Source organism: Candidatus Pantoea soli, from assembly GCF_007833795.1.
In the GTDB taxonomy this organism is placed as follows: Bacteria; Pseudomonadota; Gammaproteobacteria; order Enterobacterales; family Enterobacteriaceae; genus Pantoea; species Pantoea soli.
This window is the reverse complement of the sequence record NZ_CP032702.1, coordinates 2929724-3045066: the sequence shown is the minus strand read 5'-3', so window position 1 is coordinate 3045066 and position 115343 is coordinate 2929724. Positions and strand designations below refer to the sequence as shown.

Sequence of the window (115343 nt, the reverse complement as noted above, 5' to 3'; positions counted from 1 at the left end):
CACCCTGGTGGTCACCAACGATGTCACGGGCACGGTGGTACCGAATGGCGGCACGACCAATGACACCACGCCTACCCTGAGCGGTACAGCGGAGGCAGGCAGCCTGGTCACCATCCGCGACAGCAACAGCGGCCAGGTGGCGAGCCTGACGGTCGGCGGCAGCGGTAACTGGACTTACACCACCGCCGCACTGCAGCCGGGCAGCCATCCGCTGAGCGTCACGGTGACCGATCCGGCGGGCAACGTCAGCGCGGCCACGACGGCCACGGTGATCATTGACACCACCCCACCGGCCATCACGCTGGCCGCTGCCAATAACAACGGCACCACACCGGTTCCGATTGCCGCAGGCGGCGTCACCAGCGACAGCACGCCGGCACTTTCGGGTGTAACCGAGGCCGGCAGCCTGGTCACCATCAGCGATGGCACGACGGTGCTGGGATCGGTGGTGGCGGGCAGCAACGGCGCGTGGAGCTACACCGTGCCTGCCCGGGCGGACGGCGCGCATACCTTTAACGTCACCGCCACCGATGCGGCAGGCAACACCAGTGCACCGGTCAGCCTGTCGCTGACGGTGGACACGACACCGCCAGCCACGCCAGCGATTGCCGTCACCGATAACGTGGGCAGCATTCAGGGGGCGCTGACCAGCGGCGCGGTGACCGATGACAACACGCCAACGCTGAGCGGCACAACGGAAGCGGGCGGCATCGTCACGGTGTACGACGGCAATGCCGCGCTGGGGTCAGTGGTCGCCGATGCCGGCGGCGCGTGGAGCTTCACCACGGCTGCGCTCAGCAACGGGCCACATACCCTGAGCGTGACGGTGCGTGACGCGGTCGGCAACGTCAGCGCGCCATCGCCGGCGGTGGCGATCACGGTGGATACGGTGGCCCCGGCGACCTCAACGCTGGTGATCACCAATGATGTCACCAGCACGGTGGTGCCGGCAGGCGGGGTAAGCAGTGACACCACGCCAACGCTGAGCGGCCTCGCCGAGGCGGGCAGCCGCATCACGGTGTATGACAACGGCACGCTGATTGGCAGCACGCTGGCGGCCGGCAACGGCACCTGGAGCTACACCACCGGGGTGCTGAGTCAGGGATCGCATCCGCTGAGCGTGACCGTCACCGATGTGGCCGGCAACGTCAGCGGCACCACCTCCGCCACCGTGGTTATTGACTCGGTGGCACCGGCGGCGGTGACCAACCTGCAGGCAGCAAACAACAACGGCAGCACGGCGGTCACCATCCCGAATAACGGGCTGACCAACGACACCACGCCGCTGCTGACCGGAAGCGGGGAAGTGGGCGCACGCGTCACCGTGAGTGAGAACGGCACGGTGCTGGGCACGGCGATTGTCGGCAGCAACGGTAACTGGAGCTTTATCACGCCGGTACTGGGTAACGGCAGTCACACCCTCAGCGTGACGCAAACCGACGCCGGCGGGAATACCAGCCCGGCGGTCAGCACCACGCTGCGCATTGATAATGTGGCACCGGCAGCCACGGCCTTCACCCTGACCGATGACAGCGGCACGACGCCGGTGACGGTGAGCAATGGCGGATTCACCCGCGATACCACGCCGACGCTGAGCGGTACCACCGAAGCCGGCGCGATTGTCACCATCTTTGATGGCAGCACCGCGCTGGGCACGGTTACCGCAGACAGCAACGGCGCCTGGAGCTTCACCACTGGCGTACTGGCAAACGGGGCGCATACGTTAAGCACCACCGTGACCGATGCGGCCGGTAACGTCAGCACCGGTAACAGCAGCGCCACCATCAACATTGATACCGTGGTACCAACCGCCGTCACCGGCCTGAGCATCAACAGCGCAGGTACGCTGGTGAGCGGCAGCGGCGAAGCCAACGCCACGGTGTCGGTGCGGGATGCCAGCGGGAACCTGCTGGGCAGTGCCACCGTGGGCAGCAGCGGTAGCTGGTCGGTGAATCTCAGCACCGCGCAGACCACCGGCGCAACCCTGACGGTGACGCAGGCGGATCGCGCCGGCAACGTATCGCCGGGTGCGTCGCTGACTGGCGCCATCCGCGTGGTGGCCACCAGCGATATCAGTGAGGTGGATTACAGCACGTCTCAGGCCACGGTCAGCAACGGCACGGTGAACTCCTCACACACGGCGCTGCTGACGGTGGGACTGGGAACCGTGCTGAACGCCAGCGTCATCAACAACGGCAACGCCTATCTGTTTACCGTCGGTCCTGACGATACGCGCACCGTGACGCTGAACGGCTCGGTGACCAGCGTGGGTGTGGCGGCGAACTATTCGCTCAACCTGTATGAGCAGCAGGCGAACGGTTCGTGGGTGCTGGTCAGTTCGCAGGCCAACTACATCAATGCGCTGCTGACCATCGGGACGCTGAAGGGCGCGAACGTAACCTACAGCGGGCTGGGCACCGGCACCTATGCGGTCGTGGTGGCGGCCAACACCAACATCAGCGTGCTGCCGACCACCACCGTCAGTACGGTGTCAGATTACACCACGCTGGCAGTGACCGTGGCGGCAACGGTCACCGGTAACCTGCTGACCAACGACACCAGTTCGGTGGCAGGCACCATTCCGGCCGGGACGTCGGTCACCGCCGTCGGCAGCAGCGCGGTGGCGGCCAGCGGCAATACGGTGATCAACACCACCTGGGGCACGCTGACCATTGATGCGAAGGGGGCGTATACCTATGCGCTGAAGGCTGGTCTGAATATCGACACGCTGCCGGCGGCGGATACCTTCACCTATTCGGTGCGGGATGCCAGCGGCGCCGTGACCTCGGCCACGCTCACCGTAAACCTGCATAACGGCCCGGCGGCAACGCTGTTTGCCGTCAGCAGCCTGGCGGTGGAAAGCAGCGATACCGCGCATGATGCCAGCGGCACCGTCTGGGCCGATGCGTCGGCCTCGCACAGTGGAACGTTAATCATCACTAATGAACTGGGGGATTCCACCACCGTCAGTAAACTGGGCACCACGGCGGTTGCCGGTGAGTTCGGTACCCTGCATGTCGCCGCGAACGGCAGCTACACCTATAACCTGAATGCGGATGTGAATGTGCAAAACATCACGCATAAAGAGGTGTTCAGCTACACGCTGGCGGGCAACGATGGCAGCCTGACGAGCCACAGCTTCACCATTGAGCTGCACCCGACGATCACGGGCACCAGCGGGGCTGACGCACTGACCAGCAGCGTCTACGACGACACCATTACCAGCGGTGCCGGCGCAGATACGCTGGTCTATCACCTGCTGAGCGCAGCAGACAGTACCGGGGGCAACGGGCATGACACCTGGACCGACTTTAACGTCGCTCAGGGGGACAAGATCGACATCAGCGATCTGCTCATCGGCTGGAATGATTCCACAAGTAATATTAATGATTTCGTGAAAGTGGACCATACTTCAGATGGCAATACCGTGCTCTCAATTGACCGTGACGGCAGCGGCACCGCCTGGAGCAGTACTCAGCTGATCACGCTGGAAGGCGTGAACGTTTCACTGGAGGAACTGCTGCAGCAACCGCACCAGAACCACACGGCATAGTGGTGCTGTGAAGCAGGGAAGCGTGACGGGCACAGGATGTGCCCCTTTCTCTATTTTGACTGGTGGACAATCGATGGATCTGATGCAATCAGGCGCACTCTCTCGCCGTACCTGTAAGCTCAGCGCACTCTGCGCGGGCCTCGTTTTTTTTCACACGACTTCGCTTTACGCCGCCAGTGACGCCCTGACGCGCGCCGGACGCATCACCTCACAGGAGCTGGCGCAACAGCAGCAGGATCTTCCCGCTTTAACCGGCCAGGTGGCGGAGCCCGCGCTGGTCACGCTGCCGGATACCTTAACCCTCAATCAGGCAGTGCAGCGGGCAGTGCAGTGGCATCCGGACATTGCGCAGGCCATCGGCCGGCTGCTGGAGCAGGCCAGTCAGGTGGATGTGGCAAAAGCCAAATACTATCCGCAGATCAGTGCCGGTATGAACAACGGCTACAGCAATACCTATCGGGAAAAAGGCTTCAGCCCGTCCTTTGTCTTATCGGTATCACAGATGCTGTACGATTTCGGCAAAGTCAGCAGTTCCGTGCGCTCAGCCGAAGCCGGCGTGGCGCAGGAGCAGGCCAATGTACTGGTGAGCATTGATACCGTGGCGCATGACACCGCCGCCGCGCTGGTGGAAGTGCAGGGTTATCAGCGGCTGGTGAAGATCGCGCAGGATCAGCTGGCGGCGCTGGGCAAAATCGGCGAGCTGGCACGGCAGCGTAATGAAGAAGGTGCCGCTTCGCTTTCTGATGCCACGCAGACCGATGCGCGCATTGAAGGCGCACGGACCACGCTGACGCAGTATCAGGCCAATCTGGATCGCTGGCGCGCCACGCTGGCAACCTACCTCGGCTGGCCGCAGATCAGGCAGGTCAGTGATGAATTTCCGGTGACGCTGACGCGCGCCTGCGCGGCGGGCCGCGCTGATGATAAAAACAATCCGGCGGTGCTGGCAGCCTGGGCGCAGGCCAGCCAGGCGCAGGCCAAACTGGACAACGCCAATGCGCAGAATCTGCCGACCATCTCCCTTGAACCGCAGGTGACGCACTACCTCAATAACCACTATTCCGGCAGTGACACGCTGGATCGCACGCAGTATCAGGCGTTTGTCAAAGTGGAGATGCCGCTCTATCAGGGCGGCGGCATTACCGCTGCGCGCGATGCCGCCGCCAGCGCACTGCAGGCGGCCAACGCGGCGGTGAACTCTGCCCGGCTGAAAGCACGCCAGCAGCTGAGTGAATCGCAGAATGAAGCGCTGAGCCTGTCGCAAAGCCTTGCCATCATGAGCCGCCAGCAGCAGCTGGGCGAGAAGACCCAGCAGCTCTATCAGGATCAGTATCTGCAGCTGGGCACCCGCCCGCTGCTTGACGTGCTGAACGCCGAGCAGGAAGTGTTCCAGACCCGCTTTACCCTGCAGCAAACCATCAGTCAGTTACGCTCACTGCAGCTTGATTGCTTATACAGCACCGGGCAGATGCGGTCGGCGTTTGCGCTGAATAATCAACGTATTCAGTCCGTGGAGATTCAGCCATGACGCAATTATCGCTTCCCGACGGGCCTGAGGGCCGCGCCGACAGCGCCAGCGGCGGCCAGATGCCGCTCAACGGCTGGGCCACGGCCATTATTCTCATCGCCACGCACTACCGCCTGCCCTGTTCGCCGGGCATGATCATGGCCGCCAGCGAGTGGCAGGGCAGGCAGACGCGCGATAAAGCGTTGCGCCATCTGGCACGTCAGGCCGGTCTGTCGCTGCAGTTTTACCAGGAGAACAATCAGGAAATCACCCGCTGGCGGCTGCCGCTGGCGGTGGAGCTGGCCGATGGACAGGTCGGCGTGATCACCAGTTTTGACGGAGAGGATGAAGTGCGTGTGCACTTCGCCGGCGAGGAGCAGCCGGCCCCGCTGGCGCTGGCGACGCTGCTGCCGGCGATTCGCTACACCGCCGCACTGCGCCCGGTTAGCGCCGCGCGCGACAGCCGGGTGGATCGCTATCTGAAACCGGTGAAAGCCGACTGGCTGCGCCGTCTGGTGCTGCACGATCTGCGCCCTTACGGCTATGTGATGCTCGGGGCGTTCCTGATCAACCTGCTGGCGCTGGTGGGCATTATCTTCTCTATGCAGGTGTATGACCGGGTGATTCCGGCGCAGTCTTATCCCACGCTTTATGTGCTCTATATCGGCGTGATCATCTCGGTGGTGTTTACCTATATTCTGCGCGTCGGGCGCGATCACGTCACCGATCTGCTGGGGAAACGCGCGGATATGCGCGTCTCGGACCGCGTATTCGGACACGCGCTGCGGCTGCGCAACAGCGTTATACCGCGCTCTACCGGCACCTTTATTTCCCAGCTGCGCGAGCTGGAAGCGATCCGCGAAATGGTGACCTCCACCACAGTGACGGCCATCGTGGATATGCCGTTTTTCCTGCTGTTTATGCTGGTCATGGCGATCATTGCGCCGCAGCTGGCGTGGATCGCGCCGGTGGCGGTCCTGCTGATGGTGCTGCCGGGGCTGCTGAGCCAGAAAAAACTGGCAAAGCTGGCGCAGCAGAACCTGAAAGAGTCCACGCTGCGTAATGCGGTTCTGGTGGAGAGCGTGCAGGGGCTGGAGGATATCAAGCTGATGCAGGCGGAAGACCGTTTTCTGCAGCAGTGGAACAGCTATATCCGCATTACCGCGCAGTCCGGCGTGGAGATGCGCAAGGTGATGCATTCCCTGATCAGCTGGGGCGTGACGGTGCAGGGCCTGGTATACGCTACCGTGATTGTGGTGGGTGCGCCGATGGTGATCGACGGTGATATCACCACCGGTGCCATTGTGGCGGCCTCGCTGCTCTCATCGCGCATGATTGCGCCCATGGCCACGCTGTGCGGTGTGCTGGCGCGCTGGCAGCAGGTGAAAGCGGCAAAAAGCAGCCTGGACGCGCTGATGGCGCTGCCGGTGGAAAACAGCCAGGAGGAGACGCGCATTCACTGTCCGGTACTGTTTGGGCACTATCAGTTTACCGACGCCATGTTCCGCTATTACACCGACTCCCTGACCGTGGCATTGCGCATCAAATCCCTGACCATTCAGCCCGGCGAACGGGTGGCGGTGCTCGGGCGCAACGGCTCCGGTAAATCCACACTGCTGCAGGCGATGGCGGGCGGTATGGATCTGGTGGGCGGCGAGCTGCGGCTGGATAACCTCAGCCTGCCGCAGATTGACGTGGCCGATGTGCGGCGCAATGTCGGGCTGCTGACGCAGAACGCCCGCCTGTTCCACGGCACGCTGCGGGAAAATCTGACCATGGGCGCGGCGCACGCCACCGATGACGCAATTTTTGCCGCGCTGACGGTCAGCGGCGGCGCTGACTTTATCCGCCGCCTGCCGCTGGGGCTGGATCACCCGGTGATGGAGGGCGGCGTCGGGCTCTCCGGCGGCCAGCGGCAGTCGCTGCTGCTGGCGCGCATGCTGCTGCGCGATCCCAACATTGTGCTGCTGGATGAGCCGACGGCATCACTCGACGATCACACCGAGAAAGAGTTCATTGAGCGGCTGGGTGCCTGGCTGAACGGCCGCACGCTGATCGTGGCCACACACCGCGCGGCGATCCTGTCCCTGGTGGATCGCGTGCTGGTGCTGAAGGAGGGGCAGCTGGTGATGGACAGTCCGAAGGAAAAGGCGCTGCCGGGCGCGCGCGCCAGTGAGAACCTGCCGGGAGCGCAATCATGATGAAACAACTGCCGGCAAAACTGCGGCTGGTGACGGCCGCCGAGGTGGATTCGTCAGACGATCTGCTGGGTGAACTGAAATCGGAGACCCACTACACCGGCGCGGTACGGCTGATTGTGATCAGTACCGCGCTGATCCTGGTGGCGCTGGTGTGGGCATGGTTTGGCGTGCTGGATGAGGTCTCGACCGGCACCGGCAAAGTGATCCCCAGCTCGCGCGATCAGGTGCTGCAGTCGCTGGAGGGCGGCATTCTCACCGAGCTTTACGTGCATGAGGGCGATCAGGTGCAGGCCGGGCAGATCGTGGCAAAGCTGGATGCCACGCGCTCGCAGTCCAGCGTGGGCGAGAGCGCGGCCCGCTACCGTGCGGCGCTGGCTGCGGCGGCGCGGCTGCGGGCCGAAGTCAATGACGATCCGCTGGTGTTCCCGGCGGAGCTGAAGGCCTATCCCGATCTCATCGCCTCAGAGACGCGGCTGTATAAAACCAAACGTGCGCAGCTCAACGACGCCACGCGGCAGTTTAACGCCTCGCTGGCGCTGGCGAACCGCGAGCTGGCCATTACGCAGCGGCTGGCGAAAACCGGTGCGGCCAGTAGCGTGGAGGTGCTGCGGCTGCAGCGGGATAAATCGGATCTGGAACTGAAACTCACCGACATGCGTTCGCAATACTATGTGCAGGCGCGCGAGGAGCTGGCCAAGGCCAGCGCCGAGGCCGACAGTCTGGCGCAGGTGATTAAAGGCCGCGAAGATACCGTGACGCGGCTGACCATCCGTTCGCCGATGCGCGGCGTGGTCAAAAACATCAAAGTCTCGACGGTGGGCGGGGTGATTCCACCTAACGGCGAGCTGATGAACATTGTGCCGATGAACGATCGCCTGCTGATTGAGGCCCGTCTGTCGCCGCGCGATATCGCCTTTATCCATCCGGGCCAGCGCGCGGTGGTGAAGATCTCGGCGTATGATTACGCCATCTACGGCGGCCTGAACGGCGTGGTGGAGAGCATTTCGCCGGATACCATTCAGGATGAGGTGAAGCCTGAGATCTACTACTACCGGGTGTTTATCCGCACCGATAACGACTATGTACAGAACAAGGCGGGCCGGCGCTTTTCAATCAGTCCGGGCATGGTCTCTACGGTGGACATTAAAACCGGCGAAAAAACCATTATGGATTATCTGATTAAGCCGTTTAACAAGGCGAAAGAGGCGATGCGCGAGCGCTAAGCGTCTGGAGATTGCAGGGCGCAAAAATCTCCGCGATAATCACCGCTATCTCATCCCTTCCTCGTCGGGCCTAACGACGCGGAGGGGATTTTTTTCATCTATACCTGAATATTCCGGGTTGGCAGCCTCAACCTGAGCACTTCAAGAGGACACGTTATGTACAACACTCTGGGTAACCAGTACGACAACTCTCTGGTCTCAAATGCATTTGGTTTTATGCGCTTCCCGCTTAACTTCCAGCCGTATGACAGCGACGCCGAATGGGTCATCACCGGCGTGCCGTTCGATGCCGCCACCTCCGGTCGTCCGGGCAGTCGTCTGGGGCCGGGGGCTATCCGTCAGATCTCCACCAATCTGGCGTGGGAAGGCTGCCGCTGGCCGTGGGATTTTGATCTGCGTCAGCGCCTGAAGGTCGTGGACTGCGGCGATCTGGTGTACGCCTTTGGCGACTCCCAGGATCTCTCAGACAAGCTGCAGGCACACGCAGAGAAACTGCTGGCTAACGGCAAGCGCATGCTGACGTTTGGCGGCGATCACTATGTCACCCTGCCGCTGCTGCGCGCGCACGCGAAACACTTTGGCAAAATGGCGCTGGTGCATTTTGATGCGCATACCGATACCTACTCCAACGGCCCAACGTTTGATCACGGCACCATGTTCTTTACCGCGCCGCAAGAGGGGCTGATCGATCCGCAGCACTCGGTGCAGATCGGGATTCGCACCGAGTTTGATAAGAGTCTGGGCTTTAAGGTGCTGGATGCGGCGCAGGTGAACGATCGCAGCGTTGATGACATTCTGGCTGAAGTGAAGCGCACGGTGGGCGATCTGCCGGTTTACCTGACCTTTGATATCGACTGCCTCGATCCGGCGCATGCGCCAGGCACCGGCACGCCGGTTATTGGCGGCCTGACCAGCGATAAAGCCACCAAGCTGATTCGCGGGCTGCAGGGCATGAACATTGTCGGGATGGATCTGGTAGAAGTGGCGCCAGGTTACGATCACGCCGATCTGACGTCACTGGCTGCGGCGACGCTGGCGCTGGATATGCTGCACGTGCAGGCTGCGAACAAAGGCTGACGGGCAGGGCGGGGGCACCATGGCCCCCGCGCTGTTATTTTTTCGCGTCAGCGGCAATACGCTCACGAATATGCTGCGCACGGGCCGCAGAATCCGGGTGCGAATCAAACATGGAGCTCTGATGTCCCTGATCCAGCTTCGCCAGCTTTTCAAAACTGGTGGCTAAACCGGTGGGATCGATGCCACGTTTTTTCAGCAGATCGTACGAGTAGTCATCCGCCTGTGACTCCTGTGTCTGAGAGAACTGGGCATTAACCAGTTTTTCGCCCATCTCGCCCAGCTGCGACTGCGACAGTGAACCAATCACGCCGCCAACGGAAGCGGCCGCATTACGCGCTGCGGTGGTCGCAAACGCGACCTGCATCGCTTTACGCGTATGGCCCAGCGCCACGTGGCCCATTTCATGGCCCAGCACGCCTTCTACTTCGTTATCCGACATCATGTCCATCAGGCCGCTGTAAACGCGGATACAGCCGTTTGCCATGGCCCACGCGTTCACATCTTTGGTCATATAGACTTTATAGTTCGCCGGGACACCGTTGATGTTATCGCCCAGCGCGGCGGCGATTTTGTTCAGCCGCTGCTGGTAGCTGCTGCTGGCGGGTGCCACCTGATTATCCTTATCCATCTGCGCACAGGATTGATCGCTCAACTGCTTCACCTGCGCATCGCTCAGCGTATAAGCCTGAAACGCCTGCGCGCCGGACTGCAGTAAACCGCTGTTATTCATCCCTTCGCAGCCGCTCAGCAGCGAAGCCATCCCCAGAGCCAGAATCGTGGCGCGTACTTTCATATCAGCATCCTTTACGTAACAAGTCGTTAAACAAACACCCGAAAACGGTTGCAGGTGTTTAAACGCTTTGGTTATAGCGTGCCACAGCGATTCTGGCTAGCAGACATGCGCGGAATTGCAACCTTCTGCCCGCAGATTTAGCACCCTGACACATGTACTTTTGCCCTTATTTTCATGTACATTGATGTGCGACTTTTTTCTCGCTTCGCCTTATAACTGATTAATTACAATAAGTTAAGCGTGGCGGAGCATTAATCCGACCTGGAGTAGAAGATGCCCTCTCGTAAAGAGCTTGCCAACGCCGTTCGCGCGTTAAGTATGGATGCAGTACAGAAAGCGAAATCGGGACATCCGGGTGCCCCGATGGGCATGGCGGACATCGCCGAAGTGCTGTGGCGTGATTTCCTCAACCACAATCCGACTAACCCGCTGTGGGCAGACCGCGACCGCTTTGTGCTGTCGAACGGTCACGGCTCCATGCTGATTTACAGCCTGCTGCACCTCACCGGTTACGATCTGCCGATGAGCGAGCTGCAGAACTTCCGTCAGCTGCATTCAAAAACTCCAGGCCACCCGGAATACGGCTACACCGCCGGCGTGGAAACCACCACCGGCCCGCTGGGGCAGGGCATCGCTAACGCGGTTGGCTTCGCCATTGCCGAGCGCACGCTGGCGGCGCAGTTTAACCGTCCGGGCCACGATATCGTTGACCACCATACCTATGTGTTCATGGGCGACGGCTGCATGATGGAAGGCATCTCGCATGAGGTGTGCTCTATCGCCGGTACCCTGAAACTGGGCAAGCTGGTGGCGTTCTACGACGACAACGGCATCTCAATTGATGGCCATATCGACGGCTGGTTCACCGACGACACCGCTGCCCGTTTTGAAGCCTACGGCTGGCACGTGGTGCGCGGCGTGGATGGCCACGACGCAGACGCCATCAAAAAAGCGGTGGAAGAAGCCAAAGCGGTGACCGATAAGCCTTCGCTGCTGATGTGCAAAACCGTTATCGGTTTTGGTTCACCAAACAAAGCCGGCACGCACGACTCCCACGGCGCGCCGCTGGGCGACGACGAAATCGCCCTGACCCGTAAGCAGCTGGGCTGGAACCACGCGCCATTTGAGATCCCGTCTGAGATCTACGCGCAGTGGGATGCGAAAGAGGCCGGTCAGGCCAAAGAGCGCGCCTGGAACGAGAAGTTTGCCGCTTACGCCAGCGCCTTCCCGGAGCTGGCTGACGAGTTCACCCGCCGTACCCGCAATGCGCTGCCGGCTAACTGGGAAAGCGAATCGCAGAAGTTCATTGAGCAGTTGCAGGCGAACCCGGCGAAAATTGCCAGCCGTAAAGCCTCGCAGAATGCCATCGAAGCGTTCGGTAAACTGCTGCCGGAATATCTGGGCGGCTCTGCTGACCTGGCACCGAGCAACCTCACCATGTGGTCTGGCTCAAAACCGATCAACGAAGATGCAGCCGGTAACTATATCCACTACGGCGTGCGTGAATTTGGCATGACCGCTATCGCGAACGGTATCGCGCTGCACGGCGGTTTCCTGCCGTACACCGCCACCTTCCTGATGTTCGTGGAATACGCCCGTAACGCTGCCCGCATGGCCGCGCTGATGAAAATCCGTCAGATTATGGTCTACACCCATGACTCAATCGGTCTGGGCGAAGATGGCCCGACCCACCAGCCGGTTGAGCAGATGGCCAGCCTGCGTACCACGCCGAACATGAGCCTGTGGCGTCCCTGTGACCAGGTTGAATCCGCTGTGGCCTGGAAGTACGCGATTGAGCGCGTGGATGGGCCTTCCGCACTGATCTTCTCCCGCCAGAACCTGGCGCAGCAGGAGCGTACTCCGGCGCAGCTGGCAAACGTGGCGCGCGGCGGTTACGTGCTGAAAGACTGTGAAGGCACGCCAGAGCTGATCCTGATCGCCACCGGTTCCGAAGTGGAACTGGCGGTAGCGGCTTACGCGCAGCTGACCGCTGAAGGTCGCAAAGTCCGCGTGGTTTCCATGCCGTCTACCGATGCCTTTGACAAGCAGGACGCGGCATACCGCGAATCCGTGCTGCCGAAAGCGGTCGCCGCGCGCGTGGCTATCGAAGCGGGCATCGCCGATTACTGGTTCAAGTACACCGGCCTGCACGGTGCGATTGTCGGCATGACCACATTTGGTGAGTCTGCCCCGGCAGAGCTGCTGTTCAAAGAGTTCGGCTTTACGGTTGAGAACGTTGTTAACACCGCGAAATCCATCCTGTAATTTCGCGTGATCCTCTGCGCCGCTGCGTTCTGCAGCGGCGCGTTTTAAGGTGAACGTTGCGCGTTAAACCGGGGCGATAATGTACGCCGCGACCGCGAAAGCCCTGCCGGCGGATTTGACCGCTCTGCACGATATCAGCCTTTTTATCCCTTCACCTGAAACGGTTCAATTATTCCTGCAGTAATAATGTCCTCCAGAAAAATTGTGACGCAGATCCAATAATCAGCAGCGCAGTTGATCGCAATCATTCCTGTTATTCCTCACATGCTTTATTGTAGCTGAACCGTTTCAGTTGCCGGTGAGCCGCCTGACGCGATCGCGCCGGAGCCGCCAGAATTTCCTGTACAAACCCGCGTGAAACGCTCAAGGTATCTGGCACGTTTTTTCAGGTGTGGTAGCAGGAAGTAAGATGACCATTCGTATTGCCATCAATGGGTTTGGCCGTATCGGCCGCAATGTATTGCGGGCACTGTATGAAACCGGTCGCCGCGCGGAAATCACCGTTGTGGCCATCAACGAACTGGCAGAGGCCGCCGGCATGGCGCATCTGCTGAAATACGATACCAGCCACGGCCGGTTCGCCTTTGATGTGCGGCAGGAACGGGACCAGCTGCTGGTTGGCGATGACACCATTCGCATTCTGCATCTGGCAGAGATTGCGGCTCTACCGTGGCGGGAGCTGAATGTGGATATCGTGCTGGATTGCACTGGCGTCTACGGCAGCCGGGCGGACGGCGAAGCGCATCTGCTGGCTGGCGCAAAGAAGGTGCTGTTCTCGCATCCGGGCGGCAACGATCTCGACGCCACCGTGGTGTTTGGCGTCAATGAACAGGCGCTGCAGCAAAGCGATCGCATTGTTTCTAACGCCTCCTGCACCACCAACTGCATTATCCCGGTGATCAAACTGCTGGATGACGCCTTTGGCATTGAATCCGGTACGGTTACGACGATTCACTCCGCGATGCACGATCAGCAGGTGATTGATGCCTATCACAGCGACCTGCGCCGCACGCGGGCAGCCAGTCAGTCCATTATTCCGGTGGATACGCGGCTGGCGGCAGGCATCACCCGTATTTTTCCGAAATTTAACGATCGCTTTGAAGCGATTGCAGTACGCGTGCCGACTATCAACGTGACAGCGATTGATTTAAGCGTCTCAGTACGTGAAGCCGTCAGGGCGTGCGAGGTCAACGCGCTGCTGCAAAACGCGTCAGAGGGGGCATTTCGTGGTATAGTTGACTATACGGAATTACCGTTAGTCTCAGTAGATTTTAACCACGATCCGCACAGTGCCATAGTGGACGGCACGCAGACGCGGGTCAGCGGTCATCACCTGATCAAAACCCTGGTCTGGTGTGACAACGAATGGGGCTTTGCTAACCGCATGATCGACACCACGTTAGCAATGGCCGCAAGCGGTTTCAGGTAAGACGCGGATTGCGTCTGGCAAAACTTATGAGAATCAACGAGAGGGTTCACCATGTCTGTAATTAAGATGACCGATCTGGATCTTGCTGGTAAACGCGTTCTGATCCGCGCCGATCTCAACGTACCAGTGAAAGAAGGGAAAGTGACGTCAGACGCACGTATTCGTGCTTCTCTGCCTACCATCGAAGCGGCGTTGAAACAGGGCGCGAAAGTGATGGTTACCTCACACCTTGGTCGTCCGACTGAAGGTGAATACAACGAAGAGTTCTCCCTGCTGCCAGTTGTTAACTACCTGAAAGATAAGCTGAACGGCACCCAGGTGACGCTGGCGAAAGAGTACCTGGATGGCGTGGAAGTCGGTGCCGGTGAGCTGGTGGTGCTGGAAAACGTCCGCTTCAACAAAGGCGAGAAAAAAGACGACGAAACCCTGGCGAAGAAATATGCCGCACTGTGCGACGTCTTTGTCATGGATGCGTTTGGTACTGCGCACCGCGCGCAGGCCTCTACCCACGGCGTGGGTAAGCACGCACCTATCGCCTGTGCCGGTCCGCTGCTGTCCGCTGAGCTGGAAGCACTGGGTAAAGTGATGAGCAACCCACAGCGTCCGCTGGTCGCGGTAGTGGGCGGTTCCAAAGTCTCGACCAAATTTGATGTGCTGCAGTCGCTGGTAAAAATCGCGGACACCGTGATTGTTGGCGGCGGTATCGCTAACACCTTCGTGGCGATCGACAACAACGTCGGTAAATCCCTGTACGAACCAGACTTCGTGGAAGCGGCCAAAGGCCTGCGCGATCAGTACGGTATCCCGGTTCCGGTTGACTCCCGCGTCGGCACGGAATTCTCTGAAACTGCACCGGCAACCGTGAAAAAGGTTTCCGAAGTGGCAGATAACGAAGAAATTATGGACTTCGGTGATGAAACCGCACAGGCGATGGCGAAGCTGCTGAAAGAAGCGAAAACCATCCTGTGGAACGGTCCGGTGGGCGTGTTTGAGTTCCCTAACTTCCGCAAAGGCACCGAGATTATCGCTAACGCGATCGCGGACAGTGATGCCTTCTCTGTGGCCGGCGGCGGTGACACCCTGGCGGCAATCGACCTGTTCGGTATCGAAGACAAGATCTCCTATATCTCTACCGGCGGCGGCGCTTTCCTGGAGTTCGTGGAAGGCAAAAAACTGCCTGCGGTTGCCATGCTTGAAGAGCGTGCGAAGCAGTAACTTTTGGGGGCGGCGCGGCTGCGCCGTCTGAAGGCTTGCCCATTCCGGGCAAAAAATCGACGTCCCTCTGCGGGATGAACGGTAACGAAACAGGACACAACCATGTCTAAAATTTTTGATTTCGTAAAACCCGGCGTTGTCACTGGTGATGACGTTCAGAAGATCTTCAAAGTAGCGAAAGAAAACAAATTCGCTCTGCCTGCAGTTAACTGCGTCGGCACGGATTCCATCAACGCGGTACTCGAAGCTGCGGCCAAAGTTAAAGCGCCGGTCATCGTTCAGTTCTCCAATGGCGGTGCCGCCTTCATCGCCGGTAAAGGCTTCAAAACTGACAAACCTCAGGGCGCCGCCATTTTTGGTGCCATTTCCGGTGCGCACCATGTGCATCTGATGGCCGAACAGTATGGCGTGCCGGTGATCCTGCACACTGACCACTGCGCGAAAAAACTGCTGCCGTGGATCGACGGCCTGCTGGATGCCGGCGAAGAGCACTTCAAAAAAACCGGTAAGCCTCTGTTCTCTTCACACATGATTGACCTGTCTGAAGAGTCTCTGGAAGAAAACATCGAAATCTGCAGCAAGTATCTGGCGCGCATGGACAAAATGGGCATGACGCTGGAGATCGAACTGGGTGTGACCGGTGGCGAAGAAGATGGCGTGGACAACAGCCACGTTGACGCCTCTGCACTGTACAGCCAGCCAGAAGATGTGGATTACGCTTACACCGAGCTGAGCAAAATCAGCCCGCGTTTCACCATTGCTGCATCCTTTGGTAACGTGCACGGCGTGTACAAGCCAGGCAACGTGAAGCTGACCCCAACCATCCTGCGCGATTCACAGAAATACGTTTGTGAAAAACACGGCCTGCCGCACAACGCGCTGGACTTCGTGTTCCACGGCGGCTCTGGTTCTTCTGCGGCAGAAATTGAAGAGTCGATCAGCTATGGCGTGATCAAAATGAACATCGATACCGATACCCAGTGGGCAACCTGGGACGGCATCCTGCAGTACTACAAAACCAACGAAGCCTTCCTGCAGGGGCAGCTGGGCAACCCGAACGGCCCGGACAGCCCGAACAAGAAATACTACGATCCACGCGTCTGGCTGCGCTCTGCACAATCTTCCATGGTTGTGCGTTTAGAGCAGGCTTTCAAAGAGCTGAACGCTGTCGACGTACTGTAATTTTTGCCTGCGGTACAAAAAAGGCCCGAAAGGGCCTTTTTTTATGCGTCCGGTCTGGAAAAGTGAATCCATTCAGCGCTTTTTTGGCGCTCTGTCCCATTTTTGTTTACCCTTGTTAGCGGGAGTGTCGGATTAAATCTGGCAGTTTTTGTACTTTCCTGCGGGAAACTCAACAACAGGGCTAACAAATGGAAGATTTAAATGTCGTTGATGGCATTCATAACGCCGGCGGCTGGCTGGTGCGTAATCAGGCGCTGATCCTGAGCTATGCGGTGAATATCGTTGCGGCGATCATCACCATCATCATCGGGATGTTCGTTGCCCGTATCATCTCTAACGCGGTCAATCGCGTGCTGCTGGCGCGCCACATTGACGCCACGGTGGCGGATTTCCTTTCCGCGCTGGTGCGTTACGGCATCATTGCCTTTACGCTGATAGCCGCGCTGGGGCGCGTAGGCGTGCAGACCGCTTCGGTGATCGCCGTACTGGGTGCGGCCGGTCTGGCGGTGGGGCTGGCGCTGCAGGGCTCGCTGTCTAATCTGGCGGCCGGCGTGCTGCTGGTCACCTTCCGTCCGTTCAAAACCGGTGAGTTTGTCGATCTCGGCGGCGTGATGGGGACGGTGCAGAATGTGCAGATCTTCTCCACAACGCTGAAAAGCGCAGATGGCAAAATTGTGGTGGTGCCAAACGGCAAAATCATCGCCGGCAATATCATTAACTTCTCACGCGAGCCGATTCGCCGTAACGAATTTATTATCGGCGTGGCCTACGATGCCGATGTGGATCAGGTTATCGGCCTGCTGCGTGACGTGGTGGAAGCGGATGAGCGCGTACTGAAAGAGATGGGTATCCAGATTGGCCTGAATGAACTGGCTGCCTCTTCACTGAACTTTGTGGTGCGCTGCTGGAGCAAAAGTGGCGATCTGCAGAACGTCTACTGGGATCTGATGAAGAACTTCAAACGTACGCTGGATGCGCACGGCATCGGTATTCCTTATCCGCAGATGGATGTGCACCTGCATCAGGTCAGCACGCAGCAGCCGCCGGCACGCAGCGAATAAGCCATGCTGGCAGAGCAGGGCGCAAACCCTGCCATTATGTACACAGGTCGCCGCAGGGCGGCCTTATTATTTCTGCTAATAGCCGATTAAATCTTTCCATTTCCGCTAATATCCGCGCCTCCTTATACTGCATCGCATCTCTCTGTTTCACAGGAAATCATTGTGCTATCTGTTTACTTACAAGGGCTTGCGCTGGGGGCGGCGCTGATCCTGCCGCTGGGGCCACAAAACGCATTCGTCATGAACCAGGGCATTAAACGCCACTATCATCTGATGACCGCGTCTCTGTGTACGCTGAGCGATATTGTGCTGATTTGTGGCGGCATTTTTGGCGGCAGCGCGTTACTGCATCAGTCACCGTTGCTGCTGCTGACGATCACCTGGGCCGGGGTGGCTTTTCTGCTGTGGTATGGCTGGGGCGCGCTGCGCAGCGCGTGGCAGGGCGATACGCTGCTGACCGGCGATGCGGCGCTGAAACAGGGCCGCTGGCGCATTATTGCCACGCTGCTGGCGGTCACCTGGCTCAATCCGCATGTGTATCTGGATACCTTTGTCGTGCTCGGCAGCCTGGGCAGCCAGTTACCCTCGGCGGACACCCGCCGCTGGTTTGCGCTGGGCACGGTGAGTGCTTCCGTGCTGTGGTTCTTTGGCCTGGCGCTGCTGGCGGCGTGGCTGTCACCGCGGCTGCGCACCGTGCGAGCGCAGCGCATCATTAACCTGCTGGTGGGCGGCGTCATGTGGTGCATTGCCTTCCAGCTGGCGCGTCAGGGGATAGCCGCGCTTTGATGCAGGTGCAGGGCGGGAAGGGCGCCGGCGCTGGCCGGCAACGCCAGCCGGAGGTGGCTGAAGCGGACACTGACCGGTATGGCGTGATGGCACAGCGAGTCATGTTTATCGCTGACCTCAGCCAGCAAACCGTTTTCCAGCCATAAGCGATAGTGCGTGATGCAATGGGGCGTGCCCGCCGCCACGTGGCCATCTGGACCGTCTCCATGGCGTAATCGCCGTTATTGATCTGGCGGGTACGCCGGGCAACGCGCCGGTTCAGGCTGTTAAACACCCTCATGATGCCGGGCAGACGCTGGCGGGAAAGCGCCATCTCCGCAGCGGGCTGCTCCGCAAAAGCGATAAACAGATAGCGGCCGCTGTCTGCCAGGTAATCAAACTGCAGGCGTCAGCGGCCCGGGGCGCTGAGCAGATGGTGTGCCACGGTTTATGGCCGAACTGTGCGCCGCGCTCCATCTTTCACTGAACACCGCCGGGGTTTCCGCCCCATACGATGCGCGAACCAGGCCAGAAAGCCGGGGACGCCATTGCCGCTGGCATCACTGAACCGGGCGGTGGCCAGCGCGGCGCAGATGCCCGCCAGTTCGCCGCCCGCCATCAATACATCGGTATGCACAGTCTGTTCGGGGAGGTGATGGCTACCCTGGGAAGAGAATGTTTGCATAGTGGCATGACTCCGGCGTTAACACTGCTAAGATGGGTTTTTTACCGTCAAAGGTGACCTATGTCTTCGCAACCCAATCAAAGCCTGATTGACGGGATTCGCTGCCTGCAATATCTGGTGTCGAGCGACAAAGCCATTGGCTGCCGCGAACTGGCGCGCCAGATGGGCATGAACAGCACGCGGGTTAACCGGCTGCTGATGACCATGGCTTCGGTCGGCCTGACCATGCAGGATGAGCACCGGCGCTATCTGCCGGGGCCGGGCATTCATGCGCTGGCGGCGCAGGCGATTCGCGGATCGTCGCTGTTTGCGCAGGCGCTGCCGCAGCTGGAAGCACACGCGCCGCGCGATATCGTGGTAGCACTGGGCGTGCTGTGGGAAGATCAGGTCATCTATATCTGGCACTCGGAACCGGGTGAACGCACCAGCCAGGCACTGGCGGGTTTCCGTATGCTGCCGGCGTGGCAATCGGTGATTGGCGTGGCGCTGCTGGCGGCAGAACCGGATGAACGGCTGCAGCCGCGCTTCAGTGAGGAACAGTGGATGCAGATAGCGCCGCTGCTGGCCCGCAAGCGCGAAGCGGAACACCTGATTTGGCACCGCGACGATGGCGAGATCAGCATGGCCCTGCCGATCAACAACAACCGGGCCGCGCTGGCATTTGCCAAAATCTGGCAGGCTGATGCCGGTCAGCTGGCGCAGCGTCAGGAGCAGCTGCAAACGCTGGCCCGGTGTATCTCACCTGGCCGGGCGGGCTGAGGGCTTGCCAGCAGCGCGCCGTTCGCCTGCAGCTAACGCAATTCGGCGGCGGAAACGCCGTTATGCTGCGCCGGCCCTCGGTAGAACACCGACCACACCCGCGCCCGGATCATGCCCGCTATCCCGGTTATCAGAAACAGGCCGCGCCAGCCCAGTGCCGCCTGCAGGTGAAACAGCAGCGGCGTCATACAGGCCAGTCCGACAAACAGTGCAGAGGAGTAAATCCCGATGGCGCTGGCACGCTCCTGCTCCGGGAACCCGCTGGCAATCACCCGGTTATTCGACGGCGTGACCGGTGGTTCAAAAGCGCCCACGCCCAGCCGCAGACCAGACAGCGCGCCGACGCTGCTGGCGAGGGCGGGCAACGCCGTCATCAGGGACCAGCTAAACCGCCCGCCGCCGCAGACCAGGCGGACTCCGGGGCGATCAATTAAAAAGCTGCCCGGCATCTGCAGTGCGGCAGAGATCCAGCCAAACGCAGAGAAGATCAGCCCCCTTTCCATCGGTGTGAAGCGCTATTCACCGGCAATGGCGGTGGCGGCAACTGACCGGTTGGTGCGATCCATCTGGTTGATGATGATAGTGATAAACACCAGGCCGGGCATCAGAAAGCGCGTGCGTCCCGCGCGGGCAGCGTGCGGGCCAGTGGGCTGTATGGTCATAAGGCAATGCTCCTGTCACAGCAAAATGTTTCTTTAATGGAAACGTGCGGTGCCGCATCCGGCACAGGCTGTGCCGGTAACTTTGCGATCGCGGCGAGGCTAAATCCGCCGTCTTAACGAACTTTTTGCTAATTTCATAATCAGACCATCACGCAGAGTAATGTGTTTTGGGTTTCGCCATAGTGGCGACCTGCAAATTGAACCTTTCAAGGAGGACTTTCGTGAAACTGAAAGCACTGGCGCTGGCCGCCGCAATGAGTACGGGCGCACTGTCCGGCCTGGTCCAGGCAGGTGAGGTACCCGAGGGGCCGCATGTCGTGACTTCCGGTCAGGCCAGCGTGGATGCCCGTCCGGATATGGCCACACTCTCCATCGTGGTAAATGTTTCGTCGAAAGACGCAGCGGATGCCAAGAAACAGGCGGACGATCGCGTTGCACAATACTTTGATTTCCTGCAGAAAAACGGTATCGAAAAGAAAGATATTGATGCAGCGAATCTGAGCACGCAGCCAGAGTACGACTACACCAAAGACGGCAAATCGGTACTGAAAGGATACCGTGCGGTCCGTCAGGTGCAGGTGACGCTGCGCCAGCTGGACAAGCTGAATGAGCTACTGGATGGCGCGCTGAAATCGGGCCTGAATGAGATCCGCAGCGTGGAGCTGGGCGTGGCCAATGCTGACAGCTACAAAGATCAGGCGCGTAAAGCGGCAATCGCCAATGCCACCCAGCAGGCAAATGCGCTGGCGGAGGGCTTCAACGCGAAGCTGGGCCCGGTGTTTAGTATCCGTTATCACGTCGCAAACTATCAGCCAATGCCAATGGCGCGCATGTACAAAGCCGCAGGCGCGGCGGCCGATACCACCGCACAGCAGACTTATGAGCAGCAAAGCATTCATTTCGACGATCAGGTCGACGTGGTGTTTGAAATCAAACCGAATGCTGCGCAGTAATCTAAAACTGTGAACACCAGCGGCGCAATAAAGCGCCGCTAAATACTTTCTGTACTGTTTATCTGCAGTTTGTCCGCGTTCCATGGAGAGTAACGTGCCTGAAATAGCCAGTGCGCAGCGCTGCAGTTTATTTTTGGGAGAGCTGGATAACGACGTAATCGGGATTCGCGGATGAGTATAATGACACCACGTTATCTGAATCCTCTTTTCGCCAGCACTCAGCAGAGGTATCGCATGTGGCCTGTGGCTTATAGCCTGCCAATTGCAGCCAGCTTTTAAGCTTTTCCGTCTCGGAGGTTCCATCAAATCTGATGCCATAAAGTCTTTTTCGGGCATCATGATTGCTGATGTACTGAAAGCTATAAGTGGAGGAAATACGCGGCATCATTTTAAATAATTCAGGAGTATAATATTCATATTCACGCTTGTCATTTTGGCTATAGTAAGCGCTACTGGCTAATTCCATTTCAAAATAGGGTCGCCATAAGAAAGCGAAAGTAATCACCAGGGCGATAATAAATAATAAAGCAGCTTTCATCTTCACAAACGCATCCTTCCATTGCCCGCACCTACAACAACAAAGGTTTTATCCCGCTGTGGAAGAATAACATTGCCGGATAAAAAGTCATTATAAGGCACAATAGTTAATATAAAGGGAGGAAGCATACCCTTTTGCGGCCGTGCATGAGGAAATTTATCCGGAGCAGGAAATAGCAAAGGCGTGAAGTCTTTAACTTTGAAAGAGCCTGTTTTTCCATAATGATCCCATCGCTTTAATGCCTCTTGTTTGCTGACGGGTTTTAACATGGGAAATGGATTTTGTACCGATACTACCCGATAAAAACCCAAAAGATCGGAAACCAAATCTTCGCCACTGTATCCGCTATCGGTGACCCGATTGACGGGAAAGCTATCCTGAAAAGCTTCAAAAGTTCGTGCCATCGTCATCATCATTGCCAGCGCAATAGATTTTTGCTCCCAGTCTGGACGGCCATGTTTAATCCGCCAGGTAATTACCTTACCCGCGCGAATTAAGCCATAAGGGGAAGACATGCCTTGTGAGTAGGTAACATCGTAATACTTATTCCCTGAAGATTCACCCTGACGAATACTGCGCATTACCGTGCGAATATCGTCGCCGCGGGCATGGCCCAGGTCAATCCAGCCCAATACTTCAGTATATACCAGGCCTCCACGGGCAAAGGCAGCTTCCCGTCCATCAATGATATCCTTTCTTTCACTCATATTTTATCTCGCTTTTTCATCATCGCTGCTGCTTACTCAAGGTGGCAGGAAAGTCTCAAATACAGGCAGAGCGGCGCAGGAGAATACGAGACATGTCTCGATTTAAATCGCAGACATTCATAAAGCTAATAAGGGCGGATTTCAGATAGTTTTCGCTGTATGTGGCACTGATAAAAAAAGAATCTGGCCGCAGAGATGGCAGAAAATATCGCTATCGGGTATGACGTGATGAGAGACGGGCGTAGTGCTGTACGCCCTGCTGGTACGATATGGAAACCTGAGCGGCTAAAGGTTTATACGGTCACCGCATCCTGGCGCAGCACGCGGTGCCCATGCGCAATCAGCGCATCGGTTACGCTGCGCATCAGGCGGCTTTCCGGCGCGAAGCGGTGCCAGTAAAGCATACGGCGCTGATACAGACCCGGCGTCAAATCCACCAGTTCACCCTGCGCCAGTTCGCGCTCAATCTGCAGGTGCGGAATCATGCAGCACACTGAACCCTGACGCGCCAGCTGCACAAAGGCTTCAGATGAATTGACGATGTGGCAGGGAACGCTGCCCGGCGACAAATCAAAATTCTGCTGCAAAAACGCCTGGTGCATATCGTCCAGATGATCAAACGCAACGGCGGGCGCTTTGAGCAGTGCCGAACGCGTTACGCCATTGGGAAAGTAGCGCGCCGCAAAATCCGGTGAGGCGCAGAACAGGTAATCCAGCGCACCCAGCTGATCCACCAGGCAGCTCGGCAGCGGCTGCGGCTGAATACTCACCGCGCCCACAACTTCACCACGGCGCAGGCGCTCCTGGGTGCGGGTTTCGTCTTCCACCTGCAGATTCAGGCGCACCGGGGAATCCGCCAGCACATCTTTCAGCGCAGGCAGCAGCCAGGTGGCCAGACTGTCGGCGTTAACGGCCAGCGACAGCAGCAGCGGCGTCGTGCCCCCGTTGTCATCACCCAGCCACTCCTCTTCCAGCAGTTCAACCTGGTGCAGCAGCGCCAGCAATTTTTGCCCCTGTTCGGTAGGGCGCGGCGGTACGGTGCGCACCAGCAGCGGCTGTCCAAACAAATTTTCCAGCTGCTTGATACGCTGCGAGACGGCAGACTGCGTAATACATAATTTCTGGGCGGCGCGCTCAAAACCGCGCTCGCGAATGACTGCATCCAGCGCCTGAAGCGTTCGATAATCCGGGCGTTTCATTGTTGTTCTCTCTCGTTCAGGGTGGAAAGTACTATGCCATAAAAGCGTCAGCCTGTGCGGTCAGCTCTTTTTTGCGGGCTGGCTTCCAAAGGCGAAAACCGGGGGCTAACAGTCGCGCATTTTCACGGCGCCTTGTTTTATACTACGCGCACTTCGATGTCGCACAGGTTTTAAACATACCATGACCCAGGATGAACTAAAAAAAGCGGTTGGTTGGGCAGCGCTGCAGTATGTGCAGCCGGGCACCCTTGTTGGCGTAGGCACCGGTTCAACGGCCGCGCATTTCATTGATGCGCTCGCGACCATCAAACATCAGATTGAAGGCGCGGTGTCCAGTTCAGAAGCCTCCACGGCGAAGCTGATCTCCCTGGGCATTCCGGTGTTTGACCTGAACAATGTGGATGCGCTGTCGGTCTACGTGGACGGTGCCGATGAAATCAACCCGCAGATGCAGATGATCAAAGGCGGTGGTGCTGCACTGACGCGGGAAAAAATTATCGCTGCGGTGGCAAAAACCTTTGTCTGCATTGCCGATGCCTCTAAAGAGGTGGATATCCTTGGGCGTTTTCCTCTGCCGGTAGAGGTGATTCCAATGGCGCGCTCCTACGTGGCGCGGGAACTGGTGAAGCTGGGCGGCCAGCCGGAGTATCGCCAGCATGTCGTAACGGACAACGGCAACATTATTCTCGACGTGCATAATCTGCGCATCCTTGACCCTGTTGCACTGGAAACACGCATTAACGCGCTGCCCGGCGTAGTGACTGTGGGTCTGTTCGCTTCGCGCGGGGCGGATGTGGCGCTGATTGGTACAGCGCAGGGGGTAAAAACCCTGACGCGCTAAGGGCACTGGCGCGACATTGCGCGCCAGTTATTTCCGGCTGCAAAACATCTTTTCTTGCGGTGATGAAATTTGGTGACTTATGTCACAAATAGGTCATCAACAGCAGGTTCGTACTTCGCGTCTCACGCATATCACGATTTTGTATGGATTTGTGCTGTCCCGGCGCGGGCGCATGCTGGCGCGCAGGCAATCGTTTGTATTGCCGCGCCTGAAAATTTTGATATTTTGACAGAAGGCTGGCTTATGACAGTCCTCGTTGAATTCTGAATAGGGTCGGGAAATGGCAAAGGTATCACTGGAAAAAGACAAGATTAAGTTCCTGCTGGTGGAAGGCGTTCACCAGAGTGCGCTGGATAACCTGCGCGCTGCAGGTTACACCAATATCGAATTCCACAAAGGCGCGCTGGATGCAGAATCCCTGAAATCCTCCATTCGCGATGCGCACTTTATTGGTATCCGTTCCCGTACCCAACTGACCGAAGAGATCTTCGCTGCGGCTGAAAAACTGGTCGCGGTCGGCTGCTTCTGTATCGGTACTAACCAGGTTGATCTCAACGCTGCGGCAAAGCGCGGCGTGCCGGTTTTCAACGCACCCTTCTCCAATACCCGTTCGGTTGCAGAACTGGTGATTGGCGAAATGCTGCTGATGCTGCGCGGTATTCCGGAAGCCAATGCCAAAGCGCACCGGGGTATCTGGAACAAAGTAGCCACCGGTTCTTATGAAGCGCGGGGTAAAAAGCTCGGTATCATCGGCTATGGCCACATCGGGATGCAGTTGGGCGTGCTGGCAGAAAGCCTGGGTATGCATGTGTTCTTCTATGACATTGAGAATAAACTGCCGCTGGGCAATGCCACGCAGGTGCGCCATCTCTCTGATTTGCTGAACATGAGCGATGTCGTCAGCCTGCACGTGCCGGAAACGGCGTCAACGCAGAATATGATTGGTGCGGAAGAGCTGGCGCTGATGAAGCCTGGCGCACTGCTGATTAACGCAGCACGCGGGACGGTGATTGATATTCCGGCGCTGTGCCATGCGCTCTCCAGCAAACATCTGGCCGGTGCCGCTATTGACGTGTTCCCGGTTGAACCGGCCACCAATAGCGATCCTTTCAACTCACCGCTGTGTGAATTTGATAACGTTATCCTGACGCCACATATTGGCGGCTCCACGCAGGAGGCACAGGAGAATATCGGTCTGGAAGTCTCCGGCAAGCTGGCAAAATACTCCGACAACGGTTCAACGCTGTCAGCGGTGAATTTCCCGGAAGTTTCGCTGCCCATGCACGCAGCCAGCGCCAGCCGCCTGCTGCACATTCATGAAAACCGTCCGGGGATCCTGACAGCGATCAACCAGATCTTTGCCGAGCAGGGCATTAACATCGCGGCGCAGTATCTGCAGACCTCGCCGATCATGGGCTACGTGGTGATCGATATTGATGCGGAAGAAGAGGTGGCGGAGAAAGCGCTGCAGCTGATGAAGGCCATTCCAGGCACCATCCGCGCCCGTCTGCTCTACTGATGATTCAGGGCGCTGCGGCGCCCTTTTTATTTGCCTGGCGTTTCCCACTGCCATAGCCCTGACGGCGTCAGAATCGCCGGCAGCGGCACATCCCACTCTGCCACTGGCAGCTTCTCCACGCGCTGACAATCATGTGCAATACCCACCGGCAGGCATCCGTGCTGTGACCAGTTTTGCAGCGTGCGATCGTAAAAGCCTCCGCCCATGCCCAGCCGTTGTCCGTCATCGTCAAACGCCACCAGCGGCACCAGCATCACATCCAGCGCATCCAGCGTGGCCATTTGGGTGATATCCAGCGGCGGCTCCGGGATGCGCAGACGGTTAGGGCGCAGTTCGGTTTCCGGCGTATAGCGCATAAACAGCAGATGGCCGGAAGCAAACGGATGTAGCACCGGCAGGTAGACCTGTTTTTTCTGCTGCCACAGTTTGGCAATCAGCGGGCGGGTATTGAGTTCGCCATCCACAGAGAGAAACAGCGCAATACGGCTGGCCTGTGAGACAGGGGCAAAATTCAGGGCATGTTCGGCCAGCAAATCGGCGGCCTGTTCCTGCTGCTGGGATGTCAGATTGCGGCGCAGATGACGCACGTGCTGACGAATATCCTGACGATCGAGAAGAGTAGGTGCTGACATGATGTCCCCGGCTGATAAGGCAGTGGTCTGCCACTTTATCACACCGGGAATAACAGAATGGAACTAAGAGGAGATCTCCGAGATGCCGCCGCAGGCTGTAACCCTTGAACCCTTGGTTCAAGGTGAGTATGCCGTCGTAACCATCAGGCTTCTCGGACGGACCGAGCATGCTCACAGGCTACAGAGCGTCACACTCTGTTGGTATGAAATATCGGCTCAGGGGACTGGCCCGCTTGCAAACATCTCAGAGAAAATTGACTTCACCGTCACTCTGACACGAGAACCATGAAGTATTATTCGAATTTAGGGCCCTGGCGTTCGGTTATGCGACCTTGCTCAACTAATGCCTGTTCAATGGTCTGCTGCAGCATACGGATACGTTGTTCCATGTTGGCTGCATAGTCGCGCGTCTTACCTTTTTCCTGCGCCAGCTCGTGGCAGATGTTTAACGCGGCGATGAACACCAGTTGCTCTGTATTTGTGACTCTAGTGCGAACTTTTAAATCTTGCAACCGTTGATTGAGATCCTCTGCGGCCAGATTCAGCGCATCTTGCTGTTCAGGCGGACAATTCACTCTCAATGAACGACCAAAAATCTGAATATCTACCGGTTGTGCAGACATGCCACCATCCTGACTGATTACTTCGTTCGCATCTCCCTTACCTGTCAATGGGTTGGGAGGTGCGCAACTATATAGACCCGCGTGATAAGTTACAACCCCTTTTCTGGAAACCCTGAGGCACCTGGTGGTAGCATAACACGAACTTATTCTGCCAACGACGACCAAAGCTTATGTCTTTACAGAACGCAACACCCACTTACAACGCGCTGGCCGCAGCACTTTCCCAGCAGGGCGTGGGAATGACGCCCGCCGAGATGCACGGACTGCTGTGTGGCATTCTGTGTGGCGGCAATCAGGATAGCAGCTGGAAAACCCTGGTTCACGATCTGACGAATGAAGGCGTAGCTTTTTCGCAGAGCCTGTCGCAGCCGCTGCAGGCGCTGCATGAAAACCTGAGCACCACACTGGACGAGGATGGCTTCCTGTTCCAGCTCATGCTGCCCGATGAAGATGACATTACCGTGTTTGATCGTGCCGATGCGCTGGCTGGCTGGGTCAATCACTTCCTGCTCGGGCTGGGAGTAACCCAGCCTAAGCTGGATAAAGTGACCGGTGAAACCGGTGAGGCGATTGACGACCTGCGCACCATCGCTCAGCTTGGCTACGATGAAGATGAAGATCAGGAAGAGCTGGAACAGTCGCTGGAAGAGGTGATCGAGTATGTGCGTGTGGCAGCGCTGCTGTGTCACGATACCTTTACCCGTCCGCGTTCGCCAGCCGCACCGGAAGTGCAGAAACCCACGCTACACTAAGCGCGTCAGCCGGGCAGGTTGCTGCCCGCTTCAACAGGGAGTGCAAACATGATTACACTGGAAACGTTCCGGCAACGTCGTCAGGCGCTGATTTCCCGCATGGTGCCGGGCAGCGCCGCTTTGATTTTTGCTGCACCTGAAGTGACGCGCAGCAACGACACCGAATATCCCTATCGTCAGAACAGCGACTTCTGGTACTTCACCGGCTTTAATGAGCCGCAGGCGCTGCTGGTGCTGATCAAAAGTGACGATAAACATAACCACAGCGTGCTGTTCAACCGGGTCCGCGATCTCAGCGCGGAGATCTGGTTCGGCCGCCGGCTTGGCCAGGAGGCAGCACCCGCCAGGCTGGGTGTGGATCGCGCGCTGCCGTGGGATGCGATTGGCGAGCAGCTGCACCAGCTGCTGAATGGTCTTGATGTGGTGTATCACGCGCAGGGCGCGTATGCCGAAGCCGACAAGCTGGTTTTCAGCGCGCTGGAAACGCTGCGTCGCGGCTTCCGGCAGAACCTCAGCGCGCCGGCTACCGTTACGGACTGGCGGCCGTGGGTGCATGAAATGCGCCTGTTCAAAAGTGAAGAAGAGATTGCGATTCTGCGGCGGGCAGGTGAAATCAGCGCGCTGGCGCATACCCGCGCAATGCAGTGCTGCCGTCCGGGCATGTTTGAGTATCAGCTGGAAGGCGAAATCCACCATGAATTTACCCGTCATGGCGCGCGTTTCCCTTCTTACAACACCATTGTCGGCTCCGGTGAAAACGGCTGCATTCTGCACTACACCGAAAATGAAAGCGAACTGCGCGACGGCGACCTGGTATTGATTGATGCGGGCTGTGAATTTCACGGTTACGCCGGCGATATCACCCGCACCTTCCCGGTCAATGGCCGCTTTACGCCGCCGCAGCGGGAGATTTACGACATTGTACTGGCCTCGCTGTACAAAGCGCTCTCCATGTTCCGTCCGGGTATCAGCATCCATGATGTGCAGGATGAAGTGGTGCGTATCATGATTACCGGCCTGGTGGATCTCGGTATTCTGGAAGGCAACATTGACACCCTGTTTGAAGAGCAGGCGCACCGTCCGTTCTTTATGCATGGGCTCAGCCACTGGCTGGGGCTGGATGTGCACGACGTAGGTCATTACGGCACGTCGGTGCGCGATCGCATTCTGGAGCCGGGCATGGTGCTGACCGTTGAGCCCGGACTGTATATTGCTCCGGATGCCAAAGTGCCGGCGCAGTACCGCGGCATCGGTATCCGCATAGAGGATGACATCGTGATTACCGCTGACGGCAACGAAAACCTCACCGACAGCGTGGTCAAAGACGCTGACGCCATTGAAGCCCTGATGGCCGCGGCACGCAGCGCATGACGATTCTGATTGCAGGCGGTGGCATGACCGGGGCAACGCTGGCGCTGGCGATTTCGCATCTCACCCAGGGCCAGCTGCCGGTCACACTGATCGAACGCAGCGAGCCGGAAAGCCGCGCGCATCCCGGCTATGACGGGCGGGCGATTGCGCTGGCGGCGGGTACCTGCCAGCAGCTGGCGGATATCGACCTCTGGCGCTCCCTGGCGGACTGCGCCACGCCCATTACCACGATTCACGTCTCCGATCGCGGCCACAGCGGATTTGTGCAGCTGAAAGCGGCGGATTACCAGCTACCGGCGCTGGGCAATGTGGTGGAGCTGTTTGATACCGGTCAGCGGTTATTTCGCCGCCTGAAAAGCGCGCCCGGTGTCACGCTGCGCTGTCCGGATAGTGTCGCCAGCGTAAGCCGCAGCGCGGAGTGCGTGCAGGTGACCCTGCACAGTGGTGAGCAACTTAGCGGTGCGCTGCTGGTGGCGGCGGATGGTTCACGCTCCGCACTGGCGGCCGCCTGCGGCATCCGCTGGCAGCGCGAGGATTATCAGCAGCTGGCCGTCATTGCCAACGTTTCCACGCAGCTGCCGCATCAGGGGCGCGCCTTCGAGCGTTTCACCGAACACGGCCCGCTGGCGCTGCTGCCGATGTCCGGCAACCGGCTGTCGCTGGTGTGGTGTCACCCGGCGGCAGCCGAAGCCACCGTGCGGCAGTGGGATGATGCAACCTTTCTGCGCGAACTGCAGCGCGCCTTTGGCTGGCGTCTGGGGCGCTTTACGCACACCGGCCAGCGCGAATGCTATCCGCTGGCGCTGCAGACCGCTGACCGGCAGGTGACTCACCGGCTGGCGCTGGTTGGCAACGCCGCACAGACGCTGCATCCGATCGCCGGGCAGGGGTTCAACCTCGGTTTGCGTGATGTGATGTCGCTGGCAGAAACGCTGGCAGCGGCGCACCGTCAGCAGCAGGATCCCGGCAGCTATGCGGTACTGCACCATTTTTCCGCGCGTCGTCAGCCGGATCGCAGCACCACCATCGGTGTGACCGATGGGCTGGTGCGCGTGTTTGCCAACCGCTATGCGCCGTTGGTGGCAGGACGAAATCTTGGGCTGGTGGCAATGGACCACCTGCCGTGGCTGCGAAACCCGCTTGCCGTGCGTACGCTCGGCTGGGTGAAGCGTTAAGCATGAATTAAGGGGCAGCGATGCAAACATTTGATGTGGCAATTGCCGGTGGCGGCATGGTGGGGCTGGCGGTTGCCTGCGGTCTGCAGGGCAGCGGCCTGCGCGTCGCCGTGCTGGAAAAAGCCGCCGCGCCACAATTTGATCCGGCGGCAGCGGCCTCCATTCGCGTGTCGGCGATTAATGCGGCCAGCGAGCGCCTGCTGCAAAAGCTGGATGTCTGGTCTGCCATCCTTGCGCTGCGCGCCAGCGCGTATCACGGCATGGAAGTCTGGGATCAGGACAGTTTTGGTTCCATCAGCTTTGACGATGAGCAGCAGGGCCTGTCGCACCTCGGGCATATTGTTGAAAATGACGTCATCCACAGTGCGCTGTGGCAGCGCGCCAGCCAGTGCAGCGATATCACGCTGCTGGCACCGGCCGCGCTGCAGCAGGTGGCATTTGGTGAAAATGAAGCCTTTGTGACCCTGCAGGATGGCGGCATGCTGACCGCCCGTCTGCTGGTTGCCGCCGATGGCGCGCACTCGTGGCTGCGTGATAAAGCCGATATCCCTGTGACGTTCTGGGATTACGAGCACCATGCGCTGGTGGCAAATGTCCGCACTGATATGCCGCACGACGCCATTGCGCGGCAGGTGTTTCACGGCGACGGCATTCTGGCGTTTCTGCCCATGCAGGACCCGCACCTGAGTTCGATTGTCTGGTCGCTGTCGCCGCAGGAAGCGTCGCGTATGCAGTCGATGCCGGAAACCTTATTTAATCAGCAGCTGTCAGTGGCGTTTGATATGCGGCTGGGGCTGTGTCAGGTGGAGAGCGAGCGTAAAACCTTCCCGCTGATGGCACGTTATGCGCGCAACTTCGCGGCGCATCGCCTGGCGCTGGTGGGGGATGCGGCGCACACCATCCATCCACTCGCCGGCCAGGGGGTGAATCTTGGCTTCATGGATGCCGCAGAGCTGATTGGGGAAATCCGGCGTTTGCATCTGGCTGGCAAAGATATCGGTCAGCATCTTTATCTGCGGCGTTACGAGCGCAGCCGTAAACACAGCGCGGCGATGATGCTGGCCGGGATGCAGGGCTTCCGCGAGCTGTTTGCCGGTACCCATCCGGCGAAAAAGCTGCTGCGGGATGTCGGGCTGAAACTGGCCGACACGCTGCCCGGTGTCAAACCGCGGATGCTGAAACAGGCGATGGGCCTGAATGATATGCCCGCCTGGATTCGCTAATCCTTTCGTACACGGCACCTTTGGGTGCCGTTTTTTTTACCCGGGGTGACCTGCCAGCGCGTCTTTTTCTCCCCACTGCTCATCGTCTCTCAGCCGCACTGCCTGCTGCGCACTTCTGTGGTGCAACATGGCTCTGTTGTTGACCTTCGTTTGATTTATTCTAATTTTACCTGCCGATTCGCATTAGTTTATCTCATGTAATAAAAATCTCTCTGCCGGAGTTTTTCAGCGGTGTGCTGTCGCCATTCCATTTATTTGCTGTGGTAAAGGTTGGTTGTTGTATTTTGTGCGTGGTTAATCACACAAATCCAGTGAATTATGCTGCATGCTGAAGGACGTCTCACTGTGGTGCAGCCTGCGTTCGCCCTCGTTTTACTCATGGTTAATTACGGCATTCGGTGATAACGTCAGGGCAAGGATAACGTTTGCGTCGGCGCTCAGCCGCGGCGCAGGCCGCCACATTCACTTGTTTTCACAGGATGGTTATGACTCAGCAAACGCCTCTCTATGAACAGCATCAGGCCTGCGGTGCACGCATGGTGGATTTCCACGGCTGGATGATGCCGCTGCATTATGGCTCGCAAATGGACGAGCACCACGCCGTGCGCCGGGATGCCGGCATGTTTGACGTTTCCCATATGACTATTCTCGATTTGCACGGTGCCCGCACCCGCGAATTCCTGCGCTACCTGCTGGCAAATGATGTCGCCAGGCTGACCCATCCCGGCAAAGCCCTGTATACCGCCATGCTTAACGCCTCAGCGGGCGTGATTGACGATCTGATTGTCTATTTCATGGCAGAGGATTTTTTCCGCCTGGTGGTGAATTCGGCCACGCGAGAAAAAGACCTGGCATGGATTACCCGGCATGCGCAGGCGTATAGCGTGAACGTCACTGAACGTGACGATCTGGCGCTGATTGCCGTACAGGGGCCGCACGCGCAGGAGAAAGCGCAGACGCTGTTCAGCGCCGCGCAGCGTGAGGCAGTGGCCGGCATGAAACCCTTCTTTGGCGTGCAGGCCGGTGAACTCTTTATCGCCACCACCGGCTATACCGGCGAAGCCGGTTACGAAATCGCGCTGCCGGCAGCGCAGGCGGCGGCATTCTGGCAGCAGTTGCTGGCCGCCGGGGTTAAACCTGCCGGACTGGGCGCACGCGATACGCTGCGGCTGGAAGCTGGCATGAATCTGTACGGTCAGGAGATGGATGAAGCGGTGTCGCCGCTGGCCGCCAACATGGGCTGGACCCTTTGCCTGGAGCCGGCAGATCGGGATTTTATCGGTCGCGAGGCGCTGGAAGCGCAGCGTGAAGAGGGCACTGAAAAGCTGGTCGGACTGATCATGACCGAAAAAGGGGTGTTGCGTAACGGTCTGCCGGTACGTTTCACCGATCAACAGGGTCAGCCGCAGCAGGGTATTATTACCAGTGGCTCCTTCTCACCGACGCTGGGTTACAGCATCGCGCTGGCGCGCGTGCCTGCGGGCATCGGCGAGCAGGCCATTGTGGAGATCCGTCATCGCGAGATGCCGGTCAAGGTTACCAAACCCGTTTTCGTTCGCGCCGGTAAGCCGGTCGCTCAGTAATTTTTCAGGAGAAATGGCGATGAGCAATGTGCCAAATGAATTGAAATACCGTGACAGCCACGAGTGGGTGCGTAAAGAAGCCGACGGCACTTACACCGTGGGCATTACCGAACACGCGCAGGAACTGCTGGGCGATATGGTATTTGTCGATCTGCCCGAAGTTGGTGCCAGCTTCGCCGCCGGAGATGACTGTGCGGTGGCGGAATCGGTCAAGGCCGCTTCTGACATCTACGCACCGCTGAGCGGCGAAATTGTCGCGGTGAATGACGCCCTGAGCGACGCGCCGGAGCAGGTCAACAGCGAGCCCTACGGTAACGGCTGGCTGTTTCGCCTTAAAGCCAGTGACGAATCAGAACTCGACACCCTGCTTGATGCCGATGCCTATAAAGCGTCAATCGACGAGTAACCGGTAGTCTGAAGGTGCTGCACTGCAGCGCCTTCTTTTTTCTCTGCCTGATTTAATGCCATTTTTGTAACCCAGCCCGATTCAGGATGTACTGCAAATGACTCAGACTCTCAGCCAGCTTGAACACAACGGTGCTTTTATTGAGCGCCACATCGGTCCCACCGCGCAGCAGCAGACCACCATGCTGGAAGCCATCGGCGCCAGCTCGCTGGCTTCGCTGATTAACGCTATCGTGCCTGCCGATATCCAGTTGCCTGGCCCGCCGGCCGTGGGCGAGGCGGCGACCGAACAGCAGGCGCTGGCGGAGCTGAAAGCCATGGCCAGTCAGAACCAGCGTTACAAATCCTGGATCGGCATGGGTTACAGCGCGGTGATTACTCCACCGGTGATCCTGCGCAACATGCTGGAAAATCCGGGCTGGTACACCGCTTACACGCCGTATCAGCCGGAAGTTTCGCAGGGCCGTCTGGAAGCGCTGCTGAATTTCCAGACCCTGACGCTGGACCTGACCGGACTGGATATTGCCTCGGCATCCCTGCTGGACGAAGCCACGGCGGCAGCGGAAGCCATGGCGATGGCAAAGCGCGTCAGCAAGCTGAAAAACGCCAATACCTTTTTTATTGCCGATGATATTCATCCGCAAACGCTGGACGTGGTGCGTACCCGCGCCGAAACCTTTGGTTTTGAATTGATCATTGATCGTGCCGATAAAGCGCTGGAGCACGACAACCTGTTTGGCGTGCTGCTGCAGCAGGTAGGCACCAGCGGTGAAGTGCACGACTACCGCGATCTGATCGCCGCCCTGAAAACCCGTCAGGTTGTCGTCAGCGTGGCCGCTGATTTCATGGCACTGGTGCAGCTGGAAGCGCCAGGTAAGCAGGGCGCAGATATCGTCTTCGGCTCCGCGCAGCGCTTCGGTGTACCGATGGGTTACGGCGGGCCGCACGCGGCTTTCTTTGCCAGCCGCGATGCGTACAAGCGTTCGATGCCGGGCCGTATTATCGGCGTTTCCCGCGATGCCGCCGGCAATACCGCGCTGCGCATGGCGATGCAGACGCGTGAACAGCATATCCGCCGTGAAAAGGCCAACTCCAATATCTGTACTTCACAGGTGCTGCTGGCAAACATTGCCGGTTTCTACGCGGTCTACCATGGCCCCGCTGGCCTGAAGCGTATCGCGTCGCGCATTCACCGTCTTACCAGCATTCTGGCCGCCGGGCTGCAGAAAGGCGGCCTGAAACTGCGTCACGCCAGCTGGTTCGATACGCTGACGGTAGACGTCGCCGATAAAGCCGCGGTGCTGAATCGCGCCCTGAGCTTTGGCGTTAACCTGCGCAGCGATCTGCTGAATGCCGTTGGCATCACGCTGGACGAAACTACCACGCGTGAAGATGTGCAGACGCTGTTTGCGATTCTGCTGGGCGATGCACACGGCCTGGATATCGACGCGCTGGACGCGGCAGTGGTGGCAGAGAATCCTGCCATTCCGGCCGGTCAGCTGCGGAGCAGTGAATTCCTGACGCATCCGGTCTTTAACCGCCATCACAGTGAAACCGAGATGATGCGTTACATGCACAGCCTGGAGAAAAAGGATCTGGCGCTGAATCAGGCGATGATTCCGCTGGGCTCGTGCACCATGAAGCTGAACGCCGCGGCGGAAATGATCCCGATCACCTGGCCGGAATTTGCCGAGCTGCATCCGTTCTGTCCGGCGGAGCAGGCGGGTGGCTATCTGCAGATGATCGGTCAGCTGTCCCGCTGGCTAGTGCAGCTGACCGGCTATGACGCGCTGTGCATGCAGCCGAACTCCGGTGCGCAGGGCGAATATGCCGGCCTGCTGGCGATTCGCCGCTACCACGAAAGCCGCAACGAAGGCGGCCGTACCCTCTGCCTGATTCCGGCGTCTGCCCACGGCACCAACCCGGCTTCGGCACAGATGGCGGGCATGTCCGTGGTCGTGGTGGCCTGTGATAAACAGGGCAACATCGATCTGGGCGATCTGCGGGAAAAAGCGGCGCAGGCGGGCGATGCGCTCTCCTGCATCATGGTGACCTATCCTTCCACGCACGGCGTCTATGAAGAGACCATTCGTGAAGTGTGCCAGATCGTGCATCAGTACGGCGGCCAGGTCTATCTTGACGGTGCCAACATGAACGCCCAGGTTGGCATTACCACGCCAGGCTATATCGGCGCGGATGTCTCGCACCTGAACCTGCATAAAACCTTCTGCATCCCGCACGGCGGCGGCGGACCGGGTATGGGACCGATTGGCGTGAAAGCGCATCTGGCCCCCTTTGTACCGGGCCACAGCGTGGTACAGATTGATGGCGTGCTGACGCAGCAGGGGGCCGTTTCTGCGGCGCCTTTCGGCAGCGCCTCCATTCTGCCTATCAGCTGGATGTACATCCGTATGATGGGGGCGGAAGGGCTGAAGCAGGCGAGTTCGGTTGCGATCCTGAATGCCAACTACGTCGCCAGCCGTCTGCAATCGGCCTATCCGATTCTCTATACCGGCCGCGATGGCCGCGTGGCGCACGAATGCATTCTGGATATTCGTCCGCTGAAAGAGAAAACCGGTATCAGCGAGCTGGATATCGCCAAGCGCCTTATCGACTACGGTTTCCACGCGCCGACGATGTCGTTCCCGGTGGCCGGTACGCTGATGGTTGAGCCGACGGAATCGGAGAGCAAAATCGAGCTGGATCGCTTTATTGATGCGATGCTGGCTATCCGCATGGAGATTGATCGCGTGGCTGCAGGCGAGTGGCCTGCTGATGATAACCCGCTGGTTAACGCGCCGCACACGCAGAAGGAACTGGTGGGCGAATGGACGCATCCGTACACGCGCGAACTGGCGGTCTTCCCGGCGGGCAGCGCTAACAAGTACTGGCCGACGGTTAAACGTCTGGACGATGTGTTCGGTGACCGTAACGTGTTCTGCGCCTGCGTGCCGATGAGCGAATATCAGTAACCGCTGCGTGGCGGAACGGTGCCGGCTTGCCGCCGCGCCGTGATTCAGGTTACAACAGAATAGCAAACAGAGACGAAGGGCCGGTCACGCGGCCCTTTTTTATTCAGGAGGCACCATGGAACTGGCACTGGTAACCGGCGGCAGCCGCGGAATCGGGCGGGCGACCGCGCATTTACTGGCGCAGGCGGGCTACCGCGTGGCGATTAACTATCGTCAGCGTGCAGCCGAGGCGCAGCAGGTAGTGGCAGAAATTGCCGCGCAGGGCGGCAGTGCTTTTGCCGTACAGGCAGATATTGCCGATGAAACCCAGGTCATCGCGCTGTTTAACCAGCTGGACCGCGAGGGAACGCTGCGCGTGCTGGTGAATAACGCCGGGATTTTGTTTACCCAGTGTCGGGTGGAAGACCTGACGGCAGAGCGTATTCAGCGCGTTTTTGCCACCAATGTCACCGGCACCTTTATCTGCTGCAGGGAAGCGGTAAAGCGCATGAGCACCCAACACGGCGGCCAGGGCGGTGCCATCATCAATGTCTCCTCCGCCGCAGCGCGCACCGGTTCACCCAATGAATATGTCGATTACGCCGCCTCTAAAGGGGCAATGGATACGCTGACAAGGGGGCTGGCGCTGGAAGTGGCCACTCAGGGTATTCGCGTGAATGGCGTGCGGCCCGGCCCGGTGTACACCGACATGCATGCCGACGGCGGTGAACCGCAGCGGGTCGATCGGGTCGCGGGCGCGATTCCGATGGGGCGCGGCGGTCAGCCGGAGGAGGTTGCGCAGGCGGTGCTGTGGCTGGCCAGCGAGGCGGCATCCTATGTCACCGGCACCCTGATCGATGTGACGGGCGGGCGATAATCCGCTGCTACGCTGCACGGCGGCGTCCTGCTCTGCTGCAGACAGGGCACCGCCGTCTCAGGCCTGGCTTATAAGATTTCGCCGTTGCTGGCGATCACCTGCTGATACCAGCCAAAGCTTTTCTTCTTCGAGCGGGCAAACGTGCCGCTGCCGTCATCATGCTTATCGACGTGAATAAACCCATAGCGCTTGTTGTACTGTCCGGTGGTAAAGGAGACACAGTCAATGCAGCCCCACGGCGTATAGCCCATCAGATCCACGCCATCCAGCGCCACGGCTTTTTTCATCTCTTCAATGTGCGCGCGCAGATAGTTGATGCGGTAATCATCTTCAATCACCCCGTCCGCGCCAGGCTGATCAATGGCACCAAAGCCGTTCTCCACGATAAACAGCGGCTTCTGATAGCGCTCGTACAACACATTCAGCACATAGCGCAGGCCGACCGGATCGATCTGCCAGCCCCAGTCAGAGGCCTTCACGTGCGGATTCGGTACCACGCCATCGAAACCGGTGATCGGATCCTCTACGCCGCTGGCGTTGGTGTCCACTGCGTTGCTCATGTAGTAGCTGAAGCCGACGTAATCACAGCAGCCCGCGCGCAGCGTCTCCGCGTCGTCCGGGTGCATCTCAATGTGATACCCCTTGCGCGCCCACTCTTTTAGCGCATAAGCCGGCCAGGCGCCGCGCATCTGCACATCACTGAACACATAGCGCTGATGCATGGCCTCCTGCGCGCGCATCACATCATCCGGATGGCAGGAGAAGGGGTACACCGGCACCATGGCAATCATGCAGCCAATGTTAAAAGCCGGGTTAATCTCATGGCCGCGCTGCACCACGCGGGCACTGGCCACGAACTGGTGATGCATCACCTGATACAGCGTCTGCTCGGGCTTTTCGTGTTCGGTAAAAATGACGCCGGAGCAGCAGTAGCCAAACAGCGGATACTGCCAGTTGCGCTGATTGTTGATCTCGTTGAACGTCATCCAGTATTTCACTTTGTGCTGATAGCGCGTCATCACAACCTCGCTAAAGCGCACAAAGAAATCGATCACTTTGCGGTTGGTCCAGCCGCCGTACGCTTTTACCAGGTGATAGGGCATTTCGAAGTGCGACAGCGTAATGACCGGCTCAATGCCATGCTTCAGCAACGTATCAAACAGGTCATCATAGAACTGCAGGCCGGCTTCATTCGGCTCTGCTTCGTCGCCGTTGGGGAAGATTCGCGTCCAGGCAATAGAAGTACGGAAGCATTTGAAGCCCATTTCGGCAAACAGCGCGATATCCTCGCGATAGTGCGAATAGAACTCCACCGCCTGATGGTTCGGGTAATGTTTGCCGGGCTGCACGCCGTCGGTGATAACGCGATCCACGCCATGTGCGCCGCCGGTCAGCACGTCTGCAATACTGACCCCTTTACCGCCCTGATCCCAGCCGCCCTCAACCTGATGCGCGGCCACCGCGCCGCCCCAGAGAAACCCTTTTGGTAACTGCAATCCGTCACTCATCGGCACACCTCATTATCCGTTTAATGAATATGAAACTGCCCGCAGTGTAACAAGCGATAAAACAAAGTCACGTTATAACACCGGCGCAAAAAGGTGATTCGTTACGTCAAAAAAACAGGCTGTTTTATCGGGTGGCCGCCTGGGAAATATAGCGCCCCAGCGTTTCCAGAATATACAGCACCGGCACCTGGGTAGTGATATCCAGTCGATCGCCCAGCTTCATCTGCGGCATATGGTAAGAAAGATTGAAATCGGCCATTTTTGCCAGCGAGCAGCGCTCATGGTTGGTTATCGAAATGATTTTACAGTGGTTAAGGCTGAACTGGCTGGCAAAGCGCAGGATCTCTTCTGTCTCACCGGAGACCGACAGAATAATGGCCAGCGCATTCTGATAGGCGCTCTGGCTTACCGGATAATAGGGATCATCAATATGATGGCTGAATTTCCCCACATTGGAGAAAAAGCGCGCGCCATATTTCCCGAGGCTGCCAGAGGTGCCCGCGCCAATAAAGAAAATATGATCGGCCTGCATAATCATCTGTGCGGCCTGAGCAATATGCTGATCAAATTCCGCATTATTAATGCTTTTAAAAAAACTCAGCATGTCACCGACACCGGAGGGCATGACCGGCGGCGCGGCCTGCTCCTGCGCCAGCCGGAAGCGAATACGAAATTCTGACCAGCCTTCGCAGTGCAGCTTGCGGCAAAAGCGCAGCACGGTGGTGGTTGAGACGCCCGCCCGGGTAGCCAGTTCGCGAATCGTCATATAACTGACACTTTCCCGGTGTTTGATGATGTAGTGATAAACCTGCATTTCCAGGTCATTCAGACGGGATAAATCGCTGTGTGCAAACATGCGGACGGCGCTCACGACGGAAAAGAAAGCGGCAGTGTATCAGATTGGCGCACGGCCGGGTTGTCACACCCTTTCACAGAATTATTTTAGCGTACATGTGTACACTGAAATTGTTCTTCGCTACTCTGGTGCACAGAAAAAGTACAGCGCTTCCCTTTCTGCTCAGGAATTTTACGCTATGGTACAACATCGTCTTATCGCGCAGGGCTACTCACTGGCTGAAGAGATTGCCAACAGTATCAGCCACGGCATTGGCTGCGTGTTTGGCATCGTGGGTCTGGTGCTGCTGTTGACTCAGGCCATTGATACGCAAGCCAATATCACCGCCATTACCAGCTACAGCCTCTACGGCGGCAGCATGATTCTGCTGTTTCTTGCCTCCACCCTTTACCACGCCATTCCGCATCAGCGCGCCAAATACTGGCTGAAGAAATTTGACCACTGCGCCATTTATCTGCTGATCGCTGGCACCTACACGCCTTTTCTGCTGGTGGGACTGCAGTCACCGCTGGCGCAGGGGCTGATGGTGGTGATCTGGAGCCTGGCGCTGGCAGGCATCATCTTTAAGCTGACGATTGCGCATCGCTTCAAAGTGCTGTCGCTGGTGACCTATCTCAGCATGGGCTGGCTGTCGCTGGTGGTGATCTATCAGCTGGCGATGAAGCTTTCTGCCGGAGGTGTCTGGCTGCTGGCTGCAGGCGGGATTGTCTACTCGCTGGGGGTGATTTTTTACGTTTCGCGCCGTATCCCTTACAACCATGCCATCTGGCACGGCTTTGTGCTGGGCGGCAGCGTGCTGCATTTCTGCGCCATTTACTTTTACGTGATGTAACGTGAAGCGCCCGGCGGCGTGCAGGCAGGTGCCGCCGGGTCGGCTATTTTACTCCTCCAGCGCGTAAGGCAGCGGCTGAATCGTCAGTCTGCCCCCTTCATCGCCTTCCACGCGCAGCACGCTCTCCGGCTCAAGATCGTTATTCATGACCACCTGCACCCATACGCTGCCGTCATCCAGCTGAACGCCGCTCAGCACCGTACCGGTACGCCGCCATTTGTCGCCCATCTGCAGCTCCAGTGAACTGCCTGCCGCCGGTACGCTGCTGGCGTTACCCGCCAGCCAGTACAGGGCGCGTTTGTTTGCGCCGCGGAATTTGGCGCGCGCCACCATCTCCTGGCCGGTATAACAGCCTTTTTTAAAGCTGATGGCGTCCAGCGCCTGCAGATTGGTGGCCTGCGGAATCAGCTGTGCACTGGTTGCGCTATCTATCACCGGGATGCCCGCCGCGATATCCAGCGCCAGCCACTGGGTGCTGTCATTAAGCTGCGCCTCGCCGGCCAGCTTCTCTTTCAGCGCGTTAGCCTGGTCCAGCGTGGTCACCAGCAGAAAGCGCTCGGCAGGCTCGCCGAACCACAGCAGCGTGCTCTCTGCCTGCTGCACCACCGGCGTAGCGGCGTCGGGCAGGGCAGGGAACAGGTCGGCCAGCGCAGCCCGCGCCTGGAATCCGGCCACGCCCAGCAGCACGGCATCGTCATCTGCGGCAATCGTCACTTTGGAAAACACCGCGTATTTTTTCAGCTCGGTAATTTGCTGGTCGCGCAGGTTGCGCCGTACCAGATAGGCATAACCTTCGCCGCGATGGAACAGGCGCAGGTTGGTCCACATTTTGCCTTTCGCATCACAATGCGCCGCCGGACGATGCTGCGCCGCATCCAGCGCCGCCACATCCAGCGTCAGCTGTCCCTGCAAATAAGAAGTGCTGTCTTTGCCCTGTACAGCAACCAGCGCCCATTCATCGAGCGACATCAGCGTTAAGGGCAGGCGCGCCGCAGCAGCAGGCTGGCGGGGAGGTAGGGTAAAAATCGGCATGTGTCCGTCCTGATTGATAAGGGTTGTCCCGGCATAATGCTTCCAATGTTAAAAGAGCAGGAGGGCTTTGCAACCTGTTTGCGGAATCTGGCGCACAAATCGCGTGACAGGTTGGTCACCGCAGCCATCACTTTGCGGCATCGTGCGCAGCGTCCCGCACAGCGCCTGCAGTCCGGCCAAAAAGCAGGTACACTGAGCCTCACTGTTTTCAGCTGTGGAAAAAGAGACATGGATATTCATGACAAAGCCCGCGTTCAGTGGGCGTGCCGGCGCGGCATGCTGGAGCTGGACGTCTCAATCATGCCGTTTTTTAAATATGAATATGACACCCTGAGCGACAGCGATAAGCGGGTGTTTGTTGCGCTGTTAAAAAGTGACGATCCGGACCTGTTTAACTGGATGATGAACCACGGCGAACCGGCCGATCCTGAACTGCGGCGCATGGTGAAACTGATCCAGCAGCGCAACCGTGAACGCGGTCCGGTGGCAATGTAATCTGCAGCCGTCGCGCAGCGCCCGGTGGCTGAACCTGGCGCTCACGCTGTTGTGCGTCCTGCTGCTGGTGAGTGCGCCCTGGCCAGACGTGTGGCGCTGGGGCCGCGCGCCGCTGATTTTGCTGCTGCTGCTCTCGGGCTGGCGCCATGAGCGCCGGCTGGTGCAGCGCACAGGCAGGCTGGCGCTGGATGAGAAGAGAAACTGGCACTGGCGTGGCAGGCGCTGGCGGTCACAGCACCAGGCGTGCTGGCTGCCGTGGGGCGTACTGCTGGTTTTGCGCCCGCCGCAGGGCCGCTGCTGGCGGCTGTGGCTGATGCAGGACAGCATGCCGCCGCAGGCGTGGCGTGCGTTACGCGCCCGCTGCATTATGCAGCAAAACGCGCCTTAAAGCAGCGCGGCGGTTTCTGTCAGAATCTGCTCGCACCACTGTTCAATCCGCGCTTCGCTCAGTTCGAACTGATTCACGTCATCCAGGGCAAGGCCGACAAACTGCGTGCCGTCTGCGGTCAGCGGCTTTTGGCTGCTAAAGGTGTAGCCGTCCAGCGGCCAGTAACCCACAAACTGCACGCCCATGGGCTGCAGCAGTTCATGCAACATGCCCAGTGCATCCAGGAACCATTCGCTGTATTCCACCTGGTCACCCATGCCATACAGCGCGACAATTTTACCCTGCAGATTCAGCGCGGGCAGCTGCTGCCACACCGCTTCCCAGTCCTCCTGCAGCTCACCGAAATCCCAGGTCGGGATACCGAGAATCAGTAAATCGTACTGCTCCATCAGGGAGGGATCGTCATCTTTCAGATTGTGCAGCGTGACCAGCTCTTCCCCGATAAAGTCGCGAATTTTCTCCGCGGTCATCTCGGTGTAACAGGTGCTGGAGCCGTAAAAAAGACCGATATTCATGCAGTTAATGCTCTGGCTGAAACTCACTTGGGCGCAATTGTACCAGAAGCCGGCCAGTTTCAGGCATAATGAGCACGATTTCACACCCGCGAGGAGACACCGTGCAGGACAGCGATCTGATCGAACAGTTTCTTGACGCACTCTGGATTGAACGCAATCTGGCGCAGAACACGCTGGCCTCCTACCGTCAGGATCTGCAAACGCTCACCGCCTGGCTGCAGCAGCATGCGCGCACGCTCCTGACGCTGGAAGCGGCCGATCTGCAACAGTTTCTCGCCGAACGCGTGGAAGGCGGCTACAAAGCCACCAGCTCGGCCCGCACCCTCAGCGCGATGCGCCGCCTGTTCCAGTACCTGTACCGCGAAAAGCTGCGCAGCGACGATCCCAGCGCGCTGCTGTCGGCGCCAAAACTGCCGCAGCGCCTGCCAAAAGATTTATCGGAAAATCAGGTTGAGCGTCTGCTGCAGGCGCCTGCCACCGATATCCCGCTGGAGCTGCGTGACAAGGCGATGCTGGAGCTGCTGTACGCCACCGGCCTGCGTGTGTCTGAGCTGGTGGGCCTGACCCTCAGCGATGTCAGTCTGCGTCAGGGCGTGGTGCGCGTCATCGGCAAAGGCAATAAAGAGCGGCTGGTGCCATTAGGTGAAGAAGCCATTTACTGGCTGGAGCAGTATATGGCACATGGCCGGCCGTGGCTGCTGAACGGGCAAACGCTGGATGTGCTGTTCCCCAGCAACCGCGCGCAGCAAATGACGCGTCAGACCTTCTGGCATCGCATCAAACACTATGCCACCCTTGCCGGTATCGACAGCGAAAAACTGTCACCGCACGTGCTGCGTCACGCATTTGCCACACATTTACTGAACCACGGCGCCGATTTGCGCGTCGTACAGATGTTGCTGGGCCACAGCGACCTCTCGACAACCCAAATTTATACGCACGTTGCCACTGAGCGCCTGCGTCAGTTACATCAACAGCATCATCCGCGCGCCTGAGCAGCGGCAACAAGGATTTGAGATGAAAAAACAGTTAACGATGCTGGCTCTGCTGGTCAGCGCTTTCACCGCCCTGGCCCACGCCGATGACAGCGCCATTCAGCAGTCACTGAAAAAACTGGGTATGTCCCAGGCAGAGATCCAGCCTTCACCGCTGCCGGGCATGAAAACCGTGCTGACCGAAAGCGGCGTTTTGTATGTCAGCGAAGACGGCAAACACATGATTCAGGGGCCGCTGTATGACGTCAGCGGCGCCCGTCCGGTTAACGTCACCAACCAGCTGCTGGATAAAAAAGTGGCGGCGCTGGAACCGGAAATGATCGTCTACAAAGCGCCAAAAGAGCAGCACGTCATCACCGTGTTTACCGATATCACCTGCGGCTACTGCCGCAAGCTGCATGAGCAGATGGCAGACTACAACGCGCTGGGCATTACCGTGCGCTATCTGGCGTTCCCGCGTGAGGGGCTGAACGGTCAGGTGGAGAAAGCCATGAAAGCGATCTGGTGCAGCGCCGATCGCAACAAAGCCTTTGACGCCGCGATGAAAGGCGACGCGCCGCAGATGGACGCGCCGGCAACCTGTAAGATCAATCTTGATCGGCACTACAAGCTCGGCATTCTGTTTGGCATTCAGGGCACGCCAGCGATTCTCACCGACAGCGGCATGATGATCCCGGGTTATCAGGGGCCGCAGGAGCTGAAGCAGGTGCTTGATGGCCAGAAACGGGGTGGTTAAGGCACAGTGATACATTCTGTTGAACTGCGTCGGCGCGAAGTGCCCGCTGACGCCAGCTTACCCGATACCCTGCCACCGCTGCTGCGTCGCCTCTATCTGCAGCGCGGCGTAAAGGACGCGGCGGAACTGGAACGCGGCGCGAAATTCCTGCTGCCCTGGCAGAGCCTCGGCGGGATTGAAGAGGCCGTCAGGCTGCTGCATGAGATGATGCAGCAGGGCAGGCGCATTGTGGTGGTCGGCGATTTTGACGCCGACGGCGCCACCAGCACCGCGCTGAGCGTACTGGCCCTGCGCAGCATGGGCGGCAACGTAGATTATCTGGTGCCAAACCGTTTTGACGACGGTTACGGTCTGAGTCCGGAAGTGGTGGAGCAGGCCCGCGCGCGCGGCGCGGAGATGATTCTCACGGTCGATAACGGTATTTCGTCCCATGCCGGCGTGGAAACGGCGCACCAGCACGGCATTCCGGTGCTGGTGACCGATCACCACCTGCCGGGGGAAACCCTGCCGGCCGCCGAAGCCATTGTGAACCCTAATCTCACCGACAGCGCGTTTCCTTCCCGATCGCTGGCGGGCGTGGGCGTGGCGTTTTATCTGATGCTGGCGCTGCGTGCGCATCTGCGTCAGCAGAACTGGTTCAGCGACGGCCGCAGCGAGCCCAACCTGGCCGAACTGCTGGATCTGGTGGCGCTCGGCACGGTCGCCGACGTGGTGCCGCTGGATGCCAATAACCGTATTCTGGTGTGGCAGGGGCTGAGCCGCATCCGGGCCGGAAAATGCCGCGCCGGTATCCGTGCGCTGCTGGAGATTGCCAACCGCGATGCCCGTCAGCTGGCCGCCAGCGATCTCGGCTTTGCGGTAGGGCCGCGCCTCAACGCCGCCGGGCGGCTGGATGATATGTCGGTAGGCGTGGCGCTGCTGCTGACCGAAGACATTGCGCAGGCGCGCATGCTGGCGAGTGAACTGGATGCGCTGAATCAGACGCGCAAAGAGATCGAGCAGGGCATGAAGAGTGAAGCGCTGGCGCTGTGCAATGAACTGGAGCGACAGCACACCGATCTGCCGCTTGGACTGGCGTTTTACCATCCGGACTGGCATCAGGGCGTGGTAGGCATCCTCGCGTCACGCCTGAAAGAGCGCTTTCACCGTCCGGTGATTGCCTTCGCGCCAGCCGGTGACGGCACGCTGAAAGGGTCAGGCCGCTCGGTGGCTGGCCTGCATCTGCGCGACGCGCTGGAGCGTCTGGATACGCTCTATCCGGGGATGATGATCAAGTTTGGCGGACACGCCATGGCGGCCGGTCTGTCGCTGGCGGCGGCAAATTACGAAACCTTCCGCGAGCGCTTTGCGGCGCTGATTGATGACTGGCTGGAGGGGGAAGCGCTGCAGGGCGTGATGTGGTCAGATGGCGAACTGCATGCGCAGGAGTTTACCCTGCACACCGCTGAGATGCTGCGTGAAGCCGGCCCGTGGGGGCAGGCCTTCCCCGAGCCGGTGTTTGATGGTCAGTTTACCCTGCTGCAGCAGCGGCTGGTGGGCGAGCGGCACCTGAAGGTCATGGTAGAGCCGCTCGGCGGCGGCCCGTTACTGGATGGCATTGCCTTCAACGTGGACACCACGCTGTGGCCAGACAGCAGCGTCCGTCAGGTGCAGCTGGCCTACAAACTGGATATCAACGAATATCGTGGCAACCGATCGGTACAGCTGATCATTGATCACCTCTGGCCGCGCTAATCGCCACTTAAAACCGCACGTCAACCCCGCCGCGCAGCACGTTCTCATCGCCGCGCGCGGTGAGGTGCCGGTCAGCACGCAGGAAGAGGCGCGCGCGGGCAGATTGCGCCACATCCACCCGGGCGCCGATCCACTGCGACTGGCGATCGAGCTGCATACCCGGCACGCTGAAGCGTGACTGATCGTCACCGAAGCCGCTCCAGCGGGCGCTGACGTCAAGCGCAGGATTGCTGAACGCATACTCATACTCGCCATACAGGCTCAGCATGCTCCACCAGCCCGCCGACCAGTCCTGGCGCGCACTGAGGCTCAGCCCGCTGTACCCCACGCTGCGGTGATAGCTGTCACCGCTGCCTTCCAGCCCAAACGCGCTACCCTGATCGCGGAAGCCGCCGGTCTGCAGGCCGGTTTCGCGCCAGCCGAGGTAAGGCTCCAGCCAGTAATTTTCCTGCCATTCCCAGCGGTAGCCACTCTGCAGCGCTGCCTGCCAGCTGTCGCTGCGCGTGGACGAGGAGAGCGGCGCGGCCTGATCCAGCAGCACCAGGCGCTGCAGTTTGTCGCGACCGTGCTGATAGCTGAGATTGCCCTGCCAGTACCACGCGGGGGTCACGTCATAGCGGCCATACAGCATCACGCCATCCAGGCTGTTCTGACTGTTACCGCCGCTACCGGCATAGCGTGCATTCAGTTGGTTGTGTGTCCAGGCAATGCCCGCACGCAGATCGGGGCGGTCAAAATCCGTGTCCACCCCCAGTGCCGTCAGCGTATTGCGGTAACTGTTGCTCAGATAACCCTGCTGATGCAGCGCGCCACGTAATTCTCCACTCTCCAGCCAGAAGCCGGTGCGACCCTGATCGTGCGCATCGTTGATGCGGTTATTCAGCAGGCGCGTCTGGTAATCCAGGGCATTAAACAGCACGGCATTGGCAGACGCATGCGCCTGGCCTGACAGCGAATCCAGCGCAGACCGGGCGCTGGCCGCATCCGGTAAGGTCTGAAACGCTGCCGCGCTCGCCAGCGCCGACTGGTTTGCGGCGCGGGTGGTGCCCTGCGTTTGCCAGCGGTCGGCTACGCTGAAAGCCTGTTCCAGATTGCTGGCAGTCTGTTGTGCGCTGCTGTCGCTGATGCCCGCTGCGGCCGCGGCCGCGGGCGTATTACGGCGCGTTAGCTGCCCGGTCACGTTATTGGTGCCGTAACTGACGCTCCCGGCAAGGAACGGACCGGTGTTAACGCTGCTGAACTGGCCGCTGCGCCCTGCGCCGCTGGTCAGCAGGGTTTCCTGCTGCTGCACCACATAGGTGGAGGAAGGTGGTGCCAGGTTGAGCGTGCCGTCGAGCGCCGCGTGACCTGCTACCTGCAGCGGATGCGACAGCGTGACGTTAAGCGTAGCGCCCGCGCCCTGCTGATAGTCTCCGCCCACCTGCAGGCCGCCGCTGACCGCGCCCTGGTTCACCAGCGTACCGCCAATGCGACCGCTGCCGCCCAGTTTGCCGCTGCCGTTCACCAGCGCATTACCGCTGATCGCCCCGTCAATCAGCAGATTATTGGCTGAAACCTGTGTCAGGCCGCTGTAGCTGTTGTTGCCGGTCAGCTGCAGCACACCGTTGTGCTCGCTACCATCCAGTACCAGACCGCGGTTGCCCTGAATCGCATTGCTGAACTGATACCGTCCGCCGTCGAGCGCGGCGTGGAAGTCATCTCCCTGGAATTGTCCCGGTCCATTTAAGGAGCGGGCGGCGTTCAGATCGCCCCAGCCAAAGGTGTCGTTATAGGGACGACCATTGGCGCTGTCTGCCACGGTGCCGTGCGCATCGCTGCGGTAAGTCGCGGTGGTTAACAGGGTTTGCTGCAGGTTGCTGGCGCTCATCCAGGGAAAATGCTGCAGCAGCTGTGCCGCCGCGGCAGTGACGCGCGGTGCGGAAAAGGAGGTGCCAAACGCGCGCGCATTGGCAACGGTGCCATCCGAATTATGAAACACGAAATCGGTATAACCGGGTGCCGTCAGGCACCAGGCTGCCGCGCCGCCGCAGGCGTCAAACGGCCCGGTCCCGGCAGCACGGCCGGCCTGATCGTAACTGGTGGTATTCAGCACGCCGGTGACGGCGATCAGATGACGCGCCAGCTGCGGATCGTTATACATCAGCGGCGTCAGCACATCCGGCGCGGGCGTTGCGGTGCCGCTGTTGCCGGTGCTGATTACCGCTAAGCCATCGGCGGTGGTGATCGCCTGTAAACCCTGATACAGCGGCTGATAGCGCGTGCGCGCATCGCTCAGCGCCTGCTGCGTGGTCAGACGCTCCAGCGAGCCGTAAGACATATTGATGACGCGCACACCCTGGTCCAGCAGACCGTACACGGCGCGGGTGCTGTTGGCATAGTTAAACTGATTGTTTTGCGATGCCTGGGCGGCATAAAGCTCGCTGGCCGGGGCAAGGCCAAGCAGGGTCATGGCCACCAGCGTGCCGTGACCGTTAATGCCCTGGTTGTCATTCGGCGTGGTGCTGCTGTTGAACACGCTGAAAAAGTGCACCTTGTCGTAGTTAATCTCGCTGCGATCCGGCGAGAGGCCGGAATCGATTACTCCGACCTTATAGCTGGCAGCCACGCCAGGCGCAGCGGGCTCTGGCGCGGTGACCGGCGTAACCGGATTCACCGGCGTAACGGGAGTATCCGGCGTAGCCGGCTGTGGCGTAACCGGCTGTGGTGCAACCGGCTGCGGCGCCGGTCCCAGCGTGGCGGGCGAACTGCTGCCACCGCCACCGCCACCACCACCGCAGGCGCTCAGCAGCAGCGGCATCAGCAGCGCCAGCAGGCGCGGGGAGGTACGCAACGTAACGTCAGGATAAAGCATGACGGCTCCTCATGCCTCTCAGGGCATGTTAAGTGGCCTTTCAGAGATTCAGGCCGGGATAAAGGTATTCCATGTGTGTAAAGCAGGTTCCAGAAAACGTGGCTGACAGACAGGCACAGCGGGCGCAAAGCGCGTAAGATGCCGGGTTAGCACAAAAATCATACGGCAGATCGGGTCATACTGATGGCCGGATCAACAAGGCATCTGCATCGCTTCTCGCGCCATTCATCCTTGTCTGAAGGAAATTTCTCAACTGGCATTCTTCATGGAATTTTTATAAATATCATCGACTTTACTCGCTCTTCCTGACGCGTACTGACGCAGTTTACTAAGAAAATTCTGAGGAGGGGCTCAGGCAGGCAACCGGCGCGGGCCGTGGGGCGCAAGCGCAGCGTGACGCCGGTTTCCAGAAAACAGCGGAATTTTTTTCACGGTGGCACGCGCGGATTCGTCCGGGACGTGCAAAGCTACAAAGTAAGCGCACTTTCGGGTAGACTAGCGCGTTACTTTTTATCTCCTCTCACCGAATCGCCAAAAAAGACTGAAAAGCCATGTTTGAAATTAATCCGGTCAAAAATCGTATCCAGGATCTCAGCGAGCGCAGCGGCGTTCTTAGGGGGTATCTTTGACTACGATGCGAAGAAAGAACGTCTTGAAGAAGTAAACGCCGAGCTGGAACAGCCGGACGTCTGGAATGAACCTGAGCGCGCTCAGGCGCTGGGTAAAGAACGTGCGTCGCTGGAAGCGGTGGTCGAAACCCTCGATCAGATGCATCAGGGGCTGGAAGATGTGCAAGGCCTGCTGGATCTGGCCGTAGAAGCAGAAGACGAAGAGACGTTCAACGAAGCGGTGGCGGAGCTGGACGCGCTGGAAGTGAAGCTGGGCGAACTGGAATTCCGTCGCATGTTCTCTGGCGAGTACGACAGCGCCGACTGCTACATGGATATTCAGGCCGGCTCCGGCGGTACGGAAGCGCAGGACTGGGCCAGCATGCTGCTGCGTATGTACCTGCGCTGGGCCGAAGCCAAAGGCTTTAAAACCGAAATTATCGAAGAGTCTGAAGGCGAAGTGGCGGGCACCAAATCCGCCACCATCAAGATCATTGGTGATTACGCCTACGGCTGGCTGCGCACGGAAACCGGCGTGCACCGTCTGGTGCGTAAAAGCCCGTTCGACTCCGGCGGCCGCCGTCATACCTCATTCAGTTCGGTGTTTATCTACCCGGAAGTGGATGACAACATCGATATCGAAATCAACCCGGCGGATCTGCGCATCGATGTGTATCGCGCGTCGGGTGCTGGCGGTCAGCACGTCAACAAAACCGAGTCTGCGGTGCGTATTACCCACCTGCCGACCAACATTGTGGTGCAGTGTCAGAACGACCGTTCGCAGCACAAGAACAAAGATCAGGCCTTTAAGCAGTTACGCGCCAAGCTGTATGAATATGAAATGCAGAAGAAAAACGCGGACAAGCAGGCTGCAGAAGAGAACAAGTCCGATATCGGCTGGGGCAGCCAGATCCGTTCATACGTGCTTGACGATTCGCGCATTAAAGATCTGCGCACCAGCGTCGAAACCCGCAACACTCAGGCGGTGCTGGATGGCGATCTCGACCGTTTTATTGAAGCAAGTTTAAAAGCAGGGCTATAAGGAACCGACATGTCTGAACAACAACCGCAGAGCGCTGATGCCGCCCTTGAGTTAAACAACGAACTGAAAGCGCGTCGCGAAAAACTCAGCGCGCTGCGTGAAAAGGGCGTGGCGTTTCCTAACGATTTCCGCCGTGATGCCACTTCTGATCAGCTGCATGCACGCTACGACGACAAGAGCAATGAAGAGCTGGAAGCGCTCGGCGTTGAGGTCAGCGTCGCGGGCCGTATGATGACCCGCCGCATCATGGGTAAAGCGTCGTTTGCCACCCTGCAGGACGTTGGCGGCCAGATTCAGATCTACGTTTCCCGTGACGATCTGCCTGAAGGCGTCTACAACGAGCAGTTTAAAAAGTGGGATCTGGGCGATATCCTCGGCGCACGCGGTAAGCTGTTCAAAACCAAAACCGGCGAGCTGTCGATCCATATCTCTGCGCTGCGTCTGCTGACCAAAGCCCTGCGCCCGCTGCCGGACAAATTCCACGGTCTGGCTGACCAGGAAACCCGCTATCGTCAGCGTTACCTTGATCTGATCTCCAACGACGAATCGCGTCACACTTTCAAAGTGCGCTCCCGCATCATGGCCGGCATTCGCCAGTTCATGGTCAGCCGCGACTTCATGGAAGTGGAAACGCCAATGATGCAGGTCATTCCGGGCGGGGCTTCGGCGCGTCCGTTCATTACCCATCACAATGCGCTGGATATCGATATGTATCTGCGTATCGCACCGGAGCTGTATCTGAAGCGTCTGGTGGTCGGCGGGTTTGATCGCGTGTTTGAGATCAACCGTAACTTCCGTAACGAAGGTATCTCGCCGCGCCACAATCCGGAGTTCACCATGATGGAACTCTATATGGCGTATGCGGATTACAAAGATCTGATCGAACTGACGGAGAGCCTGTTCCGCACCCTGGCGCAGGACGTTCTGGGCACCACCGAAGTGCCGTACGGTGAGCACACCTTCGATTTCGGCAAGCCGTTTGAGAAGCTCACCATGCGTGAAGCGATCAAAAAATACCGCCCGGAAACCGACCTCGCCGATCTGGACGATTTTGATAAAGCGGTGGCCATTGCGCAGGCACTGCACATCAAAGTGGAGAAGAGCTGGGGGCTGGGCCGCGTCGTGACCGAAATCTTCGAAGAGACGGCCGAAGCGCATCTGATTCAGCCGACCTTCATTACCGAATATCCGGCTGAAGTGTCGCCGCTGGCGCGTCGCAATGACGAAAACCCGGAAATCACCGACCGCTTTGAGTTCTTCATTGGCGGCCGCGAAATCGGTAACGGCTTCTCCGAGCTGAACGATGCGGAAGACCAGGCTGAGCGTTTCCTGCAGCAGGTTAACGCCAAAGACGCCGGCGATGACGAAGCCATGTTCTACGACGAAGATTATGTTACTGCGCTGGAGCACGGTCTGCCGCCGACCGCAGGTCTGGGCATCGGTATCGACCGCATGGTTATGCTGTTTACCAACAGCCACACCATCCGTGATGTGATCCTGTTCCCGGCACTGCGTCCGACCGCGAAATAACACGTCTCACCCCTGCTGCCCTTTCCGTCAGGCGAGGGCAGCAGCGTGCCCCCGCTGGCGCCCTGAGCGCTACGACTTCATGACCCCTTCCAGCCACGCCTGAAACCGTGCATAAGGCACATAGAGGGCAACATCCTTATACAGCGTCTTGCCGCTCTGGTTGTCGTCAATCCGGCTGCTGTACCCCACAATCACGCCGGCCAGCGTATCGTCGCTGGCGTTATACACGGCACCGCCTGACATCCCCTTTACCACCCCGGCGTTGGCGGCAACCACCACGCAGCTGGCTTTATTCCAGCTATTCGCCAGCGTCGTATTGATCAGGTTTTTACCGCTTGAGGCCACCGGCAGGGCGGAAATAAAGCTGTAACCATACAGATTCACGTTGTCGCCGATATGGCTGTTGCGAAACGGCGGCGGCAGCCCGACTTCCGGATTTTTGTGATACACCACGGCGATATCACACTCCGGGTGCCAGGCTTTCACCCGATACAGCGAATATTTCGCTACGTGTGCCGCCGTCAGACTGTAGTCCCGGGTCAGCGGAATCGTGGTGCCCAGCGCACCGACTCCCAGCACGGTCGGAATGCCGGTAACCGTCATATCGACACGTCTGGCCGCTTCCTGGCTGTACTCGTAATGCCCAACGGAACAGCCGCTCAGGCAGCCGAACGTCAGCACGATGATCCATCGCATACGTGTTTCCCCCTGTTTTCTGGCACCGTCTTACCGGGCAATCCATTGGGGTATCGGCACTGCGCGCCTATCCTTTACTGCCTGATTTGGCAGCAAAAGCCACGCTGCCGTGACGGCGGTCAAAACCTGTTATCAAGCGTAGCGTGTTATCAGCGCGCTGTCTCAGTGCTTCGCCAGAGACACTTTTTCGCCGGGCGATTATTGCCTGAGAAGCAAAATAGCCTTGCTCTGCACCGGGTGGTTGCAGGCGGGGAGCTGTGCTTTAATGGCACGTTGTGACGCAGTTCAAATTCTAACAAGCGTCCGTTTTACCGCATCGCGTTCGTGATGCGGTTCGCCTGCAAAATTATCTTGGGAGAGTGTGTTATGCCTGTTGCATTACTGGCGCTGGCGCTGAGTGCGTTCGCCATCGGCACCACGGAGTTCGTTATCATGGGATTGCTGCCGGACGTGGCGGGCGATCTGCAGGTAACCATTCCTTCAGCGGGATGGCTCATCAGCGGCTATGCGCTGGGTGTGGCTATCGGCGCGCCAATTATGGCGCTGCTGACGGCGAAGCTGCCACGCAAGCGGACCCTGATTCTGCTGATGATCATCTTTATCATCGGCAATGCGCTTTGTGCGCTGGCATACAGCTATAACCTGCTGATGCTGGCGCGCGTGGTCACCGCGCTGTGTCACGGTGCGTTCTTTGGTATCGGGGCGGTGGTGGCCGCAAGTCTGGTAGCGCCTGGCCGCCAGGCCTCAGCGGTTGCGCTGATGTTCACCGGCCTGACGCTGGCTAATGTGCTGGGCGTGCCGCTCGGTACCTGGTTCGGACAGCTGTTTGGCTGGCGCGCCACCTTCTGGGGCGTGGCGATAATCGGCATCCTTGCTTTTATCGCCCTGATCGTCAGCCTGCCCACCAACAAAGATGAAAAACCGGTGCATCTGGCCCGTGAAGTCAGCGCGCTGGCCAACGGCCGGCTGTGGCTGTCGCTGCTGATGACGGTGTGTTTTGCCGCGGCGATGTTTGCGCTGTTCAGCTATATCGCGCCGCTGCTGCTGCAGGTCACCGGCATCAGCAATCGCGGCGTCAGCTGGACGCTGTTCCTGATTGGCGCCGGCCTGACGGTGGGTAACATTCTGGGCGGCAAGCTGGCGGACTGGAAAGTGTCGTTCAGCCTGATCCTCAGCTTTACGCTGATCGCGGTCTTTTCTCTGCTGTTCAGCTGGACCAGTCATGCGCTGTGGCTGGCGGAAATCACGCTGTTCCTGTGGGCGATGGCGACATTTGCCACGGTGCCGGGCCTGCAAATCAACGTGGTGCGCCACGGTAAAGATGCGCCGAACCTGGTTTCCACGCTGAATATCTCGGCTTTCAACGTCGGTAACGCGCTGGGCGCATGGGTCGGCGGCGCGGTCATCGATAAAGGCTATGGCCTGACGTCGGTACCGGTCGCGGCGGCGGCGCTGGCCGCGGCAGGGCTGCTGGTGTGTCTGCTGACCTTCCGCAAAACCGGCGGGCAGGGCGAGACGGTACGCGCCTAAGCCAGCCGGGCGGCGATCTGCTGGGGAAAGGTGGCCACCTGCTGCTGCAGGTGGTCGCAGAAGTGATCCACCAGCGCTGAAGCCGGGCGGTGCTGCGGCCGTACCAGACTGACGGTAAACGGCACCGCCACGCTGAACTGACGCATCACCACGCCGCTCGCCGCGTAATCCAGTGCAGTAAGCGGATTAACGATAGAAATACCCACCCCGGCGCGCACCATCGCGCATACCGAAGCGGCGCTGTGCGTCTCCAGCACCAGGCGCCGCTCCACACCCTGCTCATGAAACAGCGCATCCAGCAACTGGCGATAGCTGTCGCTGCGCGACAGGCTGACATAGTTTTCACCGTGAAAATCCTGCGGGGTCAGCACCGTGCGTGCGCACAGCGGGTGCTGCGGCGGCAGGACGCACACTTCGTCGCAGGTCAGCAGCGGCACGCGCTGTGTCCCGGCCGGCGCGTGCTGGGTTTCGGTCAGCCCCAGATCGTAACGCTGTGCCGACAGCCACTCCTCCAGCAGCGGCGACTCCTGCGGGATAATATTCAGGCTCACCTGTGGATAGCGCTGTAAAAAGGGCTGCAGCAGTGGTGGCAGCAGCGACTGCGAGAACACCGGCAGGCAGGCGATGGAGAGTTCACCCTGCCTGAACTGGCGCAGCCCTTCAGCCGCATCCATGATGCGATCCAGCCCGTACCACGACCGCTGCACCTCCTCATACAGCCGCAGCCCCTGCACGGTGGGCTGCAGGCGGCCGCGCACCCGTTCAAACAGCTGCAGTCCCAGCTGCTGCTCCAGACGCGCCAGCTCGCGGCTGACGGTGGGCTGCGAGGTATGCAGCAGCGTTGCCGCCTGCGTCAGGTTACCGCTGGTCATCACCGCGTGAAAAATCTCTATGTGCCGCCAGTTAATTTTTGCCATCGCTTCCTCCGTGCACCCATATCATATTTGCATAGCTGCTGCCAAAACAGATATTTTTCTGCATCGCTGCCGTGTGGCTAAATGGCCTCATTGACTGAGGAGAATCACCATGCCACGTCCCCTGACGACCACTGAAACCGCGCTGAATGCCGCCAGCCTGCTGCCGCTGGCGCAGCGTTACTCCACGCCTTTCTGGGCCTACGATGCGGCAGTTATCCGTGAGCGGATTGCCCAGCTCAGCGCGTTTGATGTGGTGCGCTTTGCGCAGAAAGCCTGCTCGAACATCCATATTCTGCGCCTGATGCGCGCCGCGGGCGTCCGGGTTGATGCCGTGTCGCTGGGCGAAATTGAGCGGGCGCTGGCCGCCGGTTACCTGCCGGGCGGCGACGAGATTGTTTTCACCGCTGACGTGTTTGATGCGCCGACGCTTTCGCGTGTCGCCGCGCTGCACGTGCCGGTGAATGCCGGTTCAGTGGATATGCTGCATCAGCTCGGCGCGGTCTCGCCTGGTCACAAAGTGTGGCTGCGCATCAACCCCGGTTTTGGGCATGGTCACAGCCAGAAAACCAACACCGGCGGGGAAAACAGCAAACACGGCATCTGGCACAGCGATCTGCCGCTGGCGCTGGCCGCGATTCAGCAGCACGGGCTGCAGCTGGTTGGCCTGCATATGCACATTGGTTCCGGCGTGGATTACGGCCACCTGCAGCAGGTGTGTGACGCGATGGTGGCGCAGGTGATCGCCTTCGGCCAGGATCTGCAGGCGATTTCTGCCGGCGGCGGGTTATCGATTCCTTACCGCGTCGGTGAAGAGGCGATCGACACCCGGCACTATTTCGGTTTGTGGAATCAGGCGCGTGAACGCATCGCTGCGCATCTGGGCCACCCGGTGACGCTGGAAATTGAACCGGGGCGTTTCCTCGTCGCGGAAGCGGGCGTGCTGGTGTCGCAGGTGCGGGCGGTTAAACAGATGGGCAGCCGCCACTTTGTGCTGGTGGATGCCGGCTTCAGCGATCTGATGCGTCCGGCCATGTACGGCAGTTATCACCATATCTCCCTGCTGCCGGCGGATGGCCGCGCGCCTGGCGAGGCCACGATCGAGAGCGTGGTGGCAGGCCCGCTGTGCGAATCCGGGGATGTGTTTACCCAGCTGGAGGGCGGCAAAGTGGAAACGCGCGCGCTGCCGGCGGCGCAGCCAGGTGACTATCTGGTGTTCCATGATACCGGGGCTTACGGCGCCTCTATGTCATCCAACTACAACAGCCGGCCGCTGATTCCGGAAGTGCTGTTTGAAAACGGTCAGGCGCGCGAGATCCGCCGCGCGCAAACCATTCAGGAGCTGCTGGCGCTGGAGCTGAACTGATGCGTATCGTGCCGCTCAGCGCCGTGCCGCATCACGCCAGCCAGCTTACCGACTGGCTGTGGCAGGCCTTCGGGGCGGGTACCGCGCGGGAGTTTTACGACAGTATTATCCGCAGCAGCCTGCACGGGGCCGATTTTCCGGTGACCTTTGTCGCGCTGGATGCGGATGACACGCCGCTTGGCACGGTAGGGTTCTGGCGCTGCGATCTGATCAGCCGGCAGGATCTCTCGCCGTGGGTCGCTGCGCTTTACATCACCGAAGCCGCGCGTGGCAGCGGCCTGAGCGCCGCGCTGCAGCAGCACGTACTGGCGTATGCCCGCGAGCGCGGGCATGAACAGGTATGGCTATGGTCAACCTTTGGCGGCTACTACGAGCGCTTTGGCTGGGAGTATCAGTGTGAAGCGCTGGAGTTTCCGGACCTCCGCGTCAGGGTGTATGCGCAGCGCGTGTAGCAGAGGCGTGGCCGGCCGCGCGGGCATCAGGCGTGCCGGGTTACCCCGGACCGCTGACTGAATGACGGCGTACCAGCGTCGGACTGAACATATTGGTCACTTCCGGCAGCGGCGTGCCGTTTGCCAGCGCCAGCGCCAGCTGAGCGGCCTGCTGCGCCATGGTCACAATCGGATAGCGCACCGTGGTCAGCCGCGGCCGCACATAGCGTGACACCAGCACATCATCAAAACCGATCAGCGACATCGCTTCCGGAACGTTGACCCCGTTATCGCTCAGCACCGCCAGCGCACCGGCGGCCATGGAATCGTTGTAGCAGGCCACCGCGCTCAGCGGTTTCCCGCGGCCCAGCAGCTCCGTCATCGCCTGTTCGCCGCCCACTTCATCGGGCTCACCCCAGGCCACCAGCCGGTCGTTACTCGGCAGGCCGTGCTCTTTCAGCGCATCGTAATAGCCCTGCAGCCGCTCTTCAGCGTCAGAAATGGTGTGCGTAGAGCAGATAAAACCAATCTGCGTATGGCCCTGCTGGATCAGATGGCGCGTGGCCAGCCAGGCACCGTAGCGGTCATCCAGCGCAATGCAGCGCGCTTCAAACCCTTTCAGCAGACGATTCAGCAGTACCATGCCCGGCACCTGCTTCATCAGCACTTCCAGATCGTCATCCGGAACTTTTTTGGCATGGACCACCAGCGCCGCACAGCGGTGGCGCATCAGCTGCTCAATGGCCTGACGCTCTTTCTGCTCGTTATGGTAACCGTTACCAATCAGCAGAAAGTTGCCGGTCTGCCCGGCCACTTCATCCACGGCCTTAACCATGGCCCCGAAAAACGGATCGGAAACATCGCCCACCACCAGTCCCAGCGTCTCGGTGGATTGCTGCGCCAGCGCGCGTGCATTGGCGTTCGGGTGATACTGCAGCTGCTCCATGGCCTGGTTTACGGCGAGGCGGGAGCTCTCGCTGGCTTTGGGTGAGTGGTTGATGACGCGGGAAACGGTCGCGACCGAAACCCCGGCGAGGCGAGCAACATCCTTAATGGTAGCCATGCAATTACCGACATCCGGGAAAACGTTTACACATGCCACCAGTGTTACGGAAAAGCCCCGGGGCCGCAACCCGGCAGAATGCCAGCGCTGTCGCAAAAGCGGGGAAATTCAGCCATGTCGCCACACTTTAGTGCGCGCGACCGGGCATGCTATGCTGGCAGGCCTGTCTCTTGCTGCCTGCCGGATACCACCGCATGAAAAAACGTGTGCCACACCTTGCGCACTGGGGCGCCTTTACCGCCGTCACCGAAAACGGCCGTCTGATTGCCTGCGAACCTTTCTTTGCCGATCGCGATCCTTCCCCGATGATTCATACCGTGCCGCAGCTGGTGTACTCCGACAGGCGTATCCGCCAGCCGATGGTGCGCCGCTCGTGGCTGAAATCGCGCGAAAACAGCGACCGCACGCTGCGCGGCCGTGAAGATTTTGTCGCTGTAGACTGGGAAACCGCGCTGGATCTGGTGGCGGACGAGAACCGCCGCGTGCGTGAGCGCTACGGCGCCGCCGGCATTTTCAACGGCTCTTACGGCTGGTCCTCGGCCGGGCGCGTTAACCATGCCCGCACCCTGATCCGCCGCTTCTACTTTCAGGGCGGCGGTGGCGTCGATCAGCAGGGCAACTACAGCTGGGGGGCGGCGCAGTTCTTTCTGCCGTACGTCATCGGCAGCTGGATGCCGCTCACCGGCCGCGTGACTGACTGGCCGTCGGTGGTGGAGCATGCCGACATCTTTATCGCCTTTGGCGGTCTGGCGCTGAAAAACGCCCAGGTGGCGTCGGGCGGCGCCGGCGAACACAGCCTGCGCCCGGCGCTGGAGCAGCTGCGCGCCAGAGGCACGACGGTGATCAATATCAGCCCGATGCGGGACGACTGCCCGGACTTTGTCAACGCCGAATGGATCCCTATCCGGCCGAATACCGATGTCGCGCTGATGCTGGCGCTGGGCTACGAGATCGCCCGGCGCGATGCCGTGGATGAGGCGTTCCTTGCCAGCCACTGCACCGGCTGGCCGCAGCTGCGCCGCTACCTGCTGGGTGAAAGCGATGGCATCGCCAAAACGCCGGCGTGGGCCAGCGCGATTACCGGCATTCCGGCCGCGCGTATTGCCCAACTGGCCGGACAGCTGATCGGTAAACGCAGCTTTATCACCTGCGCCTATGCGGTGCAGCGCGCGCATCGCGGCGAGCAGCCCTACTGGATGATGATTGCGCTCTCAGCCATGCTCGGCCAGCCTGGGCTGCCGGGCGGCGGCTTCTCGTTTGGTCACGGCTCGATGAACAGCGTGGGCAACCCGCGGCAGGAAGGGCCGGCCCCGATGATGAGCACCGGGCCCAATCCGGCCGGGCTGGCTATTCCGGTGGCGCGCATCAGCGACATGCTGCTTAATCCGGGGCAACCCTACCGCTTCCAGGGCGAAACGCGACACTACCCGGATATCCATCTGGTGCACTGGGCGGGCGGTAATCCGTTCCATCACCATCAGCAGCTTAACCGGCTGGTCGCGGGCTGGCAGCGACCAGATACGGTGATTGTGCAGGACATTGTCTGGACGCCCGCCGCGCAGATGGCGGACATTGTCCTGCCCGCCACCACCACGCTGGAACGTAACGACATTGGCGGCTCCTCGCGCGACCGTTTCGTGCTGGCGATGCATCAGGCCGTGCGGCCGCAGCACCAGGCCCGCAACGATTTCGACATTTTTGCCGATATCGCTGACCGCCTCGGCTACCGGGATCGCTTCACCGAAGGGCGCAACGAGATGCAGTGGATCGCGCATCTGTATCAGCAGTGCGCGCATGCGCATGCGCAACGCGGCATTGAATTTCCGGCGTTTGACGAATTCTGGCAGCGCGGTTACGTGGAGATCCCGCCGGGCGGCAAGCCGTTTGTGGATATGGCGGCGTTCCGCGCCGATCCGGTCAGCCATCCCATTCAGACCGCCAGCGGCAAAATCGAGCTGTTCTGCCAGACCATCGCGGATTTCCAGCTGGCGGATTTTGCCGGGCATCCGGAGTGGCGCGAGCCGCAGGAGTGGCTGGGCGCGCCGCTCAGCCGCACCTATCCTCTGCATATGATTTCGGTGCAGCCTGCCGATCGCCTGCACAGCCAGCTGGACAGCACGCCGCAGGTTCAGGCTGGCAAAACCGCCGGCCATGAAACGCTCTATATGCACCCGCACGATGCTGCCGCACGCGGCATTAGTGACGGTGATGAAATTGAAGTCAGCAACGCGCGCGGGCGGATGCTGGCGGGCGTGCGCCTGACCGACGGCCTGACGCCGGGCGTGGTGATCGTGGCAACCGGTGCCTGGTTTGATCCTGGCTTTGGCGGCGCGTGGCTGCCGTGGGATCGCGCCGGTAACCCGAACGTGCTGACGCTCGACATCGGGACCTCCTCATTAACGCAGGGACCGAATGCCATGAGCTGCCTGGTGGAAATCAAAAAACACGTCAGTTGCACAATCGGCTAACAATCTCACCGCTGGTTACATTTTGCCGGTAACTGTTGCGTTTGAGTGATAGTTTCGCCCGGCAGCAGATTGCTACAGTCAGGGTCCCAGAGGTATTGATGGGTGAACATCAAAACGTTTCTTGATTACACCGACCTGCGCAGATGCGCAGGTTTTTTTTGCCTGCGGTGTCGATAACGAATCGAAACATTGTTTTCCTGTCATCCCTGCGCGCCTTTCTTTATAACTGCATGGATTGCGTTCCGGACTCACCTTTTATCGCAGCGGATTGCTATGCCCCCGATTAAAAAATTTCTGGGAAAAGACCAGATTAAAGCCCCGTTTAACCCGTTTCGTTTCCGTCTGATTTGCCTCGGCGTATTAGGCTGTATGGGCCTGCTGCTGGCGCGCGTCGGCGATTTGCAGTTGATCAACCATCCGATGCTGGAGCACGAGGCGGATCAGCGCTCGCTGCGCACCGTAACGCTGCCGACCAATCGCGGCACGCTGCTGGATCGCGATGGTCAGGCACTGGCGCTCAGCGTGCCGTCGCGCGATATCATTGCCGACCCGCTGCGCGTGCTGGAGGCTAACCCCGATTTCAGCAGCGCGAAATGGAACTACCTTGCCGCCGCGCTCAACCTGCGCCCGGAAGAGCTGCGCGCGCAGATCACCGCCAACCCGAAAAAGCGCTTTCTCTATCTCGGGCGCAAGATCGAGCTTGGCATCGCGAAAGATATTGCCGAACTGCATCTGAAAGGCATCAGCTCGGTCTATGACGACAGCCGCTTCTACCCGATGAGTGAAGCCGCGGCGCCGCTGATTGGTATCGTTGGTGCGGACAATAACGGCCTCAACGGGCTGGAAAAGGGCTTTGATCACGTGCTGCAGGGCGAGCCGGGCAAAGAGGTGTATCGTCAGGACGGTGACGGCAATATCATTGCCATGATCGATTACGAGCCGCCAAAGCAGCCGCCGACCGTGCAGCTCAGCATCGACAAGTTCGATCAGTTCACGCTCTACAGCAAACTGCGCGACGGCGTGTTGCTGAACAAAGCCGATTCCGGTGCAGCGGTGCTGGTGAAAATTGACACCGGCGAAATCCTGGCGATGGCCTCTTATCCCTCGTTTAACCCGAACAATTACGATAACGCCACGCCTGCGCAGATGCGCAATACCGCCATCAACGACAGCTATGAGCCCGGCTCAACGGTGAAGCCGCTGGTGGTGATGGAAGGGCTGCAGCGCCACCTGGTGCGCGCCGATTCGGTAATCGACACCACGCCTTACAGCGTTAACGGCCACCTGATCCGCGACGTCGGTCACTGGCCGCGTCTGACCATGACCGGCATTTTGCAGAAATCGAGCGACATCGGCGTTTCACACATTGCGCTGGCGATGCCGGCAGAAGCGCTGGTGAACACCTATCATGCGTTTGGTCTGGGTAAACCCACCGGGCTGGGACTGACCGGCGAGAGCGTCGGCTACTTCCCGCTGCATCGCGAGCGCTGGGCGGACATTGAACGCGCCACCTTCTCGTTTGGTTATGGACTGCGCGTGACGCCGCTGCAGATTGCGCGTGAATACGCCACGCTGGGCGCGTACGGCGTTTACCGCCCGCTGTCGATCACCAAAGTGACACCGCCGGTGCTGGGTAAACAGGTGGCCGATCCGCAAATCGTCCAGACGGTAGTGCACATGCTGGAAAGCGACGTACTGCCGGGCGGAACCGGGGTGAAAGCCGCCGTGCCGGGCTACCGTCTGGCCACCAAAACCGGTACCGCGGAAAAGATGGGCAGCAGCGGCAAGTATGATGGCGGCTACGTCAACTACACGGCCGGCATCGCGCCTGCCAGCCATCCGGAAGTGGCGCTGGTGGTGATGATCAACCATCCGACGGCCGGCGATCACTTTGGTGGATCGGTGGCGGCACCGGTGTTTGGCAACATTATGGGGCCGGTGCTGAAGCACATGAACATTGCGCCTGACGCCATTTACAGCAAGCCAGCTTCAGATAAATCTTAATAAAATCAGGATGTAAACAGACAGTCGCGCTTTTCACACCTCGTTGCATTTCGCCGAACTCCGTTGCGTTTTGCCCCTGTTATCGCCGCGGCCTTTGCGCGAGGATGAAGGTCCCAGAGGTATTAATTGGTGTGAAGATCGGCTGCTGCGGCAGCAATACCTGGCTTCAGGTATTCACCCTGTTCGGTTGCACCGACCCACGCGGATGCGTGGGTTTTTTTTTGCCTTTTTTCAGCGCCGCACCGGCTGGCTTGCGGCACCCGGCTCAGCCGGCCCGCGCGAATTATCTCAAGGTGTGAGCAGCTAAGCGCTGGCCTTACACTTCACTGCTGTCCGCCAGGCCGCGTTTCCCGCCGCACTGCGCCTGCCAGCGCGCTTCACCACCGCGCCAGCCAGCGGCGGACGCCTCCTTCCGGCTTAACATAACCCTTACGGTTTGCGTATAGAAAACCCGCAGGCAGAGCGCAGATAATGCGCCTCGTACACCGTTATCGTTGCACTAATCCCCTGTTTTTCCGGGGGTTCTCCTTTCTCCGCTGACCTGAAGACACTGATGACAACCCATACTCCCCGCTCTGGTTTTTCCCGCTGGCTGAAATGGCTGCTGCTGTTACTGGTAATCATACTGCTGGCGGGCGCGATCTGGCGCGTAGCCGGCGGCCAGCCACCGGATGGAAAACCCGATGGAGAGCCTGCCGGCGGACCGCCGGGCAGGGCGCATGCCGCCAGCACGGCAACGCTGGTGCACAGCGGCGTGGCCACCCGCGCCGACGTGCCGCAGTACCTGCAGGCACCCGGCACGGTGATCCCCGGTGCCAGCGTGACCGTGACCAGCCGCGTGGCCGGCCAGCTGGAAAAGGTCTTCTTCACGGAAGGACAAAAAGTGAGCGCAGGGCAGCTGCTGGCGCAGATTGATCCGCGCAGCTATCAGGCGACACTGGCGCAGTATCAGGGCGAGTTGCAGCAGAACCAGGCGCTGCTGAAGAGTGCCGAACTGACGCTGGCGCGTTATCAGAAACTGGCCGCGCAGGATTCCCTGTCGCGCCAGGATCTCGATACGCAAATCGCCACCGTGGGCCAGTACAAAGGCGCGGTAGCCGCCGATGAAGCCCAGATTGCCAGTGCGAAGCTGAATATTGACTATGCGCGTATCACCGCGCCGATCGGCGGACGCGTCGGGCTGCGGCTGGTGGATCCCGGCAACATGGTGCAAACCAGCGACACCACCGGCATTGTGGTGGTGACGCAGATGCAGCCAGCGGCGGTGACCTTCAGCGTGCCACAGAGCACGATTCCCCAGCTTACCCGGGCGCTGCGCAGCGGCCAGACGCTGCCAGCCGTGGCGCTGGATGAGGACAACCGCACGGTGCTGGCGCAGGGCGAGGTGAAGTATATCAGCAACCAGATTGACACCAGCACCGGCACGGTGACGCTGAAAGCCACCTTCGCCAACCAGGATGAGGCGCTGTTCGCGAATCAGTTTGTCAATCTGCGGGTGCAGGTTGCCACGCTGAAAAACGCCACGGTAATTCCGGCTCAGGCGCTGCAGCTCAGCAGCGACGGCAGCTTTGTGTTTGTGATCAACCCGGACAATACCGTCACCCGCAGAGCGGTCACTACCGGACCGGCCTTCGGTGACAGCGGGCAGGCGATTCTGCGCGGGGTGGTGCCGGGCGAACGGCTGGTGACCGAGGGAATCGATCGCCTCACCACCGGCAGCCATGTTCAGCTGGCTGAGACGGCGGCGAAATCATGAATCCGTCACGCCTGTTTATCCTGCGTCCGGTTGCCACGCTTCTGCTGATGGCGGGCGTGCTGATCGCCGGCCTCTTTGCCTGGCACTTTCTCTCCACCTCAGCGCTGCCGCAGGTAGATTACCCGACCATTCAGGTCACCACGCTCTATCCTGGCGCCAGTCCGGATGTGATGGCCTCCTCGGTAACCTCACCGCTGGAGCGTCAGCTTGGACAGATGGCCGGCCTGAGTCAGATGGTCTCCACCAGCGCCAGCGGTTCGTCAATCATTACCCTGACGTTTAGCCTCGATCTGGCGCTGGATGTCGCTGAGCAGGAGGTACAGGCGGCCATCAATGCAGCCAATAACCTGCTGCCGGACGATTTGCCTGCGCCACCGACCTATAAAAAGGTCAACCCGGCGGACAGCGCGGTGATCACGCTGGCCGCCAGCTCCACCACGCTGCCGCTGACCCAGGTGCAGGATCTGGTGAATACCCGCGTGGCGCTTAAACTGTCGCAGATTAACGGTGTCGGCATGGTGACGCTGGCGGGCGGCCACCAGCCCGCGATTCGCGTGCAGCTGGATCCACAGGCGCTGGCCGCACATGCGCTGTCGCTGGAAGACGTGAATACGCTCATCACCAACAGCAACGTGAACGGTGCCAAAGGCGGTTTTGATGGCAAATACCATTCGGTCACTATTGATACCAACGATCAGCTGCGTACCGCTGCAGAGTACGGCAACCTGATCCTTGCCTGGCACAACGGTGCGGCGCTGCGGCTGAAAGATATTGCCCACATTGAGCAGGCACCGGAAAACCGCTACCAGTCGGCGTGGGCCAATCACACACCGGCGATCGTCATCAGCGTGCAGCGCCAGCCGGGTGCCAACGTTATCCAGGTGGTGGATCACATCAAAGCGCAGCTGCCGGCGCTGCAGGCCGCGCTGCCCGACGGCGTGAAAATGACGGTGTTATCTGACCGCACGCAAACCATCCGCGCGTCCATCCACGACGTGCAGTTTGAACTGCTGCTTTCGGTAGCGCTGGTGGTGATGGTGACGTTCCTGTTTCTGCGCAGCGTGGCGGCCACGCTGATCCCCAGTCTGGCCGTGCCGCTGTCGCTGATCGGCACTTTCGGCGTGATGTATCTGGCAAATTTCAGCCTGAATAATCTGTCGCTGATGGCGCTGACCATCGCCACCGGCTTTGTGATTGACGATGCGATTGTGGTGGTGGAAAACATCGCACGGCGGCTGGAGCAGGGCGAAACGCCGATGCAGGCGGCGCTGAAAGGCGCGCAGCAGATTGGCTTTACCCTGATTTCGCTGACCTTTTCGCTGATTGCGGTGCTGATTCCGCTGCTGTTTATGGGCGATGTGGTCGGGCGTCTGTTCCGCGAATTTGCTGTCACGCTGGCGGTGGCGATTCTGGTGTCAATGGGCGTGTCGCTGACCCTGACGCCGATGCTGTGTGCTTACCTGCTGCAGCACATTCCGCCGGAGAAGCAGTCGCGCTTTGCCCGTCAGGGCGGTGTGCTGTTCGATAAGCTGGTGCGCGGCTACGATCGGCTGCTTACCCGGGTGCTGAACCACCAGGCGCTGACGCTGCTGGTGACGCTGGCCACCTTTGTGCTCACCGTGGTGCTTTATCTGGCGATCCCGAAAAGCTTTTTCCCGACGCAGGATACCGGGCTGATACAGGGCATCACCGTGGCGTCCCAGGATGTGTCGTTCAGCGTGATGGCGCAGCGCCAGCAGGCGCTGGTGCGTGCGGTGCTGCAGAATCCCGCAGTGGAAAGCGTGTCATCCACCATTGGCATTGACGGCAGCAACACCAGCCTGAACAGTGGCCGGTTGCAGATTAGCCTCAAACCCTTCGATCAGCGCAGCGTGAAAGCCGGGACGGTGATTGCGCAGCTGCGTCAGGCGGCGGCGCAGGTGGCGGGCATTCAGCTCTATCTGCAACCCGCGCAGGATCTGACCGTCAATGCGCAGGTGACGCCAGGCCAGTATCAGTTCACGCTCGACGATGCCGACAGCGAAAACCTGGTGCGCTGGGCGCCTGCGCTGGTCGCCGCGCTGCAGCAGCGCCCGGAATTTAACGGCGTCGTCAGCAACCTGCAGAATCAGGGGCAGGTAGCCTATGTGGTGCTGAACCGCGATAAAGCCGCGCGTTACGGGATCACCGCCGCGGACGTGGATACCGCGCTGTATAACAGCTTCGGCCAGCGGCTGGTTTCCACCATCTTTACCCAGTCCAGTCAGTATCGCGTGGTGCTGGAAGTGGCGCCGCAGTATCAGCAGTCACCCGCCGCGTTGGATGATGTCTATCTGCCGGTGAGCAGCAGCACGGCCAGCAGCGGTACCGGCACCTCCGGTTCCGGCAGCAGCGGCATGGTGAAACTGACCTCGATTGCCACGGTGCACTTGCGCAGCGGCGCGCTGATGCACATGCGGCTGAATCAGTCCCCGGCGGTGATGGTCTCTTTCAACCTTAACAGCGGCTATTCACTGCAGCAGGGGCAGCAGGCGATCGGCACGGTGATGCAGCAGCTCCATCTGCCTGCCAGCATGACGCTGCGCTACCAGGGCGAAACCTCGGCGTTTCAGCGCGCCACCGGCAATACGCTGTGGCTGATTCTGGCGGCGATTATCACGATGTATGTGGTGCTGGGCATTCTGTATGAGAGCTTTATTCATCCGGTGACCATTCTTTCGACGCTGCCATCGGCGGCCATGGGCGCACTGCTGACGCTGATGCTGGCTGGCAGCAGCTTCAGCCTGATTGCGCTGATTGGGGTGATCCTGCTGATCGGCATTGTGAAAAAGAACGCCATTATGATGATCGACTTTGCGCTGGCGGCGCAACAGCAGCAGCGTCTGTCGCCACGGGATGCGATTCATCAGGCCTGTCTGCTGCGTTTTCGGCCGATCCTGATGACCACCATGGCGGCGCTACTCGGTGCGCTGCCGCTGATGCTGGCGTCCGGTTCCGGGGCGGAGCTACGCCAGCCGCTTGGATTGGTGATTGTGGGCGGTCTGATTGTCAGTCAGGTGCTGACGCTGTACTCGACGCCGGTGATCTATCTGTGGTTTGCTGGCCTCGCGCAACGCGGCTCGCGCTTTATGCAACGTAAACAGCAGCAGGCGCGGGGTGAAGAATGAACCTGACCCGGCTGTTTATCTTCCGTCCGGTGGCCACGCTGCTGCTGACGCTGGCAATCGTGCTGGCCGGCGTGCTGGGCTACCGGCTGCTGCCGGTGGCGCCGCTGCCGCAGGTGGATTTTCCCACCATTATGGTCAGCGCCAGCCTGGCCGGTGCCAGCCCGGAGACCATGGCGGCCACTGTTGCGACGCCGCTTGAGCGCGCGCTCGGGCAGATTGCCGGCGTGACCGAAATGACCTCATCCAGCTCACAGGGCTCTACCAGTGTGATCCTGCAGTTCGATCTCGACCGCGACATCAACGGCGCGGCGCGCGATGTGCAGGCGGCGATTAACGCAGCGCGCAGCCTGCTGCCGGACGCGATGACTTCGCTGCCCACTTACCGCAAAGCCAACCCTTCGGATGCGCCGATTGTGATGCTGGCGTTAACCTCTGCCACGCGCACGCCGGGTGAACTGTACGATCTGGCCGAAAGCAAAATTGAACAGGCGATGGGGCAGGTGCAGGGCGTCGGGGAAGTCTCGCTGATGGGCAGCGCCCTGCCGGCGGTGCGTATCGATCTGCAGCCGCAAAAACTCACGCACTACGGGATAGCGCTGGACAGGGTACGCAGCGCCATCGCCAGCAGCACCACGAACCTGCCGAAAGGCATGCTGCAGGGCAGCGCACAGTCATGGGTGGTGGACAGCAACGGCCAGCTGGATAAAGCGGCGCAGTATCGCGATTTGATTGTCAGCTATCAGGCGGGCCGGGCCGTGCGGCTGCGCGATGTCGCCACCGTCTATGACGCGGTGGAAGATCAGTATCAGGCTGGTTTTCTCAATGCCACACCGGCGGTGATGATCGGCATTACGCGTCAGGCCGGTGCCAACATGCTGGACACCATCGACGCCATCAAAGCGCAGCTGCCGGCGCTGGAGAAAGATCTGCCGGCCGACACCCGGCTGAAAGTGGTGGTGGATCGCTCGCCCACGGTGCGCGCCTCACTGTATGACACCGAAGAGACGCTGCTGCTGGCGATGCTGCTGGTGATCGCCGTGGTGTTTGTGTTTCTGCGCAGCGGGCAGGCGGTCGTCATCCCGGCGCTGGCGCTGCCGGTGTCGCTGGTGGGCACCTGCGCGGTGATGTATCTGCTCGGCTACAGCCTGGATAATCTCTCGCTGATGGCGCTGATTATCGCTACGGGCTTTGTGGTTGATGATGCCATTGTGGTGCTGGAAAACATTACCCGTCACATTGAAGCTGGCCTCAGTCCGCTGCGTGCCGCGCTGCGCGGATCGCGGGAGGTGAGCTTTACCGTGCTGTCAATGACCCTGTCGCTGGTGGCGGTGTTCATTCCCATTCTGCTGATGGGCAGCATCGTGGGCCGTCTGTTCCGCGAATTTGCTGTGACCCTCAGCGTATCGCTGCTGATCTCCCTGTTTGTTTCGCTCAGCCTGACGCCGATGCTGTGCGCGCGGCTGTTGTCGCCGGCGTCAAAAGCCCGTCAGCGCCCGCATCCTTTGTATCAGTGGATTGAACAGCAGCTTAACGCGCTGCTGGCCGCCTACGCGCGCGGGCTGGCATGGGTGATGGCCCATCAGAAACTGACGCTGGCGAGCCTGCTGCTCACGGTGCTGCTGAACCTGTGCCTGTTCGCCGTAGTGCAAAAGGGCTTTTTTCCCAATCAGGATACCGGCCTGCTGATGGGCGCGCTGCGCGCCGATCAAAACATCTCGTTTCAGGCGATGAAGCCGAAAGTCCTGGCGTTCACCCGCATTATTGCGGCCGATCCGGCGGTAGACAGCGTGATGTCATCCATGGGCAGCGGCATGTTTGGCGCGCGCAACAGCGCGAACTTTTTTGTGCGCCTGAAAGATTTCAGCGCGCGCGATGCCAGCGCCACGGAAGTGGCTAACCGCCTCAGCCGCAAAACCCGGCATATTGCCGGTGCGCAGCTGTTCCTGATGGCGGCACAGGATCTGCACATTGGCGGCCGCAGCGCCAACGCCACCTATCAGTACAGCCTGCAGGCAGACGACCTGACGCTGTTGCGCACCTGGACACCCAAAGTGCAGGCGGCGCTGGCGGCGCTACCGCAGCTCAACAGCGTCGATTCCGATGCGCAGACCGGCGGCCAGGAGGTGGTGATCACGGTCGATCGCGATCGCGCGCAGCGGCTGGGCGTGAATCTGCAGATGATCGATACGCTGCTGAACAACGCCTTCAGCCAGCGGCAGATCGCCACGCTGTATCACACGCTGAATCAGTACCATGTGGTGATGTCGCTGCAGGCGGGCTTCACGCGCGATCCGGCTATCCTGCAGCAGCTGTATGTGATCAACGCCAGCGGCGACCGCGTGCCGCTGGCGGCGTTTGCCCGCTTCAGCGGCGGTAATGCGCCGCTGTCGGTAGCGCATCAGGGTCAGTCCGCCACCAGCACCCTTGCCTTTAACCTCAACGATGGCGTCTCGCTGGAGCAGGCGCAGCAGCAGATCAGGCAGGCGCTGGCACGGCTGGGTTTGCCTGCCACGCTTCAGGCGGGCTTCGCCGGCACTGCGGCGGCTTTCTCGCAGCTGACCGCCACGCTGCCGTGGCTGATTCTTGCCGCGCTGGCGGCGGTCTATATCGTGCTGGGCATGCTGTATGAGAGTTACCTTCATCCGCTGACCATCCTTTCCACGCTGCCGTCGGCGGGAGTAGGGGCGCTGCTGCTGCTGATCCTCACCGGTACGCAGCTGACGGTGATCGCGCTGATCGGCATCCTGCTGCTGATCGGTATCGTGAAGAAAAACGCCATTATGCTGATCGATTTTGCCCTGCAGGCGGAACGCACTCAGGGACTGACGCCGCAGCAGGCCATCACCCAGGCGTGCCTGATGCGCTTCCGCCCCATCATGATGACCACGCTGGCGGCCTTTTTTGGCGCGCTGCCGCTGGCGCTGGGCCACGGCGGCGACGCAGATTTACGCCGTCCGCTGGGCATCGCCATTGCCGGTGGCCTGGCGCTGAGCCAGCTGCTGACGCTGTTTACCACGCCGGTGGTTTACCTCTGGCTGGATCGTCTGAACCGCGCCATTCGCCGTCAGTGGCGGCGATGGCGTCATGGGGAACCCTGAGTAATGAAAACCCTGAAAAGCATCGGCGCACTGAGCGCCGCGCTGCTGCTGAGCGGCTGCATGGCCGGCCCGGATTATCAGCGCCCGACGCTGACGCTGCCAGCACACTATAAAGAAGCCCGTGGCTGGCAGCAGGCGACGCCGCAGGATGATCGCAGCAAAGGTGAATGGTGGCGGGTGTATCACGATGCCACGCTCTCTGCTCTGCTGCGTCAGGTCACGCTCTCTAACCAGAATGTGGCGAACTACGCGGCGCAGTATCGTGAAGCGCAGGCGCTGGTGGCGCAATCCCGCGCCGCCCTGTTTCCCTCGCTCAGCGCGGATGTCAGCGCGACGCGCAGCGGCAGCCGCGTCAGCACCACCGGCCAGCGCAGCGTCAGTCAAAGCGACAGCGCCGGGCTGAGCGCCAGCTGGGAGCCGGATTTGTGGGGGAAACTGCGCCGCACCGCACAGCAGAACCAGGCCAGCGCGCAGGCCAGCCGCGCGGAGCTGGCCAATATTACCCTCAGTGCGCAAGCCGCACTGGCGCAGGCGTACTTTCAGTTGCGGATCTTCGACGAAAAAATTGCCCTGTATCAGCGCAGCATCGCCGCGTATCAGCGCTATCTGAGGGTGATCGCTAACCAATATGCGGCCGGCAGCGAATCACGCGCAACCGTCGCGCAGGCGCAGATGCAGCTGGAGAGCGCACGCGCGTCGGCCGAAGATTATCAGTGGCAGCGCGCCCAGACGGAACACGCGATAGCGCTACTGCTGGGGCGTGCCCCGGCTGATTTCTCGCTGCCGGTGGCGCCGCTGCGCGCGACGCTGCCGGACCTGCCGGTTGGGCTGCCGGCAACCCTGCTGCAGCGCCGGCCGGATATCGCTTACGCCGAACGAAACGTAGCCGCCGCCAGCGCGGCGACGGGCGTGGCGCTGGCCGCGTATTATCCGGATATCACCCTCAGCGCCAGCGGCGGCGTCAGTGCCTCAGCCCTCAGCCAGCTGTTCTCTCTGCCCAGCCGGGTCTGGTCGCTGGGTCCGGCGCTGAGCGGCACGCTGCTGGATTTCGGCGCCACAGCGGCAAAAGTGACGCAGGCGCGCGCGGCGTATGACGCCAGCGTGGCCAGTTATCGCCAGACGGTGCTGACGGCGCTGGGCGAAGTCGAGGATGATCTGGCCGAGCTGAACACCCTGCAGGGCGAGATTGCCGCTCAGCAGCGCGCGGCCGCTGCCGCGCAGGCCTCCGCGCGCGTGACCCGCAATCAGTACGACGCCGGCATGATTGATTATCTGGATGTGGCAACCACGGAAAACAGCAGCCTGAGCGAGCAGCAGAGTTTGCTGTCGCTGCAGAGCACGCAATGGGTCAGCAGCGTGGCGCTGATTACCGCGCTGGGCGGCGGCTGGCAGGCGGAATCGGAGGACGCGAGCGGGCGGTTTTAGCCCGCCCCTCTTGTCGAACTCCGGCAGATGCTGCATGGTAAGAGCCATTTTTCGTGACTGCTAAGGAGCTGGCATGCTATTCACTTTTCTCCGCTTCCTCTGTCGCCTGCTGTGGCGCGTGGAGCTGCGCGGCGATCTCACTGCACTGCATAAAGAGAAGGTGCTGATTACGCCAAACCATATGTCTTTTCTGGATGGCGTACTGCTGGCGCTGTTTCTGCCGATCAAACCGGTGTTCGCGGTGTACTCCTCCATCAGCGAACAGTGGTTTATGCGCCTGCTGAAACCGGTGATCGATTTTGTGCCGCTCGACCCGACCCGGCCGCTCTCCATCAAGCACCTGGTGCGCCTGATTAACGAAGGCCGTCCGGTGGTGATCTTCCCGGAAGGACGCATTACCGTCACCGGATCGCTGATGAAAATTTACAGCGGGGCCGGCTTTGTGGCGGCGAAATCCGGTGCCACCGTTGTGCCGATGCGCATTGAAGGTGCGGAATATACGCCGTTCGGACGACTGGCGGGCGTGTTTAAACGCCGGCTGTTTCCGCGCATCACCCTGAGCGTGTTACCGCCCACCTTTATTCCGATGCCTGAGGCAAAACGCGCCCGTGAGCGGCGCGTGCTGGCTGGCGAGCACTTACATCACATCATGATGGAAGCGCGCATGGCGGTGCGCCCGCGTGAAACGCTGTATGAAGCGTTTCTGCAGGCGCGACACCGTTACGGACTGACCAAACGCTGTATCGAAGATGTTAACTTCAGGCCGGACAGCTATACCGGCCTGCTGAAGAAAGCGCTGGGCGTTGGACGCATTCTGGAGCGCTACAGCCAGCCGGGTGAGTACGTTGGCCTGCTGCTGCCGAACGCCACCGTTACCGCGGCGGCGATTCTGGGGGCTTCGCTACGCGGGCGCGTCCCGGCGATGCTCAACTACACGGCGGGCGTAAACGGCATGCGGGCAGCGCTGACCGCTTCTCAGGTGAAGACCGTGTTTACCTCGCGGCAGTTCCTGGAAAAAGGCAACCTGTGGCATCTGCCGCAGGGGCTGAGCGACGTGCAGTGGATCTATCTGGAAGACCTGAAGGATACCGTGACGCTGCAGGATAAGATGTGGATCCTGGCGCACCTGCTGATGCCGCGCCGTGCGCAGGTGCCGCAGAAGCCGGAAGACGCGGCGATGGTGCTGTTTACCTCCGGCTCCGAAGGCAATCCCAAAGGTGTGGTGCATTCGCACAAAAGCCTGCTGGGTAACGTTGAGCAGATCCGCACCGTGGCCGACTTCACCCCGCGCGACCGCTTTATGTCAGCCCTGCCGCTGTTTCACGCCTTTGGTCTGACGGTGGGACTGTTTACCCCGCTGCTGACCGGGGCCGAAGTCTTTCTCTATCCCAGCCCGCTGCATTACCGCATCGTGCCGGAGCTGGTCTATGACCGTAACTGTACCGTGCTGTTTGGCACCTCGACCTTCCTTGGCAACTATGCACGCTTTGCCAGCCCGTACGACTTTGCGCGGCTGCGCTATGTGGTGGCCGGCGCGGAGAAGCTGCAGGAAGGCACCCGACAGATCTACATGGAAAAATATGGTATCCGCATTCTTGAAGGCTACGGCGTGACGGAATGTGCGCCGGTGGTGGCGATCAACGTGCCGATGGCGGCGAGGCCACACACCGTGGGCCGCATTCTGCCCGGCATGGATTCGCGGCTTATCGCGGTGCCGGGGATTGAGCAGGGCGGTCGCCTGCAGTTGCGCGGGCCGAATATCATGAAGGGCTATCTGCGGGTGGAAAACCCTGGCGTGCTTGAGCCGCCCGCGGCGGATAACGGGGAAGGGGTGCCGGAAGCGGGCTGGTACGATACCGGCGATATTGTCAGCTTTGACGACGGTGGTTTCTGCCAGATTCAGGGGCGGGCCAAACGCTTTGCCAAAATTGCCGGTGAAATGGTATCGCTGGAGAGCGTGGAGCAGATTGCCCTGAAAGCCGCCCCCGATAAGCAGCACGCGGCTTCGCTGCGTCCGGATGGCAATCGCGGAGAAGCGCTGGTGCTGTTCACCACCGACAGCGAACTGCGTCGCGACCAGCTGCAGAAGGCTGCGCGTGAGATTGGTGCGCCGGAACTGGCGGTGCCGCGTGACATCCGCTATCTGAAAGAGCTGCCGCTGCTGGGCAGCGGCAAACCGGATTACGTCAGTCTGAAGCAGCTGGCTGAAGAGGAGCGGACATGAGTCAGTCGGCGAATGCGGATGTTCCACTGCTGTCACGCAGTATGCTGGCGGTCATCGTGGCGCAGTTTTTTTCAGCCTTTGGTGATAACGCGCTGTTGTTTGCCACGCTGGCGGTGCTGAAAAATCTGGCCTATCCCGACTGGAGCCAGCCGGTACTGCAGATGCTGTTTGTGGCCACTTACATTCTGCTGGCACCTTTTGTCGGGCAGATGGCGGATAGCTTTGCCAAAGGCCGGGTCATGCTGTTTGCGAACAGCCTGAAGCTGCTGGGGGCGCTGCTGATCTGCTTTGGCTTTAACCCGTTTCTCGGCTATACGCTGGTAGGCGTGGGCGCAGCGGCTTACTCTCCGGCCAAATATGGCATCCTGACCGAAATCACCCGCGGACCGCGGCTGGTAAAAGCCAACGGCCTGATGGAGTCATCTACCATCGCGGCGATCCTGCTCGGTTCGGTCGCAGGCGGGGTACTGGCGGACTGGCACCTGCTGGCGGCGCTGATAGTGTGTGCGCTTACTTACGCGCTGGCGGTTGCGGCGAATATGCTTATCCCCCGTCTGCAGCCAGCCCGGCCGGGCCAGAGCTGGCACGTCGCCACGCTGCTGCGCGGTTTTATCGCTTCGGTTCTGCTGCTGTGGCGCAACGGTGAGACGCGCTTTTCGCTGCTCGGTACCAGTTTGTTCTGGGGCGCAGGCGTGACCCTGCGCTTCCTGCTGGTGCTGTGGGTGCCGGTGGCGCTGGGCATCACGGATAACCGCACGCCCACCACGCTGAATGCGATGGTGGCGATTGGCATCGTGGTGGGTGCCGCCGCGGCGGCCAGGCTGGTGACGCTGGAAACGGTGCGGCGCTGCATGCCCGCGGGGGTTCTGATTGGGGTGATGGTGGTGGTGTTCTCGCTGCAGCACAGCCTGCTGAATGCCTATCTGCTGCTGATGCTGATCGGCGCGCTGGGGGGCTTCTTTGTGGTGCCGCTGAACGCCCTGTTGCAGGCGCGCGGAAAAGACACAGTCGGTTCCGGTAACGCGATAGCGGTGCAAAACCTCGGAGAAAACAGCGCGATGCTGCTGATGCTGGGGCTGTATACGCTGGCGATCAGGCTGGGCGCACCGGCGGTGATGACCGGCATTGGCTTCGGCGGCTTATTCGCTGTCGCCATCGCGGTGCTGTGGTGGAAAGTGCGCCGTCAGGCTTAACCGGCAGCTGGCTGCGGTGCGGGAAGCGCATTCCCGCACTGCAGAACAGGCGCACGGCGTGATGGCCGCTGCGCCTCACCACGCAGCGTTACGGCGCCGGATAGGTATACTGGCGGTGGATCGCTTCCAGTTCTTCCAGGACGTCCGCGTTCAGCGTCAGATTGAAACTCTCTACGTTCACCTTCAGCTGTTCCAGCGTTGTGGCACCCAGCAGCGTGCTGGCCACAAACGGCTGCTGGCGCACGTAGGCCAGCGCCATCTGTGACGGATCCAGCTGATGTTTCTTCGCCAGCGCAACGTAGGCGGCAATCGCCTGCTGTGACTGCTCACCGCTGTAGCGGGTAAAGCGGCTGAACAGCGTATTACGCGCACCGGCTGGCTTCGCGCCGTTCAGGTATTTGCCGCTCAGCGTGCCAAATGCCAGGCTGGAATACGCCAGCAGCTCCACGCCTTCATGCTGGCTGATCTCTGCCAGGCCTACCTCAAAGCTGCGGTTCAGCAGGCTGTAAGGGTTCTGGATGGTGACGATACGCGGCAGCTCGTGCTTTTCTGCCAGCTGCAGGTAGCGCATGACGCCCCAGGCGGTTTCGTTAGAGACGCCGATGTAACGGATTTTACCGGCGCGCACCTGCTCAGTAAGCGCTTCCAGCGTCTCCAGCAGCGTAACGGTGGCAGTGGTTTCGCTGTACTGGTAGCCCAGCTTGCCGAAGTAGTTGGTCTGACGCTGCGGCCAGTGCAGCTGATAGAGATCGAGATAATCCGTGTTCAGGCGCTTCAGGCTGGCATCCAGCGCTTCACGAATGTTTTTGCGATCCAGCGCCTGATGCGGGCGGATCAGCGCATCGGTGCCGCGAACCGGCCCCGCGACCTTGCTGGCCAGAATGATTTTGTCGCGGCTGCCGCGCTTCTTCAGCCAGCTGCCAATGTATTTTTCCGTCAGCCCCTGGGTTTCCGGACGCGGCGGTACCGGATACATCTCTGCGGTATCAATCAGGTTAATGCCCTGGCTAACGGCGTAATCGAGTTGCTCGTGGGCGTCGGCTTCGCTGTTTTGCTCACCAAACGTCATAGTGCCCAGCCCCAGCTGACTTACTTCCAGCGTGCTGTGGGGGATACGGTGATAATGCATAGCCGGCTTCCTTTTTTCATTATGAAAGGGAATGTTATGTTCTCAGGGACTATAGCCTGTGAAGTGGCGCAGAAGGAAGGGGGGAAAGTTCGGGAAATCGCCTGCACAGGGGGAATCGGCGTGCAGGCAGAAGAATGTGGCACTTAACGTTCAATGATGGTTGAAACCTCATCACCATTGATCTGCATAACGTGGCCCTGCTCGTCGGTGTACTCTACCAGACCGGTTTCTTTATCAATCGACGGTTTGCCGTCGGTCATGATCATACGCCCGTCTTTGGTCGCCATCACGTAATCACTGCTACAACCACTTAACGCTAATGCTGCCAGCATCAGGCCCACTGCGCTCACTAACCCTTTCATTCTCAGCTCCCTCAAGCCACTTCAACAGCAAAAGTGTAGTAATAAATGCTTTTGCCGGGCGCCGTAATCGCATCATTCCTAAAATAAAGGGCGAGACACGCTCGCCCTTGACAAACTCAGGCCTTGTTTTTCCTGCGGCGCATCAGGTTCAGCGCTTCTACTGCCATGGAGAAGAACATCGCAAAATAAATGTAACCTTTTGGTACATGCACGCCGAAACTCTCCAGAATCAGGGTAAAGCCCACCAGAATCAGGAAAGCCAGCGCCAGCATTTTGACCGACGGATGACGTTCGACAAACTCACCGATGGCACGGGCGGCAAACATCATCATCAGCACCGCAATCACGACGGCGGCCATCATGATAAACAGGTGGTCGGACAGCCCCACGGCGGTAATCACCGAATCCAGACTGAAGATGATATCCAGCAGCATGATCTGCACGATGGCACCCATAAAGGAGTGCACGTTGGTTTTATGCTCCTCTTCACCGCCCTCGATGGTTTCATGGATCTCCATGCTGGATTTCCACAGCAGAAACAGGCCACCGCCCAGCAAAATCAGATCGCGCGCGGAAAACGGGTGATCCATGACGGAGAACAGCGGCTCGGTCAGCCTGACTACCCAGGCAATCGACGCCAGCAGCGCCAGACGCATCAGCATGGCACCCATCAGGCCGAGACGGCGTGCGCTGTTTTGCTGATGGCTGGGGAGTTTTGCCACCACCAGCGAGAGGAAGATAATGTTATCGATGCCCAGTACCACTTCGAGAATGGTCAATGTTCCCAGCGCCAGCCAGGCATTGGGATCAGCAATCCAGTCAAACATGAATCATTCAATCCTAAACGAAAAGTAAACGGGAATTATACACGGCGCCGGACGACTCGCCTAAAGCTTAACGGCAATCCGCCGCGCTTTGTTTTCAGCGAGCGGCTGAGGCGTGAAAGGGCGCGACGCGGCGGCACCAGACAGCCGTAAACAGGCAACGGCGAGCGCGGGGGGCGGGCAGACAACGGCGCAGGATGCAGGCAACGCGCGCTGTGCGGCCCGCACAGCGCTTTACAGCAGGAAATGGCGTGCCAGCAGCCGCCCGGTAAAGGTTTTTTTGAGATAAAAGCCGCGCGGCAGCGTCAGGATCGGTTCGCCGTACTCGCCGGTGGCTTCGGTCAGGGCTTTGCTGTTCGCGGCTTTGGGCCGAAGTTGCAGCCAGGCACCGTGACGCGCCGTAATCCGTTCAACCTGCCCCAGCACAATCATATCCATCAGCTCTTCCCAGTCCTCGCGCAGCTGCCGCTCCTCCTCTTCATCAGGTTGCCACAGCAGCGGGGTCCCTACACGTCGCGCGGCGAGCGGAATGGCCCGGTCGCCCTCCACGGGTATCCACAGCACCCGTGACAGTTTGTGGCGCACATGGCTGCTCTGCCAGGTGACGCCGCTGTTGCCGGTCAGCGGGGCGACGCAAACAAAGGTGGTCTCCAGCGGCTTGCCCTGCGCATCCACCGGAATCGTCTTCAGTTCAATGCCAAGATGGGCAAAATCCTGTTCTGCTTTACTGCCCGCACTGGCTCCCAGATGTCGCTCCAGCAGTGTACCCACCCAGCCTTTATCCCGTTTCAAATCTGCCGGGACGGCCAGACCAATCTGTGCGGCCAGCGCGGCAAAGCTCTGGCCCGCCAGCTGATGTGCGCGCTGTAATAATTCTGCTTCGCTCTGCGGCAGCGAGGGCAGGGACGCCGGGGAATGCATACGGTTTCTCGGTTTGATTAAATTTTGTACAAAGCGATCGCGCGTGGGTTACGCACATCACGCTGCGATGAATAAACGTGATAATAGCATGATTCAGCATAGGTTTTTATGACGATTAGCCACAGCAATGCAGTGCTATGGCCAGGTTATCCCGGTTTGTTATCGACAATGAACAGGATCTTAAACCCGGTTATCCACAGAAAAATGGGATAACCCCGTCTTTTGCTCACCCCTGTTTCCATTTACAGCCTTGACTTTGGCGATTTGCGCGCTTTTTTCCCGGGTTCTGACCAGGATTAGGACATTCTCTGTGGATAAAAAGCGCGGTGGTGGATCTTTGAGCAGCGAAAGGCACACGGCGCGTAATGGGCAAAGATCCTGCGAAACTATCCTCTATATAAATAACCTATCACTATGATAAATAGCATTTTTAATGCTATGCTGTGCGCTTCCGCTGAGATTTTTCTTAATCGGTTATTCAGCTAATTCCCGTGTTCTGCACAAAGCTATCCACAGAAAAGGTGAATAAGATCGATCAAAAAAGGGTGGTGCTGTTCATAACTTGGGTTAACTCTGTGGGTTATCCCCTTTTTATTCGTCCGCTACCCCGGTTATCCAGTGGTTTACCGCCTGTAAGGAGTGTGAAACAATCAGGCTATTCAAATTAAGCTTTGAGGTAGTCCAGTGATCGATGATGATGGCTACCGCCCGAATGTTGGTATCGTAATCTGTAACAGGCAGGGACAAGTGTTATGGGCCAGGCGCTTTGGACAGCACTCCTGGCAGTTTCCTCAGGGAGGCATCAATCCGGGTGAAACCGCTGAACAGGCGATGTATCGCGAACTGTTCGAAGAAGTGGGTTTACACCGCAAAGATGTTCGAATACTTGCTTCAACCCGTAACTGGTTACGTTACAAGTTGCCAAAACGTTTGGTGCGTTGGGACACAAAGCCGGTGTGTATCGGCCAGAAACAAAAGTGGTTTCTTCTGCAGTTGATGTGTAATGACGCGGATATTAATGTTCAGCACAGCAGCACGCCGGAGTTTGATGGCTGGCGCTGGGTGAGCTTCTGGTATCCGGTACGTCAGGTTGTCTCTTTCAAGCGCGATGTTTATCGTCGCGTGATGAAAGAATTCGCTGGCGTGGTGATGTCTATGCAGGAGAGTGCGGGGCAGCGCAATAACAACGCCGCCCATCGACGTAAAAGAGGATAGGCCACGCCCTTTATGCTCACTCAGTTGCGCGAAATAGTAGAGAAGGTGGCGAGTGCACCGCGTCTGAATGAAGCGCTCGACATTCTGGTCAACGAAATTTGCCTGGCGATGGAAACCGAGGTCTGCTCGGTTTACCTCGCCGATCACGATCGTCGTTGCTACTACCTGATGGCGACGCGCGGGCTGAAAAAGCCGCGCGGCCGCACCGTCACACTGGCGTTTGACGAAGGTATCGTCGGGCTGGTGGGCCGCCTCGCCGAGCCCATCAACCTTGCCGATGCGCAGAGTCACCCCAGCTTTAAATACATCCCCTCCGTAAAAGAAGAGCGCTATCGCTCTTTCCTCGGCGTGCCGATCATCAGCCGTCGTCAGCTGCTTGGCGTGCTGGTGGTACAGCAGCGCGAACATCGTCAGTTCGACGAAAGCGAAGAGTCATTTCTGGTAACGCTCGCCACGCAGATGGCGGCGCTGCTGTCGCAGTCACAGCTCGGACAGCTGTTCGGGCAGTTCCGCCAGACGCGGGTGAAAGCGATTGCTGCTGCGCCGGGCGTGGCGGTTGCGCCGGGCTGGGTAGACGAAACCCAGCCGCTGCTGGACCAGGTTTCCGCCGCCTCTACGCTGGACACGCAGCGTGAGCGGGAGCGCCTGATTGTAGCGATGGGCGAAGCCAGCAACGAGTTTCGCCGCTTCAGTAAACGCTTTGCGGCCAGCGTGCAGAAAGAGAGCGCGGCGATCTTCGATCTTTACTCCCACCTGTTAACCGATGCGCGGCTGAAAAAAGATCTGTTTGCAGAGATCGAGCGCGGATCGGTGGCGGAGTGGGCGGTGAAAACGGTGATCGAGAAGTTCGCCGCCCAGTTTGCCAGCCTGCAGGATCACTACCTGCGTGAGCGGGCGGGCGATTTGCGCGTACTTGGCCAGCGCCTGCTGTTCCATCTTGATGACACGCTGGTCGGGACCAACGCCTGGCCGGAGCGCTTTGTGCTGGTGGCGGATGAACTGACGGCCACTACGCTGGCGGAACTGCCGCATGAGCGGCTGGCAGGCGTGGTGGTGCGCGATGGCGCGGCCAATTCGCACGCGGCGATCCTGACGCGCGCCATGGGCATTCCTACCGTGATGGGCGCCGATATTCTGCCGCCGCAGCTGAACAAACGTCTGCTGATCGTTGATGGTTACCGCGGTGAAGTGTTGATCGACCCGGAGCCGGTGCTGGTCCAGGAGTATCAGCGGCTGATCAGCGAAGAGAATGCGCTGAGCAAAATGGCCGAAGGCGTGGTTGATCAGCCCGGCGAGCTGAAAAGCGGCGAGCGGGTGCAGGTAATGCTGAACGCGGGTCTCAGCCCGGAGCACGAACAGGCGCTGGACAACTGGGTTGACGGCATCGGTCTGTACCGCACGGAAATCCCGTTTATGCTGCAAAACGGCTTCCCTTCTGAAGAGGAGCAGGTGGCGCAGTATCAGGGCATGCTGCAGCTGTTTTACAACAAGCCGGTTACGCTGCGCACCCTTGACGTGGGGGCTGACAAACAGCTGCCGTATATGCCGATCAGCGAAGAGAATCCCTGCCTTGGCTGGCGCGGCATTCGCCTGACGCTTGACCAGCCGGAGATCTTTCTGGTGCAGGTGCGCGCCATGCTGCGTGCCAATGCGGCATCCGGTAACTTAAGTATCCTGCTGCCGATGATCAGCCACATTGATGAGATCGACGATGCGCGTCGCCTGATCGATCGTGCCGGACGTGAAGTGGAAGAGATGCTCGGCTATGCGATCCCGAAACCGCGCATCGGTATCATGATTGAAGTGCCGTCCATGCTGTTTCTGATCCCGCACCTGGCGGATCGCGTCGATTTCATCTCGGTCGGCACCAACGATCTGACGCAATATCTGCTGGCGGTGGATCGCAACAATACGCGGGTGGCTAACCTCTACGATCCGCTGCATCCGGCCATGCTGCGCGCGCTGCAGACCATCGCACATGAAGCCCGTGAAGCCAAACTTCAGCTCTGCCTGTGTGGTGAAATGGCGGGCGATCCCATGTGCGTCGCGCTGCTGGTCGGGCTGGGCTATCACCACCTGAGCATGAACGGCAAAAATATTCCGCGCGTGAAATACCTGCTGCGGCACCTCGATCACGAAGAGACGCAGAAGCTAAGCCAGCAGGGCATTGCGGCGCACACCGCTTCGGAAGTCCGCCATCTGGTGGCGACCTTTATGGAACGACGCGGGCTGGGTGGACTGATTCGCGGCGGACGATAACGGTTTACATTTCTGCGGAAATTGTGAAATGCGGCTGTGCTATCATGCGCAGCCTTTTCTTGTATGGCCCTTTAGCCACGCCCGGTTGCGGGCAAAAAAATCGATGGTGAAAGATGACTAACGGCTACATTTCGTTCCCTCAATTCGATCCGGTGATTTTCTCTGTCGGACCGGTTTCGCTGCACTGGTACGGCCTGATGTATCTGGTCGGCTTTGTCTTTGCAATGTGGCTGGCCGTGCGCCGCGCCAACCAGCCCGGCAGCGGCTGGAAAAAAGAGGAAGTGGAAAACCTGCTGTATGCAGGCTTCCTCGGTGTTTTCCTCGGCGGACGCATCGGTTACGTGCTGTTCTATAACCTGCCGCTGTTCCTGGAGAATCCGCTCTATCTGTTCAAAGTGTGGGACGGCGGTATGTCCTTCCACGGCGGCCTGATTGGCGTGATTGTGGTGATGCTGATTTTTGCCCGCCGCACAAAACGCACCTTCTTCCAGGTGTCTGATTTCATTGCGCCACTGATTCCGTTTGGCCTCGGAGCCGGCCGTCTCGGCAACTTTATCAACGGCGAACTGTGGGGCCGCGTGGCACCGGATTTCAAATACGCCATGCTGTTCCCGGGATCGCGCAGCGAAGATATCGCGCTGGCAGCCAATAACCCGCAGTATCAGGCACTGCTGAATACTTACGGCGTTCTGCCACGTCATCCTTCGCAGCTGTATGAGCTGTGCCTGGAAGGTATTGTGCTGTTTATCATTCTCAATCTGTTTATTCGCAAGCCGCGTCCGATGGGCAGCGTGTCCGGTCTGTTCCTGATTGGCTATGGTGCGTTCCGTATTATCGTTGAATTCTTCCGCCAGCCCGATGCGCAGCTTGGACTGTTTGAGGGCGGCATCAGCATGGGGCAGATTCTGTCGATTCCGATGATTCTGGCCGGTGTCATCATGATGGTCTGGGCGTATCGTCGTCGCCCGCAGCCGCAAACGCGAGAGGTAAAATGAAACAGTATCTGGAACTGATGCAACATGTGCTGAATGAAGGCGCAGAAAAGGCCGACCGTACCGGTACCGGCACACGCTCCATCTTTGGCCACCAGATGCGTTTCAATCTGCAGGACGGTTTTCCCCTGGTTACCACCAAGAAGGTGCACCTGCGCTCTATCATTCATGAGCTGCTGTGGTTCCTGAAAGGGGAAACCAACATCCGTTATCTGACAGAGAACAAAGTCACCATCTGGGATGAGTGGGCGGATGAAAACGGCGACCTCGGCCCGGTGTATGGCAGGCAGTGGCGCAGCTGGGGCACCGCCTCTGGCGAGCAAATTGATCAGATCAGCAGGGTGATTGAGCAGCTGAAACGCGATCCCGATTCACGCCGTATTATTGTTTCAGCGTGGAACGTCGGTGAGCTGGACCAGATGGCGCTGGCACCGTGCCACGCGTTCTTCCAGTTCTATGTCGCAAACGGCAGACTCTCCTGCCAGCTCTATCAGCGCTCGTGCGATATTTTCCTCGGCCTGCCGTTCAATATCGCCAGCTATGCGCTGCTGGTGCATATGGTGGCGCAGCAGTGCGATCTGGAAGTCGGTGATTTTGTCTGGACCGGCGGCGATACGCACCTGTACAGCAACCATCTGGAACAGGCGCGTCTGCAGTTAACGCGCGAACCGCGCCCGCTGCCAAAGCTGGTGATCAAACGTAAGCCGGACTCTATCTTTGACTACCGGTTCGAAGATTTTGAGATTGAAGGTTACGATCCGCATCCGGCGATCAAAGCACCTGTCGCGGTATAACCTCCCGCCGGCATCCCGGCCCTGTGCGCTGCACAGGGCTTTTTTTTGCCTGACGCCGGCGCACGACGGCGTCATCCTCCGGCTGTTTTCCTGACGCCTGCTCGCAAAAAAATGTCGCTGCCTGTATCACGGTAAATAGCGCTGCGGGCTGCGTTCCAGACGGGTGTCACGAGACTTGTCACCGGCCCGCACCCGGCGCACAGTGCGCCTCATGAACAGACAATTACACCAGGGTTTTACCCTGCCGGAACTGCTGCTGGTGATGGTGATTGCCGGCATCCTCAGCGTCGCCGCGCTGCAGGGCTGGCAACGCTGGCAGCAGCATCAGCAGCTGCGTGATAGCGTCGTGCAGCTGCAGGGATTTCTGCTGCGTCTGCGCGCGCAGGCCAGCGGGCTCAATCGCGATATCCGCCTGTGGTGGCAGCCAGGTGAAAACGGCTGCCTCGGTGCTGGCAGCAGGCCGGCCGAAGGGTGTCAGCAGTCCGGCCGCTGGGTATATCAGCCGCCGCACGCCGGGGTACGGCTGGTGGCGCTGACGGGCGAGCCGGGCTTTTATGGCCGGCGCGATGTGGCGCGGCCTGGCAGTATCGATCTGGAAAACGCGGCCGGGCGCTGGCGGCTGATTATCTCTGCCCGGGCGCGGATTCGCGCCTGCCAGCCGGGAGAAAAAGGATGCGACTAACGCAGCGCGGCTTCAGCCTGCCGGAAATGCTGATTGCCATGGCAATCGGATCGGTACTGATGATCAGCGCCGGCCGTTTTCTGCCGCGCCTGCTGGCGCAAAACCTGCAGCTGCAGCAGCGGGTACAGCTGCAGCAGGAGCTTCAGCAAATTGCCGCAACGCTGGAAAAAGCGCTGCGCCGTGCGGGCTACTGCCACGGTACCTGCAGCGGCCCGCCGCTGCAGCTGGCGGCTGACGGCCAGTGCGTGCTGCTGCGCTGGGATGAAAACAGTAACGGACGCTGGGAAGGGCCGGGGCACAGTGAAAGCGATTTTTACGGTTACCGCCTGCGTAGCGGCCAGCTGGAGATGCAGCGTGGCGTGGATGAGTGCAGCAGCAGCGGCTGGGAACGGCTGACCGATCCGGCCTTCATCGTCATCGATCGTTTTCAGCTCCGCCGCCAGTCTCAACAGCTGGTGCTGCAGCTGACCGGTCATGCCGGCAGTCAGTTCGTGACGCTGACGCGCTGGATTGAGAGCGTGAACCTGTGAATCAGCAGGGCAACAGCGCACTGGGCATGGTGCTGATGGTGTTATTAGTGGGAAGCGTCACGCTGAACGCCACGCGCACCCAGCTGGGGCAGGGCATGCCGCTGCTGGCCGATGTCCGACAGCAGCAGCAGGATTACTGGCAGGCGCAGGCCGCCCTGCAGTGGGGCCTGCAGCAGAACTGGTCGCCGGGCGAAGGCTGGCGCTGCCAGACGGAGATGCAGCAGCAGTGGCAAAGCTGCCTGCTGCGTCAGGAGGAAGATCATGGACTGTTATCCGCTCGCCACGCCGGGCGCGCGCTGTGGCTGTTTCACTGGATTTCACTGCGCAACGCGGGCGTGCAGGCACAGGCGCATGGCTGGATCGACTACTGCCCGCTGCCGGAGGAAGCACTCTGTCCGCCGCAGGATGCAGCAGGGCTTTAGCCTGGCAGAAACGCTGGTGGCACTGCTGCTGCTGGCGCTGACTATCAGCAGCCTGCTGCAGTATCATCGCGCGCTGACGCTGGGATTCAGCCAGCAGTGGCAGCAGCATCAGGCCTGGCCGGTTGCTGCTCAGGCGCTGCTGGGACATGAAACCGAAGGCTGGCACGCCCGGCGTGAGGCGCAAACCTTGCCGGGTGGCTGCGTGCTGGAGCAGGTTACCGTAACCGGGCCGCATCAGCGTGAAGCAACGCTGGCGCGGCTCAATTGCCACTAAGGTGAGCGCAGCGATAGGCATCCCCGTCGTTTAAGGGTAGAGTGACTAGGCTGCACCGTTTTACCTTCCACAAGGAGTCTTATGTTCCGGGTTTACCACTCCAATCAGCTCGATCTGTTGAAAAATCTGGCAGGCATTCTGATTGAAAACCAGCCCCTTGACGATCCGCTCGCCGCGGAGCAGGTGCTGGTACAAAGCCCCGGAATGGCGCAATGGCTGCAAATGGAACTGGCGCACAGTTTTGGCATTGCCGCTAACATCGATTTTCCGCTGCCTGCGACCTTTATCTGGAGCATGTTCGTTAAAGTGCTGCCGGACATTCCGGAAGAGAGCGCTTTTACCAAAGCCAACATGAGCTGGAAACTGATGCACCGCCTGCCGGTTCTGCTGGAGCAGGAGGCATTTCAGCCGCTGCGGATCTACCTTCATGACGACGACGACAAGCGCAAGCTGTACCAGCTGAGCGCGCGCGTGGCTGACCTGTTTGATCAGTATCTGGTGTACCGGGCCGACTGGCTGAACAGCTGGGAGCGCGGTGAGCAGGTGGCCGGTCTGGGCGAGGCACAGCAGTGGCAGGCGGCGCTGTGGCGCGATCTGCTCAGCTTTACCGAAAGCCTCGGTCAGCCGATGTGGCACCGTGCTAACCTGTATGCGCGCTTTATTCAGGCGCTGGAACAGGCGCAAACGCCGCCGCCAGGGCTGCCGCAGCGCGTGTTTATCTGCGGCATCTCCGCGCTGCCGCCGGTCTACCTCCAGGCGCTGGAGGCGCTCGGTCGCCATATTGATATCCACCTGCTGTTCACCAATCCGTGTCGTCATTACTGGGGTGACATTCAGGATTATGCGTTCCTGGCAAAACTGCAAAGCCGCCAGCGACGTCGCCTGCACTCCGACGAGACGCAGCCGCTGTTTCGCGATCCCGACAGCGCACCCGGCTTATTCAACGACAGCGGTGAGCAGCAGCTGACCAACCCGCTGCTGGCGTCATGGGGCAAACTGGGGCGCGACAATCTCTATTTGCTCAGTCAGATGGAGTCGGCGTCCAATGACATTGATGCCTTCGTTGACGTGCCGCAGGATACGCTGCTGCACAGCCTGCAGGCTGATCTGCTGGAGCTGGAGGATCATGCGGTAATTGGCCTGCACGCCGGAGAGCTGGCCGACAGCCGTGCGAAACGGCAGCTTGCGCCCGACGATCGCTCGCTGGTGCTGCAGGTATGCCACAGTGCGCAGCGCGAGGTCGAAGTGCTGCAGGATCACCTGCTGGCGCTGATGGAAGCCGATCCGGCGCTGAAGCCGCGCGATATTATCGTGATGGTGGCCGATATCGACAGCTATGCCCCCTTTATTCAGGCGACGTTTGCCAGCGCACCGCCGGATCGCTATCTGCCGTTTGCCATCTCTGACCGGCGCGCCAGTCAGGCGCACCCGGCCATACTGGCGCTGCTGACCCTTCTGACGCTGCCGGAAAGCCGCTTTGCGTCTGAAGAGATCCTCGCCCTGCTGGAGGTGCCGGCGCTGGCGCAGCGGTTCTCGGTGGATGAGAGCGGCTTACGGCTGCTGCGCCGCTGGGTGATGGAGTCAGGTATCCGCTGGGGACTGGATGATGCCAGCGTAGAAGCGCTGGCGCTGCCGGTGACCGGCCAGCACACCTGGCGTTTTGGCCTGCAGCGTATGCTGCTGGGCTATGCGCTGGAGAGCCACAACGGAGACTGGCAGGGGATTCTGCCGTATGACGAATCCAGCGGTCTGATTGCGGAGCTGGCCGGGCATCTTGCTGATTTACTGGCGCGGCTGGATGCGTGGCGCACGCGGCTGGCGCAGGAGCGGCCGCTGGCGGAATGGCTGCCGCTGTGTCGGGAACTGATTGACAGCTTTTTCAGCGGTGACGCCGAAAGTGAAGCGGCGCTGTTACTGGTAGAAACCGAGTGGCAGCAAATTATCGCGCAGGGGATGCAGGCCGCGTATGCGCAGCCCATCCCGGTCACGCTGCTGCGCGATGAGCTGCGTTCACGTCTTGACCAGCAGCGCATCAGCCAGCGCTTCCTCGCCGGGCCGGTGAATTTCTGTACGCTGATGCCAATGCGTTCGATCCCCTTTAAAGTAGTGTGCCTGCTCGGCATGAACGACGGTGTCTATCCTCGCACCGTACCGCCGCTGGGGTTTGATCTGATGCAGCAGCAGACGCGCAAAGGCGATCGCAGCCGCCGTGACGACGATCGCTATCTGTTTCTGGAGGCGCTGATCTCCGCGCAGCATCAGCTGTATATCAGCTATATCGGGCGTGCAATTCAGGACAACACCGAGCGCTATCCATCCGTGCTGGTCAGCGAACTGCTGGATTATCTGAGCCAGAGTTTCTGTCTGCCGGGCGATGAAGGCTGTGAGCCGGATGTCAGTGCGCAGCGCGTGCGTGACCATCTGCAGACGCTGCACAGCCGCATGCCGTTTGCGGCCGAAAACTTTCGCCCCGGTGCACCGCGACAGAGCTTTGCCGCTGAGTGGCTGCCGGCCGCCAGCAACCGCGGCGTGGCGCAACCGGACTTTGTTCAGCCGCTGCCGGTGCAGCCGCTGACCACGCTCTCGCTGGAACAGCTGCTGCGTTTCTGGCGGCATCCGGTACGCGCCTGGTTCCAGCAGCGCCTCGGCGTGGCATTCTGGATGGAGGAGAGCGAACTGCCAGACAGCGAGCCCTTCGCACCGGACAGCCTGGAGCGCTATCAGATCAACGCGCAGCTGCTGAATACGCTGGTTAACGGTGAAGACCCGCAGCAGCTGTATGCGCGCCACCGGGCGGCAGGAAATCTGCCCTACGGCGCGTTCGGGGAACTTTTCTGGCAGAGCCAGACCGAAGAGATGCAGGAAGTGGCCGCTGAAGTCAGCGAGCAGCGTCTGCCGGCTGAAAACCTGGAAGTGAACCTGACGCTCGGCACGGTACAACTCACCGGCTGGCTGACGCAGGTGCAGGCAGACGGTCTGCTGCGCTGGCGTCCGGGCGTGCTGAACATCAATGACGGCCTGCTGCTGTGGCTGGAGCATCTGGTGTACTGCGCGCTGGGCGGCGAAGGCAGCAGCCGCATGTTTGGCCGTAAACAGAGCCGCTGGCGTTTCAGCGCGCTGCCTGCCGATCGCGCGCGCGCGCTGCTGACAGAGTACGTCACAGGCTGTGAGGCGGGGCTGGCGCAGCCGCTGATGCTGCTGAGCAAGTGCGGCGGCGCCTGGCTGGACGCCAGTTTTGATAAAAAGTCGCGGCAGCTGCTGGAGGATGACGCCACGCAGAAAAAGGCGCTGAACAAACTGCTGCAGGCGTGGCAGGGCGGCTATCAGGTTGAGGGTGAGGGCAGCGATCCTTACCTGCAGCGTTTATGCCGCACACTTGAAGACGAGGCGGTGCAGGCGATTGTTGCTGCTGCCCGCCAGTGGTATTTACCGGTGCGCCTCGCGCATCAGGATGATGATGAATAGCTCTCCGGCCACTGCCGTTCCGGCAGTTCAGCCGCATGATAACAAGACAGCGTTACCGTCGGGCGCACAGCCCGCGGTCAGGGTAACAGTAAGGGGTTGAAATGCGGATTTACGCACGCTGGTTAGGCGCGCTGCTGCTGAGCATGCTGGCGCTGAGTGCCTTTGCCGAAGCCGATCGCGGCTGGCAGCCAATTAATGAAACGATTCGTAAAAGCGATCACGATCCGCGCAGTTATCAGGCGATTACGTTAAGCAACGGCATGACAGTGCTGCTGGTTTCCGATGCCGCCGCGCCGAAAGCGCTGGCCGCGCTGACACTGCCTATCGGTTCCCTTGACGATCCTGACGCGCAGCTCGGCCTGGCGCACTATCTGGAACATATGGTCCTGATGGGATCGAAGCGCTATCCGCAGCCGGATAACCTGGCGGAATTCCTGAAAAAGCACGGCGGCAGCCACAATGCCAGTACGGCGTCCTATCGCACGGCATTCTACCTGGAGGTGGAAAACGATGCGCTGCAGCCTGCGGTCGATCGGCTGGCGGATGCGATTGCTGAGCCGCTGCTGGATGCCGTGAACGCTGACCGCGAACGTCATGCTGTCAATGCCGAGCTAACAATGGCGCGTTCGCGCGATGGGCTGCGCATGGCCCAGGTGGGCGCAGAAACCCTGAACCCGGCCCATCCGGGCTCCCGTTACTCCGGGGGCAATCTGGATACCCTGAGTGACAAGCCCGGCAGCCCGCTGCATCAGGCACTGCTGGATTTCTATCATCGTTACTACTCTGCCAACCTGATGAAGGCGGTGATCTACAGCAATAAACCGCTACCGGAAATGGCAGATATTGCCGCACAGACGTTTGGCCGCGTGGCGAATCATCAGGCGAGCGTACCGGATATCCGCGTGCCGGTGGTCACGGACGCGCAGAAAGGCATCATCATTCATTACGTACCCGCGCAGCCACGCAAACAGCTAAAAATTGAGTTTCGGATTGCCAATAACAGCGATCGGTTTCGCAGCAAAACCGATACGTTAATCAGCTACATTCTGGGCAATCGCAGCAAAAATACCCTCAATGACTGGCTGCAGAAACAGGGGCTGGCAGACGGCGTCAACGCCGGGGCCGATCCGGTGACCGAGCGAAATACCGGTGTGTTTGCTATCTCCGTTTCGCTGACAGATAAAGGCCTGGCGCAGCGCGACCAGGTGGTGGCAGCGGTGTTCAGCTATCTGGATATGCTGCGCAGTAAAGGCATCGACAAAGCCTATTTTGACGAAGTCTCGCACGTGCTGGCGCTGGATTTCCGCTATCCGTCAATCACGCGCGACATGGATTACATTGAGTGGCTGGTGGATACCATGCTGCGCGTGCCGGTTGAGCATACGCTGGACGCGCCTTACGTGGCCGATCAGTTTGACCCGGCCGCTATCAGGGCGCGGCTGGATGAGATGACACCGCAAAATGCCCGTCTGTGGTACATCAGCCCACAGGAGCCGCATAACAAACAGGCCTATTTTGTGGATGCGCCCTATCAGGTGGATAAAATCAGCGAGGCGCAGTTCAGCGACTGGCAAACGCGCGCAGCGCAAATCCCGCTTTCGCTGCCGGCGCTTAACCCGTACATCCCTTCTGATTTCTCGATCATGCCCGGGGATGGCAAACAGTACGATCACCCGGTAGCCCTGACCAGCGGCGACAGCATGCGGATTTACTGGATGCCGAGCCAGTATTATGCCCGTGAACCGAAAGCGGCTATCACGCTGGCCTTACGCAATAAAATGGCGATCGGCGATGCGCGCCAGCAGGTACTGTTTGGGCTCAACGATTACCTCTCCAGCCTGGCGCTGGATGAGCTGAATTCGCAGGCGTCGGTCGGCGGCATCAGCTTTTCTACCGGCGAGGACGACGGCATTGTCTTTAACGCCAGCGGCTTTACCCAGCGTCTGCCGGAGCTGCTGAAAAAACTGGTCGAAGGCTATGCCACCTTCCAGCCCGATGAGGAGCAGCTGGCGCAGGCGAAATCCTGGTATCTTGACCGGCTGGAAGCGGCTGACAAAGGTAAAGCCTTTGAACAGGCGATTCAGCCGATGCAGATGGTTTCGCAGCTGCCCTATACGCAGCGCGAGGTGCGGCGCAGGCTGGTCAGCACCATCACGCTGAAAGAGGTGACCGATTACCGTGATGCCCTGCTGCGCCACGCCACGCCGGAAATGATGGTGGTGGGCAACCTGCCGGCCGATCGCGTAAAACAACTGGGTAATGAACTGCAGCAGCAGCTGCAGAGCGATGGCCACGGCTACTGGCACAGCGATTATGTGGTGGTGGATAAAACCAGCAAAGCCGATCTGCAGAAAAGCGGCAGCAGCACCGACTCCGCCCTGGCCGCACTCTATGTGCCGCTGGGCTACAGCGAATATCAGAGCATGGCTAACAGCTCACTGCTGAGCCAGATTGTTCAGCCGTGGTTCTATAACCAGCTGCGCACCGAAGAGCAGCTGGGTTATGCGGTTTTCGCCTGGCAGATGCCGATTGGCCGCCAGTGGGGCATTGGTTTCCTGCTGCAAAGCAACAGCAAGTCGCCTGCCTATCTGCTGCAGCGCTTCCAGGCCTTCTATCCGCAGGCCGAACAGCGACTGCGCAGCATGAAGCCGGCAGATTTTGCCCAGTACCAGCAGGCGATGATTAACGATCTCAGGCAGCGGCCGCAGACGCTGGAAGAAGAGGCGAATCGCTTTAACCGCGACTTCAACCGGCAGAATTTTGCGTTTGATACGCGGGAAAAAGCGATTGCGCAGATTCAGCAGCTGACGCCAGTCAGCCTCGCGGACTTTTTCCGCAAAGCGGTGCTGGAACAGCAGGGTATGACCATGATTTCGCAGATTGGCGGCAGCCAGGATGGCAGCGGCAACGCAGCCTATGCTCCGCTGCCGGGCTTCACCCGCTGGGATGAAGTCTCCCGGCTGCAGCAGTCTTTGTCCGTACAGAGTGATAAACCATGAGTCAGCATACTGAATCGCTCAATCCGCTGACGCTGCCGCTGCGCGGCGAGCGGCTGATTGAGGCTTCAGCCGGAACCGGCAAGACCTTTACCATTGGTCTGCTCTATTTACGTCTGCTGCTTGGGCTGGGCGGGGAAAATGCTTTCCCGCGTCCGCTGTCAGTGGAAGAGATTCTGGTGGTGACCTTCACCGAAGCCGCCACAGCGGAACTGCGCGGCCGCATTCGTGAAAATATCCATGAACTGCGGCTGACCTGCCTGCGCGGCAGCAGCAGTAACCCGATGCTGATGCAGCTGCTGCAGGAGATCGCGCAGCCCGCGGAAGCCGCTTCGCTGCTGCTGGCCGCTGAGCGCCAGATGGACGAGGCGGCGATCTTTACCATTCATGGCTTCTGTCAGCGCATGCTTAACCTCAATGCGTTTGAATCCGGCATGCTGTTTGAGCAGCAGCTGATTGAGGATGAGCAGCATCTGCTGCGTCAGGCTACGGCCGATTTCTGGCGACGCCACTGCTATCCGCTGACGCTGGAGATCGCCCGGGTCATCGTTGATGAATGGTCCGGTCCGGAGCAGCTGCTGACAACGCTGCGTCCGTGGCTGCAGGGCGAAGCCCCGAAGCTGCGCCTGCCGCCCGCTGACAGCGAAACCCTGACCAGCCGCCACGAGCAGAACATGGCGCGCATCGCCGCCATAAAAAAGCAGTGGCTGGCGCTGGGGAACGACGTGCAGGGGCTGATCGGGCAATCGGATGTCGACAAGCGCAGCTACAGCAGTAAAAACCTGCCGGCGTGGGTGAGCAAAATCACGCAGTGGGCGCAAAGTGAAACGCGGGATTATCAGGTTCCGCCCGAACTGGCGCGCTTTGGTCAGCGGGTGCTGTATGAAAAAACCAAAAAGGGAACGGCGCCGGCGCATGCGCTGTTTGCCGCGATTGATGATTTTCTTTCCCAACCGCTCTCTATCCGCGATGTGGTGATTGCGCGCGCGTTGATCGAAGTGCGCAATGCGGTACGCCGCGAGAAGCGGCTGCAGGCGCTGCTGGGCTTTGATGACCTGCTCAGCCGGCTGGACGATGCGCTGCAGCAGTCTGGCGGCGAGCAGCTGGCGCAGGCCATTCGCCAGCGTTATCCGGTTGCGCTGATCGATGAGTTTCAGGATACCGATCCGCTGCAGTACCGTATTTTCCGCACGCTTTATATGCATCAGCCCGAACACGCGCTGCTGCTGATTGGTGACCCGAAACAGGCAATCTACGCCTTCCGCGGCGCGGACATTTTTACCTATATCCGCGCGCGCAGCGAAATCCACGCGCACTATACGCTGGATACTAACTGGCGCTCGTCACCGGCCATGGTGGAAGGCGTTAACCAGCTGTTTATGCGGCTGCCGTCGCCGTTTCTGTTTGCTGATATTCCGTTTCTGCCGGTGCAGTTTGCCCCGCCTAATCAGTCGCTCTCATTGCAGCTGGACGGGCAGCAGCAGGCGGCGCTGCGCTTCTGGCTGCAGCCCGGCGCAGGGTACAGCGTGGGTGAATATCAGCAGCAGATGGCGAAGCAGTGCGCGGCAGATATCAGCCGCTGGCTGCAGGCCGGACAGCAGCATCAGGCTTTGCTGGGAAAAGCCCCGGCGCTGCGACCGGTGCAGGCTTCCGATATCACCGTGCTGGTGCGCAGCCGTAACGAAGCCAACCTGATTCGTGAAGCGCTGAATCAGCGGGGGATTCCCTCGGTCTATCTCTCTAACCGCGACAGCGTCTATACCACGCCGGAAGCGCGCGAACTGCTGTGGTTGCTGCAGGCGGTGCTGGCGCCGGAGCAGGAGCGCATGCTGCGCACCGCGCTGGCGACCTCGCTGTTTGCCTTTGATGCCGCGCAGCTGGACGCCCTGGATCAGGACGCGCGCGGCTGGGATACGCTGGTGGATACCTTCGCCCGCTGGCAGCAGATCTGGCATCAGCGCGGCGTACTGCCGATGCTGCGCGAACTGATGCTGGAACGGCAGCTGGCAGAGAATATGCTGGCCTCGGAAAACGGCGAGCGCCGCTTAACCGATCTGCTGCACCTCGGCGAGCTGCTGCAGGCCGCGTCGGCGCAGCTGGACAGTCCGCATGCGCTGGTACGTTACCTCGCGCAGCAGATAGCACGGCCGGACAGTCAGTCCGCCAGCCAGCAGCTGCGGCTGGAGAGCGATCGCCATCTGGTGCAGATCGTCACTATCCACAAATCCAAAGGCTTGCAGTATCCGCTGGTGTGGCTGCCGTTTGCTGCCGGTTTCCGTGAGGCTGACATCGCCCTTTATCACGATCGCGAAGATTATGCCGCGGTGCTGGATCTGCAGAATGACGAGGAGAGCCTGGCGCTGGCCGAGCAGGAGCGGCTGGCGGAGGATTTACGTCTGTTGTATGTCGCGCTGACCCGTTCGGTTTATCACTGCAGCGTGGGCGTTGCGCCACTGTTTCGCGGCACACGTAAAAAAGAGGGCGAAAGCGACCTGCACAAAAGCGCGCTGGGTTTTCTGCTGCAGCGGGGCGAGGCCGCCAGTGCCGATCAGCTTGCGGCGCTGCTTAACGGCCTTGACGTAGCGGGCACCGAGGTGGTGCTGGCGCAGACGCCGGAGAGCAGCCGCTGGCAGGAGCCGCGCCAGGAGGATACCGCGCTCAGTGCCCGCAGCGTAACGCGCGCGCTCGCCGAATCCTGGCGGGTGACCAGTTATTCGGGGCTGCAGCAGCACAGCAGCCATCGTCTGCTCGACGTGATGCCCGGTTTTGATGTCGACGCGGCGGGGGAAGAGCAGCAGGCTGAGGTAGCGGAACCCGCACTGACGCCGCACCACTTCCCGCGCGGTGCCGCGCCGGGCACCTTTCTGCATGAGCTGTTTGAATCGCTTGATTTTACCCGCCCGCCTGCGGCAGAAAAACTGGCGCAGCAACTGCAGCAAAACGGCTATCCGCTGCACTGGCAGCCGGTGTTAAGTGACTGGATTGCCCGCGTGGTCAGCACGCCGCTCAACGCGCAGGGCCTGCAGCTCAGCCAGGTACAGACGCGCGACTGCCTGGTGGAAATGGGCTTCTATTTGCCGATAGAGGGGATGCTGACTGCGTCCGCGCTGGATGCACTGATGCGCCAGGATGCATTATCGCGTCAGGCGCCGCCGCTGGATTTCCGCCAGGTGCAGGGGATGCTCAAAGGCTTTATCGACCTGGTGTTTCGCTGGCAGGGCAAATATTATCTGCTGGATTACAAATCTAACTGGCTGGGCGAACATCATGAGGCTTACACGCCGCAGGCGATGGCGCAGGCGATGATCGACCACCGTTACGATTTGCAGTATCAGCTCTACACGCTGGCGCTGCACCGTTATCTGCAGCACCGCGTGGCTGATTACGATTACGATCGGCACTTTGGCGGTGTGTTCTATCTGTTCCTGCGCGGCATGGACGGCAGTTCACCCGCCAATGGGGTTTTTCATACCCGTCCTGATTTCGGGTTTGTTTCACAATTAGATCGCCTGTTTCGCGGGCAGGGAGCAACAGCATGAGCCCTATCAGCACGCTATTAGAGCAGGCCGTGTCGCTGCGTTTACTGCGCGCGCTGGATATGCAGTTCGCCCGGCTGCTGGCTGATGACGAGCGGCCGGCCCATATGCTGGCGGCCGCGTGTCTCAGCGCGGAAGCCGGGGACGGACACGTCTGTCTGCCGCTGTCACAGCTGACGCGGGAAAATTTATTCAATGGTCGTCATCCGGAACTGGCCCACGCCCTGTGGCAGGCTGCCGGGGAACCCCGGCACTGGCCAACGCTGCTGGCTGACTGGCAGGCGCTGAGCGCCACTGACCGCCCGGCACCGGTGGTGCTGAGCGGCGATCGCCTCTATCTGCATCGCCTGTGGCACCACGAAGGGCACGTCGCGCGCTTCTTCCAGGCGCAGGCCGCGCCGCAGCAGTTTGCACCGGCGCAGGTGCGCGCGGTGCTGGACGCGCTGTTTGGTTCGCAGCCGGAAGACTGGCAGAAAATTGCGGCTGCCGTGGCGCTGACGCAGAAAACGGCGGTGATCTCCGGTGGACCGGGCACCGGCAAAACTACCACAGTCGCCCGATTGCTGGCCGCGCTTATCCGCTTAAGTGAAGGCGCGTTGCGCATCCAGCTTGCCGCGCCAACCGGCAAAGCCGCCGCACGGCTGACGGAGTCGCTGGGCAAAGCGCTACAGGCGCTGCCGGTCAGCGAGCCGGAACGGCAGCGCTTTCCCACCGAAGCCACCACGCTGCACCGTTTGCTGGGCGCGCAGCCGGAGACGCAGCGCCTGCGCTACCATGCAAATAATCCGCTGCACCTGGATGTGCTGGTGGTCGATGAAGCCTCTATGGTGGATCTGGGGATGATGGCCAATCTGATTGCCGCGCTGCCACCGCAGGCGCGGGTGATTTTTCTTGGCGATCGCGATCAGCTGGCGTCCGTAGAAGCCGGGGCGGTACTGGGGGATATCTGTCGCTGCGCCGAAGCGGGTTACAGCCCGGTACGCGCCACGCAGCTGACCGTGCTGACCGGCTGTGAGATTGCCGGCCGGGATGATGACGTGGCGCCGCCGGTGCGCGATGCCATCTGTCTGCTGCGCAAAAGCTATCGTTTCTCCGAACATTCCGGTATCGGACAGCTTGCGGCAGCGGTGAACGCCGGTGATGCGCGGGCCGTTGAGGCCGCATTTAGTGGCGGCTTCGATGACATTGACCGCCAGCCGCTGAACAGTGCGGAAGCCTACCAGTCCATGCTGACGCAGATTGCCGAAGGCTACCGGCCTTTTTTGCAGCGCATTGCCGAACGGGCCGAACCGGCGGCAATCATTGCGGAATTTGGCCGCTATCAGCTGCTGTGCGCACTGCGTGAAGGGCCGTTTGGCGTGCAGGGGCTGAATCAGCGAATTGAGCAGAAGCTGATGCAGCTGCAGCTGATTCGCCGGCCTGCGGGCGGCAGTCGCTGGTATCAGGGGCGGCCGGTGATGATCACCCGCAACGACAGCGCGCTCGGGCTGTTTAACGGTGATATCGGCATCACGCTGCCGGACAGTGAAGGGTTGCTGAAAGTGTTCTTCCCGCTGCCGGACGGCACCATCAAGGCAGTGCAGCCCAGCCGGTTGCCGGCGCATGAAACCGCCTGGGCGATGACGGTACACAAATCGCAGGGGTCTGAGTTTGATCACACCGCGCTGGTGATGCCGGCACAGTTTCTGCCGGTGCTGACGCGCGAGCTGATCTATACCGCCATTACCCGGGCACGGCGTCAGCTGACGCTCTACAGCGATGAGAATGTGTTTCGCCGCGCGGTACAGCTGCGTACCCAGCGTCGCAGCGGGTTGCTCGATCGGCTGGGTCGCGGCGGGCAATAAGCCACGGCGCAAAACCCCGCTGGCGCCTGCAGCGCCTGCGCACCTCAGGCGGTCACGCGGGCGGTGCGGACGCCGCGGCGCGGTACCCGCTAGCGCAAATCTGCCATCAGCACTTTGGAGCGGCGCTGATAGTTGTACATCTGCTTTTTACTCTCCGGCAGGGATTCAATGTCTACCGGCGTAAAGCCGCGCTCCTGGAACCAGTGGATGCTGCGCGTGGTCAGCACGAACAGCTTCTTCAGCCCCATCTGGCGCGCCTGCAGCGCCACGCGCTCCAGCAGCAGTTCACCGCGTGAGGAGCTGCGGTAGTCCGGATGCACGGCAACACAGGCCATTTCACCAATCTGTTCATCCGGGAACGGATAGAGTGCGGCGCAGGCGATAGTCATGTTATCGCGTTGGATAATCGTGAACTTATCGATCTCCATTTCCAGCTGCTCGCGTGAGCGACGCACCAGAATACCCTGCTGCTCCAGCGGGCGGATCAGCTCAAGGATACCGCCGATATCATTGATATTGGCGCGGCGAATCTGCTCTGCGGATTCCATGACGATCTGAGTACCGATGCCGTCACGGGAAAACAGCTCCTGCAGCAGCGCGCCATCTTCCTGATAGCTGATCAGGTGGCTGCGACGCACGCCGCTACGGCAGGCTTTTACCGCGCCGCGCAGGAAGCGCACCGTGCCGGACAGGAAATCGCCGTCGCTTTCCATCTCATCAATGCGCGCCTGCGCCTCATTAGGAAACAGCTCGGAAATGATAGTGCCTTCCCGGTCAGTGACGCCCTGCTCGGAGCAGAAGCCAATCATCTTTTCCGCTTTCAGCTTAATCGCCAGCTGGGTGGCAACCTCTTCTGAGGTCAGATTAAAGCTCTCACCGGTGACCGAAACCGCCACCGGGCCGAGCAGCACAATAGCATCGTTATCCAGCTGGCGATGAATCGCCGCTTCATCGATACGGCGGATACGGCCGCTGTGGCAGTAATCAACGCCATCATCCACGCCCAGCGGCTGCGCGATAATAAAGTTACCGCTGACCACATTAATATGCGCGCCCTGCAGTGGTGTGTTGTTGAGGCTCATCGACAGGCGTGCCGTGATATCCAGCTGCAAACGGCCGGCGGCCTGCTTGACCAACTCCAGCGACTGCGCATCGGTGACGCGGGTATGCTTATGGTACACCGGCTCCAGCTGCTGCTGGGCCAGGCTGGCGTCGATCTGCGGGCGGGCACCGTACACCACCACCAGCCGGATACCCAGGCTATGCAACAGGCCGATATCGTTCACGATACTGGAGAAATTTTCATGCTCGATGGCTTCGCCACCCAGCATGATGACAAATGTCTTGTCACGGTGGGCATTAATATAGGGAACGGTGTGGCGAAAACCCTGAACCAGTTCGGTACTGCGTTCCTTCACGGCAAAACCCCTGTGAATGATTATTCGTAATTTGTGTATTTTTATGCTGTTTCGCCGTTTATTGCAAGCACCGGGCCTGACGTTACTTTACGATTTTCCTGATGCAAGCTGCGCTAACAGACTGCATTATCTGGGTTTTCCGGCAAGACAAGACATTCCTTACTGAATAAAGTTTTCGCCTTCTGGTCATTAACTGACGATATTTTAGACATAAAACAGTAGCTGGAGCGGCATGTCCGAAGCTTTTACCCGTAGACGACTTTTACAGGGCGCTGGCGCCTTATGGCTGCTGAGCGTAACGCGTACCGGGCTGGCAGCCAGTCAGCACATTGTGGCGGTACGTATCTGGCCTTCTTCTACCTATTCACGCGTCACGCTGGAATCAAACGTGCCGCTCAGGTACAAACAGTTCACGCTCAGTCACCCCGAACGGCTGGTGATTGATGTGGAGAACCTGCAGATTAACAGCACGCTCAGAGGTATTGATAAACTGGTGCGCGTGGACGATCCCTGGATCAAAACCGCGCGTGTCGGGCAGTTTGATCCCCATACCGTGCGCATCGTGCTGGAACTGAAGCGCCACGTCGCGCCAAAAACCTTTACCCTTGAGCCGGTGGCCGGATTCCGGCACCGGCTGGTGGTGGATCTCTATCCCAGCCAGCCGACAGCGCAGGATGATCCACTGCTGGCGTTACTGCATGATTACAATCAGGGCGATCTGGAGCGCGATCAGCCCGCCCAGGCGCCGCTGCCTGGCAAAGCGGGGCGCGATCGGCCGATTATCATCATGGTCGATCCAGGACACGGCGGGGAAGACCCCGGCGCGCACGGCAAATACAAAACGCGTGAGAAGGATATCGTGCTGAAGATTGGCCGCTATCTGAAAGCCCTGATTGATAAACAGCCCAACATGAAAGCGTACATGACGCGTAATGAAGATGTGTTCATCCCGCTGCGCGTGCGGGTGGCGAAAGCGCGTAAGCAGCGCGCCGATCTGTTTATCTCTATTCATGCGGATGCCTTTACCAGCCGGGCGGCGCGTGGCTCCTCGGTGTTTGCCCTCTCCACGCGCGGGGCTACCTCCGCCGCTGCCCGTTTTCTGGCGCAGACGCAGAATGAATCCGACCTGATTGGGGGCGTCAGCATGAGCGGCGACCGCTACCTCGATCACACCATGTTTGACATGGTGCAGCGGCAGACCATCAGCGACAGTCTGAAGTTTGGTAAAGAAGTGCTGGCGCGCATGGGGCATATTAACCATCTGCATAAGCGCACGGTGGATCAGGCCGGCTTTGCCGTGCTGAAAGCGCCGGACATCCCGTCGATTCTGGTGGAAACCGCGTTTATCAGTAACGTTGAAGAGGAGCGTAAGCTGCGCACGCCGCGCTATCAGCATCAGGTAGCGGAAGCCATTCTGCATGGCATTAAGGCGTATTTTGAAAAGGGCGGCGTGCTGGCACGACGCTGAGGGCAGGGCGGCAGAGATGCCGCTTTTCCGCAAGCCAGAAACAAAAAAACACCCGTTAAGGTGTTTAGTGTGTTTCTTCAGCAGAAGAAGTGGTTGCGGGGGCCGGATTCGAACCGACGACCTTCGGGTTATGAGCCCGACGAGCTACCAGGCTGCTCCACCCCGCGTCCGTCTGTCGCATTGTGCGACGCTTCACATTGTATTCTTCTTTAAGACAATTGGTTGCGGGGGCCGGATTCGAACCGACGACCTTCGGGTTATGAGCCCGACGAGCTACCAGGCTGCTCCACCCCGCGTCCGTCTGTCGCTTAACGCGACGCTGCATATTGTCTCTTCATTACAGAAGAATTGGTTGCGGGGGCCGGATTTGAACCGACGACCTTCGGGTTATGAGCCCGACGAGCTACCAGGCTGCTCCACCCCGCGTCCGTGGATGCGCACTATACACCTGGCAGAGGCTGATGCAACCCCTTTTTTGCGTTAAAGCCCTAAACAGACAATCAGTTGCTGAATAAATTAACCATCCGGTGATTTATTATACAGATGTGCGCGCGAGGGGCGGAGGCAGATTTCATTCTCTCTGCCCCTTTGCTATCGTCGCCGGGCCAACAATCAGAAAAAGAGAACGTCATGAAAGGACAATGGGCGAAGTATGCACTTACTGGCGCGATTTTCGCGCTGCTGGCGGGTTGCAGCTCGAAGCCGACCGATCGCGGTCAGCAATATATTGATGGCAAGCTGGAGCAGCCGCTCGGGCTGGTCAATGAACCGAACGCCAAAGGTCGTCCGGTGAATGGTCGGGATTTCGGCCTGCAGGTGCAGCAGATTCAGTCCGCCTCGGCGGGCCTGTATGGGCGCCATCTCAGCACCTACAGCGCTATTCAGAACTGGCTGCTTTCCGGTGCCGACACGCGCCAGCTGCGCCAGTTCGGCCTGAACGCCTATCAGATGGAAGGCACGGATAACTACGGGAATGTGCAATTCACCGGCTACTACACGCCGGTAGTGGAAGCGCGCTATACCCGTCAGGGCGAGTTCCAGTACCCGATTTACCGTATGCCGCCGCGTCCGCGCGGGCAGAAGCTGCCCAGCCGCGCCGCCATTTATAACGGCGCTCTGGACGAGCGCTACGTGATTGCGTGGAGCAACTCGCTCATCGATAACTTTATGATGGATGTGCAGGGCAGCGGCTACGTGGATTTCGGTGACGGCCGTCCGCTGCGCTTCTTTGGTTATGGCGGTAAAAATGGCTGGGCCTACCACAGCATCGGCAAAGAGCTGATCGATCGCGGTGAAGTGAAGCGTGAAGACATGTCGATGCAGGCGATTCGCCAGTGGGCGCAGACGCACTCTCCGCAGGAGGTGCGCGAAGTGCTGGAGACCAACCAATCGTTTGTCTTCTTTAAACCGGAAGAGTACGTGCCGGTACGCGGTGCCAGCGCCGTGCCGCTGATTGCCAAAGCGTCTGTGGCTTCTGACCGCTCGCTGATCCCGGCCGGGACCGCGCTGCTGGCCGAAGTGCCGCAGCTGAATGAGAAAGGCAAGTTCAATGGTAAATATGAAATGCGCCTGATGGTGGCGCTGGATGTGGGCGGCGCGATCAAAGGCCAGCACTTTGATATTTATCAGGGCGTGGGGCCGGATGCGGCGCATCTTGCCGGTTTCTATAACCATTATGGTCGCGTCTGGGTGCTGAAAGCCGCGCCGGGAGCCGGCCAGCCGCTGTTCAGCAATCCGCAAAACGGCAATAATGGTTCATTGCTGATCGGGGCGAACTGATACGCTTCCGCGCTGTTTTTTGCTGAGTGCGCAACCGGCGCGCCACATGAAAGGGGTGATATGAAAGGGGTAAGCGATGCCTGGCGGCAGCGTTTTGGCGGCACCGCCCGGTTATACGGGCAGGACGCGCTGCAGCGGTTTGCCGACGCGCATTTCTGCGTGATTGGCATTGGTGGCGTAGGATCGTGGGCGGCAGAGGCGCTGGTACGCACCGGCATCGGCAAAATCACGCTGATTGATATGGACGATGTCTGTATCACCAACACAAACCGGCAGATTCACGCCCTGCAGGGCAACGTGGGGCAGGCCAAAACCGAGGTCATGGCGGCCCGCCTGCGCGCCATTAACCCGGAATGCGAGGTTATCTGTGTTGATGATTTCATTACGCCGGACAACACCGCAGAACTGCTGGCAGGCGGGTTTGATTATGTGATTGATGCCATTGACAGCGTGCGGCCTAAAGCGGCGCTGATCGCCTGGTGCCGCCGCAACAAGATCCCGCTGATTACCACCGGCGGCGCGGGCGGGCAGATTGACCCGACGCAGATTCAGGTCAGCGATCTGGCCCGCACCATTCAGGATCCGCTGGCCGCGAAATTACGCGAGCGGCTGAAAAGTGACTTCGGCGTGGTGAAAAACAGCAAAGGCAAACTGGGGATTGACTGCGTCTTCTCCACCGAGGCGCTGGTTTATCCGCAGCCGGACGGCAGCGTGTGCGCCTCACGCAGCACGGCAGAAGGGCCAAAGCGCATGGATTGTTCTGCCGGTTTTGGCGCAGCCACCATGGTGACTGCCACCTTTGGCTTTGTGGCGGTTTCGCATGCGCTGAAGAAGTTTCTGGCGCGCGCGGCGCGTCAGCCAGCGTAATGGGCGCGGGCCGCGCGCTGTACCGCTGCCGCCAGCGCCTTCAGCCCGCTGCTGCGCGACGCGCTGAGTTGTGCACGCAGTCCTAAGGTGTCAAATAACGCCAGCGGGTCCTGCGCAAGCAGGGCTGCCGGCGTTTTTCCCTCCACCGCGGTCAGCAGTACCGCCAGCAAACCGCGTACAATTCTCCCTTCGCTGTCGCCGTAGAAATGCAGCGTGCCGTCGGGCCGCAGCTGGCTGCTGAGCCAGACGCGGTTTTCGCAACCGCTCAGTTCGTTCTCTGCACTTTTCAGCGCTTCCGGCAGTGCCGGCAGCTGGCGGCTGAGCTGAATCAGCTGGCGGTAGCGATCCTCCCACTGATGAAAATGGGCAAATTTTTCCGTCAGACTGGCTTCGGTGATCAGATCGCCAAACGGATGCGGCGCAAGCAGGGTGGATGTCATTGGTTTACTCACTCAGTAATTCCACGGCATGACGCAGGGCGCGCACCAGCGCGTCGACGTCCTGCAGATTATTATAAGGGGCAAAGGAGGCGCGCAGCGTCCCGCTGACGCCCAGCGCCGCCATCAGCGGCTGGGCGCAGTGCTGTCCGGCGCGCAGGGCAATGCCCTGTTCAGCCAGCAGCGTGACGATATCACTGTGGTGCATGCCTTCAATATCAAACGCCAGCAGACTGGCGTTGCCGCAGCGGAAGCTGCGAAAACCGGGGAGAGTACTCAGCTGCTCTTCTGCCAGGCAGGCGAGCTGCTGGCTCCACAGTTCCGCTTTGCCGGCGTGATGCTGCGCCAGCCACGTCAGTGCGGCGCTCAGGCCCACCACGCCGGCCACGTTCGGCGTGCCCGCTTCAAAGCGCCACGGCACCGGCTGCGGGGTAAATCCGCTGAAATCAACCTGCGTCAGCATTTTGCCGCCGCCCTGCCAGGGTGACATCGCTTCCAGCAGTTCTGCTTTACCGTACAGCACGCCAATACCCATCGGTCCGTAGAGCTTGTGACCGGAAAAGGCGTAAAAATCAATGTCCAGCGCCTGCACGTCCGGCGGGCAGTGCACCACGCCCTGCGCGCCATCCACCATCACTCTGGCACCCACGCTGTGCGCCAGCGCGATGGCCTGAGCCAGATCCGGGCTGCCGCCGGTGACGTTGGACATCTGGCTGACAGCCAGCAGCCGGGTGCGCGCGTTCAGCAACTGCGGCAGCAGTGTGATATCCGGCAGCCGATCGGCACCAATCGGCCACTTAACGACTTTTGCCCCGTGCGCCTGCGCCACCATCAGCCACGGAACCAGGTTCGCGTGATGCTCGGCTTCACTGACAATAATTTCGTCGCCTGGCTGCAGACGCGGAGCCAGCCAGCTGTGCGCCACCAGATTAATGGCCTCGGTTGTGCCACGCGTCCAGACGATTTGCCGATCGTCGGCGGCGTGCAGCCAGCCAGCCACCAGGCTGCGGGCCTGCTCATATTGTTCGGTAAGCGCGCGCGCGGCGGCAAACTGACTGCGGTGCACGGTGCCGGCGCTCAGGCTGTAAAACTGCGCGGTGGCATCAATCACCGCCTGCGGTTTCAGGGTGGTGGCGGCACTGTCGAGATAAACGCCCGCATCGCTCAGCGCGGGAAACTGCTGGCGAAAATCACCAGGAGAGAAAAGGGTCATACTCTGCTCACTTTCTGAAGGTTAGGACCAGGCTGAAAGCCGGTCCGCTGCTGGCAAAGCTGCAAAAGCGCGTTAAGCTAATTATTGCAAGGTTTGAACCGAAACCCGCATAACGTATCGACCTTTTTCGTCGGACGTGCTGTTTGCTGCCATAGCCGGCGCACGCGGGTGGTTTAATGCAATCAATCTGCAAGGAGATAGAAGATGAATAAACTCGCCGCAGTGCTGGCCGTGTGCACCATGGCCTTTACCCTGGCCGCCTGTTCCAGCAACTACGTGATGCATACCAATGATGGTCGTACCATTGTTGCGGACGGCAAGCCAAAAGTTGACGATGAAACCGGTATGATCAGCTATAAAGATGCCAATGGCAACGAGCAGCAGATTAACCGTTCGGATGTGAAAGAAATGGTGGAGATGGGGCAGTAAGCCTCAGGCAATATTCTGCGGGCAAGGTGAACCGTCGCGCTGACGGGCCGCCGGGGGAGCCGGAGAAGGCACAGGGATGTGCTGCAGCAAAAAAAAAGCACCGCAATTTGCGGTGCTATTTAAAATCACTATGGACAGACAGGGTAAATCTACAGGAATTAAAAGCTTGATCTGCAAAGTTCAGATCAAAATGCAAACACAACATCACGACCACAAGCCAAAAGCTTTCCAAAAGTCTGCGATCTCACGCACGTTTCCAGAAAACTTTTCGTTCCGGCTCAGGAAGTGCGGCAACTATAGGTATTTGCTGGAGCTTCCTCAACGGACAAATTATAATGTCTCGGATTAAAAAAACTAATACGTAACGACTTTGTATAAGTCAAAGTTTTACACTATGAATCCGGATACGGAAAACCATGTCTAAACGCCTTCCGCCGCTTAATGCTTTACGTGTTTTTGATGCTGCGGCCCGCCATTTAAGCTTTACCAAAGCTGCCGAAGAGCTGTTTGTTACCCAGGCCGCTGTCAGCCATCAGATTAAATCCCTGGAAGATTTTCTCGGTCTTAAGCTGTTTCGCCGGCGGAATCGTTCGCTTTTGCTGACAGAAGAAGGACAAAGTTATTATCTGGATATCAAAGAGATCTTCTCTGCGCTTAACGACGCCACGCGCAAACTGCAGGCGCGCAGTGCCAAGGGGGCGCTGACGGTCAGCCTGCTGCCCAGCTTCGCCATTCAGTGGCTGGTTCCGCGTCTCTCCAGCTTTAATCTGGCTTATCCGGGGATTGATGTGCGTATCCAGGCAGTAGACCGTGACGAAGAGAAGCTGGCTGACGATGTTGATGTGGCCATTTTCTACGGGCGCGGCAACTGGCCGGGACTGCGCGTGGAAAAACTGTACGCCGAATATCTGCTGCCGGTGTGCTCGCCGCTGCTGCTCACCGGCGACCATCCGCTGAAATCACCGGCTGACCTTGCCCACTTTACGCTGCTGCATGACGCGTCGCGCCGTGACTGGCAATCCTATATCCGTCAGTTAGGTTTGCAGCACATTAACGTTCAGCAGGGGCCGATTTTCAGTCACAGCGCGATGGTGCTGCAGGCCGCCATTCATGGCCAGGGCGTGGCGCTGGCCAACAACGTGATGGCGCAGAGTGAAATCGAAGCCGGCAGGCTGGTCTGTCCGTTTAACGATGTGCTGGTGAGTAAAAATGCTTTTTATCTGGTTTGTCATGACAGCCAGGCAGAACTGGGTAAAATAGCCGCCTTTCGCCAGTGGATTCTGGAAAAAGCCGCAGCTGAACAAGAAAAATTCCATTTTCGCTACGACCACTAATGCACTGCTTACCGCACAGTGATGCGCGGTTTCACCATGAGGATTAATGACATGTCCAGTCGTGCCATGTTTGTGTTTGCCGCGATCAGCGGCTTTTTGCTGGTAGCATGGGGGGCGTTTGGCGCACACGTGCTGAGCAAATCCCTTGGCCAGCCGGAAATGGCGTGGATCCATACCGGGCTGGAATACCAGGCGTATCATACCCTGGCCGTGATTGGCCTCGGCGCTGCCATGCTGCGCCGCGCCAATATCTGGTTCTACTGGAGCAGCGCGGCGATGGCGCTGGGTACCGTACTTTTCAGCGGCAGTCTCTATTGTCTGGCGCTGTCACACCTGACGTTCTGGGTGTTCGTTACGCCGGTCGGTGGCTTATGCTTCCTGACGGGCTGGTTTTTGATGTTGATTGGCGCACTGCGTCTGAAACGAAAGGCAGATCGCCATGAATAAAGTTTTACTCTATTGCCGTCCCGGATTTGAAAAAGAGTGCGCGGCGGAGATTAGCGCGAAAGCGGCAGAGCGCGAAATCTACGGCTTCCCGCGCGTCAAAGAAGAATCCGGTTATGTCCTGTTTGAGTGCTATCAGCCGGAAGATGCTGAGAAGCTGATGCGAACGCTGCCGTTTGCTGAACTGATTTTTGCCCGTCAGATGCTGGTGGTAGGTGAACTACTGCGCGATCTGCCGCCGGAAGATCGTATTACGCCGATTACCGGCATGCTGACAGGCGTGGTGGAAAAAGGCGGTGAGCTGCGCGTGGAAGTGCCGGACACCAATGAAGCCAAAGAGCTGACAAAATTCTGCCGCAAGCTGACGGTGCCGCTGCGCGCCAGCCTGCGCGCCAGCAACATTTTGCTGAACTACGAAAGCCCGAAGCGGCCGGTGGTACATGTCTTCTTTATTGCGCCAGGTACCTGCTATGTCGGCTACTCCCTGCCAGAGAACAATTCGCCTTTCTACATGGGGATTCCGCGCCTGAAGTTTCCGGCTGACGCTCCAAGCCGCTCAACGCTCAAGCTGGAAGAGGCGTTCCACGTGTTTGTGCCTGCCGATGAGTGGGATGAACGTCTGGCCAGCGGCATGTACGCGGTGGATCTTGGTGCCTGTCCTGGCGGCTGGACCTACCAGCTGGTGAAACGCAGCATGTGGGTCTACGCCGTGGATAACGGCCCGATGGCACCGAGCCTGATGGACACCGGGCAGGTTACACATTGTCGTGAGGATGGCTTTAAATTCCGTCCGCCGCGCACCAACATCAGCTGGCTGGTGTGCGATATGGTGGAAAAACCGGTGCGCGTTGCCAGCCTGATGACCGAATGGCTGGTAAACGGCTGGTGCCGTGAGGCGATCTTCAACCTCAAACTGCCGATGAAAAAACGCTATGAAGAAGTCACCGCCAATCTGGCGATGATGGACGCGGCGCTGAAAGAAAAGGGCATCAACGCCCAGATCCAGGCACGCCAGCTGTATCACGACCGCGAAGAGATCACCGTCCATGTGCGCAGGATCTGGGCGGCGGTGGGCGGACGACGCGACGAACGCTAATCCTGCTTCATCCTTTGCACGACAGCGGCACTGGCTGCGTTTGCCCGCCCCGGTGACATACTGATGTATGCCCCCGGAGACGGGAACCATGACCTGCTTTATCCTTTGCACGACAGCGGCACTGGCTGCGTTTGCCCGTCTCCGGTGACATACTGATGTATGCCCCCGGGGACAGGCGCTCTGGCCGCCTTGCTGTAGCACAAAGTATTTCGCAGGTGGCAAGCTGACGGGCTGACGGGCTGACGCCGTGTCACCTGGCGATGTCCGGCACCAGCCCCGGACGGGCGGTACGCTATGGCTGATAGCGCAGCGTATTCAGATTGCCCTGTAAAACCAGGTCGCGCTTCAGGGTAGCGACCTGACGACAAACCTCGGCCATCGCGCGCTGCTCACGTAATTTGCCCTGCCACTTGCCGGGCACCTGATCCAGCTGCTGATAAAGCGCTTCCAGCGAGCCAAACTGCAGCAGCAGCTCCCGGGCACTTTTGGGGCCGATACCGGGCACCCCGGGAATTTTACTGCTGCTGATGCCGCACAGTCCCCAGTAATCCGGCAGCTGCGCGGGCGCAACGCCAAACTCCTGCTCAATAAACGGCACATCCAGCCAGCGTTTCTGAAAATAATCACGAATGCGTATCGCCGGCGCCAGCAGCTGACAATAGCCTTTGTCGGTGGAAACGATGGTTGCCTGGTGACCGGCGTCAGCCATTTTTACCGCCAGCGTGGCGGCCAGATCGTCAGCCTCATCGCGATCGGCTGTCCAGCAGCTGACTCCCGCCGCGCGGAACGCCTCCTGTAATGCGGGCATCTCCTGCTGTAAATCCTCCGGCATTGGCGGGCGGCCAGCTTTGTAATCCGGCAGCAGCTGATGGCGCCAGCCGGGCTGACGAATGTGGCTGTCAAAAACCGCTACCACGTGCGTCGGCCGCGTGTGGCCAAGCAGCTGGTGCAGTGCCGCAGTACAGGCATCGCGGCACGGCGATCCCTGAACCGCATGCAAGCGGCGAATAAGATTAAGCGCGTCAATAATTAACAGATGAAGCGACATAGCGATAGGGCAGCCCGCAGGCTGCCTCCTGATAGGTTATTTGATGATTTCGTAGCAGGGGATATAGGCGCTGCCCGGCAGCTTCATGCGCTGCTGCGCCACAAAGCCCTGCAGCAGTTCGTCCATGCGGTGCATCAGCGCAGCATCACCGCGCAGTTTATACGGGCCTTTTTCACGGATTTCACGGATGCCCATCTCCTTCACGTTACCCGCCACAATGCCGGAGAACGCGCGGCGTAAATCGGCCGCCAGTTTTTCTGCCGGCTGGTCCGGGAACAGATTCAGGTTCGCCATATTTTCATGCGTGGGCAGGAACGGCACCTGCAAATCCGGCGCAATGCGGATTGACCAGTTGAAGCTGTAGGCGTCGCCGGTTTCGCGACGATACTCTTTGACCTGCGGCATGGCTTTCTTCATCAGGCGCGCCACTTCCGCCGCATCGTCGATGATGATTTTGTAGTGTTTACGTGCCGACTCCCCCAGCGTATTCACAATGAAATCATCCAGCACGCGGAAGTAATCCGCACTCTCGCGCGGCCCGGTCAGAATCAGCGGCAGCACCTGATCGTTATTGTGTGGATTCATCAGGATGCCAAGCAGATACAGCAACTCTTCCGCCGTGCCGACGCCACCCGGGAAGATGACGATGCCGTGGGCAATTCGCACAAAGGCTTCCAGGCGCTTTTCGATATCCGGCATGATGATCAGCTCATTCACCAGCGGATTCGGCGGCTCAGCGGCGATGATTGACGGTTCCGTCAGGCCGATAAAGCGGCTGTCGTGATAGCGCTGCTGCGCATGGCCTACGGCGGCGCCTTTCATCGGCGCTTCCATTACACCGGGCCCGCAGCCGGTGCAGATATTGAGCTCACGCAGGCCCATCTGTGTGCCGACATTACGGCAGTACTGATACTCCACGGCGTTGATCGAGTGGCCGCCCCAGCACACAACGGTGTTGGGATATTCGCCCACGTGCAGGGCACGGGCGTTGCGCAGAATGGAAAACACCAGGTTGGTGATGTGCGCGGAATCCTGTACGTCGGCGTCGCGATAGCGTCCGGCAGTAGAAAGCTGACCATTGACGAACAGAATGTCGCGCAGCACGGCAAACAGGTTCGCCTGGAGCGAGCGAATGATACGGCCATCAACGAAGGCTTCTTCCGGTGGGTTGATCAGCTCAAGTTTGACACCGCGCTCGCGGCGCAGCACGTTGATATCGAAGTTCTGAAAGCGGGAAAGCAGTTCGTGACTACTGTCGGTCTGGCTACCGGAATTGAGCACCGCAAGTGAACAGTTACGAAACAGCTGGTAGAGGTCGCTGCTGGCAGTTTGCTTCAGCATATCCACTTCCAGCTGGGAGAGCAGATCCATCGAGCCAAGAGGGCTGATATGTGTAATCAAGAGAACTCCTTTACACGCCAATGCGTGACTGATGACGCTGCGCTTAACGAACTGAGCGCAGTGACGAAAATCCTTTGAACGCTGGCTGTCACCCGTGCGCCTGTCTCAGAGTAACGTTACCCACCGTGAATGCTCAAGTGGAACCGCGCGTCCGTGCAGCGGCCTGCGAGATGTCTCGCAAACTGTTACTGGCGCACCAGACGGGAGTGGCAGGGCGTAAAGGGCACGTTGCTGCGCCACGGGTTAATATCCAGGCCGCCCCGGCGCGTATAGCGCGCATAAACGGTCAGGGCTTCCGGGCGGCAAAAGCGCTGAATATCATTGAAAATGCGCTCAACACACTGCTCGTGAAACTCGTTGTGCTGACGGAAGGAGACGATATAGCGCAGCAGCGCTTCGCGGTCGATACGTGGCCCTTTATAGCGGATCATCACTGATCCCCAGTCCGGCTGGTTGGTAATCAGGCAGTTGGATTTCAGCAGATGGCTGACCAGCGTCTCTTCAACCACTTCATTGCCCGCTGCCTGAGCCAGATAATCGGCACTGAAGCCGTAATCATCAATGATAATATCCTGCTCATCAATCACGCTGCCGTCAAAGTGGCCGATTGGCTGGCCTTCGATTTCGCTCAGGCGAAACAGCGCCACGCTGACTTCACCGCCAGCGCAGGCGCTGAGATCGCGCTCCAGCGTCTGCCGCACTGTGCCCCAGTCAGCGAATACCGTCTGATTAAAGCTGTTAAGATAGAGCTTGAAACTTTTGGACTCGATCAGACTGGCGCTGTCGGCGCGCAGCACCACTTCGCCAACGGCGACCTGCGGCACGCCTTTGCTGTTCAGCCAGGAGAGTTCATAGAGCGTCCAGATATCCGCCCCATGAAACGGCAGGGTATCCGGATAGAGACCCAGCGGCTCACGATTCAGGCTGCGCGGCACAGATTGCAGCAGCGTGTTATCGTAGTGATCAACATAAGCCGTGGGCTTACCCAGAGTGAGGCCGCTGAGCGCCGAATTACGATTTTCAGAAGACATAACGGTTACCACATAATCCTGTCAAAGGGGCTAAGTGTAACCGATCACCCGCGAGAAGATGAATGATGCAGCAAACTGCAGAGGCACTGCGTGAGTTTACCGCCCGATACGTTAATCACTGGCAGCAGCAGCAAGGTCATTTGCCGGCCAGCGAGGCGCTGCTGGGCGTGCCTTCGCCATGCGTAGTCAGCACGCTGCCGGACCGCGTGCTGTGGCAGCCGCAGCCGTTTACTTTGCCCGCCACGCTGGACGCGGTGGAGCGTGCGCTGGATATCCGGCTGCAGCCGGCCATCAGCGCTTTTTACACCACCCAGTTAGCCGGGGATATGACGGCGACATTTGCGCAGCGGCCGGTCTCGCTGGTGCAGGTCTGGAGCGAATCCGATTTTACCCGCTTGCAGGAGAACCTGATTGGTCACCTGGTCATGAAGCGCCGTCTGAAACAGAGTCCAACCCTTTTTATTGCCACCACTGACTCAGAGCAGGAGGTGATTGCCCTGTGTAATCTCACCGGGGAGGTCATTCTGGAACAGCCCGGTACGAAAAAACGCACGGTACTGGCGGCGGGGATTGAGACGTTTCTTAATGGTTTACAACCCGTTAGTGACTGATATGCAGATTTTCATCCCGGCATTTGTAAGATATATCGCACACCGCGTGTGAGAGATCGCCGGAACGTGTTGCAGACTTACGGAAGCTGGATTTGTAAAGATATTGTGAATCATGCAGTTATGGCATCATTCTGAAAATCAGGCTGCGATATGTTCATTTAACCGCCGTTAGCGGCTTGTTATTGCGATGGTTTCTGACAGAATAGTCACCACTGGCAGGAAGCCATGGATTGAGAGACGTTCAGGAGAATGTCAGCCAGGTGGCAGGAACGTAACGGAGTTTACGGCACACGGAAGGCTTCAGGATGAAGCAGGACACTCAGGATTGAGTCAGGGACACCTCCAGGACGGAGAATGAGAGCCACGCGGGATGTGGCGGGCCAGGATGCTAAGGACCAATGTCACGATGACAGGCGACGGATAGCGCAGGAACAGTTGTCATGGATGAGCAGGGAGCACAGCGGTGGCGGGAATGCTGCAAACGAACCGGGAGCACTGTAGATACAGTGCTCCCTTTTTTTATGCTGTTTTTCACCTCAAACGAGTAGTGATATGCTTGCCGCCCGATTTTGCACTGGAGGTGGCGTATGTCGCACCTGATCATTCAGCGGCTGCAGCAGGTTGAAGCGGTAATGCGCGAGCACGACCACTGGCAGACGCACGCGCCGGAGGCGGAAGCCTTCAACAGCACACAGCCTTTCTGTCTGGACACGCTGGAGCCATTAGAGTGGCTGCAATGGGTGTTGATTCCGCGGATGCAGGCGCTGGTCGCGGCCGGCGCACCGCTGCCGCACAACATGGCGATCACGCCCTATTATGAAGTGGCGCTGCCCGCAGAAACGCGCGGCTATACGGCACTGCTGGCCACGCTGAGCCAGCTCGACGCACTGTTCCAGGATCCCCTCGCCTGATGCTGGAGATCATTTACCAGGATGACTGGCTGGTGGCGGTCAACAAGCCGGCGGGCTGGCTGGTGCATCGCAGCTGGCTCGACCGTAAAGAGAAAGTGGTGGTGATGCAAACGGTGCGCGATCAGATCGGTCAGCACGTTTTCACCGTCCACCGGCTGGATCGCCCGACCTCCGGCGTGCTGCTGATGGGTTTATCCAGTGAGGTGGGCCGCCTGCTGGCGCAGCAGTTTGAACAGCACCAGATCCAAAAAACCTATCATGCCGTCGTGCGCGGCTGGCTGACGGGCGGGGCCACGCTGGATTATCCGCTGCTGGAAGAGCGGGATAAAATTGCCGACAAATTCTCAGCGGCACCCTGCGCGCCGCAGCCGGCGGTTACCGATTACCAGGCGCTGGCTCATGCTGAGCTGCCGGTGGCGATAGGCAAATTCACCACCGCCCGTTATTCGCTGGTGGCGATGTCACCGCGTACCGGGCGCAAGCATCAGCTGCGCCGCCACATGGCGCATCTGCGCCATCCGATTATCGGCGACAGTGCGCACGGCGATTTGCGCCAGAACCGCGGGGCCGCCGCACATTTCGGTATCGATCGCCTGATGCTGCACGCCAGCGCGCTGTCATTAAACCATCCGGTCACCGGCGAGCCGCTGGTGATCCGTGCCGGCCTGGATCGCGTGTGGCAGCAGATGCTGCAGCAGTTCAGCTGGCAGGATCAGCTGCCCGACGTGCCGAGGGTTGAGTTTGCGCCTGAGGCAGTCCAGGATAAGCCGACAGAATAAAGGAGCGGCAAGATGGCAAAGATTGGCATTTTTACAGGTACGGTATACGGCAATGCGCTGCTGGTCGCCGAAGAGGCGCAGCCGGTGCTGCAGGCGCAGGGCCATGAGGTGGAGGTGTTTGAAGATCCGTCACTGGCGGACTGGCAGGCTTACCGCCAGCACGTGGTGCTGATTGTGACTTCCACCACCGGCCAGGGCGATTTCCCGGATAATATCGCCCGCCTGTACGTCCAGGTGCGGGATGAGATCGGCCATCAGCCCGATCTGCGCTACGGGGTGATTGCACTGGGTGACAGCAGTTACCAGAACTTCTGCGGGGCGGGCAAAACCTTTGATGCCACGCTGCAGGAGCAGCAGGCACAGCGGGTAGGTGAGGTGCTGCTGGTGGATGCGATTGAACATCCGGAGCCGGAATCTGTCGCCACTCCCTGGGTAGAGCACTGGGGCTCACTGCTGTAGCGCTGACGCCTGCCGGCCCTCTCCCGCACGGGAGAGGGCACAGCGCGGACGTCAGGTCACCGGGGCGGGGTTAAATACCGCCAGCTGATTGCGAATCCCCCAGCGATCGGACCACGTCTGCCTGCGTCCGCTGGCAATCTCCAGCATCAGCTCAAACAGCCGCCAGCCTACCTGCTCAATCGTTTCTTCCCCGGTGGCGATAGTGCCGGCG

General features: G+C 59.6%; 93 protein-coding genes, 3 tRNA genes and 1 other RNA gene (2 of these 97 running past the window's edge). 65 read left to right on the top strand and 32 right to left on the bottom strand.

Annotation, left to right across the window (positions count from 1 at the left end; translation table 11 throughout):
• The 5 genes from D8B20_RS14135 to speB all read left to right on the top strand — a co-directional run.
• A protein-coding gene (locus D8B20_RS14135) for an Ig-like domain-containing protein (protein WP_186454380.1) crosses the window boundary here: on the top strand, positions 1 to 3553 show its 3' portion. 12788 nt of this gene lie to the left of the window's left edge; the window shows 3553 of its 16341 coding nt (coding positions 12789–16341); its start codon lies off the left edge, out of view; its stop codon occupies positions 3551 to 3553.
• A 73-nt stretch (positions 3554 to 3626) separates the two neighbouring features.
• A complete protein-coding gene (locus D8B20_RS14130) occupies positions 3627 to 5081 on the top strand; it encodes a TolC family outer membrane protein (protein ID WP_145889452.1) in 1455 nt (484 codons plus the stop codon).
• The gene (locus tag D8B20_RS14125; protein WP_145889451.1) at positions 5078 to 7261 is read left to right on the top strand and encodes a type I secretion system permease/ATPase; all 2184 of its coding nucleotides are present in this window, start codon (positions 5078 to 5080) and stop codon (positions 7259 to 7261) included. Before D8B20_RS14130 ends, D8B20_RS14125 begins: the two co-directional genes overlap by 4 nt.
• A complete protein-coding gene (locus D8B20_RS14120) occupies positions 7261 to 8484 on the top strand; it encodes an HlyD family type I secretion periplasmic adaptor subunit (RefSeq protein WP_370664134.1) in 1224 nt (407 codons plus the stop codon). The genes D8B20_RS14125 and D8B20_RS14120 overlap by 1 nt, the downstream gene beginning before the upstream one ends.
• Positions 8485 to 8640: 156 nt before the next feature.
• Positions 8641 to 9561 (top strand): agmatinase, encoded by a 921-nt coding sequence (gene speB, locus D8B20_RS14115; protein ID WP_145889449.1) that lies wholly within the window; start codon positions 8641 to 8643, stop codon positions 9559 to 9561.
• Positions 9562 to 9595: 34 nt separating this feature from the next.
• Here speB and loiP read toward each other — a convergent pair whose 3' ends face one another.
• Positions 9596 to 10354, bottom strand: a complete 759-nt coding sequence (loiP, locus tag D8B20_RS14110; RefSeq protein ID WP_145889448.1) for a metalloprotease LoiP — start codon at positions 10352 to 10354, stop codon at positions 9596 to 9598.
• 273 nt (positions 10355 to 10627) lie between these two features.
• Between loiP and tkt the strand changes: the two genes are divergently transcribed.
• The 6 genes from tkt (at position 10628) to argO (ending at position 18292) form a co-directional block, all read left to right on the top strand.
• Positions 10628 to 12619, top strand: coding sequence for a transketolase (tkt, locus tag D8B20_RS14105; RefSeq protein WP_145889447.1), 1992 nt, complete (start codon positions 10628 to 10630; stop codon positions 12617 to 12619).
• A 409-nt stretch (positions 12620 to 13028) separates the two neighbouring features.
• Positions 13029 to 14048: an erythrose-4-phosphate dehydrogenase gene (gene epd / locus D8B20_RS14100; RefSeq protein ID WP_145889446.1), complete on the top strand. Its 1020-nt coding sequence runs from the start codon at positions 13029 to 13031 to the stop codon at positions 14046 to 14048.
• Positions 14049 to 14099: 51 nt separating this feature from the next.
• Complete coding sequence (pgk, locus tag D8B20_RS14095) at positions 14100 to 15263, top strand: phosphoglycerate kinase (protein ID WP_145889445.1); 1164 nt, start codon at positions 14100 to 14102, stop codon at positions 15261 to 15263.
• A gap of 102 nt (positions 15264 to 15365) precedes the next feature.
• Positions 15366 to 16445, top strand: coding sequence for a class II fructose-bisphosphate aldolase (gene fbaA, locus D8B20_RS14090; RefSeq protein WP_145889444.1), 1080 nt, complete (start codon positions 15366 to 15368; stop codon positions 16443 to 16445).
• Positions 16446 to 16633: 188 nt separating this feature from the next.
• Positions 16634 to 17506, top strand: a complete 873-nt coding sequence (gene mscS / locus D8B20_RS14085; RefSeq protein ID WP_145889443.1) for a small-conductance mechanosensitive channel MscS — start codon at positions 16634 to 16636, stop codon at positions 17504 to 17506.
• Positions 17507 to 17668: 162 nt separating this feature from the next.
• Positions 17669 to 18292, top strand: coding sequence for an arginine exporter ArgO (gene argO, locus D8B20_RS14080; RefSeq protein ID WP_145889442.1), 624 nt, complete (start codon positions 17669 to 17671; stop codon positions 18290 to 18292).
• Between the two features lie 427 nt (positions 18293 to 18719).
• On the opposite strand, the gene D8B20_RS14075 is transcribed toward argO, so the two are convergent.
• Positions 18720 to 18956, bottom strand: a complete 237-nt coding sequence (locus D8B20_RS14075; RefSeq protein ID WP_145889441.1) for a hypothetical protein — start codon at positions 18954 to 18956, stop codon at positions 18720 to 18722.
• Positions 18957 to 19016: 60 nt separating this feature from the next.
• Between D8B20_RS14075 and D8B20_RS14070 the strand changes: the two genes are divergently transcribed.
• On the top strand, positions 19017 to 19715 hold the full coding sequence (locus D8B20_RS14070; protein ID WP_145889440.1) for an IclR family transcriptional regulator domain-containing protein: 699 nt from the start codon (positions 19017 to 19019) through the stop codon (positions 19713 to 19715).
• Between the two features lie 32 nt (positions 19716 to 19747).
• Here the strand turns inward: D8B20_RS14070 and D8B20_RS14065 are convergent, their stop codons facing one another.
• Entirely contained in the window at positions 19748 to 20218 is a 471-nt protein-coding gene (locus D8B20_RS14065) for an MFS transporter (protein WP_261388034.1), read from the bottom strand.
• A 12-nt stretch (positions 20219 to 20230) separates the two neighbouring features.
• Positions 20231 to 20377 carry a hypothetical protein gene (locus tag D8B20_RS21840; protein WP_261388033.1) on the bottom strand — a complete coding sequence of 49 codons (147 nt, stop codon included), beginning with the start codon at positions 20375 to 20377 and terminating at the stop codon, positions 20231 to 20233.
• Positions 20378 to 20598: 221 nt separating this feature from the next.
• Between D8B20_RS21840 and D8B20_RS14060 the strand changes: the two genes are divergently transcribed.
• Positions 20599 to 21330: an oxidative stress defense protein gene (locus D8B20_RS14060; RefSeq protein WP_145889439.1), complete on the top strand. Its 732-nt coding sequence runs from the start codon at positions 20599 to 20601 to the stop codon at positions 21328 to 21330.
• Positions 21331 to 21457: 127 nt separating this feature from the next.
• Here the strand turns inward: D8B20_RS14060 and D8B20_RS14055 are convergent, their stop codons facing one another.
• The 3 genes from D8B20_RS14055 to D8B20_RS14045 all read right to left on the bottom strand — a co-directional run bounded on the left by D8B20_RS14055 (position 21458) and on the right by D8B20_RS14045 (position 23774).
• Positions 21458 to 21868, bottom strand: a complete 411-nt coding sequence (locus tag D8B20_RS14055; protein ID WP_370664133.1) for a hypothetical protein — start codon at positions 21866 to 21868, stop codon at positions 21458 to 21460.
• Between the two features lie 2 nt (positions 21869 to 21870).
• Positions 21871 to 22575 carry a hypothetical protein gene (locus tag D8B20_RS14050; protein ID WP_145889437.1) on the bottom strand — a complete coding sequence of 235 codons (705 nt, stop codon included), beginning with the start codon at positions 22573 to 22575 and terminating at the stop codon, positions 21871 to 21873.
• 293 nt (positions 22576 to 22868) lie between these two features.
• Positions 22869 to 23774 carry a LysR family transcriptional regulator ArgP gene (locus tag D8B20_RS14045; RefSeq protein WP_145889436.1) on the bottom strand — a complete coding sequence of 302 codons (906 nt, stop codon included), beginning with the start codon at positions 23772 to 23774 and terminating at the stop codon, positions 22869 to 22871.
• Positions 23775 to 23955: 181 nt separating this feature from the next.
• Here D8B20_RS14045 and rpiA point away from each other — a divergent pair, with 181 nt between their 5' ends.
• Entirely contained in the window at positions 23956 to 24615 is a 660-nt protein-coding gene (gene rpiA / locus D8B20_RS14040; RefSeq protein WP_145889435.1) for a ribose-5-phosphate isomerase RpiA, read from the top strand.
• A gap of 280 nt (positions 24616 to 24895) precedes the next feature.
• A complete protein-coding gene (gene serA / locus D8B20_RS14035; RefSeq protein ID WP_145889434.1) occupies positions 24896 to 26134 on the top strand; it encodes a phosphoglycerate dehydrogenase in 1239 nt (412 codons plus the stop codon).
• A gap of 26 nt (positions 26135 to 26160) precedes the next feature.
• Here serA and D8B20_RS14030 read toward each other — a convergent pair whose 3' ends face one another.
• The 3 genes from D8B20_RS14030 to zapA form a co-directional block, all read right to left on the bottom strand.
• Entirely contained in the window at positions 26161 to 26766 is a 606-nt protein-coding gene (locus tag D8B20_RS14030; protein ID WP_145889433.1) for a 5-formyltetrahydrofolate cyclo-ligase, read from the bottom strand.
• Positions 26767 to 26836: 70 nt separating this feature from the next.
• A non-coding RNA gene (ssrS, locus tag D8B20_RS14025) (6S RNA) lies at positions 26837 to 27020 on the bottom strand.
• 39 nt (positions 27021 to 27059) lie between these two features.
• Complete coding sequence (zapA, locus tag D8B20_RS14020; RefSeq protein ID WP_021506660.1) at positions 27060 to 27389, bottom strand: cell division protein ZapA; 330 nt, start codon at positions 27387 to 27389, stop codon at positions 27060 to 27062.
• 170 nt (positions 27390 to 27559) lie between these two features.
• Here zapA and D8B20_RS14015 point away from each other — a divergent pair, with 170 nt between their 5' ends.
• The 8 genes from D8B20_RS14015 (at position 27560) to D8B20_RS13980 (ending at position 37726) form a co-directional block, all read left to right on the top strand.
• The gene (locus D8B20_RS14015; protein ID WP_145889432.1) at positions 27560 to 28141 is read left to right on the top strand and encodes a YecA/YgfB family protein; all 582 of its coding nucleotides are present in this window, start codon (positions 27560 to 27562) and stop codon (positions 28139 to 28141) included.
• A gap of 48 nt (positions 28142 to 28189) precedes the next feature.
• Positions 28190 to 29512, top strand: coding sequence for a Xaa-Pro aminopeptidase (gene pepP / locus D8B20_RS14010; RefSeq protein WP_145889431.1), 1323 nt, complete (start codon positions 28190 to 28192; stop codon positions 29510 to 29512).
• The gene (gene ubiH, locus D8B20_RS14005; protein ID WP_145889430.1) at positions 29509 to 30687 is read left to right on the top strand and encodes a 2-octaprenyl-6-methoxyphenyl hydroxylase; all 1179 of its coding nucleotides are present in this window, start codon (positions 29509 to 29511) and stop codon (positions 30685 to 30687) included. The genes pepP and ubiH overlap by 4 nt, the downstream gene beginning before the upstream one ends.
• A gap of 20 nt (positions 30688 to 30707) precedes the next feature.
• Positions 30708 to 31910, top strand: a complete 1203-nt coding sequence (ubiI, locus tag D8B20_RS14000) for an FAD-dependent 2-octaprenylphenol hydroxylase (protein ID WP_145889429.1) — start codon at positions 30708 to 30710, stop codon at positions 31908 to 31910.
• A 485-nt stretch (positions 31911 to 32395) separates the two neighbouring features.
• Positions 32396 to 33493 carry a glycine cleavage system aminomethyltransferase GcvT gene (gcvT, locus tag D8B20_RS13995; protein WP_145889428.1) on the top strand — a complete coding sequence of 366 codons (1098 nt, stop codon included), beginning with the start codon at positions 32396 to 32398 and terminating at the stop codon, positions 33491 to 33493.
• Between the two features lie 19 nt (positions 33494 to 33512).
• Positions 33513 to 33899 (top strand): glycine cleavage system protein GcvH, encoded by a 387-nt coding sequence (gene gcvH, locus D8B20_RS13990; RefSeq protein ID WP_145889427.1) that lies wholly within the window; start codon positions 33513 to 33515, stop codon positions 33897 to 33899.
• Positions 33900 to 33996: 97 nt separating this feature from the next.
• Positions 33997 to 36870, top strand: coding sequence for an aminomethyl-transferring glycine dehydrogenase (gcvP, locus tag D8B20_RS13985; protein WP_145889426.1), 2874 nt, complete (start codon positions 33997 to 33999; stop codon positions 36868 to 36870).
• Positions 36871 to 36985: 115 nt separating this feature from the next.
• Positions 36986 to 37726, top strand: a complete 741-nt coding sequence (locus D8B20_RS13980; RefSeq protein WP_145889425.1) for an SDR family oxidoreductase — start codon at positions 36986 to 36988, stop codon at positions 37724 to 37726.
• A gap of 68 nt (positions 37727 to 37794) precedes the next feature.
• Here D8B20_RS13980 and D8B20_RS13975 read toward each other — a convergent pair whose 3' ends face one another.
• Both D8B20_RS13975 and D8B20_RS13970 read right to left on the bottom strand, forming a co-directional pair.
• Positions 37795 to 39234: a 6-phospho-beta-glucosidase gene (locus D8B20_RS13975; protein WP_145889424.1), complete on the bottom strand. Its 1440-nt coding sequence runs from the start codon at positions 39232 to 39234 to the stop codon at positions 37795 to 37797.
• A 124-nt stretch (positions 39235 to 39358) separates the two neighbouring features.
• Complete coding sequence (locus D8B20_RS13970; RefSeq protein WP_145889423.1) at positions 39359 to 40090, bottom strand: MurR/RpiR family transcriptional regulator; 732 nt, start codon at positions 40088 to 40090, stop codon at positions 39359 to 39361.
• Positions 40091 to 40268: 178 nt separating this feature from the next.
• Here D8B20_RS13970 and trhA point away from each other — a divergent pair, with 178 nt between their 5' ends.
• Positions 40269 to 40922, top strand: a complete 654-nt coding sequence (gene trhA, locus D8B20_RS13965; protein WP_145889422.1) for a PAQR family membrane homeostasis protein TrhA — start codon at positions 40269 to 40271, stop codon at positions 40920 to 40922.
• Positions 40923 to 40970: 48 nt separating this feature from the next.
• Here trhA and ygfZ read toward each other — a convergent pair whose 3' ends face one another.
• Positions 40971 to 41954: a tRNA-modifying protein YgfZ gene (gene ygfZ / locus D8B20_RS13960; RefSeq protein ID WP_145889421.1), complete on the bottom strand. Its 984-nt coding sequence runs from the start codon at positions 41952 to 41954 to the stop codon at positions 40971 to 40973.
• A gap of 228 nt (positions 41955 to 42182) precedes the next feature.
• Between ygfZ and sdhE the strand changes: the two genes are divergently transcribed.
• On the top strand, positions 42183 to 42449 hold the full coding sequence (sdhE, locus tag D8B20_RS13955) for an FAD assembly factor SdhE (protein WP_145889420.1): 267 nt from the start codon (positions 42183 to 42185) through the stop codon (positions 42447 to 42449).
• Entirely contained in the window at positions 42424 to 42837 is a 414-nt protein-coding gene (locus D8B20_RS13950) for a protein YgfX (protein WP_145889419.1), read from the top strand. Before sdhE ends, D8B20_RS13950 begins: the two co-directional genes overlap by 26 nt.
• On the opposite strand, the gene fldB is transcribed toward D8B20_RS13950, so the two are convergent.
• Positions 42834 to 43352 carry a flavodoxin FldB gene (gene fldB, locus D8B20_RS13945; protein ID WP_145889418.1) on the bottom strand — a complete coding sequence of 173 codons (519 nt, stop codon included), beginning with the start codon at positions 43350 to 43352 and terminating at the stop codon, positions 42834 to 42836. The genes D8B20_RS13950 and fldB overlap by 4 nt on opposite strands.
• A gap of 68 nt (positions 43353 to 43420) precedes the next feature.
• Between fldB and xerD the strand changes: the two genes are divergently transcribed.
• From xerD to recJ, 3 genes are read left to right on the top strand one after another with little or no spacing between them, the layout of a single operon-like run.
• On the top strand, positions 43421 to 44347 hold the full coding sequence (gene xerD / locus D8B20_RS13940) for a site-specific tyrosine recombinase XerD (RefSeq protein WP_145889417.1): 927 nt from the start codon (positions 43421 to 43423) through the stop codon (positions 44345 to 44347).
• A gap of 22 nt (positions 44348 to 44369) precedes the next feature.
• Entirely contained in the window at positions 44370 to 45083 is a 714-nt protein-coding gene (gene dsbC / locus D8B20_RS13935; RefSeq protein WP_145889416.1) for a bifunctional protein-disulfide isomerase/oxidoreductase DsbC, read from the top strand.
• Positions 45084 to 45089: 6 nt separating this feature from the next.
• Positions 45090 to 46817, top strand: a complete 1728-nt coding sequence (gene recJ / locus D8B20_RS13930; RefSeq protein ID WP_145889415.1) for a single-stranded-DNA-specific exonuclease RecJ — start codon at positions 45090 to 45092, stop codon at positions 46815 to 46817.
• Positions 46818 to 46824: 7 nt separating this feature from the next.
• On the opposite strand, the gene D8B20_RS13925 is transcribed toward recJ, so the two are convergent.
• Positions 46825 to 49668, bottom strand: a complete 2844-nt coding sequence (locus D8B20_RS13925; RefSeq protein WP_145889414.1) for a S8 family peptidase — start codon at positions 49666 to 49668, stop codon at positions 46825 to 46827.
• Positions 49669 to 50219: 551 nt separating this feature from the next.
• Between D8B20_RS13925 and prfB the strand changes: the two genes are divergently transcribed.
• Positions 50220 to 51318 (top strand): peptide chain release factor 2 gene (prfB, locus tag D8B20_RS13920; RefSeq protein ID WP_145889413.1). Its coding sequence is split into 2 segments (ribosomal slippage): positions 50220 to 50294 and positions 50296 to 51318, totalling 1098 coding nucleotides; the frame shifts between segments, so codons are not numbered across the junction.
• Positions 51319 to 51327: 9 nt separating this feature from the next.
• Entirely contained in the window at positions 51328 to 52848 is a 1521-nt protein-coding gene (gene lysS, locus D8B20_RS13915; protein ID WP_145889412.1) for a lysine--tRNA ligase, read from the top strand.
• A 69-nt stretch (positions 52849 to 52917) separates the two neighbouring features.
• Here the strand turns inward: lysS and D8B20_RS13910 are convergent, their stop codons facing one another.
• Entirely contained in the window at positions 52918 to 53544 is a 627-nt protein-coding gene (locus D8B20_RS13910) for a serine protease (protein WP_145889411.1), read from the bottom strand.
• A 366-nt stretch (positions 53545 to 53910) separates the two neighbouring features.
• Between D8B20_RS13910 and D8B20_RS13905 the strand changes: the two genes are divergently transcribed.
• Positions 53911 to 55074, top strand: a complete 1164-nt coding sequence (locus tag D8B20_RS13905; RefSeq protein WP_145889410.1) for an MFS transporter — start codon at positions 53911 to 53913, stop codon at positions 55072 to 55074.
• On the opposite strand, the gene D8B20_RS13900 is transcribed toward D8B20_RS13905, so the two are convergent.
• Entirely contained in the window at positions 55071 to 55991 is a 921-nt protein-coding gene (locus D8B20_RS13900; RefSeq protein WP_145889409.1) for a LysR family transcriptional regulator, read from the bottom strand. The genes D8B20_RS13905 and D8B20_RS13900 overlap by 4 nt on opposite strands.
• Before the next feature lie 109 nt (positions 55992 to 56100).
• Here D8B20_RS13900 and lysA point away from each other — a divergent pair, with 109 nt between their 5' ends.
• Positions 56101 to 57354, top strand: coding sequence for a diaminopimelate decarboxylase (gene lysA / locus D8B20_RS13895; RefSeq protein WP_145889408.1), 1254 nt, complete (start codon positions 56101 to 56103; stop codon positions 57352 to 57354).
• The gene (locus D8B20_RS13890; protein WP_186454379.1) at positions 57354 to 57806 is read left to right on the top strand and encodes a GNAT family N-acetyltransferase; all 453 of its coding nucleotides are present in this window, start codon (positions 57354 to 57356) and stop codon (positions 57804 to 57806) included. The genes lysA and D8B20_RS13890 overlap by 1 nt, the downstream gene beginning before the upstream one ends.
• A 40-nt stretch (positions 57807 to 57846) precedes the next feature.
• On the opposite strand, the gene galR is transcribed toward D8B20_RS13890, so the two are convergent.
• Positions 57847 to 58848, bottom strand: a complete 1002-nt coding sequence (galR, locus tag D8B20_RS13885; protein ID WP_145889406.1) for an HTH-type transcriptional regulator GalR — start codon at positions 58846 to 58848, stop codon at positions 57847 to 57849.
• 194 nt (positions 58849 to 59042) lie between these two features.
• On the opposite strand from galR, the gene D8B20_RS13880 reads away from it, so the two are divergent.
• From D8B20_RS13880 to lplT, 8 genes are all read left to right on the top strand, one after another.
• On the top strand, positions 59043 to 61316 hold the full coding sequence (locus D8B20_RS13880; RefSeq protein ID WP_145889405.1) for a molybdopterin-dependent oxidoreductase: 2274 nt from the start codon (positions 59043 to 59045) through the stop codon (positions 61314 to 61316).
• Between the two features lie 273 nt (positions 61317 to 61589).
• On the top strand, positions 61590 to 63320 hold the full coding sequence (locus D8B20_RS13875; RefSeq protein ID WP_145889404.1) for a penicillin-binding transpeptidase domain-containing protein: 1731 nt from the start codon (positions 61590 to 61592) through the stop codon (positions 63318 to 63320).
• Between the two features lie 553 nt (positions 63321 to 63873).
• On the top strand, positions 63874 to 65076 hold the full coding sequence (locus D8B20_RS13870) for an MdtA/MuxA family multidrug efflux RND transporter periplasmic adaptor subunit (protein WP_145889403.1): 1203 nt from the start codon (positions 63874 to 63876) through the stop codon (positions 65074 to 65076).
• Complete coding sequence (locus D8B20_RS13865; protein WP_145889402.1) at positions 65073 to 68222, top strand: efflux RND transporter permease subunit; 3150 nt, start codon at positions 65073 to 65075, stop codon at positions 68220 to 68222. The genes D8B20_RS13870 and D8B20_RS13865 overlap by 4 nt, the downstream gene beginning before the upstream one ends.
• Positions 68219 to 71320, top strand: coding sequence for an efflux RND transporter permease subunit (locus D8B20_RS13860; protein WP_145889401.1), 3102 nt, complete (start codon positions 68219 to 68221; stop codon positions 71318 to 71320). Before D8B20_RS13865 ends, D8B20_RS13860 begins: the two co-directional genes overlap by 4 nt.
• A gap of 3 nt (positions 71321 to 71323) precedes the next feature.
• Positions 71324 to 72745: an efflux transporter outer membrane subunit gene (locus tag D8B20_RS13855; protein ID WP_145889400.1), complete on the top strand. Its 1422-nt coding sequence runs from the start codon at positions 71324 to 71326 to the stop codon at positions 72743 to 72745.
• 73 nt (positions 72746 to 72818) lie between these two features.
• Complete coding sequence (gene aas, locus D8B20_RS13850; RefSeq protein ID WP_145889399.1) at positions 72819 to 74969, top strand: bifunctional acyl-ACP--phospholipid O-acyltransferase/long-chain-fatty-acid--ACP ligase; 2151 nt, start codon at positions 72819 to 72821, stop codon at positions 74967 to 74969.
• Positions 74966 to 76162, top strand: coding sequence for a lysophospholipid transporter LplT (lplT, locus tag D8B20_RS13845; RefSeq protein ID WP_145889398.1), 1197 nt, complete (start codon positions 74966 to 74968; stop codon positions 76160 to 76162). Before aas ends, lplT begins: the two co-directional genes overlap by 4 nt.
• An 88-nt stretch (positions 76163 to 76250) precedes the next feature.
• Here the strand turns inward: lplT and D8B20_RS13840 are convergent, their stop codons facing one another.
• From D8B20_RS13840 to mutH, 4 genes are all read right to left on the bottom strand, one after another.
• The gene (locus D8B20_RS13840) at positions 76251 to 77291 is read right to left on the bottom strand and encodes an NADP(H)-dependent aldo-keto reductase (RefSeq protein WP_145889397.1); all 1041 of its coding nucleotides are present in this window, start codon (positions 77289 to 77291) and stop codon (positions 76251 to 76253) included.
• A 143-nt stretch (positions 77292 to 77434) separates the two neighbouring features.
• Positions 77435 to 77653 carry a YgdI/YgdR family lipoprotein gene (locus D8B20_RS13835; protein ID WP_145889396.1) on the bottom strand — a complete coding sequence of 73 codons (219 nt, stop codon included), beginning with the start codon at positions 77651 to 77653 and terminating at the stop codon, positions 77435 to 77437.
• A gap of 116 nt (positions 77654 to 77769) precedes the next feature.
• Entirely contained in the window at positions 77770 to 78480 is a 711-nt protein-coding gene (locus tag D8B20_RS13830) for a TerC family protein (protein ID WP_145889395.1), read from the bottom strand.
• A 231-nt stretch (positions 78481 to 78711) separates the two neighbouring features.
• A complete protein-coding gene (gene mutH, locus D8B20_RS13825; RefSeq protein ID WP_145889394.1) occupies positions 78712 to 79398 on the bottom strand; it encodes a DNA mismatch repair endonuclease MutH in 687 nt (228 codons plus the stop codon).
• Positions 79399 to 80082: 684 nt separating this feature from the next.
• Here mutH and rppH point away from each other — a divergent pair.
• The 12 genes from rppH to recD all read left to right on the top strand — a co-directional run bounded on the left by rppH (position 80083) and on the right by recD (position 98407).
• A complete protein-coding gene (rppH, locus tag D8B20_RS13815; RefSeq protein ID WP_010616951.1) occupies positions 80083 to 80613 on the top strand; it encodes an RNA pyrophosphohydrolase in 531 nt (176 codons plus the stop codon).
• A gap of 12 nt (positions 80614 to 80625) precedes the next feature.
• Complete coding sequence (gene ptsP / locus D8B20_RS13810) at positions 80626 to 82872, top strand: phosphoenolpyruvate--protein phosphotransferase (protein ID WP_145889393.1); 2247 nt, start codon at positions 80626 to 80628, stop codon at positions 82870 to 82872.
• A 113-nt stretch (positions 82873 to 82985) separates the two neighbouring features.
• Positions 82986 to 83867, top strand: coding sequence for a prolipoprotein diacylglyceryl transferase (gene lgt, locus D8B20_RS13805; protein WP_145889392.1), 882 nt, complete (start codon positions 82986 to 82988; stop codon positions 83865 to 83867).
• Positions 83864 to 84658, top strand: a complete 795-nt coding sequence (thyA, locus tag D8B20_RS13800) for a thymidylate synthase (protein ID WP_145889391.1) — start codon at positions 83864 to 83866, stop codon at positions 84656 to 84658. Before lgt ends, thyA begins: the two co-directional genes overlap by 4 nt.
• Positions 84659 to 84869: 211 nt before the next feature.
• Positions 84870 to 85340, top strand: a complete 471-nt coding sequence (locus tag D8B20_RS13795) for a prepilin-type N-terminal cleavage/methylation domain-containing protein (RefSeq protein ID WP_145889390.1) — start codon at positions 84870 to 84872, stop codon at positions 85338 to 85340.
• On the top strand, positions 85331 to 85870 hold the full coding sequence (locus tag D8B20_RS13790) for a prepilin peptidase-dependent protein (RefSeq protein ID WP_145889389.1): 540 nt from the start codon (positions 85331 to 85333) through the stop codon (positions 85868 to 85870). The genes D8B20_RS13795 and D8B20_RS13790 overlap by 10 nt, the downstream gene beginning before the upstream one ends.
• Complete coding sequence (locus D8B20_RS13785) at positions 85867 to 86292, top strand: DUF2509 family protein (RefSeq protein WP_145889388.1); 426 nt, start codon at positions 85867 to 85869, stop codon at positions 86290 to 86292. Before D8B20_RS13790 ends, D8B20_RS13785 begins: the two co-directional genes overlap by 4 nt.
• Positions 86276 to 86566 carry a prepilin-type N-terminal cleavage/methylation domain-containing protein gene (locus tag D8B20_RS13780; RefSeq protein ID WP_315901043.1) on the top strand — a complete coding sequence of 97 codons (291 nt, stop codon included), beginning with the start codon at positions 86276 to 86278 and terminating at the stop codon, positions 86564 to 86566. The genes D8B20_RS13785 and D8B20_RS13780 overlap by 17 nt, the downstream gene beginning before the upstream one ends.
• An 81-nt stretch (positions 86567 to 86647) precedes the next feature.
• A complete protein-coding gene (recC, locus tag D8B20_RS13775) occupies positions 86648 to 90031 on the top strand; it encodes an exodeoxyribonuclease V subunit gamma (RefSeq protein ID WP_145889386.1) in 3384 nt (1127 codons plus the stop codon).
• A gap of 101 nt (positions 90032 to 90132) precedes the next feature.
• Entirely contained in the window at positions 90133 to 93030 is a 2898-nt protein-coding gene (gene ptrA, locus D8B20_RS13770; RefSeq protein ID WP_145889385.1) for a pitrilysin, read from the top strand.
• Positions 93027 to 96566, top strand: a complete 3540-nt coding sequence (gene recB, locus D8B20_RS13765) for an exodeoxyribonuclease V subunit beta (RefSeq protein ID WP_145889384.1) — start codon at positions 93027 to 93029, stop codon at positions 96564 to 96566. Before ptrA ends, recB begins: the two co-directional genes overlap by 4 nt.
• Positions 96563 to 98407, top strand: a complete 1845-nt coding sequence (gene recD / locus D8B20_RS13760) for an exodeoxyribonuclease V subunit alpha (protein WP_145889383.1) — start codon at positions 96563 to 96565, stop codon at positions 98405 to 98407. Before recB ends, recD begins: the two co-directional genes overlap by 4 nt.
• A gap of 89 nt (positions 98408 to 98496) precedes the next feature.
• Here the strand turns inward: recD and argA are convergent, their stop codons facing one another.
• Positions 98497 to 99825 (bottom strand): amino-acid N-acetyltransferase, encoded by a 1329-nt coding sequence (gene argA, locus D8B20_RS13755; protein ID WP_145889382.1) that lies wholly within the window; start codon positions 99823 to 99825, stop codon positions 98497 to 98499.
• Between the two features lie 232 nt (positions 99826 to 100057).
• Here argA and amiC point away from each other — a divergent pair, with 232 nt between their 5' ends.
• Positions 100058 to 101293, top strand: a complete 1236-nt coding sequence (amiC, locus tag D8B20_RS13750; RefSeq protein WP_145889381.1) for an N-acetylmuramoyl-L-alanine amidase AmiC — start codon at positions 100058 to 100060, stop codon at positions 101291 to 101293.
• A gap of 90 nt (positions 101294 to 101383) precedes the next feature.
• Here amiC and D8B20_RS13745 read toward each other — a convergent pair.
• From D8B20_RS13745 to D8B20_RS13735, 3 genes are all read right to left on the bottom strand, one after another.
• Positions 101384 to 101460: transfer RNA gene (locus D8B20_RS13745), tRNA-Met, on the bottom strand.
• Between the two features lie 52 nt (positions 101461 to 101512).
• A tRNA-Met gene (locus tag D8B20_RS13740) sits at positions 101513 to 101589 on the bottom strand.
• A 53-nt stretch (positions 101590 to 101642) separates the two neighbouring features.
• Positions 101643 to 101719, bottom strand: a tRNA-Met gene (locus D8B20_RS13735).
• Between the two features lie 204 nt (positions 101720 to 101923).
• On the opposite strand from D8B20_RS13735, the gene mltA reads away from it, so the two are divergent.
• Both mltA and tcdA read left to right on the top strand, forming a co-directional pair.
• Positions 101924 to 103072, top strand: coding sequence for a murein transglycosylase A (gene mltA / locus D8B20_RS13730; RefSeq protein ID WP_145889380.1), 1149 nt, complete (start codon positions 101924 to 101926; stop codon positions 103070 to 103072).
• Between the two features lie 60 nt (positions 103073 to 103132).
• Positions 103133 to 103939, top strand: a complete 807-nt coding sequence (gene tcdA, locus D8B20_RS13725; RefSeq protein ID WP_145889379.1) for a tRNA cyclic N6-threonylcarbamoyladenosine(37) synthase TcdA — start codon at positions 103133 to 103135, stop codon at positions 103937 to 103939.
• Here tcdA and csdE read toward each other — a convergent pair.
• Positions 103927 to 104379, bottom strand: a complete 453-nt coding sequence (gene csdE / locus D8B20_RS13720; RefSeq protein WP_145889378.1) for a cysteine desulfurase sulfur acceptor subunit CsdE — start codon at positions 104377 to 104379, stop codon at positions 103927 to 103929. The genes tcdA and csdE overlap by 13 nt on opposite strands.
• Positions 104380 to 104383: 4 nt before the next feature.
• Positions 104384 to 105589, bottom strand: a complete 1206-nt coding sequence (csdA, locus tag D8B20_RS13715) for a cysteine desulfurase CsdA (RefSeq protein ID WP_145889377.1) — start codon at positions 105587 to 105589, stop codon at positions 104384 to 104386.
• Positions 105590 to 105793: 204 nt separating this feature from the next.
• On the opposite strand from csdA, the gene D8B20_RS13710 reads away from it, so the two are divergent.
• From D8B20_RS13710 to rlmM, 4 genes are all read left to right on the top strand, one after another.
• Positions 105794 to 106018: a YgdI/YgdR family lipoprotein gene (locus tag D8B20_RS13710; RefSeq protein WP_010616412.1), complete on the top strand. Its 225-nt coding sequence runs from the start codon at positions 105794 to 105796 to the stop codon at positions 106016 to 106018.
• Positions 106019 to 106434: 416 nt separating this feature from the next.
• Complete coding sequence (locus D8B20_RS13705) at positions 106435 to 107352, top strand: transcriptional regulator GcvA (RefSeq protein ID WP_145889376.1); 918 nt, start codon at positions 106435 to 106437, stop codon at positions 107350 to 107352.
• 51 nt (positions 107353 to 107403) lie between these two features.
• Complete coding sequence (locus D8B20_RS13700) at positions 107404 to 107799, top strand: DUF423 domain-containing protein (RefSeq protein ID WP_145889375.1); 396 nt, start codon at positions 107404 to 107406, stop codon at positions 107797 to 107799.
• Positions 107792 to 108892, top strand: coding sequence for a 23S rRNA (cytidine(2498)-2'-O)-methyltransferase RlmM (gene rlmM / locus D8B20_RS13695; protein ID WP_145889374.1), 1101 nt, complete (start codon positions 107792 to 107794; stop codon positions 108890 to 108892). Before D8B20_RS13700 ends, rlmM begins: the two co-directional genes overlap by 8 nt.
• Positions 108893 to 109184: 292 nt before the next feature.
• On the opposite strand, the gene xni is transcribed toward rlmM, so the two are convergent.
• The 3 genes from xni to queF form a co-directional block, all read right to left on the bottom strand.
• Positions 109185 to 109940: a flap endonuclease Xni gene (gene xni / locus D8B20_RS13690; protein WP_145889373.1), complete on the bottom strand. Its 756-nt coding sequence runs from the start codon at positions 109938 to 109940 to the stop codon at positions 109185 to 109187.
• A gap of 36 nt (positions 109941 to 109976) precedes the next feature.
• Positions 109977 to 111341, bottom strand: a complete 1365-nt coding sequence (gene ppnN, locus D8B20_RS13685) for a nucleotide 5'-monophosphate nucleosidase PpnN (protein WP_145889372.1) — start codon at positions 111339 to 111341, stop codon at positions 109977 to 109979.
• Between the two features lie 185 nt (positions 111342 to 111526).
• Positions 111527 to 112372, bottom strand: coding sequence for an NADPH-dependent 7-cyano-7-deazaguanine reductase QueF (gene queF, locus D8B20_RS13680; RefSeq protein WP_145889371.1), 846 nt, complete (start codon positions 112370 to 112372; stop codon positions 111527 to 111529).
• A 62-nt stretch (positions 112373 to 112434) separates the two neighbouring features.
• Between queF and syd the strand changes: the two genes are divergently transcribed.
• The 4 genes from syd to D8B20_RS13660 all read left to right on the top strand — a co-directional run bounded on the left by syd (position 112435) and on the right by D8B20_RS13660 (position 115132).
• The gene (gene syd / locus D8B20_RS13675; RefSeq protein WP_145889370.1) at positions 112435 to 112983 is read left to right on the top strand and encodes a SecY-interacting protein; all 549 of its coding nucleotides are present in this window, start codon (positions 112435 to 112437) and stop codon (positions 112981 to 112983) included.
• A gap of 587 nt (positions 112984 to 113570) precedes the next feature.
• Positions 113571 to 113894, top strand: a complete 324-nt coding sequence (locus D8B20_RS13670; RefSeq protein ID WP_145889369.1) for a YqcC family protein — start codon at positions 113571 to 113573, stop codon at positions 113892 to 113894.
• Positions 113894 to 114673 (top strand): tRNA pseudouridine(65) synthase TruC, encoded by a 780-nt coding sequence (gene truC / locus D8B20_RS13665; RefSeq protein WP_145889368.1) that lies wholly within the window; start codon positions 113894 to 113896, stop codon positions 114671 to 114673. Before D8B20_RS13670 ends, truC begins: the two co-directional genes overlap by 1 nt.
• A 12-nt stretch (positions 114674 to 114685) precedes the next feature.
• Positions 114686 to 115132 (top strand): flavodoxin, encoded by a 447-nt coding sequence (locus tag D8B20_RS13660; RefSeq protein ID WP_145889367.1) that lies wholly within the window; start codon positions 114686 to 114688, stop codon positions 115130 to 115132.
• Positions 115133 to 115183: 51 nt separating this feature from the next.
• On the opposite strand, the gene garD is transcribed toward D8B20_RS13660, so the two are convergent.
• A protein-coding gene (garD, locus tag D8B20_RS13655) for a galactarate dehydratase (RefSeq protein WP_145889366.1) crosses the window boundary here: on the bottom strand, positions 115184 to 115343 show its 3' end. Its footprint extends 1400 nt past the window's final position; only the last 160 of its 1560 coding nucleotides appear in the window; the start codon falls outside the window, past its right edge; the stop codon is at positions 115184 to 115186.

Bases quoted from the DNA above. Each gene is read 5' to 3' on its own strand.
- D8B20_RS14130 (WP_145889452.1), top strand. From the start codon at position 3,627: ATGGATCTGATGCAATCAGGCGCACTCTCTCGCCGTACCTGTAAGCTC.
- D8B20_RS14125 (WP_145889451.1), top strand. From the start codon at position 5,078: ATGACGCAATTATCGCTTCCCGACGGGCCTGAGGGCCGCGCCGACAGC.
- D8B20_RS14120 (WP_370664134.1), top strand. From the start codon at position 7,261: ATGAAACAACTGCCGGCAAAACTGCGGCTGGTGACGGCCGCCGAGGTG.
- speB (WP_145889449.1), top strand. From the start codon at position 8,641: ATGTACAACACTCTGGGTAACCAGTACGACAACTCTCTGGTCTCAAAT.
- loiP (WP_145889448.1), bottom strand. From the start codon at position 10,354: ATGAAAGTACGCGCCACGATTCTGGCTCTGGGGATGGCTTCGCTGCTG.
- tkt (WP_145889447.1), top strand. From the start codon at position 10,628: ATGCCCTCTCGTAAAGAGCTTGCCAACGCCGTTCGCGCGTTAAGTATG.
- epd (WP_145889446.1), top strand. From the start codon at position 13,029: ATGACCATTCGTATTGCCATCAATGGGTTTGGCCGTATCGGCCGCAAT.
- pgk (WP_145889445.1), top strand. From the start codon at position 14,100: ATGTCTGTAATTAAGATGACCGATCTGGATCTTGCTGGTAAACGCGTT.
- fbaA (WP_145889444.1), top strand. From the start codon at position 15,366: ATGTCTAAAATTTTTGATTTCGTAAAACCCGGCGTTGTCACTGGTGAT.
- mscS (WP_145889443.1), top strand. From the start codon at position 16,634: ATGGAAGATTTAAATGTCGTTGATGGCATTCATAACGCCGGCGGCTGG.
- D8B20_RS14075 (WP_145889441.1), bottom strand. From the start codon at position 18,956: ATGCAAACATTCTCTTCCCAGGGTAGCCATCACCTCCCCGAACAGACT.
- D8B20_RS14070 (WP_145889440.1), top strand. From the start codon at position 19,017: ATGTCTTCGCAACCCAATCAAAGCCTGATTGACGGGATTCGCTGCCTG.
- D8B20_RS14065 (WP_261388034.1), bottom strand. From the start codon at position 20,218: ATGGAAAGGGGGCTGATCTTCTCTGCGTTTGGCTGGATCTCTGCCGCA.
- D8B20_RS21840 (WP_261388033.1), bottom strand. From the start codon at position 20,377: ATGACCATACAGCCCACTGGCCCGCACGCTGCCCGCGCGGGACGCACG.
- D8B20_RS14055 (WP_370664133.1), bottom strand. From the start codon at position 21,868: ATGAAAGCTGCTTTATTATTTATTATCGCCCTGGTGATTACTTTCGCT.
- D8B20_RS14050 (WP_145889437.1), bottom strand. From the start codon at position 22,575: ATGAGTGAAAGAAAGGATATCATTGATGGACGGGAAGCTGCCTTTGCC.
- D8B20_RS14045 (WP_145889436.1), bottom strand. From the start codon at position 23,774: ATGAAACGCCCGGATTATCGAACGCTTCAGGCGCTGGATGCAGTCATT.
- rpiA (WP_145889435.1), top strand. From the start codon at position 23,956: ATGACCCAGGATGAACTAAAAAAAGCGGTTGGTTGGGCAGCGCTGCAG.
- serA (WP_145889434.1), top strand. From the start codon at position 24,896: ATGGCAAAGGTATCACTGGAAAAAGACAAGATTAAGTTCCTGCTGGTG.
- D8B20_RS14030 (WP_145889433.1), bottom strand. From the start codon at position 26,766: ATGTCAGCACCTACTCTTCTCGATCGTCAGGATATTCGTCAGCACGTG.
- zapA (WP_021506660.1), bottom strand. From the start codon at position 27,389: ATGTCTGCACAACCGGTAGATATTCAGATTTTTGGTCGTTCATTGAGA.
- D8B20_RS14015 (WP_145889432.1), top strand. From the start codon at position 27,560: ATGTCTTTACAGAACGCAACACCCACTTACAACGCGCTGGCCGCAGCA.
- pepP (WP_145889431.1), top strand. From the start codon at position 28,190: ATGATTACACTGGAAACGTTCCGGCAACGTCGTCAGGCGCTGATTTCC.
- ubiH (WP_145889430.1), top strand. From the start codon at position 29,509: ATGACGATTCTGATTGCAGGCGGTGGCATGACCGGGGCAACGCTGGCG.
- ubiI (WP_145889429.1), top strand. From the start codon at position 30,708: ATGCAAACATTTGATGTGGCAATTGCCGGTGGCGGCATGGTGGGGCTG.
- gcvT (WP_145889428.1), top strand. From the start codon at position 32,396: ATGACTCAGCAAACGCCTCTCTATGAACAGCATCAGGCCTGCGGTGCA.
- gcvH (WP_145889427.1), top strand. From the start codon at position 33,513: ATGAGCAATGTGCCAAATGAATTGAAATACCGTGACAGCCACGAGTGG.
- gcvP (WP_145889426.1), top strand. From the start codon at position 33,997: ATGACTCAGACTCTCAGCCAGCTTGAACACAACGGTGCTTTTATTGAG.
- D8B20_RS13980 (WP_145889425.1), top strand. From the start codon at position 36,986: ATGGAACTGGCACTGGTAACCGGCGGCAGCCGCGGAATCGGGCGGGCG.
- D8B20_RS13975 (WP_145889424.1), bottom strand. From the start codon at position 39,234: ATGAGTGACGGATTGCAGTTACCAAAAGGGTTTCTCTGGGGCGGCGCG.
- D8B20_RS13970 (WP_145889423.1), bottom strand. From the start codon at position 40,090: ATGTTTGCACACAGCGATTTATCCCGTCTGAATGACCTGGAAATGCAG.
- trhA (WP_145889422.1), top strand. From the start codon at position 40,269: ATGGTACAACATCGTCTTATCGCGCAGGGCTACTCACTGGCTGAAGAG.
- ygfZ (WP_145889421.1), bottom strand. From the start codon at position 41,954: ATGCCGATTTTTACCCTACCTCCCCGCCAGCCTGCTGCTGCGGCGCGC.
- sdhE (WP_145889420.1), top strand. From the start codon at position 42,183: ATGGATATTCATGACAAAGCCCGCGTTCAGTGGGCGTGCCGGCGCGGC.
- fldB (WP_145889418.1), bottom strand. From the start codon at position 43,352: ATGAATATCGGTCTTTTTTACGGCTCCAGCACCTGTTACACCGAGATG.
- xerD (WP_145889417.1), top strand. From the start codon at position 43,421: ATGAGCACGATTTCACACCCGCGAGGAGACACCGTGCAGGACAGCGAT.
- dsbC (WP_145889416.1), top strand. From the start codon at position 44,370: ATGAAAAAACAGTTAACGATGCTGGCTCTGCTGGTCAGCGCTTTCACC.
- D8B20_RS13925 (WP_145889414.1), bottom strand. From the start codon at position 49,668: ATGCTTTATCCTGACGTTACGTTGCGTACCTCCCCGCGCCTGCTGGCG.
- lysS (WP_145889412.1), top strand. From the start codon at position 51,328: ATGTCTGAACAACAACCGCAGAGCGCTGATGCCGCCCTTGAGTTAAAC.
- D8B20_RS13910 (WP_145889411.1), bottom strand. From the start codon at position 53,544: ATGCGATGGATCATCGTGCTGACGTTCGGCTGCCTGAGCGGCTGTTCC.
- D8B20_RS13905 (WP_145889410.1), top strand. From the start codon at position 53,911: ATGCCTGTTGCATTACTGGCGCTGGCGCTGAGTGCGTTCGCCATCGGC.
- D8B20_RS13900 (WP_145889409.1), bottom strand. From the start codon at position 55,991: ATGGCAAAAATTAACTGGCGGCACATAGAGATTTTTCACGCGGTGATG.
- lysA (WP_145889408.1), top strand. From the start codon at position 56,101: ATGCCACGTCCCCTGACGACCACTGAAACCGCGCTGAATGCCGCCAGC.
- D8B20_RS13890 (WP_186454379.1), top strand. From the start codon at position 57,354: ATGCGTATCGTGCCGCTCAGCGCCGTGCCGCATCACGCCAGCCAGCTT.
- galR (WP_145889406.1), bottom strand. From the start codon at position 58,848: ATGGCTACCATTAAGGATGTTGCTCGCCTCGCCGGGGTTTCGGTCGCG.
- D8B20_RS13880 (WP_145889405.1), top strand. From the start codon at position 59,043: ATGAAAAAACGTGTGCCACACCTTGCGCACTGGGGCGCCTTTACCGCC.
- D8B20_RS13875 (WP_145889404.1), top strand. From the start codon at position 61,590: ATGCCCCCGATTAAAAAATTTCTGGGAAAAGACCAGATTAAAGCCCCG.
- D8B20_RS13870 (WP_145889403.1), top strand. From the start codon at position 63,874: ATGACAACCCATACTCCCCGCTCTGGTTTTTCCCGCTGGCTGAAATGG.
- D8B20_RS13865 (WP_145889402.1), top strand. From the start codon at position 65,073: ATGAATCCGTCACGCCTGTTTATCCTGCGTCCGGTTGCCACGCTTCTG.
- D8B20_RS13860 (WP_145889401.1), top strand. From the start codon at position 68,219: ATGAACCTGACCCGGCTGTTTATCTTCCGTCCGGTGGCCACGCTGCTG.
- D8B20_RS13855 (WP_145889400.1), top strand. From the start codon at position 71,324: ATGAAAACCCTGAAAAGCATCGGCGCACTGAGCGCCGCGCTGCTGCTG.
- aas (WP_145889399.1), top strand. From the start codon at position 72,819: ATGCTATTCACTTTTCTCCGCTTCCTCTGTCGCCTGCTGTGGCGCGTG.
- lplT (WP_145889398.1), top strand. From the start codon at position 74,966: ATGAGTCAGTCGGCGAATGCGGATGTTCCACTGCTGTCACGCAGTATG.
- D8B20_RS13840 (WP_145889397.1), bottom strand. From the start codon at position 77,291: ATGCATTATCACCGTATCCCCCACAGCACGCTGGAAGTAAGTCAGCTG.
- D8B20_RS13835 (WP_145889396.1), bottom strand. From the start codon at position 77,653: ATGAAAGGGTTAGTGAGCGCAGTGGGCCTGATGCTGGCAGCATTAGCG.
- D8B20_RS13830 (WP_145889395.1), bottom strand. From the start codon at position 78,480: ATGTTTGACTGGATTGCTGATCCCAATGCCTGGCTGGCGCTGGGAACA.
- mutH (WP_145889394.1), bottom strand. From the start codon at position 79,398: ATGCATTCCCCGGCGTCCCTGCCCTCGCTGCCGCAGAGCGAAGCAGAA.
- ptsP (WP_145889393.1), top strand. From the start codon at position 80,626: ATGCTCACTCAGTTGCGCGAAATAGTAGAGAAGGTGGCGAGTGCACCG.
- lgt (WP_145889392.1), top strand. From the start codon at position 82,986: ATGACTAACGGCTACATTTCGTTCCCTCAATTCGATCCGGTGATTTTC.
- thyA (WP_145889391.1), top strand. From the start codon at position 83,864: ATGAAACAGTATCTGGAACTGATGCAACATGTGCTGAATGAAGGCGCA.
- D8B20_RS13795 (WP_145889390.1), top strand. From the start codon at position 84,870: ATGAACAGACAATTACACCAGGGTTTTACCCTGCCGGAACTGCTGCTG.
- D8B20_RS13790 (WP_145889389.1), top strand. From the start codon at position 85,331: ATGCGACTAACGCAGCGCGGCTTCAGCCTGCCGGAAATGCTGATTGCC.
- D8B20_RS13780 (WP_315901043.1), top strand. From the start codon at position 86,276: ATGCAGCAGGGCTTTAGCCTGGCAGAAACGCTGGTGGCACTGCTGCTG.
- recC (WP_145889386.1), top strand. From the start codon at position 86,648: ATGTTCCGGGTTTACCACTCCAATCAGCTCGATCTGTTGAAAAATCTG.
- ptrA (WP_145889385.1), top strand. From the start codon at position 90,133: ATGCGGATTTACGCACGCTGGTTAGGCGCGCTGCTGCTGAGCATGCTG.
- recB (WP_145889384.1), top strand. From the start codon at position 93,027: ATGAGTCAGCATACTGAATCGCTCAATCCGCTGACGCTGCCGCTGCGC.
- recD (WP_145889383.1), top strand. From the start codon at position 96,563: ATGAGCCCTATCAGCACGCTATTAGAGCAGGCCGTGTCGCTGCGTTTA.
- amiC (WP_145889381.1), top strand. From the start codon at position 100,058: ATGTCCGAAGCTTTTACCCGTAGACGACTTTTACAGGGCGCTGGCGCC.
- mltA (WP_145889380.1), top strand. From the start codon at position 101,924: ATGAAAGGACAATGGGCGAAGTATGCACTTACTGGCGCGATTTTCGCG.
- tcdA (WP_145889379.1), top strand. From the start codon at position 103,133: ATGAAAGGGGTAAGCGATGCCTGGCGGCAGCGTTTTGGCGGCACCGCC.
- csdE (WP_145889378.1), bottom strand. From the start codon at position 104,379: ATGACATCCACCCTGCTTGCGCCGCATCCGTTTGGCGATCTGATCACC.
- csdA (WP_145889377.1), bottom strand. From the start codon at position 105,589: ATGACCCTTTTCTCTCCTGGTGATTTTCGCCAGCAGTTTCCCGCGCTG.
- D8B20_RS13710 (WP_010616412.1), top strand. From the start codon at position 105,794: ATGAATAAACTCGCCGCAGTGCTGGCCGTGTGCACCATGGCCTTTACC.
- D8B20_RS13705 (WP_145889376.1), top strand. From the start codon at position 106,435: ATGTCTAAACGCCTTCCGCCGCTTAATGCTTTACGTGTTTTTGATGCT.
- D8B20_RS13700 (WP_145889375.1), top strand. From the start codon at position 107,404: ATGTCCAGTCGTGCCATGTTTGTGTTTGCCGCGATCAGCGGCTTTTTG.
- rlmM (WP_145889374.1), top strand. From the start codon at position 107,792: ATGAATAAAGTTTTACTCTATTGCCGTCCCGGATTTGAAAAAGAGTGC.
- xni (WP_145889373.1), bottom strand. From the start codon at position 109,940: ATGTCGCTTCATCTGTTAATTATTGACGCGCTTAATCTTATTCGCCGC.
- queF (WP_145889371.1), bottom strand. From the start codon at position 112,372: ATGTCTTCTGAAAATCGTAATTCGGCGCTCAGCGGCCTCACTCTGGGT.
- syd (WP_145889370.1), top strand. From the start codon at position 112,435: ATGATGCAGCAAACTGCAGAGGCACTGCGTGAGTTTACCGCCCGATAC.
- D8B20_RS13670 (WP_145889369.1), top strand. From the start codon at position 113,571: ATGTCGCACCTGATCATTCAGCGGCTGCAGCAGGTTGAAGCGGTAATG.
- truC (WP_145889368.1), top strand. From the start codon at position 113,894: ATGCTGGAGATCATTTACCAGGATGACTGGCTGGTGGCGGTCAACAAG.
- D8B20_RS13660 (WP_145889367.1), top strand. From the start codon at position 114,686: ATGGCAAAGATTGGCATTTTTACAGGTACGGTATACGGCAATGCGCTG.